Below are 114160 nucleotides of genomic sequence, written 5' to 3' on the forward strand. Positions count from 1 at the left end.
CCGTTGAACGCATCGAAGTATCGCATCTTGATCAGCTGCTGCATAGAGGGATCGATGAAGAGGCTGTAAAGGATGTGTTGGCCAAAGGACTTCCTGCTTCGCCGGGCGCCGCGGTTGGACAGCTTGTATTTGACGCAGACACGGCAGCAGAATGGAGCCGCGCCGGCAAGACGGTCATTCTAGCAAGAAACGAAACAACACCCGAAGATATTCATGGCGTTATCGCATCGGAAGGTTTGCTCACGAGCCGCGGAGGGATGACGAGCCATGCCGCTGTTGTGGCAAGGGGAATGGGCAAACCTTGCGTATGCGGCTGCGAAGAAGTCCGAATTGTGCTTGATGAGAAACGGATGTTTGCGGGAAGCAGAGTCGTAGAAGAAGGCGATTGGATTACATTAGATGGCGCAAGTGGGCGCGTCATTATCGGTGCTATGCCTTTACATGAAGCGAGAATGACGGATGAACTACTCGTTATGCTGAAGTGGGCGGATGATATTCGCACGTTGAAAGTATACGCGAATGCAGACAATCCGGAAGATGCGAAAATCGCGAGACAGCTGGGTGCTCAAGGGATTGGTTTATGCCGAACAGAACATATGTTTTTCTCGCCAACTCGTCTGCCTGTCGTTCAACGAATGATCCTGGCGGATGACAAAGAGGATCGCTTGCAGGCTCTTGCCCAATTGCTTCCCATGCAGAAGTCAGATTTTGAAGGCATGTTTGAGGAAATGGATGGTCTTCCGGTAACGATTCGGTTGCTGGATCCACCTTTGCATGAGTTTTTACCCAACCTCGAGGATCTGCAAAAAAGGCATTCGGAACTGACTTATGGTCATGCTGGGTCAGACTTAGAAAGAGAAGAGATCGCTCACCTTCTCCGCAAAGTGCAAGCTCTCCATGAGGCTAACCCGATGCTAGGACAACGTGGCTGCAGGCTGGGAATTGTCTATCCGGAGATTTATGATATGCAGATAGAGGCCATCTTCCGAGCGGCTTCAGGTTGTATCGACAGAGGTATTCGAGTTCTTCCGGAAATTATGATTCCGCTCGTGGGCCATGCCAATGAGCTGAAAATTTTGAGGGAGCTTGTTGATTTTGTTGCGGAACAAGTGTTGGGGAAAGACAAACTTCGGGATTGTCCGTACAAGGTCGGGACCATGATCGAGGTTCCGAGAGCGGCTCTGACAGCGCGCCAGATTGTGGCTTATGCCGATTTCTTCTCTTTTGGCACCAATGACTTGACGCAAATGACGTATGGCTACAGCCGTGACGATGCGGAAGGCAAGTTTTTAACCCATTATGTCGATCAGAAGCTCCTTCCTCATAATCCGTTTCAAGTGCTTGACACGGAAGGCGTCGGACAATTGATTGACTTAGCTGTGAACGCAGGGAGGCTCGTTAAGCCAGCTCTCAAAACGGGCATATGCGGGGAACATGGCGGAGATAAAGAGTCGATTTTCTTTTGCCACTTGACCGGATTGGATTATGTTAGCTGTTCCCCATACCGAATTCCTTTGGCTCGAATAGCTGCGGCACAAGCGTTCATTATGCATGGGGTTCCAGGTGAACAAAAGGTTGCCCAAGCCATATGAACCAGCGAGAAAATCGGTTAAAATGGGGATGAACATGAAAGTTCGGGGAGGGAAATACGATAGAACTTACATCCCGTCAAATGGAAATCATAGAACGTGTAAAAAAACATGCTCCGATTACCGGAGAAAACTTAGCAGAAATGCTAGGGATCGCTCGGCCTACCATTCGTTCCGACCTAGCCCTGCTTGTTATGCTTGGTTATTTGGATGCGAAGCCTAAGGTTGGTTATTTTCTCGGCCAAACGCTGGAGCGTGAGGAATCATCCTACAAAAAGCTGGATGGCATTTATGTGAAAGATGTTATGGGTTTGCCTGTCGTACTTCAAGAAACAGCTACGGTGAATGATGCCGTAGTCTCTCTTTTTCTGGAGAATGTAGGCACACTGATGATTGTAAGCTGTAATCGGGCATTAGTTGGTATTGTCTCTAGAAAAGATTTGTTAAAGGTAACCTTAGGCAATGCGGGTGCGCCTTCTATGCCGATTAGTCTTGTGATGACGAGACAACCGAACATCGTTACCGTAAGCCCAGAGGACCACGTCATTGATGCTGCGCGAAAAATGATGCATCATCAGGTTGACAGCCTGCCCGTTGTGAGTATGGAACCTGAACAAGATCAGGTTGGCGTTATAGGACGTATAACAAAAACAACCATGACCAAATTATTGTTGGAACTAGCTGCGATTTAGGAGGTATTCACGGGTGGAGGAGAAAGTCCATACGATATTCGTTTGCTCGGACTCGGTTGGGGAAACGGCAAACACGGTTGTTCAAGCGACAATTCGTCAGTTTAACGCTAGTCAAGTTCATGTAAGGCGATTTGGAACGATGCGTACGGAGGAAGAGATCCGAAGTATGATGGAGGAAGCTTCCCGACTTGGCAGTTTTGTTGTATATACGCTCGTTCTTCCGGAATTAAGAGAGATGATGCGTCAAGAAGCGATTCGCTTAAACGTGACAAGCATAGACATCCTAGGTCCTGTTATGCAAGCTTTCATAGATACTTTTAATGATTCTCCCAAAAGGAAAGCAGGGCTGCTGCACCAAATGGACGAAGAATATTATAAGCGGGTCGAAGCGATTGAGTTTGCTGTTAAAAGCGATGACGGTAAAGACACAAGCGCTCTAAAACAAGCTCACATTGTTCTGTTGGGCGTTTCAAGGACGTCGAAAACACCGCTAAGCATTTATTTGGCGCATAAAGGATATAAAGTAGCTAACTATCCTTTAGTACCGGAAGTAAAGCCGCCGCAGGGGTTGTTTACGCTTAAAAAAAGCAAATTGATCGGATTGACGATGAGCGCTGAGCAGCTTGTGAAGATCCGTACGGAACGGCTGAAAGCAGTTGGGCTGCCATTTGGCGCTAAATATTCAGCATTAGAAAGAGTGGCGGAAGAGCTAGAGTATGCGTTCGGATTGTATAAGCAGCTTGGATGTACCGTGATTGATGTCACCGAAAAAGCCATTGAGGAAACGGCTGGTATCATTCTGGACGCCATGTAAACGCGATTACTTGGTTTTAAATAGCATGACTTAAACGATGACGAACTTTAGAAGCGATTCTAGAGGCTCGTTTTTTTTCTGCCATTTTATTTCCGATCGATTGGCCGCCGCTTCAAGCCGCTTAGGCTGATCGGTTTTTCAATTTCCGCATAGTTGTCATCGATATCTGCACGAATCGAATTCAGCAGATGAATAGCATGGCTTCTTTCGTCGTACTCAGGAATCAATTGGATCAATTCTTCTAATCGTTTTAATCTCGTTTCTGTTACAAACCTCATTAGCGAAGCTCCTCTGCATAAATCCTGTATCCTACAATATTCGTCAATGACTGCTCATATCGGTCTATACGTTTCCGAGGTTTTTACCCCTTTATCAATATTACTGATAGATCACATAAGATCATTCTAATTGACCAATTTCGACATACATGATAGTTTCAAGAGAGTGAAAATAATGCGAAAAATGTATAATAGGAATTACTATCATTGCAGGCTATGAGAGGTGGATATTCTTGGTACTTCAAGTAACAAACAGTCCTTTTAATCAAGAACAAGTAGAATTGCTTAATCGATTACTTCCTACATTAACGGAAACACAACGAATCTGGTTGAACGGGTATCTCGCGGCAATTCAGGGGTCAGCGGTCGTGACGACTTCGAGTGCAGTGCCTGTGGCTCCCTTAGCGACTTTGGCGGCGAATGCGCCGGTACTCTCTAAAGAGGTGACCGTACTATTCGGATCACAGACGGGTAAAGCTCAAGGTTTAGCGAAGAAAATGTCCAAAAAGCTGGAAGAGCAAGGTTTTCAGGTAACGCTCTCTTCGATGGCCGACTTCAAACCTAATAACTTGAAAAAGATTCAAAACTTGCTTGTTCTAGTGAGTACTCACGGAGAAGGAGATCCACCGGATAACGCCATTTCCTTCCATGAATTCCTTCATAGCAAGAGAGCTCCTAAACTAGAGGATTTGCGGTTTTCCGTGCTTTCACTTGGAGATACTTCCTACGAGCTTTTCTGTCAAACAGGTAAGGATTTCGACAAGCGTCTGGAAGAGCTGGGCGGCAAGCGCCTTGCGCCGCGCGTCGACTGCGACGTGGATTTCGATGAGCCTGCTGCCGAGTGGATGAGTTCCGTGTTAGGCGCTTTAAGTGAAGCTTCCGCGGTCTCGAATGTTGGAAGCGGCGCCGGAGCGGCAGTGGAAAGCGGTACTGAATCCGAATATTCGAGAACAAATCCGTTCCAAGCCGAGGTTCTTGAGAATTTGAATCTAAATGGCCGTGGATCTGACCGTGAAACCCGCCACATCGAGATTTCCTTGGAGGGATCCAATCTTCAATATGAACCGGGTGACTGTTTAGGGATCTATCCGGAGAACCACCCGCGTCTTGTGGACGAATTGATCGAAGCCATGGGATGGAAATCGGAAGAACTCGTTACTATTAATAAAAATGGCGAGAAGCGTACATTGCGCGAGGCGCTGCTTCGTAATTATGAAATTACTGTGCTGACGAAGCCTCTGCTGGAGCAAGCGGCAAAGCTGAATGCAAGCAATGGGCTGCAAGAGCTGTTAGTTGCAGGACGCGAGCAAGATCTTAAATCTTATCTCAGTGGGCGAGATTTATTGGATCTTGTGCAGGATTACTCCTTTAAGGGCGTATCCGCGGGCGAGTTCGTAGCGATCCTTCGGAAAATGCCTGCTCGACTTTACTCGATCGCAAGCAGTTCCAAAGCTTTCCCAGATGAAGTTCATGTTACTGTCCGCACAGTTCGTTACGAGGCCCGGGGAAGAGAACGTTACGGCGTGTGCTCCGTGCAGCTCGCTGAGCGAATCAAGTCTGGTGAAACGCTGCCAGTGTACATTCAAAACAACCCGAATTTCAAGCTTCCCGAGAACCCGGAAACGCCTATCATTATGATCGGACCTGGCACGGGCGTCGCTCCGTTCAGAGCCTTTCTTGGAGAAAGAGAAGAGACTGGTGCCGAAGGCAAATCATGGCTCTTCTATGGGGATCAGCATTTCTCCACAGATTTCCTTTACCAGATTGAATGGCAGAAATGGCTTAAAGATGGCGTGTTGACGCGCATGGATGTTGCGTTCTCCCGTGACACCGACCAGAAAGTATACGTGCAGCATAGGATGCTTGAGAAGAGCGCCGAGCTCTATAAATGGCTTCAAGAAGGGGCAAGCGTGTACGTATGTGGTGACGAAAAGAAAATGGCACACGACGTTCATGCGACCCTGGCAACAATTATTGAGCAAGAGGGCGGATTCAGCTCGGAGGAAGCAGCGGAGTATTTGACCCGTATGCAACAGCAAAAACGTTATCAGAGGGATGTTTACTAAGTTCAAATCCCAAAGATCGCGAGAGGAGAAAGGCCAAAATGTCAGAAAACAACTTACTTTCAAAGAACAGTGCACCGCATAGCGAAGTCGAGCACATTAAAATGAGAACCAATTACTTGCGCGGGAGTCTCGAAGAGACACTGATAGACGCAATTACGGGGTCCATCCCTGAGGATGATAACCGTTTGATGAAGTTTCACGGAAGCTATATGCAGGATGACAGGGATCTGCGCAATGAGCGGCAAAAGCAAAAGCTGGAGCCGGCTTATCAGTTCATGCTGCGTGTGCGTGCCGCTGGCGGAATCGTTACACCAGAGCAATGGTTGATGATGGACCAGGTCGCACAGAAGTATGCGAACGGAACAATCCGTTTGACGACGCGTCAATCTTTCCAGCTTCACGGTGTACTGAAGTGGAATTTGAAGAAAACGATCCGTGAAGTGAATGATTCGTTGTTAAGCACATTAGCCGCGTGCGGTGACGTTAACCGTAACGTCATGTGTAATCCGAATCCTTACCAGTCAGATGTTCATGCTGAAGTATACGAATGGGCAAGCCGCGTAAGCAACCATCTGGATCCACAGACCAAAGCCTATCACGAGATCTGGCTTGACGGCGAAAAAGTAGTGGACAGCCAAGATGGTGTTGAGCAAGAGCCGATCTATGGAAAGGTTTATTTGCCGCGTAAGTTCAAAATCGGTATTGCTGTGCCGCCTTCCAATGATGTAGACGTCTTCTCGCAAGATCTGGGTTTCATTGCCATTGTTGAAGATGGTCGTCTGAAGGGCTTCAATGTATCCGTTGGCGGCGGCATGGGGATGACTCATGGCGATCCGTTGACTTACCCGCAAGTGGCCCAAGTGATTGGATTCATCACGCCGGATCAAATGATTGATTTGGCAGAGAAGACAGTGACGATTCAACGGGATTATGGCGATCGCTCCGTGCGGAAACATGCTCGTTTTAAATATACGATTGATGACCGCGGCATCGATTGGTTCGTTGATGAACTAACCGCTCGTCTAGGCTGGAAGCTCGAAGCGGCGCGTCCTTACCATTTTGATCATAACGGAGATCGTTATGGCTGGGTGAAGGGAAGCAACGGCAAATGGCATTTCAACTTATTTATCCAAAACGGCCGTGTGAAAGACGAGGATAACTACCTGTTGATGACCGGACTGCGTGAAATTGCCAAAGTGCATAACGGGGACTTCAGACTTACGGCGAATCAGAATCTGGTGATCGGTAATGTGAGCACGCAGAAGAAGAAAAAGATCGAAGAGCTGATCAAGGAATACGGTCTTACGGATGGGCTTCAGTACTCCGCATTGCGCAGAAGCTCAATGGCCTGCGTATCTCTGCCGACTTGCGGTATGGCGATGGCTGAAGCGGAGCGTTACCTTCCCGACTTAATGGATAAAATCGAGCCGATGTTGGAAGAAGCTGGATTGAGTGACAAAGAGATCGTTATTCGCATGACCGGTTGTCCGAACGGATGCGCCCGTCCCATGTTAGCGGAAATCGCGTTCATTGGTAAGGCACCGGGCAAATACAACATGTATTTGGGCGGCGGGCATTCCGGAAATCGACTGAACAAGCTGTATAAGGAAAACATCGGTGAAGTGGAGATCCTGGAGTCGCTGCGACCGATTATTAATCAATATGCAAAGGAACGGCAAGAAAACGAACATTTCGGCGATTTTGTCATTCGCGCAGGTTATGTCAAAGAAGTTCGTTCCGGCCAAGACTTTCATTCGTAAAATGTGGTTAACGGATATAGGAAGAAGTGCGTACTTAGACGCACTTCTTTTTTTATTTTTTCAAATATTCCTTGACAGGAATATTCCGTATGGGGTATATTTGTTATAGAAGTTAAGGTAGCTAGCTAACGAAACGAGGTGGCCCTGACTTGACTATAGCAGGAACTGGAAAACATCATCATGGATAATACAACATTTATCGCACTGGCCGAGCCCAACCGTTTACGCATTGTTGAGCTTCTGTTAGAAGGTCCCTTGACTGTAGGGGATATCGCCGATGGTCTTGGGCTTCGCCAGCCTCAAGCCTCGAAGCATCTACGTGTTCTGCTGGATGCCGGACTAGTCGAAGTGCAGGCGGTCGCTAATCGCCGGAACTACAAGCTTCGATTGGAACCGTTCCAAGAACTGGACACTTGGCTTGAAACCTATCGCAGTATCTGGGATGAACGTTTTGAAGCTCTGGAAAATTACCTTAAGAAGCTGCGAAACAAAGAAAACAAACAAAACTAAAATGTAGGAGGAATTTCAATGTCAAACCAAATGATTACTAAGGTAGAGGGTCAGGAACTAATTTTGGAGCGCGCTTTTAACGCGCCGCGCGAGCTTGTATTCAAAGCATTCTCAGAGGCTGAACATCTAAAGCATTGGTGGGGACCTCGTGGCTGGACGCTTACAGTTTGCAACGTCGATTTTCGTCCGGGCGGTATCTGGCATTACTGCATGAAGTGTATCGATCAGAACCAAGGGGATTATTACGGATACGAATCTTGGGGCAAAGCAGTCTATGGGGAAATCGTTGAGGCGGAGAAAATCGTTTACGTTGATTACTTCTCGGATGCCGATGGGAATGAAACGGCGGGCATGCCATCGTCTCAGATAACGATGACGTTTGTAGAGCATGAAGGCAAGACGAAGCTTGTCAGCCGCGCACGATACGAATCTGCCGAAGCGCTCAAAACCGTCATGGAGATGGGAATGGAGCAAGGAATTAGTGAAACTTGGGATCGCCTGGAAGAGCATCTGCAAGCCACTAAATAATTTAGTATCACAAGGCCGTCCGGCAAAGAGCCGGCGGCTTATTTTTTTGGGTTCATCAGCAAATGACATGGAGGCGAAAAAATACAGAATGTATCTTCAAAATTGAAATAATATTTCACAAATTTGTCATAAAGTTTATCGACGCAATCATTACCTTTTTCAGCGTCCTGTTTTATAATAGGTGTACAAACCATTATTGAACAGAATTGGTGTGAATAAGTGAGATGGAACTACTATTATTAGAAAAAATCGAAGCATTACGCATTGAAATGATTGAAGAGGCGTATATACGCGGAAGTTTAACGCATGAGAAAGTAGTAGATCTTAGTCAAAAATTAGATGAATATATAGTTAACTTTCAAGAGTTAAAATGATATCACTTTCATAGAGAATGGACCAGAGGATATGCAACTGTATATCCTCTTTTGTTATTTATTTAGGAAACTTATCCTGCCCTCTTGAGAACATCATGAACAAAATCCCAATTGAAAAAGCTACAAGCAGCAAAGGCGCAATCATCAGCAGAAAAAATTCCATCCTTCTCACCCTTTCTTGGAGGGATTCCCTCGCACATACTCAGCGTCGAATAGGAATAGTCGCATCAGTAAAACAAGTGATGGAACAAGCAGACATAGTCCTGCAAGGAAAACGACAATGAGAGAGAGAGCCATCGCATCGTTCGTGAAATTTTGGTGAATGGTAATGAACGGGTAAAGGATATAGGGCAAGTGGGAGGCTCCATATCCGAAGAAGGCAAAGGCGAATTGCAGCATAACCAGAATGAATGCCCACCCAAAGCTTTTTCGTTTGTAGATCAGATATACCGCTGCCAAGAAGCAGATTAACGAAGCAACGAACATCCAAGACAGATCAAGCATGGCCTGAAAATGCTCTGGATTGTGCCAGCGAATAGCGAAAAAAACAAATATACTGCACACGATTGTAGGCGGACTCCAGCCTAGTGCGTAGCCCCTGACGATTTCAAGTGCTTCATAATCCTGTGCTTTGTTGGCATAGTAGGAAAGAAACATCGCAGAAATATAAAGAACGCTAACTAGTGCAAGCAGCACGACTGACCAGGAATAGGAGCTTGTGAAGAGTTTGCCAAAGTGTAAAATAACCTTGCCTTTTTCCTCTGTCATATAACCACCCTCTGATATCGTCAGGACGGTTGACAAGGAAGCGGGAATAAGGAGGCCGGTTGCTCCATACAAAAATGTATATAAGTGGCTTTGTTTTTGCATTTGTCCATAAATACTAAAAGCATAGTAAGAGCCGCGTATCGCAAGTAGAACAATCGCAATGCTGCCGGGCACCAAAAGGGCTGTTCCAAAGTAATACGAGCTATCCGGAAAAAAGCCGACGATGCCGACGAAGAAGAAAACGAGGAAAACATTCGTTACTTCCCATACAGGGGATAGGTAGCGTTTGATGATGTTTTCAATCAGATGTTTTTTTCCCGTAGCATAGGAGTAATAACTGAAAAAGCCTGCCCCGAAATCAATGGAAGCAACGATCAAATAGCCGTATAGAAATATCCATAGGACTGTAATGCCAATTACCTCGTACTTCACTGTGTTGGTCCCCCCTCAATACCTCTGCTCTTGAGTTCTTCTTGTACATCGCTGTTCGTGAACATTTTCCTTAGCACTTTGACCAAAGTGAACCCAATGGCTACATATAGGATGCAGAACAAAAGGAGCATCAAATCCACATGTGTGGAGGTGGTCGCTCCGCGGGCTGTCTTCATATAACCTCGAAGGATCCAAGGCTGTCTTCCTACCTCAGCGTAAATCCAACCCAATTCAATCCCCAAAATGGCAAGTGGGCCTGATAAGATGATCAGCCTCAATAGCCAGCTTGGATATTGGATACTTTTCAATTTGTAAACCATCCAAACCGATAGCATTGAAAGTACCGTAAGGAAGATGCCGATCGAGACCATCGAATCAAAGTAATAATGAACAATTAGCGGGGGACGTTCATTAACAGGTGTTTCATTTAAGCCCTGAACGATGGAATTCGGGTTATCGTGAGCTAGAATGCTTAGGGCGTATGGGATTTTTAACCCGTATTTAATCTGATGATCTTCGGTTAAAATCCCGCCTAGAACAAGCGGCACTTGTTTTGCCGTCTCAAAATGCCATTCGGCGGCAGCCAGCTTCTCAGGTTGGTATATAGCCAGGAATTTCCCAGAAAGATCGCCAATCAGTGCCGTTGTTATAGAAAAAATAAGAGCAGCGACCATCGTTAGCTTGAGCGCTTTGCGGTGATAGAGCGAGTCGCGCTTCTTAAGCAAAGCAGCGCCGGCAATCGCCGCAAGGACGAAGGCGCTTGTCATATAAGCCGAAGATAGCACATGAGCAACCTTCGTTGGGGTAGCGGGATTGAACATCGCTATAAGCGGCTCAATGTCAGTAATGGAGCCGTTATTTAGCTTAAAGCCCTGCGGGGTGTTCATGAACGCGTTAACGGTTGTGATAAAAAAAGCTGATGCAGAAGATCCGAGCATGACCGGAATACTTAGCAGGAAATGAGTGATGGGCTTACGGAACCGATCCCAAGTATATAGATAGATGCCTAAGAAAATAGCCTCAAAGAAAAAGGCGAAGGTTTCCATAAACAAAGGCAAGGCAATAGCTTGGCCGGCAACGCGCATAAAGCTCGGCCACAATAGGCTGAGCTGGAGACCTATCGCGGTTCCTGTGACAACACCAACAGCAACGGTTATAACGAAACCGCGTGCCCAGCGCCGAGCAAGAAGCAGGTAGTAAGGATCATTCCGCTTAATGCCGGACCATTCGGCGAAAGCGATCATGATGGGAATTCCGACACCTACGGTGGCGAAGATAATATGGAAGGCGAATGTGAGCTCAGTGAGCATTCGGCTGTAAAGCACGGGATCATAAGCCATATGTGATATACTCCTTTTCAGCTTGGAAATTGCTTGGGAAAGCAGTTAGTGTGAATTTGCGAACATCTGACGGAGCCAGGAAAGAAGCATGAGAGAAGCAATAAGGATACAGAGCCATATTAACCATTTTTCTTGCTTTCTATACTTATCTATTTGATCACCTACTGTAGGGCAGATTGAATGGTTATATCCTATAGAATGCCAATATTATGAAATTTTACTCCACGTACTTGATTGCCAATCCGACATTTTTGTGAACAAAAAACCCTGGTGATATTCATACATACAGGAAAACCCTCAGACATAATGCCTGAGGGTTCCCGTTGAATGACACTGATTTGCTCAGTGTTCTATTGCTACGCCTGCATTCTTGGTACGGAATTGCATGTGGTAGAAGAGCAAGATCCCCACATGCATTGCGGCAAGAATGAGATAAAAATTGCTGAATAGGTAACTGTTCGGATCCGCATTTAACGGATTCCAATGAACGGATGAACTCTGTGCAGCCACAATACCGTAAACGCCTGCAGCTATTCCTTGAGCAATAAAACTGACCATCGAGAAAAGTCCCATGCCCACGCCAACCTGATCTTTGGGCAATGATCTTGAAATGGAGTTTGACATAGCAATTTGCAAGAAAGATTGGCCTACGTTACCAAATATCAAAAAGAATGAGATCCATAGCGGTGAGATGCCTGTAAAGATGGACAACAAGATAAAACAGGTAATTAAAGAAATGGAAGCAACAGAGAGCAGATACGAATTGCCTTTCCGATCCGCCAGTTTCCCGCCTTTTCTTCCCAGAAGGGCGGAGGCTGCCGCCGCAGGGACCATGGCGAAACCGATCCAATTGGAACCAAGATGATAAACTTGCGAAAACAGAATCGGAGTTAAAAAATACAAGGAAACACCTATGCCACTGATGAGAAACGCCAAGGTTATTGCGATGGTATACTTCTTGTTACGAAACAACTGTGGTTGGAAAAAGGGTTCTTCGACGGTACGAATTCGAACGATGAAAAGGAGTAAGGTCGCTAAACCGACAACCAAATACCACCAGACTCGATTCGTGACCCCTAGCAGAAGCAGCGCAATGGATGCGGCGAGAAAGCTTCCGCCAAGCCAATCGAATTTGCGAGGAGCTTGCTTCACTTCATGCTCGAGATATTTTCGATACAGCGGCAGCAGTAATAATATCAACAGGGAAGGAAGAAACAGCCATCTCCAATTCGCGAAGCTGACGACAATTGCGAAAATAACTGGCGCAAGAGCGCTTCCGAGCGCAATCCCGACGACGGTCATGCTTAATGCGGAGCCTCTTTTCTCAGGCGCAAAATACCGTACAGGGATAATCAGCGCAATGGCTGGAATAGCTGCTGCCCCCGCAGATTGCAGACACCTTCCTAGAAGAGCGAACCAGAATGTTTGGGAGACGAGCCCCATTAGAGAACCTGCCGCAAACAGCGCCAGACCGAACGTCAACAGGCTCTTCAGTTGAAATCGGTCCGCCAGCTTCCCATAAGTTACGGTTCCAAACGCATAGATAAGCGTATAGGCGGATGACAGCCAGCTCACTTGAGCCAGGGTTAAATGGAACTCCTTGCTGATTTGAGGAAGTACAACGTTAAACATAAGGGCGCTCATCGATGACATCATAACGGTAAACATCAATAATCGCATTAAGATAGGGCCTTTTTGCAGCATGGTTTCAGAATTCATGGTTCATCGCTCCTTTGAATGAATGCAAGCACATACTTGCATATTGGTTTATAAAAAAGCTAGGGAGTTAATGCCCTAGCGAATAACTGCACGCTTTCTTCGATAAATTCGTCCAAATCTACGGGGGACATGTTACTATTGAATGCACCATGATTCATCAACATGAAAGCATATGCCTGTATGTCAGGTTTTGAAATGATCACTTTACCTTGCTCCGACATGGAAACCAGATAGTTCGTTATAAGCTTCTTAAGTTCCTGAGGATGGCGGTGGGCTTCCTGATATACTTCTGGAGGGAGACTGCTGCTTCCTTTTTGAATGATCTGAAACAGTTTTCTATTCCGATTCATGAGATAATGATACTTTCGGCTGATAATAAGAAGGTCCTCATGCAGCTCGCCTGTCAAAGATTCGTTAAAAAGCTTTGTCATCTCTAAGGCATAGTGATAACGGTTGAAGGCAGCTGCTAACAGCTTCTCTTTCGTGCCGAAATGGCGAAAAAGCGTGACTTCGTTCACTCCGGCAGCAGCAGCGATTTCCTTAGTAGTCGTGCCATCGTACCCTTTTTCCGCCATGAGATCGATTGTTGCTAACAGAAGTTTATCACTTGTACTTGGATTGTTGCTCATTGATCTTGATCTACCCTCCTTTAATGCAAGTACTTACTTACATTGATTGTAAGAGAGTCATGCTGAAATGTCAAGGACTGGAAACACAAAATTTTAAGTCAAATAATAAGCTGACCTTCCTATGTAATTAGCGAAGGGCAGCTCCCACAATCCTATTAACATTTCTGTGTTAATGCATGAAATGCCTGAGCTAGTTTGGATATACCAGGAGCGATCTCATCCGTAGAGGGACGAGCAAAGCTTAATCGCAGATGTCCAGGCTCAGAGCCAAATACGGTTCCCGGCATAAACACAACCCCTCGTTTGATCGCTTCCTCCAATAGCTTCTGATCGTCAAGCTTGTCCTTGATCTTACACCATATATTTAGACCTCCTCGAACTGGGGTAAAGCTGAGTTGATCGGGTAGTTCTTGTTGAAGGGACCGGATCATGAGATGCTGCTTCAGAGAAAGGGAGTCTCTTAGGAAATGCGAATGTTGATCAAACAATTCCGATCCCAGAAATTTATTAGCTAGCCACTGGGGGACAATGCTTAGGCCGAAGTCCATTTGCTGGCGTGCATCTGCTAATCGTTGTACAACAGCCTGTGGAGCTACCAACCAACCGATCCGTAATCCTGAAGCTGCAATCTTGGATAAGGAACCGACATAGAGTACAGAGCCGTGAGTATCGATGGATTTCAACGTATCTGGAGGAGAATGATCAAAGGAAGTAAGGCTGAAAGGATCATCTTCTACGATAGGGATACCGAGTTCAGCAGCGATCTTCAGCAAAGCTTCTCTTTTAGAGGCATGAAGGAACGTCCCTGTCGGATTCTGATAGTTCGGATTCAAAAAAATCATACGAATGCGATGTTGACGGTACAAGGTCATAATGTCTTCGGGGTCGATGCCATTTTCCTTTACGGGTAAGCGAAAAATGCGGAGCCCGGCAGATTGGAACATGGATAAGGAGTAGTAATAAGACGGGTCTTCAATGGCAACCGCATCCCCGGGAGCTAACAAACATTGCATAATCAAATACAGAGATTGCTGTGAGCCGGACGTGATAAGAATGGAAGCTTCTGTCGCTCGAATACGTAATCTTTCCTCCAAAAAACCTACAAGTGTTTCTCTGAGCGGCAAATACCCACTTGGATCGTCATATCCTAAGTAGGCTTCGAAAGGAATGTCCCTCATTATTTGCTTAATCGCCTCATTGGGGAATAAGTCGGCAGATAACTCGCCACTAGCAAAGTCAATGATCGATTCTCGCTCACGCAGAACCTCACGCACCCGCCGTAAATACGGAAGATTGGGAGCAAAAGTGCCGCCTTCGACATACTGACGCCAATTAGGTGTTAAATTAGGCCTAATACCCCAAATGTGGTTGCTGACCATTGTGCCGCTTCCGCTAATACTTTCCACTATCCCTCTTGCACGTAACTCCTCATAGGCCTGCACGACGGTGCTTCGGTTTACTTCCAGTCGTTCGGCTAGCTTACGTTCAGATGGCAAGAAACTTCCAGGCGGATATTCGCCATGTATAATACTCCTCTCCATCTCATCTGAGATCTGTTGATAGAGAGGTTTTTTACTCGTTCGGTCAGGTTTGCGCATGTATACCACCATCTTTGAGAAATATCAATGTATTCCATAGTATAATATAGTTCATGAATTCGTTGTTGAACTCTCAAGTAGAATATTTGACAAACTCGCTAATCTTTTAATAATGGCTGGGATAAAATGGGCAAGAATGGAGAAACGGCCTGAATATTATTTGCGTAATTATTGGAAAATATTCCATGATATTGGTTGTGAAGTAACCCCTTTATTCCATATCATTATCACTGAGATACGTATTTAAAATAAGATATTGCCCGTTTTAAACCCTTTACGAGAGCAACAATATCTTCTTCCGTATTGTAAAGATAAAAACTCGCACGAGCTGTGGATGAAACGTTAAGCCATCTCATCAAAGGCTGGCAGCAGTGATGGCCCGCTCGAATGGCAATTCCTTCTGAATCCAGAACGGTTGCGAGATCATGGGGATGTACGTCTGACACATTAAAGGTGACTAAGCCGCTTCTTAGTTCGGGCTTCCTTGGGCCATAGATCGAAATTTCTTCAATCAATGAAAGCTGCTCTAATGCATAGTTGACCAGTTGATTCTCATGGTGACGAATGTTAGTTAACCCGATTTGTTGCAGGAAATCGATTGCGGCACCAAGCCCGATCGCGCCTGCAATATTCGGCGTTCCTCCTTCAAACTTCCAAGGAAGCTCCTTCCATGTTGATTCGTATAAGTCCACGTGATCAATCATTTCTCCGCCATATTCATAGGGCGTCATTTTTTCCAAGAGGACTTTCTTGCCATACAGAACCCCTATGCCGGTAGGACCCGCCATTTTATGACCGGAAAAGGCCATAAAGTCACAATCCAAATCTTGAACATCCAACTGAAGGTGTGGTGCACTTTGAGCCGCATCAACGCAAATCACGGCCCCGTGACGGTGGGCAATTGCCGCAATCTGTTTTACAGGATGAATAGTTCCCATGACGTTGGAAACATGGGTTATGGATACAAACTTTGTTTTCGAGGTGATGGCTTCCTCGACATCCTCTATGCGAATGGTGCCATCAGGTTGGATGGGAATATAGCGAAGCGTTGCGCCCGTTTTTTTAGCTGCCTGCTGCCAAGGGATGAGATTGCTGTGATGCTCCATTAAGGTGATTAAGATTTCATCGCCTTCTTGAAGGAACTCTCTCACATAACATTGGGCGACTAGATTTAATGAAGCGGTAGTTCCGCGAGTAAACACGATCTCTGCCGACTCCCTGGCATGAATAAACGATTTGACTTTTTCTCTAGCATTTTCAAATGCATCCGTAGCTAATGAACCTAACGTATGTGCACCGCGATGAACGTTGGAGTTGTAATTCGTATAATAATCCTGTAACGCTTCGATGACAGCGTAGGGCTTCTGGGATGTGGCCGAACTATCTAAATACACCAAAGGATGTCCATTTACTTGCTGCTTTAAAATCGGAAATTGGTCTCTTATTTCTTGGATATTCATGGAGAAAACACTTCCCTTCAAAAGATGACTATAGAATGACATGATTTGATCTATAATACAAATATCATTAAAATTATGGAAGCATAACAATTTAGTTATATATCTGGGGGCGCTAATGAATACGAAACACTTGTCCTTGTTCATGCAAGTTATTAAAAAGGGGAGCATTACTCAAGTTGCCAAGGAAACCTATGTGAGCCAACCTGCAATTTCCATGCAGCTCAAGCGTTTAGAGCAGGAAGTAGGAGTTCCCCTGTTTACGGTTGTTGGCCGGGATATCGTCGTGACGGATGCAGGATTTACTCTGTTGGAGTATGCAGAGTCCATGCTGTCATTGGAAGGGCAGATTTATCGGGCAATGGAGGAATATCGCTTAGGGAATCGAGGCAAAATCATTGTAGCTGCCTCCCAGGTAGTCGCCACTTATTTATTACCGAAAATCATGTATTCGTTTACTCAAACCTATTCCGATATCACCGTAGAACTACAAACAAGAACGGATGAGGAAATTGAGCGATTAGTCAGAATGGGCAGCATTGATATCGGAATGACGCTGCAACCACCAGACGACCATTTTTCATTTCGAGTCACGCCATTCGCACAGGAGCGATTGATAGGTATTCAACCTTCGTTGTCATTTCATAGCCGAAAGATGATCGTTCCTCGAGATGTTGTATCGATACCCATAACCGATACATGGGATATGGAGATCATGCATCTCGATTCCACTGAAACCGTTAAACAATTTGTCATGCAAGGGATGGGGTACGGAGTGATCTTGGAATCAGCAGCTAGTTTAGAGTTATCTTATGGGAAGCTGCTGCCTTGGGCAACGTTCACACCAATACCTGTGGTAGCGAGTGTTATTACACGGCCTGCCGAGCGTCTGTCCAAGAGCGTTTGGTATTTTTTGAATCATCTAAGGAGTGGTGAAAACGGATGAGACGAGAAAGAATGGCGGGATTGGTTGGGAAAGAAATCTCTAAATTGGGTGGTTACTTGTCCATGAGGGTAAGCTACTATTATGTAAATGAGTAGTCCCTTCTCATAGAAAAAAATGAAATGATAGATGGGGGAGGTATATGTCAGCTCTGAATACACAAAACCTATCGACCGGTGTTATGTCATCTTTGATGGCCTGCACGGGTGGCGCTATTATGATCATAAATTGTGCTGAAACAGCTGGGTTTAGCCGCTCGCATCTGATTTCCTGGTTGTTCTGTGTCTATTGCTTAGGCGGTATTCTAAATTTGGTATTGACGTGGAAATACAAGATTCCTTTTGCCGGGGCACACTCGATCACGGCTGTTGCTTTTCTAAGTACGGTTGTCGATCAATTTACGCTGAATGAATTGGCGGGCGGTTTCATTATGGCGGGTGGACTTATCGCTGTATTCGGCTTTACGGGATTATTCAGTAAAGCGTTGGATTTCATCCCAAAGCCTTTTATTGATGCTATGCTAGCCGGCTTAGTTCTTCAATATGTGGTGAATATCATTCCGGCGTTAAAAGATTCACCTCTTATTGGCGGAATGGCCATTTTAGGTTTTTTTATCGCTCCCAAAATTTCGAAATCAATCCCTCCGTTACTAGGCGTGATCCTTTTTGGGGTCTTGGGGCTAGTCATCGGGCATGATTTTCAGGTAGTACCGGAGGCTGCTGAGTTTGCCTTACCTCAAATCATTATTCCTTCCTTCACCATGCACAGTTTCTTCTCGATTGCGATTCCGATTGCCGTTCTGATTTTGACTAACGATATTGCCGTGGCTTTAGCTGCTTTGAAGAAGAATGATTACCAGCCTCCAGTTAACCAGACGCTTGTACTTTCAGGGATTGGCACGCTTATTGCCGGCTTTTTTGGAGGTCATGCCGTGAACATTGGGGGGATGATGACCGCGCTCTGCAGCAGTAAGGAAGCTGGGCCAAAAGAAAATCGGATAGGTGCGGCACTAGTTTCTGGAGCACTAGTCACTTTATTCGGTTTATTTGCATGGAAAGTCATTGTGATTATCGAAATGCTCCCTTCCGCCTTTATTACGATGTTATCGGGATTTGCCCTCCTGGCTGTATTGTTAAATAGCATGCAAGCTGCGTTCTCGGAGTCGTCTTATCGATACTCGACCTTGTTTGCCTTTCTAATCGCGATTTCAAACGTCTCATTTATTGGGGTATCCTCTCCTGTATGGTCTTTGTTGGTAGGGATACTTTCGGCTCAAATTTTTGGTGAAGGAAAGTTCAATAAGAGAATTGTACGAGGTGAGCAGACCTAAGCCATCTCAAAAAGGTGAGTGATAAGAAGGTCCAGTGGACTTCTTGTCACTTTTTTTATTTCAAATAAGGATGGTTACCTATAATTCGCATATACGAACAAAATATGTAATAACACGCTCTTATATTTCAGGTTAGTTCGATTATAATAACCGTATAAGATGATATTTCGTATATATGAAATTTTAAGCAAGGAGATGAAAGTACTTGAAATTGGTAAAATCCGCCTATCGGGCTTTGGATTTGTTGGAGATCTTATCTAATTCTTCTGAGGGGTTATCGTTTACTGAAATCATGAATGACATGCAGGTCGCGAGAAGTACGGCACATGAGCTATTGCAAACATTGGTTGCAAGGAAATATATCCATTATCATTCGATTGCCAAAAAGTACATTCTTGGTTCAAGAGTCTTATCTTTGGGAGCTCATTATATGCGTCACTCTCCTTATATCCAAAAAGCCTATCAAATTATGGGGCAGCTGGTGGAGGAGTTTGGGGAAAAAGTGAAGATCGGGGTTCTTTCTGGGAGTTCGGTCGTCATGATCAAGCAAGAAGGAGGGACAACCTCTCCCAACGCTCATGATCTTGATGCCATACAACTTCCTTGTCATGCAACCTCAATGGGGAAAGCCTTATTGTGCAACAGGACAAAAGATGAGGTAAAAGCTTTGTGGGAAGCAGCGCCTTTTGAAAGCTTCACACCGAAAAGCATGAGTTCATGGTTGGAATTATGGCGGGAAATTCAAGAGGTTTCGGCAGTGGGGCTTGCTTTTGAAGCGGAAGAGCACGAAAAAGGTATCTACAGTATGGCTGTTCCCATTATGGATGAGGAAGGTGAAGTTATCGCGGCAGTCGCCATGTATATGGACAGCGGTAAAATGTCCTACAATCGACTAAGGGAAGCCGCATTTCGTATGGTGGAACTAGCTTTGCAGGCGAATGAGGAAGGTTACGTAAAAAAGATTGATGCCGGCAAAAAAACCATTTACTTCAGTATCCCGAATTTGAGTTCGCAAAAATCCATTGAATATTTGCAAGTTTTTGAGAAGGAATGTGCGCATAAAGAGATGGGGCTTCTAGTAACCAACTGCCATGATGATGAATGGAAGCAGCAGCTTTATTTGGAAATGTGTCTGGTTAGGCAAGTACCCGATTCTGTTGTGATTGTTCCTGTAAATGCCATAAATTCGGATGTCATCTTCCGTATGGCAGCCCAGCATGAGATTCCTGCACTTTGTTTTCAAAGGCCCTCGAGAAGCCGATATGTGGACTACTACGTAGGTGGAGATGGCTTTCAGCAGGGGGTGATGCAAATGCAAGCTGTTGCAGAACGTTTGAATGGTAGGGGGAAGGTCCTCATTTTGGAAGGAGATCCTTATAACGACAATGCCCGTAATATCGTACTTGGCAACATGCACGTGCTGAAACAGCATCCCCGTATGCAGCTTGTCTTATCGATTCCCGTCCTGTTCTGGAGTAAAGAAGAAGCCAAGGGAATTATCGCTGAAATGCTCGAGAAAGATTTTAAATTTGACGCTATTCTTACAGGCACTGACCACATGGCAGAAGGCGTCATTGAAGAGCTGCGAAAGCACAAGCTGAACGGAAAAATATTTGTTGTAGGCGGTGATGGGGATGAGTCCGCGGTGCGTTTAATCAAAGGGAGAGAACAGTATGCAACGGTGTTTCAGTACCCTTCAGATGCCGCTAGACAAGCGGTACGAGTAGCGATTGCAATGGCGAATAAAGAACCTCTTCCATCCGAGATGGTGAAAAAAGGGCTGATGCACGATTACCCAGGCAAAGAAGTACAAGCATTGGAAGTGCCGTTCGGTCTGATAGATGCCTCAAATATTGCAGAATTAGAAAATTATTGGAAAATGAGAGGATGAGATCAATGACAAGTTTAGAGGGATTGAGCCTGTTTCCAAGCTATACGTATTTACGCTGTGAACAAATAAATCGTGTGCTAATAGTGACAATTCAGCGCGAAGAAAAGTTGAACGCCATGAACGCTGTTATGCAGGGGGAAATCACAGATATTTTTAAGCGGATTCATAAGTTGGAAGATATCGGCTGCGTAGTGCTTACAGGTACAGGCAAAGGATTTATGGCGGGTGCCGATATTGAAGGCTACAGTGACTTTGATATGGGTCAGTTCTTTGCTTTTCAAGACATCGGAAGAGAGATGTATCGGGCGGTTGAAACCTGCAGTAAACCCGTCATCGCGGCTGTTAACGGATATGCATTAGGCGGTGGATTCGAGCTGACATTGGCTTGCGATCTGGTGGTGGCTTCAAGTAAAGCCAGTTTCGGATTGCCGGAGGTGAAGCTGGGTCTGATCCCCGGAGGCGGAGGGATTCAGAAGATTTCACGAATCGTGGGCTCGTTCGTGGCCAAAGAGCTGCTGATGACTGGCAGGTTCATTCCTGCGGATGAGGGGCGCGATTTGAGATTTGTCAATCAAGTGGTAGAGCCGGAGGAACTGCTGAAATCAGCGCTAGAAATGGCTACCGCGATTGCTGAGCAAGCTCCGCTAGCCATTCAAATTCTGAAGAAGCTGGTTCAAGAAGGAAGAGACGCTAGCTTGGAGACTGCGCAGGCATATGATCGTGCATTTCTAGCGAATTTGTTTCATTCGGATGATGCCAAGGAAGGGATAGCTGCGTTTGTGGCCAAGCGTCCGCCGGTTTTTACGGGGAAATAGATTCTGAACGTTAAAATCATTTATGGAAGTGGAGGAGTTCAATTGATAGAGCTTAAAGGAATGACCTGGAACCATGTAAGGGGCTATGGTCCGCTGGAGGCAACGTCAGAGCAGTTTCAGCTCTTGCATCCCGAAGTTCAGATCCGATGGGATCGCAGATCCTTAAAGGATTTTGGGGACTATCCCGTTGATAAGCTGGCGGCTGAATACGACATTATTATGATCGATCATCCTCATGTGGGCATTTCAAGTACGCAGGGAGTGCTGGTGCCTCTGGATGAGTGGATAGCTTCCGACTTTCTGTGTGATCAGAAGATGCAAAGCGTCGGGCCAAGTGCCCAAAGCTACTATTGGGAGGGGCATCAATGGGCTTTAGCTGTAGATGCTGCCGCTCAGGTATCGGCTTACCGTCCTGATTTAATGGATGGCCGACCAGTACCAAGCAAATGGAATCAAGTGCTGGAACTGGCGTCGACACTCCCGAACGGGCGCAAGGTAGGGTTTCCGTTATGTCCTACAGATGCCATGTGCAGTTTGATCTCGATATGCGCCAATATCGCTGGCGGCGAGTTTATCGATGAAACGAATGGGATCGATCCGGAGGCAGGTGAAGCTGCCGTAGCTCTTCTACAACAGCTGCTGCCTTTTCTCCATCCGAAGTCACTAGACTTCAATCCCATCCAAATGCTCGATCAGATGTCGGCTTCGGATGAGATTGCCTATATTCCCTTGCTGTTCGGGTATTCGAATTATTCGCGGAGCGGATTTGCGCGTAAGCTTGTCCACTTTACGAATATTCCATCACACGATGGAAGACCTCATGGAAGTATTCTAGGCGGCGTCGGGATGGCCGTGTCTGCTTTGTCTCCACATATTCCTCTTGCAGTCGAGTATGCCAAGTTTACAGCCAGCGGTGTTATTCAACAAACAGCTTATGTGGATAACTCCGGACAGCCGGGTCACCGTCAAGCCTGGATCGATGCAGATGTTAATCGCAAAACGAATGACTTTTTTGCCAATACGCTGGAGACGCTTGATCGGGCTTATATGCGTCCACGCCATGGAAGCTTTCCTCTTTTTCAAGAACGAGCAGGTGTGCTGCTGCATGAAGATTTGCTTCAAGGAAGTTCACCCCGTGATACGATAGCTAGAATGAATGAATGGTTCAAAGCATGCAAGGCGGATCGTTAAGAGAAGGGAGAATGAATATGCAGCAGTATGAAGTTACCCAGCTTGATACGCCAGGAGGCCGAGTCATTCGCTTGCTGGATCATAGCATGAAGGCAGAGGTTGATATCATCCCGGCGGTTGGGAATAATTTAATTCGATATTCGTTGGCGGGTCATGAGATCATTGCCGGCCCCCCAGAGCTAATCTCTCTTTCGGAACATTCATCCGAGTTCGGTGTACCTATTCTATTTCCGCCAAGCCGGATTCGCAACGGATGGTTTACTTTTGCAGGAAAATCCTATCAGATGCCGCTTCATGAAGGGGGCCATCATCTCCACGGAGAGATCCGCTATCTCCCGTGGAAAGTGACGGAATGGGGCGTGAATGAACAGCTCGGCGCGTTCGTAACCTCCGAATTCGCCTATGAGGAACATCCGAAATTGCTCAGCTATTATCCGCATCCCCTTCGCTTTCGGTTTACGTATTCGCTGCTGGAGGGGCAGCTGCGCCTGCATGGAGAAATAACCAACGAGGGCTCCGAGTCAGCGCCTTTTGGTTTGGGATTTCATCCTTATTTCGCTTTCAAACAGGAGGATGCTGCCTCTCTTCGTATCGTTGTGCCGGCGGCAGAGCGGTACGAGGTTGAGCCGGAGGGCTTCGTATTAGGCTTGCCAAAGGCTACGGCGATATGTGAACACTTGTCCATGGGTATGCAACTAGATGACCTTCCGGCAGATGCTGACCATATGATGCTGAAGCTGAAACAGGGAGAGACAACATGCAGCTTGCTATTTCCTGAAAAGGGGCTCAAGCTGAACTATGAGTTTGATCCGAAATTTCAGTTTATGATTGTGTTTAAACCAACATGGATGGATGCTGTTTCCTTAGAGCCATATACGTCCATTACCGATGCGTTTAATACGGATCTTCCCCTTGAGTTTACTGGAGTAAATGAATTGCGAAGTGGTGAAAAATTTACATTTTATTGGAAGATGGGCTTGGATCTGGTCTAAGAAAACGGAAAGTAGTCAAAATAGTCGAAGAAAAGTAGAAGTAGACGGATATTTATTCAATTCGAGCCTGATTATAATTAGCAGTAAGTCGTACGAAAGACTTATTCACACAAAAAGGGGAGATTGAATATGAAAAGGCTTACGAAACTATTAGCGGGTACCTTTGCTTTGTCACTGATTGTATCCGGCTGTGCGAGCGGTGCAAAACCTCAAGAAAGTGCATCAGCAACCAATGCAGCGTCCAAGCCGGCGCAAAAACAAAAAATCTCGATTTGGACGCTGCAGCAAGCGGATGTAAATATCCAAGAAGCTCAGAAGAAAGCAGCTAAATCCTTTGAAGAAAAGTTCAATACGGAAGTTCAAATTACTTCCTTTCCCTATATTCAATTAAAGGATAAAATGCTGGCAGCCGTTGCCGGTAGTGAAGGTCCGGATGTCTTGCTGCTGGATCAGATATGGGTAGCTCAATATGCGGCTGCCAAATATGTGATTCCAGTGGATGATTACTTGGGTAAATCGGACATCAAAGCGGATGATTACTTCAAGGGAGCTTGGGGAGCAGGCTCTTATCAAAATAAAATGTATGCGATTCCTTTTGATGTAGGCGTGTGGGGAGTGCTGTATTATAACAAGGATATGTTTAAAGCAGCAGGTCTTGACCCAGAGAAACCGCCGGTAACCTGGAAAGAATTTATGGATGCTGGAACGAAGCTGACAGCCAATGGGAAATTCGGTACTTCCAACTGGGCTGGCAGCAGTGAATCGGTTCAATGCTTGGTAGATGCTTTCACGGTAGCCGGAGGAGGCAAGCTGCTGGATGAGTCCGGCAAGAAGACTTTAATTAATGAGGATGCGGGCGTAAAAGCACTTGATTTCTGGGCTGGGATGAGCAAAATCAGTCCTCCGGGCAGTGTAGGCAAAAACGAAGAAGATGCGATGACTTTGTTCACAAGCGGTCAAACGGCTATGGCCATGTACGGCGAGTGGGGCCAAGATACGATTGCTACACGCTCCCCTAACCTGAACTATGGCGTTGCCAATCTCCCTAAGCCGGAAGGCGGGCAATCGATCGGTACTTTTGGAGGCTTTAATCTAGCCATTAACGCACAGTCCAAACATAAAGACTTGGCTTGGGAATTTATTAAATACTCCACAAATCTGGATAATCAAAAGGAAATCACCATGCTGACGCCAGCTAACAAGAAAGCGGCCAGTGAGTATTTGAAACAAAAACGTAAATTCCCAGATGTCATTTTCCAGCAGCTCAGCACAGCAACATATCGTCCGAATGTAGCGAACTATCCGGAAATAGCAGATGTTCAGCTGCAGGCTACACAAAAGGTCATGACAGGAAAATTGAATGCTAAAGAAGCGTTACAGGAAGCTGCAGACAAAATTAATAAATTGCTGAATAAATAAACAAACAATGAGGTTCTAAGACAAAGCACTGCAATGGATGCTTATATCTCTTGCAGTGTTTTTTTAGTAGATATGAAAGTATAAGTTTTATACTTTTGCTTCGCATCTACCTTGACAAACGCGTTCGTCCCTTAAGGGCGACGGAGTCGTTTATCCTTGCTAGAGAGACTTATGAAAGGAAGGGTGCGGGGAAATGAGAACACGCTCGACGTTCTGGGGATATATGCTGATCAGCCCTGCTGTTCTGCTCTTAATTGTTCTACTATTTATTCCTTTATTGTATACGCTGCAGCTGTCGTTGCAAGATACGGATTTAACACATGGAGACCCTACATGGATAGGCTTCAGAGGTTATGTGGAATCTTGGGCAGATGGCGAGATGTGGAATGTGACCAAGCATTCCATCGTATGGACCATTTGCGTTGCTGGCTTTCAAGTGATCATCGGACTCCTGGTTGCCATTGCGCTTAATCAAAAGTTTCCGCTGCGATGGCTAGTTCGGGCCTTAGTCTTACTTCCGTGGGTTCTTCCAGGGGTAGTCGCTGCACTGACGTGGAGATTGATCTACGATTCACAATTTGGCTTTATGAATTCCTTGATCGGGAAACTGGGATTTGGTTACCATTCCACAGACTGGCTGGGTACACCCGGGCTTGCGATGTTCTCAGTGATTTTGGCAGCCATATGGAAGGGTTTCCCATTTCCTATGCTGATGATATCGGCAGCTTTGCAAGGTGTCTCACAAGAACAGTACGAAGCAGCCAAAATTGACGGCGCGGATCGAATCAAGCAATTTTTTTACATTACGCTGCCCTCGATTTCGGGTGTTTTAAAGACGGTCGTATTATTAGTTTCCATATGGACATTCAATTATTTTGAAATGATTTATGTACTCACGGGCGGCGGACCGATTCGCTCCACGCATATTGCCCCGACCTATATATACGAGCTCAGCTTCCGTAATTTCAATTTCGGTGAAGCTTCACGGGTTGCTACCATCAGCTTTGTGTTTGTCCTGCTTATCAGCTTGGTATTAATCCGGCAAATGAACAAAACCGAAAAGAATTAGGAGGTAATAGTGCATGAGCAAGATGTGGTTGTCACGATTTTTGTTCTTTATCGGTATCATGGCTTTATTGTTTTTTGTCCTTTTTCCTTTTATCCAAATGCTGTCGACTTCACTCAAGGCACCGGACGCGCAGTTCACGATCCCGCCGCAGTGGATTCCGAATCAGATTACTTTTGAAAATTTCGCGGCTGCCTTGCATTATAAGGAGTTCGTGCGGTATTTTATGAATAGTTTACTCATTTCTATCATTACTTGTGTGCTTGTTATCATCATCTCTGTTCTGGCTGCGTACAGCTTTACACGGCTTGAATTTCCCGGCAGACGATTTTTCCTGAATGTCATTCTAGTTAGTCAAATGTTCTGTTTAAGCGCTATTGTGGTTCCGCTGTACAAGCTGGTTGGCAGCTTGGGCTTGCTGAATTCGTTTGCCGGATTAATTCTCGCCTACATGGCATTTACGGTTCCCGTAGCCGTTTGGCTGCTGCGAAGCTTTCTTCTTAACATTCCGATGGATATGGAAGAGGCGGCTATGATGGAAGGGGCTAGTAAACTGAAGGCCTTTTTCAAAGTAGTGGTTCCACTTCTAAGACCGGGTATAGGCGCTACAGCTGCGTATGTGTTTTTAATTACGTGGCAGGAATTCCTATTCTCCCTGGTATTTATGAGCAAGCCTGAGAACCGGACCTTACCGGTAGGGATTATGGATTTTAAAGGTCAATATGAAACCAATTGGGGTACGATGATGGCCGCATCCATCTTAATTTCGATTCCCGTATTTATCCTGTTCATGTTTATTCAAAAACAATTGATCGCCGGATTGACGGAAGGAGCAACAAAAGGTTAAATGAAGATAGGACAGCATGGGCAACTTGAGGGGGAATATCCACGTGAATATTCATAGTTTGCGGTTTAAATTAACGGTTTACTTTCTCATTCTCATTATTGTTCCAATGCTTGTTGTTTCCTATTTCTTTTATCAAAACTCAACGCACATCATCGAGGAGAAAATCAGCGAATCCGTTTCAACGACACTGCTCATGATTGAAACTAGTATAGAAAATGTATTGGAGCAGTCGCGTTTCGTGGCTACTCCTTTTCTTGTCAATACCAAGAATCGCGAGTTCCTGGAAAGGGAGATTCATCTGAGCGATTACGAAGATTTGAACAAGCTCAATCAGATCATGAGTGATCTTAAAGGGATGGAAATATCAGGCCAAAACATCTATTCGATCAGTCTATATAACAGCATAAACCGGATGCTGCTGACTTCAGAGAAAAATATGTTCTTCTACCCGAATGAGGAAATGAACCATATTGAAAAGCTAATCGCAGAAGAAGGAGGAGCGCCGAGATGGTTTCTTGAAAAATGGCCCTCTTCGACCTACCTAACGGCAAGGCCTAACTATATTACGTATCCAATCTCTCTAGATCCTTCCGAAAGCGGTATTCGTAAAAATATTTTGTTTGTACATGTGAGTGAAAGTACGATATCCGAGTATATTAAAAACCTGAATAAGACAGATAATGGTCTGAAAACCTTGATACTGACCAAAGATGGTAGAAGTATCGTTCAAACCAATATAGATAAAAACAAGTTATTCTCCGTTGAGTTTGGTGAACAGCCGTCCATGATCAAGCAGCTGGACCGGATCACGAGTGAGAAGGAAGGCAGCTTCTCTGAGAATTTTGCAGGGAGAGAAGTGCTTGTGGTGTTCCGAACCTCGGAAAAAACGGGTTTTAAATACGTGAACTTCGTGCCCAGAGAAGATTGGAATAAGGAAATTACGAATCTTCGCAACGGCGTTATCGTTCTTGATTTGTTAGCGGCCCTCGCCGCTATGCTGCTTGCGTACTTATTTATGAAAAGCATCTATAATCCCATGTTCCGATTGCTTAAAGCGATGAAACAAACGGTGGATAAGAAAGACTTCGATTACCAAATCATTGAACAACGAAAAGATGAATTTGGCATCCTCTTTCTGGGCTTCAACGCGATGATACGTAATATTCAACAGCTGATCAAAAATTTATACCAGGAAAAGCTGCTCAAGCAAGAGTTTGAACTTAAATTAATGCAATCTCGCATGAATCCTCACTTTTTATATAATACCTTAAATTCGATCTATTCCATTGCCAAGCTGCATGGCGTCCACGAAGTGACGGATATGGCTTACGCTTTATCGCACTTTTTTAGACATAGCTTAAAGGGTGATGATTGGATAACGGTGAAAGAAATGTTGGATCACATTGATAATTATTTAAAGATCCAAAAGATTCGTTACCGCGATAAATTCGAGGTCTCCATCGATGTGGAAGATGAATTAATGGATATGCCGATTCTCAAGCTGCTGCTGCAGCCCTTGGTAGAGAATGCGATCATTCATGGCGTTGAGATGAAGGGCGGCAAAGGAGCGATATCCATTACCGGCTATCAGCTGGACGAGAGCGTTGTATTCGTAGTCAGTGATGACGGGCTTGGCATGACGACGCAAAGGCTGGAGGAAATCAGGGAACATCTGAAATCAGGTGGAGGCTCCTCATCGGAGCTGTTTGCTTTAAGCAATGTGGATCAACGAATCAAGCATTATTATGGAGAAGGCTATGGATTAGAAATATTCAGCCAGCTAAACAAAGGGACGACTATAGAGGTTTATTTACCGGCTTATCACAGGAGGGATGACCTTGTATAGCTTACTTATTGCGGAAGATGAAGGTTGGATGCGGGAGCTGCTTGTTGGTGCGAGCTATTGGGAGCAATGCGGCATTACTCAAATCTGGGGAGCTAAGAACGGACAGGAAGCACTGGAGATCCTTGAATCGGAGAAGATCGATTTTCTCCTTTCTGATATCCGGATGCCTGTTATGGATGGGCTTGAACTGCTCGCTAAAGTGAAGGAAGTGAGCCCGGAGACCGAAGTGGTCATGCTGAGCGGATTCGATGAATTTAATTATGTCAGAACCGCCATGCGTTTAGGTGCTTATGACTATTTATTAAAACCGATTCGAGATGAAGAATTGATGCAGCTGTTTTATAAAATGACACATGCGAAAAGTCAGAAGCAGCTCGAAATGTACCGGACGGTCATGGAACAATCCAAATGGAAACAAGGCCGTTCTCTGCTCCAGGAGCAATTTTTGGCCTCGTGGTTTTCCGGTAGAATAACGACGCCTACTCTTATTCGGGAAAAATGTGTGGAAATGGAAATTATTTGGGAAGCGAAAACCTATGTCGTCTACTTAATGGAGCTTGATCAGCTTTATGTGCTTATGGAGCGCTACAATGAGCGGGATATGGAGCTTCTGAAATATGGCATCCGCAATATTGTGGATGAGCATCTGGTCGATAGCGGCCAGGATTTTTATTTGTTCGCGATCGATCAAAGATTAGTGGTATGGGCAGGTGGCCATCAAACGGAATCCGAGATGGAAGATTTGCTCTGCAGCATCCGCCAAAATATTAAAAAATACATGAAAGTGACCGTATCGATCGGGATCAGTTCGAAGCATAGCTCGTTAGACGACGCCTTTAAGGCTTATTTGGAAGCGGTAAATTCTTTGAAAATGAAAATGTATATGGGCAAGGATCAAAGCTTTTTCTTCGAAAGCATTCAATTTCAAGAGGATCGCCAGTTGTTTCATCGGGAACTTCAGCAGCGTCTGCACTATTCTGTCATTATGGGCAGTATCGAAGAGATGCAGTCTGTTCTGGAAGGGGTATTTGACGAAATACGCCGCAAGCAAATTCCTGAGCAGCACGTGGATCAAATTGTATGGTTAATGACGCAGATCATCTGGGAAAAAAAGCAAAATGCCCAGGCTGAATTGGTGGATAAAGCTGCGCAAGATGATTTCCTGAATAGACTGCGTACCTTGGATACGATCGATGAGATTCAAGCCGTTCTGACAGCAGAATTCATTCAAACCATCCAAGATACAGTGGAAAAAAGAAGCCATAAAAGAAGCAAGCTCATCTCCGATATTTTGCTTTTTATCGACAAGCATTATAGCGATGAACTTACGCTTCAGGCTCTGTCCGAACAGTTTTATATGAATCCGTCCTACCTGAGTCGGTTGTTTAAGGAAGAGATCGGCCAGATTTTCACCAAGTACCTGATGCAATTAAGGGTGGATAAAGCGAAGGAGCTGCTCAAGACAACGCATATGAAGGTGTATGAGATTAGCGAGGCGGTTGGATATACCGATGTTAAATATTTTAATAAAATATTTAAAAATATCACCAACCTCACTCCGGCAGATTATCGAAGCCTATGAAAGATACTTGTCGGTTAGCTTGCTGTAAAATTCGTATATGCGAACTGATAATTCGTATTAGCCATATTTAAAAGACTAAATCGGTATCATATAATGAAAAACAAGAAGATAGTTCATTCAGTCGAACTAAGGTGCAGCGAGAGGAGAGAAAATCATGCAATCGCCAAATGTTCAATTTGATTTTACCGGCCAAACTGCTGTTGTCACCGGAGGAGCCATGGGAATCGGTGAAGCAACCGTGAGGAAATTTGCCGAGGCCGGAGCCGCCGTTCTTATCGCGGACTTTAACGAGGATAAAGGGAAGCAGCTAGAAGAGCAATTGGTTTCCGAAGGCAAGCAAGCCCGTTTTGTAAAAACGGACGTAGGCAGGGATGAAGATGTCAAGCATTTAATGGAGGAGGCTTTCTCTTGGCAGGGTCGGATTGACATCTTATACAATAATGCAGGTGTGGCAATTCCAGGAGAAGCAGCAGCTATGAGTGAGGAAGCGTGGCAGCGCGTTATTAACATTAACCTCGGCGGTGTATTCCGGGGCAGCAAATACGCTTTACCCTATATGCTTAAGCAGGGTAAAGGCGTAATTGTCAACTGCAGCTCGACGCAGGCGATTAATGGTTTTCTTGGATGGGCGGGATATGCCGCATCGAAGGGTGGAATCCTCGCTATGACTAGGCAAATCGCGATTGAGTACGCGTCAAGAGGTATTCGCGTGAACGCAGTAGCCCCAGGCACAATCATGACGCCGATGAACGAGAAGATTTTCGATGAAGTTGATGATCCACAGTCTCTAATAGATACATGGAATCGCGCACATCCCATTGGCCGTTTCGGACAACCCGGCGAAGTAGCGGATTTGGTGCTCTTCCTGAGCAGTGATGCAGCATCGTTCATTACTGGGCAAACTTTTGTAGCGGACGGTGGACAATCGGTTCGGGGAGAATAATAAGCCAGACGATATCCCCAATGTACTGACAAATAGGATATCTTTTAGATTCTAAGTGAGTCAAAGTGACGAGGGTTGTAAGCGGTATCATTATGAAGTGATTAAGATATAACTTATTTTCGAGGAGAGATGAAGGATGGATAGAGCACTTGCTGACATCAAAGTACTGGATTTTACACACTTGCTGCAGGGACCATTCGCGACACAAATGCTTGGAGATTTAGGCGCGGATGTGATCAAGGTTGAACGAAAAGGATCAGGGGATAGCTACCGCGCGTGGACGTTCTTGAAATATTGGGTCGGGGGCACGGAATCCCCTTGCTATATGGCTTTTAATCGAAATAAACGATCCCTAGCGCTCGACTTGAAATCACAGGAAGCCAAAGAAATTATTTATAAACTGGTAGAAGAATGTGATATCGTCGTCGAAAACTTCCGCCCAGGCGTTATGGCAAAGCTGGGCTTTGGTTATGAAGATTTGAAAAAAATCAACCCGAGCATCATTTATTGCTCAAGCACGGGATACGGGCAAGATGGACCGTACGTCAATCGTCCGGGGCAAGATCTAATGATTCAGGCATTAAGCGGATTGACCACGCTAACTGGACGCAAGGATGCCCCACCGATCCCGTTAGGTACCGGTATTGCAGATCAGCTAGGGGCCTATAACATCGTCTATGGCCTGCTTTCATCGTTATATTACCGTGAGAAAACAGGTAAAGGACAGAAGCTGGAGATCAACCTGTACCAATGCTTGTTGACTCATCAGCTTCAAGAGTTTGCTGTCACGCTGAACTCAGGCAAATTGTTTGAACGTCCGCAATCAGGCATCGCCCATCCTGGACAATCGGCGCCGTTTGGCATTTATCAGACGGCGGACGGCTACATGTGCATATCCGTGAATCCCATTCCACTGCTCGCGGAAGTACTTGGCGACGAAGGGCTTATCGAATACGATAATCCAGATACGCTGTATGATAAACGAGATGAAGTGTTCTTCCGCATTCAAGCCAGCGTGGTGAAGCAAACAACAGCTTATTGGGTAGAAAAGATGCTGGAAAAAGACATGTGGGTATCCGAAGTAAAGACTCATCTCGAGGTCGAGACGGATCCTCAAGCTGTCCATCTAGACGCATTCACTTCCTACTCCCATCCGACTGCCGGCGAAGTGCGCACGGTCAATATACCTGTTAAATTCAGCGAGACACCCGGCGACATCCGCTCTCATCCGCCATTAATCGGCGAACATAACGAAGAAATTCTGAGAGGGCTCGGGTATTCAGAAGATGCGATTAACGTAATGAAGCAGGATGGAGTTATTTAAATAAGCCGTAAATATGGATGAATACGGTAACGGATGGATGGGGAATGGATATCGATCAGATTCGCATAGAACTGAAAGGGGAGAAGTTCGTCGTATTCTTGGAACAAGAAGGGTTCACTGATCCGTCAAGACTGGTTGCAGAAATTAGGCTTGCCGGTTCCGGAAACGATTGATGACTGGCACATGGTGCTGAAGGCATTTATAGAAAAGGATCCGAACGGTGACGGAAAGAATGATGAGGTTCCTTTTTCATCTGTAGACACTTTTTATTTGAATTTTGCTGATGCATGGGGCATTGATTTGAATACAGATAGTCGTTGGATGCAGGAATTTATGGGGCGAGGCCCCAGCGTGACAACAGCTGATTACGACGGTTTGCTGCTCAAAGAGACGGCAAGAATGTTCACGGAATCTTTATCCGTGGCACAGTTCCGTCATGGACGTTTTGAACTGGTGGCTGAAAAGTTTCAGTGTATTTTCTTTAATCCGCCAGGTCCTTCTTATGAAGCGAACGAAGCTTTCGCTAGGGAAATTGCTGATCAAGGCGGGCAAGTCGTTTATATCTCCAACAGAGCTATCACACATCCAACTGTTAGTTCAATTACACTAGTTGATGCTTTCAATGAATTTATAAGTCCTATTATTTATGTATTCTTTGTACAACTGATTGCGCTCGAAATGTCTCATAGAAAAGGTCTTGTTGCTGGTGAAGCTAAACTCGTTGGCAAAGTGACGGGAAAAGAATAGTTTGAAGTGAAATAAGCATAATCGGAGCAGCTAATTCACTGTCAGATTATGCTTGTTTTTTGTTTGGTCATATTTTTATTTATCAAGATGCTGCTCTCTAAATTGAGAGGGGGAGGAGCCATGAAATTCCGAAAAAGTTTTGATGAAATGACTGCTGCTGTAATAACCAAGTTGGTTAGCTATTTCTTGAATTTTCATGGTCGTCTTTTCTATCAATATCTCCTTAGCTTTATGCATACGAATCTGAGTAATGTACCTCGAAAATGTGACACCGCATCGTTTGCTGAATAGTGTGCTCAAATAATTAGGCGTAATATTGAATTGAGTCGCTAGTTGATTGATGCTGATATCATCCATATAATGCTGTTCAATATGGCGAATGACTTGATTAATCAGATCCTGATTGGCCAAGTCTTTATTAGCTGAAGTTGGTAACAATTTCTCGCCGAATTCCCTGAGTTTCTCTATCCATATTTTCGAATGACAGTTAGGATCAAACGCTCTTTTGATAGTTGTATTAAAGTATTCACAGAGGGCGTGAATGGTTTTGATCTGATGCAGGGGAAGAGAAGCTAATTGTCGCTCTAGGGTGTCTATTTCTTTCTTATAGAATAAGTATTCATTGCTTTGATAAAAGCGGACTGCCTTTTCAGCAGTTCGGCTAATTTCAACTATAGGCTGATCGTTGTTTTGGTAGAAAGCCAAATCTTTCCTTGACCATACACCACTATGGGGTAAGACGGTCCGAAGCGGAGATGAGTATTGAAGACTTGAAATTTGATGAATACATGTTTCCAAATCATTACTAATATCACTTTGCAATGCAGTTAATGAAAAGTAATCGGTTTTATATTCTATCATCTTGGATTTAATAAAATGGACTAGCTCTGAGCGTATACTTAACATAATTGCATGATGCGACGGACTCCAGGCTGTGATAATCGCATAATCGCCATTACGCAGAGTAATTTTGGCATACCTGATATCTTTATGATTCATCGTTCTTTTCATATGGGTTTGTATCTCTTTCAACCATGTTTGTATCAGTTGGAGCTTTAAAGATTCAGATAAGGAACTGTCTATACAAATAAGGATGCCGGAAAACTGATAAGATTGGATCCCAGATAAATCCTGTAAAGTTCTGTTTCCCCATACGAAAGAAGAAATTAAAAACTCGAATTCATCATTTCCTTTTACCAAATCATGATTGTAATCCTCTGAAATCTCTTCTACACACCTAGACAATGATTGGGGGTCAACTGGTTTTAACAGGTAATTTTTAACGCCTAGTCGAATGGCTTCTTGCGCGTATTTAAAGTCGGATGAACCTGACAAAATGACCCATCTAGTTTGAGGTGACAGCTCTTTGGCTACTCTAATTGCCTCTAGACCATCTATCGTTGGCATACGGATGTCTATGAAAGCGAGCTGAGGCTGATGCAATTGAGACATTTCAATCAATTCTTCGCCATTGCTTGCTTCTCCAACAATATCGAGATGCATGTCTAGCTCCAGCAGCATATTTTTAATTGTCGTTCTAACCCAAGTCTCATCATCGGCAATGATAATTCTCATAAATGTGCTCCTTTTAGTGGAATGGTAATATGAACGGTTGTCCCCACTCCAGGATTGCTCTGAATCATGAAACTAGCATCAGGATAAAGCATTTCTAATCTTGCTTTTACGTTAGAAATTCCAATATGCTGCTTGGTTGATTGCATGTCACTCATTTCGAATCCGACCCCAGTATCACGTACTTTGATTTGGATGAATTCCTTATCTTCATGAACATAAATAAGAGCTTTAGCTTCTACAAGACCTGGGTTGTCGCTAGGTTCAATGCCATGAATGATCGCATTCTCCACAATCGGTTGAATTAAAAGCTTTGGAATTTGAAAAGAACCTACAAATTTCTCGTAACCGATATCAATTTGCAGCTTCTCGTTGAACCGGAGTTTTTGAAGCAGAGCATATCCCTGTAAAATGTGAAACTCTTGTTCAATTGTCGTGGTTTGATTAGTGGCAAGAATATAGCGGAGCATACCGCTCAAGGCAAATATGGCATCTTCAAGCTTTCGCTTTTCACCTATTTGATTCAAACCAATAAATCCTGTTAATACATTATAAAGAAAATGAGGTTGAATTTGTGATTGAAGTGCTTGATATTCTGCTTCTTTTAGGGAAAGGGCTATCTTATATTCGCGGTTAATCATATCATTCAATTGAAAAATCATCTTGTTTAAGGATTGTCCAAGCTGTGAAATCTCATCCTTTCCGATGGAGGTAAAACGTGCTTGTAAGTTTCCTGTCCGGACTTCTTTCATGACGCCATTCATTTGTTTAAATGGCCTTACGATCCATCTGGTTAAATACATAAAAAGAATGAAAGTGACCACGATACCTCCGGCGGAGACAATGATAGCAACAGTGGAAATCCATTGTATTTTCGTATTCATTTCTGACTCCGAAAGAAGCACGACAATAGTCCAATTCGCAGATTTTAAGTTTTTGGAAAGGGTTACATATTTTTGGTCACCGATTGCAATCTTGCTGCTTTTGTTAGCGAGTTGAGTCACCAAAGTGTCGGGCACTTCTTTGTTGGAATAAAGCAGTTGATTGTCCTCATCCATAATCACAATCATGGAATTCATACTAAATGAAATATCTTCCGTTATTTTGCTCAGTGCCCCATAATCTGCATCGGCTATGATAACAGCTATAGGTTCTTTGGAATCGGGATCTTTGATCATACGAGCAACTGAGAATACACGAGTGTTCATCGTTCCGGATAAGTAGTCTTGTTTATGAGATCCTAAAAAAGCTGCATTACCATTAGCTAGAAGCGCCTTCTGGAACCAATTCTGCTCTTGATAAGGAAAGCCCTGCACAAGATTAGTCGCATCAAACCTGCTACTCAAATGTCCTTGTCCATCATTAGTCACAATAACCGTGTTTAAGATCTCTTTTCTTGTACTGATCAAATAACTGGGCAAGGCCCCATTGAGAGCACGAGAGGTTTTTAGTTTGGTATAATCGTCCAAGCTCGAATTGGACTGGTATGCGGTAATTTTGAGGGCTTGTATAAGTTCATCGTTATAGTAAGGTAATAAGGTCAAACGATCCAAGTCATCCAAATACGTTTCTAAGTTTCTTGATAAGGAGTTCATGGCGCCCGACGTTACATGCTGCGTTTCTTCACTAATCAAGCTTTTGAAATAATAAGGTAAAATAATGGCTAGAGTAAGAAAAGGCAAAATAATAGTTGCCGTAAAAATAATCATTAATTTATTGCGAAGAGATAAGCTGATTGTCATGAAAGCGCCTCCTAAGAGACAAGCATATAGTGAGGGGGGTTGGCGTGTCAATCCAAGTTGAACTGTGTAGAAAATCACAATCAGAGTGTAGATATCCATCATTGAAAACGTTATTACTCATGTTAGGATATGAATGTAAGCAGTTACAAAATATATTTGAGGGGAAGAGAAAGATGAAAAGTATAAAATTTCAAGCCACATTATGCGTACTAATCGCAGCTGTAGGAATTTTGTCCGCTTGTGGCTCAAACAAACCGGCAGCCGATATCAAACCTGCTGCAACAACGGAAACAAAGCAAGAGGACAAGAAGGATACAGCTAAGCCAGTTACGATTAGTGTTGCAACAAACGCCATCGGTGAACAAGCCAAAGTTTTACAAACAATCGCTGATAATTTTACCAAAGAGAATCCAACGATCAAAGTTGAATTCAGCGCTCCAGGTAAAGATTACGAAAACATAATGAAAGTAAAAATGGCAAGTAATGATCTCCCGGATGTTTTCTCTACACATGGTTGGGCCAAAATCAGGTATGGCCAGTATTTGGCTGATTTGAAAGATCAAGCTTGGGTGGGAGCTCTGGATGATGCTATTAAACTTGCTGTAACGGACGACAAAGGTAAAGTATACGTTTTGCCAATGGATCAAGATAAATCAGGAATTGCTTACAATGCGGATGTATTAGAAAAATACAACATTGCAGTTCCAAAAACGTATGATCAAATGATGCAAGCGGCTGAAACAATTAAAACCAAAAGTGGAGGTACTGTAGCACCTTTCCATATGGGAGGTTCAGATAATTGGCCAGTGGGACAGTATTTTGACTATTTTGCTACTCCTCTTTACGCAAGTGCCGCAACAAACAATTCTGCCCAGCTGTTAGATGGTACTTTTGATTGGAATAACTGGGATAAATTCGCTCAAATGTTTGCTGATCTATACAAAAAAGGTTACTTAAACAAAGATGTCTTAACGGCTAAGTACAGTGATGATGCGAAAGCATTAGCAGAAGGAAAAACGGCTTTTCTTTTCTACGGAGCTTATGTAATTGAAGAAGCGAAGAAAGTGAATCCACAGTTGAAAGCAGGTTTCATGCCAATTCCATCTATCGTTGAAGGTGACAGCCCTACCTTTGTCGGTGGGGAAAAAACAACCTGGGGAGTCTCTAAAGATTCCAAAAACATTGAAGCAGCCAAAAAGTTTGTCGCTTTCTACGCAAAACCTGAGAATGCTCAATTGGTGGCTGTCTCTAATGCGTTGCCTTCAGGAATCAAAGGTGCCAAAGTGGATGCTGGCGATTTAAGTAAATACTATGAGCAGTATAAAGATGTGCGCGTACTTCCATACTTTGACCGTGTATTTTTACCGAACGGTATGTGGGATGTTATGTGTAAAAATGGTCAAGATATCATTGCTGGCGGAATTACAGCAAAGCAATTCTCTGAAAATATGAAAAAAGAATACACTCGTTTAAGAGCAACAGTTACAAAATAAGGAAATATAGATGGAAATGAAAAGCCCCTAATAACAATTATGGTTAGAGGCTATTCTTTGTTCCGCCTTACTGAGTTCGGAAGGAGAGAGAGAAAAATTGAATACTGTAGATACGAAAACGATACAAAATAGAAATCGCGTAGAAATAAATAAATCTAGTTGGATTAAAAAGCTGCTTTTGTCTCCAAATGCGTTAAATATCATGTACGTACCTGCCTTGCTTTTGTTTGGTTTATTTATTTTTTATCCTATGGTCAAAGGAATTAGAATCTCTTTTACGGACTGGGATGGCTACTCGCCAACGTTTAACTGGATAGGTTGGGATAAATATGCGCAGATGCTCACGGATAAAAAAATATTCATAACGATGAAGAATACGCTTATATATGGGCTTGGAAGCACACTGTTTCAAAACCTGCTAGGCCTTGCATATGCATTGTTTCTAGATCAGAAAATACGTGGAAAAGGGCTGGTCAGAACCATTGTTTATCTGCCAGTTATTATTAGTCCGTTGATTATGGGATACATTTGGTATTTCTTTTTTCAATATGATGGTGGAGCGATTAACGATATTAGGATCCTGTTTCATCAAGCTCCCACCGATTGGCTCGCCAATGGCCCTGTGGCTGTTGGGATTATTACCTTTGTGAATACCTATCAGTTTATGGGAGTAGCGATGATTATTTACTTGGCAGGTTTACAATCGATACCCAAAGATTATTATGAAGCTGCTTCTATCGATGGCGCCAGATGGTTTGCACGATTCCAAAATGTAACATTACCGCTATTGATGCCGTCGATTACGATTAATGTTGTCGTCAATATCATTGGTGGTTTGAAGCTATTTGACGTTATTGTGGCTTTGACCAACGGGGGTCCTGGTTATGCATCTCAATCTTTATCTACGATGATGTATAACTTGTACTTTGCACGACAAGACGCCGGGTATGCAGCTGCTCTGGGTAATGTGATGTTTATACTCATTGGTATTGTCAGCTTGACCTTATTGAGAATGCTTCGTAAAAAGGAAGTGAGCATGTGAATAAGAACATTTTGAAGTATTTCATCATAGGCCTCATCTCGATTGTTCATATTGTTCCTTTTTATATTTTAATAAACTTATCATTTAAGAGTGCAAGTGATGTAAGTTCCAAGTGGCTTCCAACTGCATCATTAAGTCTTAGTAACTTTGTGGACGTTTGGAAGCAAGCGCACTTAGGTAAAGCGATTCTGAACAATATGATCATCACAGCTGTCGTTCTTGTGCTAGTTATTCTTATAGGTTCGATTGCTTCCTATCCGCTGGCTAGACATAGAACCAAATGGAATAATTTTATTTACACCGTCTGCATATCATGCTTAATTATCCCTGCACTTACGATTCTGGTACCTTTGTATAAATTGATTGTGGATATTGGAGGTATTAATACGTACTGGGCAATCTCATTAGCGCAAGTAACTTTTGCTCTTCCAATGACCATTTTTCTCTATACTGGCTTTATAAGTACAATACCAAAGGAATTGGATGAAGCAGGCGTCATTGACGGTTGTAATCAGTATGCTATTTTCTTTCGTCTTATTTTGCCATTATTAAAACCTATCACTGCGACTATTGTTATATTAATTGGTGTCCAAGTTTGGAACGATTATCAATTCTCCTTATTTTTTCTGCAAAAAAGAGAGTTTCAAACGGTTCCCGTTGTTCTATCCATGTTTATTTCACAGTTCCAAAGTAATATTAATTGGGTAGCGGCTGGATGTTTGATGGGGATGTTGCCAATTACAGTCGTTTATCTGTTTCTTCAAAAGTTTTTTGTAAAAGGTATGGCGGATGGAGCCATTAAAGGATAGGTGAGAGAAAGCTGAACCCCTTTGATTTAACACGGGGGTTCAGCTTGTTTTTATGAGGCAAAGCCTTGGGTTTGCGGCTGCGCAACAATTGCGACTTGTAGGCGACAAGGATTAAATCGTAATATTGCATAATATTGCAGATATCAAATTCTGCGCAGGCCGCAACAAGAGGTTGTTTCAATATTCTATGAAAGCGAGTGACAAAATGAAAATAGCAGCACAGCTTTATACAATAAGGGATTTTCTAAAAACGCCCGAGGATATTTCTATCAGTCTGAAAAAGGTTAAACAAATCGGATATCACGCCATTCAAGTTTCAGGAATAGGTCCTATCGGTAATAAGGAATTGAAAGAAATTGCAGACAGGGAGCAACTGACGATCTGTGCGACCCATATTCCATATGCGGATTTAACCAATAACTTGGATGCTGTTATTGAGAAGCATAAGATTTGGAATTGTAAATATGTGGGATTAGGTGGTATGCCGCCGGGAAATCGCAGCAGCAGAGAAGGATATATAACTTTCGCCAAAGAAGCATCGGACATTGGAAGAAAATTAAAACAGGCAGGATTACATTTCTTTTATCATAACCATTCTTTTGAGTTCGCGAAATTCGATGGGAAAACCGGGCTAGAAATCCTCATGGAGGAGACTGATCCAGAAGACATTGAATTCTTACTTGATCTCTACTGGGTACAATCTGGAGGAGCAGATCCAATAGAATGGATAAACAAATTGAAAGGAAGAATGAAACTCGTTCATTTGAAAGATTTTGCAGTAACGAGTGATATGGAGCAGCGATTTGCCGAGATTGGTGAAGGTAATATGAATTACTCCCGGATTTTGGAAGCATGTAAACAAGTTGGTGTTGAATGGGCGCCGGTTGAACAAGACGACTGTTATGGTCGAAATCCATTTGACTGCTTGGCGACCAGCTTCAATTATTTGAAGAAACTTGGTTTGGATGTTTGATTTTTAAGGTAGGGCAGCTTGCCGCTGAGCGACGGATCATTCAGGAGGATGGCATTATGCTATCCTCTCTTTTTTTTGGCAGATTATCGAAAACCCTAGGGGCTCTCTGAATCCTGTGAAAAAAACATGTTTTCGGCGGTATGCCCCTGATTGGTTTTCAGCTTGTCGATCATACCGTGCAACTCTTCGGTAGTTGCGGTGGACGTCAGACCGATGTTCAGCGTACCTTTCAGCTCGTTTACGTGCAGTTCCTGAATTTTGTAGGTAATATTCGGGGGCGTTGTTTGCTTTTGATCGGCCAAATAATTGTTCAGCTTCTCTTTGAGCTGGTTATCCAGATGATCCTTCAGTTGAGCCTGGAGCTGATCTTTCAATCGTTGATTTTCCGCCTCCAACTCGCATTGCTTAAACTCTAGCATGGCAATTCTTTGTTCGAATTGGCATATACAGGAGTGCAGATAAGCATGTGGATCATACATGATGCCGCCTCCTTCAGGTATGGAAAAACTTGACTTTACAGCCACCGATCATTTGGCTACAGGGTGTAGAGGCGGTATCAACTCTTCTTCCGGAACCACGGCGGCCTTCTTCTCGTTCACGCCTTCCGCAATCTCCGTCGCCCTGTTATCCGACAAAATGTTGTAGCCTATATTGAGGGAGCCCAGGTTGGCGATGGAGTTGATTTTAATATGGTTAATATAAAAGTTCATAGCTTGCGCTCTCCTATACAAGGTTGCTGTTTCCCTGGTCGATGATATCCGGATCCAGAACGCTGTTTCGGTCCGTATTAACTGAAGATGTGGCGTCACCGATGACAGTGTTGCCTCCGACCGCTTTGGAATTTGCCGCATTTCCGCGCAACAGGTTGTCTCCGAAATTGACGACGCCGCCAGTAGCGACTTGATTGATATTGATGTTAAAGATGTTAAACACATTCGGCATAAAGCTCATCCTTTGGGCAGTTTGACTGCGAAATATCGGTCTTATGCACGCTCGCGGCATTTGCGATACGAAGGTTGCAATGTCTATCGACCAGCCCTTCAAGCCAAATGCTTCGAGAATTGGCATAGACGGACAAATTGCGCTTCGGCGTCGCTTTCGAGATCGGTACATTAACAATAAGATATTCCGGCATTTTATGGATTCGATAGCCGGGTTGTCCTTGCGGAAGGGCATCGGACTTTCCGGAATACCGTTTCAATTCGCCTCGGATATCGGATTCAATGAGTTCAGGCTTTTGCAGCCGCAATTGCGGATTGGACGTAATTTCCGGCGTGAAGATGTGTGTGATGCTATCCCACTGAAAAGCCGTCTTCGTCTGTTTCATCCGATTCCCACTCCCTTTCATTCACCCTTGTGATGTAGTGTATTCATTTTCCTAGGTATCTGTGTCTCAAATTCTTGCTGGTAGTGAACGGAGCGACAAGGTCCTTTTTGACCACATAAGAAAGTATAAGTTTTCGGATCACGAAAACCGCTTTCTTATTGGCGATAAAACCTACCTCTAAACGCGGTCGCTCATCTTTGAATGGCCTCGATAGAGGTTTTCTCATAATACCTGATTTTGATCCTTATTTATGCAATAATGTAATCACATGAAAGTATAAAAGGAGAAAAACATGCCAAAACAACGCAAACTGATTGAACCTTCCGATTTTGAAAGAATGCGGGTATTTCGACAGCCCATCTCGATCTTTTTACAAGGTGTACAAATAGGGGAGGATGTAATCATTCAATCTCATGATGACGAATTAGTTGTAAGCACCACGGGAGAAAAATTCGTGAAGGCAAATTGTGATTTTCTAAGTAAAAGATAGGGACAATTTCAGTTCACTATAACAATCATGTTATATTAAAATGGCATTATATAGTAGAAATAGGGGGTACATTGACGACTGGAGGATTTCATATGCCTAAGGTAGATTTCGATTTCGATTGCGATTCTGTTTTTCAACAAGTTTATACCTTTGCGCCAATTGCTATAGCGTTGGTGTCCATAGCTGGCACTATCATCAAGGTCAATCCATCCTTCAATCCAACCCTTGGTTATACGGAACAAGAAGCCATCGGACTGACACTTAAGGAAATAACCCATCCGGATGATTTGAATAAAATTAATGGACTAATCGAAGAGGTATTGCGTGGAAACTCACTATTCTATGAGTTGGAAAAGCGTTGTATTCAGAAGAACGGCAACCTTATTTGGGCATCTGTCAGACTGTCATTGGTTCGTGATGAAAAGCAAGGAACTCCACTATACTTTATCGTTCATATCATCGATATTTCAGATAAAATAGCCACTGAACAAAAACTATTAAAGACGGAAGTACTGTATGAACTTATCTCAGAAAATGCGCAAGATATTATTACTTTAGTAAAACCTGATGGTAAAATCGAGTATTTATCGCCCTCGGTGCGTGATTTATTGGGATATGAGCCAGAAGAATTGATTGGAAAAGATAGTACGGAATTAAACCATCCTGAAGACTTAGAAAAACTAAGATCTGCCCCTTTTTCAGATAATGAAGTAGTTACGTATCGTTCACGACATAAGAATGGTACGTATATTTGGTTTGAGACTGCAATTAAACTAATTAGAGATGATCGAGGCCAACTACAGAAGGTATTAGGGATAGGCCGGGATATTACAGAGCGAAAGAAAGTAGAATTGAAGCTGCAAGAGTCGGTTGAGCGCTATACGTCTCTGAAAAAATATAACCACGATGCTATTATTTCTCTGGATGTGAAGGGCAGGATTATTAACACCAACGAAATGGCTGAACGACTGACGGGGTATAGGGTTATCGAGATGAGAGGAGAGCTTATTTCCAAATTTATTGGTGAACGAAATCTCCGAAGAATACTTTCCTATTCCATCGAAGACGTTACAACGGAAAGAAATATTAATATGATCAGACATAAAGATGGACATGATGTTGAAGTGTTAACAACGATAGCTCCGATCATCATAAATAAGGAAAACGTCGGGTACTATGTTATTGCGAAAGATATGACCGAACAGAAACAACTGCTTATCGCAAAGGAAGCTGCTGAAAAGACAAATAAAGCCAAAAGTGAATTTTTAGCTATGATGAGCCATGAAATCCGAACCCCTATGAATGGGGTGATTGGCATGACCGACTTGCTGCTAACTACGACGGATTTGGATGACGAGCAAAAAGAATATGTAGAAATCATTAATAAAAGCGGGAACACGTTGATTAAGATTATTAATGATATTTTGGACTTCTCCAAAATTGAAGCAGGTAAGACGGAATTGCAAGCGCAGCTATTTGATATCAGAGACTGTATTGACGATACGCTCGCAGTATTGATGCCAAAGGCACTTGAAAGAAGGCTTGATATTCAAGTTGTCGTGATTCCGGAATTGCCTAATCGACTAATTGGTGATTATGATCGCGTTAAACAAGTTTTAATGAATCTTATTAGTAATGCGATCAAGTTCACGTATAGCGGCGGGGTGTCCATTGTGGTGGAAAATAATGGGCGTGAAAATCACAAACTCCAGCTTAAAGTTTCAATAAAAGACACCGGGATAGGTATCCCCAAGGAAAAACTCAATCAGTTGTTTAATCCCTTTTATCAATTGGATAGTTTCATGACGCGACAAGTAGAAGGAACGGGATTGGGGTTAGCCATTAGTAAAAAAATTGTAGGGTTGATGGGCGGAGATATTTGGGTCGAAGAAACGGATGAACCTGGAGCAACTTTTGTATTTACAGGTTGGTTTAAAGAGGAGGTATCGTATCCAAACGATTCTTCTATCCAAGAAATTGTATGTGTTCAAAAACCTTTGAACATTTTAATCGCTGAAGATAACCAAATTAATCAGATCGTATTAAAGAAAATGATTGAAAAGATGGGGCATTTCACTAGCATTGTCGAAAATGGCAATCAGGTCATTCGAGCACTCGCTTACGAATCATACGATATCATTTTTATGGACATCCAGATGCCTGCCCTGAATGGTTTTGAAACCACCAAACAGATCAATGAAACAATGCCGCCAGAGAAAATCCCTTATATTATTGCGGTGACAGCTAACGCTTTAAAAGGTGATCGTGAAAAATGTCTTGAAGCAGGAATGAACGATTACATAAGTAAACCAATCAAAAGTGAGATTATACGCAATAAGATTGAAAAGTACCAAAAATGCAAAGGCGGGAAATAAATGGAAGAGTTTATCCATGTTGAACAACAGGACGAAAAGCCGAATATCAAATTCGTTGTCATTACAGATACTCATGTTGAAGATAAGATAGAAGGCAAATATTCGCAAAATTTTATCCAGGCCTTACAGGATATCAGGGCAACTTCACCCGATAGTCAAGGAATTATGCATATTGGTGATATGACGAACAATGGCAAGCAATCAGAGTTTGAAACGATGGCTCAAATTTTGAAGGATCATAAAGAGGGGCTGCCACCCTTCTATTTTACTTTAGGCAACCATGATGTCCGTTGGGCGGACTTTGATACCCAAATGTCTTATTTTACATCGAGTACGGGGATAGATAAAAAGTATTACGATTTTTGGTTGAGCGACTATCATTTTATTTTCCTAGGGACAGAGATAGGATTAAAGGACTCTTCGTATTTATCAGAGACGCAGCTGGAATGGTTAGATCTAAAGCTTTCGGAGCACGAAGAGGCGAACAAACCGTCCTTTATTTTCGTTCATCAGCCTTTGAAACATACAGTTTCAGGGTCACAAAACAAGTTCGGGTGGCATGGTATTCGACAGGACAAAGAGCTTAAGACCATCCTTGCAAAACATCCGCAAACGATTGTCTTTACTGGTCATACCCATTGGGAATTGGGTTCGGCCAATACAATGTACAACTCAAAGTATGCAACTATGTTTAATGCAGCCTCCACTGCCTACTTATGGACAGATGATGATGTGGAGAAGGCAGGCTCGCAGGGATATTTCGTAGAGGTCTATGATCATAAAGTAGTCGTAAAAGGAAGGGACTTTCTCGCTAAAACTTGGATTGAAGCTGCCGCTTACTCAGTTGCACTTCCTTCGCTTATTCCGGTAGTGGACCCTAAAGTCGATCCTGATCTGACGCTTGGTAACCCAACCATGCAGATAGACAAACACGCTTATCGGACTCGCGATTTGATTGAAGTTACGTACACGGGGGCATTGAGAGAAGATGCTTTCGGTATTTTTCCAAGAGGAGCTTTGCCAAGTGAGATTAAACCGATTACGCCCATTGCGCACATTAAAACCAATTCGGTTAGTCAGCCGGATGGGAAAATCATATTCACTGATCTGAATCTTCCTGCGGGATCTTACGATATCATTTATTTGGGGGAGACGTTGAATACAGAGCTGGTTCGAATACCTTTTGAGGTTATTTCTGAAGATTAGAGGATGATTGAGTGTGAGCTAAACAATTAAAGTTCTTGGAATCCGGTTTGATGCCGGATTCCTTTTTTTATCTGCTTTATTCTAGCTCCGCAAGCAAATTTGCAAGTAAAGGATTTGTTTAACAACCTGGTCCATCGAAATCTTCTCCTTTAAATTTAAGGATTTGGGTATAAACTAACTTGTTTTTAGTTGTTAAAGCGCAGATATAACTTGAATGCCTCTATTTCCTTCATCAATCTGGGTGTGTCCATCGGTTCGTTAGCAGGTGGGTGGTTTATTACCGCTTCAGGCATGAAAGGGATTATATGGAGTGGCTTATTATTTATTACGTTGGCACTTCTATGTATTGGATTTAAATTTATGTACTTCAACCGAAAAGGATTGGAGGTAAATCGTGTTTCAAACAGTGCCTAACTGGACAGCAAGAAATATGAAAATACGTCGTCGAATAAGAAAATATGCTATAATTCAATGAGATTTATTTCCAAATTTATGATAATAAATAAAAGCTATATCGGATAAGGGAGGAACTGGATCAAGATGAAACGAACATTTATGAAAAGGGTACTTGCTAGACTAATGCTCGCAACAGTCGTGTTAGTTTCCAGTGGCTACGCGCTATTGGGCAAAGAGAATCATGCTATTGCCAGCGTACCTACACCGTCTATACTAATCTCACCTATACGAACGGTTATAATGGACACTACACCTGAAGTTATTATGCGAGCTCCAATAGGCTCAACGATCGAGATTTTTGAAGGCATAACGAAGCTTGCTTATAAAGACGGGAATGGAAATTCCAATGTAATTCTTGAATTGCCTCCACTTCGTAAAGGAGTGCACATGCTTACAGCAAAAGTCGTATCGAACAGTGAAACAAAAACTTTTTCTTTGCCTCCTATTGTTGTCGATGATAACGAAATCTTCAATATTGAAGACATCGTACCGATTGCTTCAGACGTGGCTGACCACGAGTGGGATATGAATGGAGATGGTGTGTTTGGCCTTAAAGGGGAGATTGAATATTTACTTTCTCGAATTGAACCAAACACGATAGGATATCCAATCGATGATTTCACCGTTGTACCAACTGCTACGTCAGCCACATACGCGACCTTTACTTTTAGCAAGCCATTTGGGGCGACAAGTGTGAAGTTGTTAAAGAAGACTGCTGCGGAAGCAACATTTATGGACGCAGGGACTCTCAGCGTCAGTGAAGCAACCTATACCGTAACCGGACTTACACCGAACACATCCTATGAATTTAAATTGATGGTAACAGGAGGACCCAAGGCAGGGGAATCGAATAGGGTCTCTGTTATGACCCCACTTATTCCATTGGTCGCCGAACCGCATCAAGCTTTGGATTTCAACGGTGCCGGCGATTATGTAGAAATCGCGAATGACATTGTTTATCATTCATCGTCGTTCACGATCGAAGCATGGGTTAAACCGAAGGATTTCAAATGGAAGACAGGAATTGTGTCCAAATATCAGGCGCACGGTGAAGATTCCTTCACACTTCGTTTGAGTGACGGTCCGCCGACTTATCCTGATTACAATAAAATCAACTTCCAGATCGGTGATGGAATGGAGCTTGATTCAGTTACCAACCTTGAATTAAATAAATGGTATCATTTAGCGGCTTTATACGACGGTACAACTCAAACTATGAAGCTATACATTAATGGAGTACTCGATTCCATGCGTTCTGGCGCCACTTACAAGATCAATTCGTCCTTGATTACGATTGGCGCGGATTTTTTGGAAGATCCTCGATATTTCAAAGGTCAGATCGGGAGGTCAGATTCTGGACGATGGTAAGAACAGAAGCTGAAATCCAAGAGGATATGAACAACCATATTGAATCCGAAAACCATACTGGCCTTGCAGGCTATTGGACTTTCAACGTAGGGGCCCAGGATCAGTCCGGCAACAGCCGAAACGGAACGATTCATGGCAGACCCGTAACGATTAAGTGAAGACTGGTGGAGAATAAAGACGTACCAATAAAGCAGGCGCTGAGCGCGACCTGCTTTTTCCTTTGAAGAGGACAGGTTAATAGGTAAAGTTGTCTTCATGGAATTTCACTGTTAATATTTTTGAGCGGAATGAATTTCTACTAGTATGAAAATATGCCAGCATGGATGGCATTTCCATCCTGATTATGTAGCGCTTCAATTTGAGCTGGAAGCCTTCTTTGATTCCAACATGTTTGTATCTGTTTCAGGAATCAATGCTTCCATATAGAGTAGAATAGGATATGGGCAGCCTATTTCTCTACAGCTACAATAGGAGAAGAGATTAATACGAAGGAGCCTTATTCAATGGTACCTTACTTTCCATCAAAAGGACTAAATGGCGTACGATTTGTTTATTACACAGATATAGAAGTTAATAGTGTCGCATTAGCAGGCACTTTTAACAATTGGAATGGCGATCGAAACTATATGAACAAAAGGGAAGATGGGGAAATTCGAGCACTATAAATTTCTAATCATCTGCGAACGAACAACCCTGCATTTTGGAGAGGGGAATTAACGTTCATTCGCAATTCAGAAGAGCTGGTATTATCATACTCAAGGCAGTTCGAGGATAGTAAGTATATGATCATAGTTAACTTGTCAAAAGATGATTTGTTCGTGCATTTTAACAATGAGGTGTTAACAGACGATGTTATTAAAGACAGTAATCATATGATCTATCGAACAGGAAAAAACGATCGTCGAACCATTAAGGATTCATCTAAAATATGGATCGATAGTTATGAAACAATCATATATAGATTGTCCAATTTGAAAGGACTTATCAAGTTTGTTAAACGTCAGATTTCTTTAAGACTGGTGCAGTAAGCTTGTACCACAGGAGCATGCCTAGAGAGCTCAGACCTACCAGTAATAAAAGGGCATAAACATTTTTGAAGGAATATGTTATTGGCGTAGTCTTTTGAATTTCGAGTAGTATTCCACAAATCGCAACCGAGATTGAACCGCCAAAGAATTGAATGAGCTGCATAAGTCCCATGCCGGATCCTATTAACGATTTTGGAAGAATACGTGAGGTCTCATTGTTCAAAGAAGCAATCGTTGCTGAGAAAGCAGGCGAAAAACAAAGATATCCAAGTAATATAACAAGCGGCGAAGCTCCCAGAGTTACATAAAATATAATCATCACCAAAGCTAACATACAATGCCCTATAAACATAAAGCGTAGATTACCGTAACGATCTATCCATCTTCCAACGAAACGGGTCAAGAAGGCTGCCAAAAGTGCCCCCGGCGCAATCGTTAACCCAATCATCATAGGCGATTGATCGAACACCTTAGCTAACACCAATGGCATTAGAAATAAATTACCCAAGTTTAACACCAAGATGCAAAACCCGATTATAACCAGTTTACGATAAGCTGGATTGCTTAGCAGTTCAGGGTTAATGAACGTATGGTTCGCTCGTTTCAAATGCCATGCATGTATAAGCAACGAAAGACAACTGGCGACAAGCCAGCCGACAGAAAGTTGCGTCACAGCTAACAGCAGCGTAGTTGCATTGACGATCGTTAAGAGAGCACCTAAAATGTCAAATCGGAAGGCTGCCACGTTTTCTTTGGGGAGTAAGCGTACAAGAATAGGAAGTATGACCAGAACCAGACAAGTAATAGCGAACAATCCATTCCAACCAAAGTATTCGCTAATCAAACCGCCAACGATCGGACCGAGCCCGAAAGCCATCGCACTTCCTGCGGATATCATGGCGATTGCTGACCCTCGTCTTTCAATTGGAATATATCGGCTTGCCAGAACCAAACCAAGGCCTGCCATGACCCCTGCGCCAGCGGACTGAAGAATACGAGCTATGAGCAACGCAGTGAATTCACGGGCAAATAATCCGAAAATCGATGAAAGTCCAAGCACCAAAAGCCCCACGATCAGCAGTTTACGAATCGGTAATACATCAGAGAGCCTGCTGTAAATGACTGTCGATAAGGCATATCCGATGGAGTAGCTTGAGATTACCCATGATCCGAGATCAGCAGTAATCCCAAGATCATGAATAATACTAGGGATAGACACATTAAACATCGTCGTATTCATAACAACGATGAACAAGCCAATTGTCCATACCGGCATTACAATTTTATCGTTCATCCATTACCATCCTGTCTAACTAGAGATGTATTATATATATCCCCTATTATACAAATGTCACTCCAACATAAAAAGGGCTGCCCGCGGCAGCTCTTTTATGTTTTTTTTTTAGGTTCACTGGCTATTCCTCTCATGAATAATAGATTGTTCTTTTATCCACACTAAAGGTCAGGAAGAAAGTAAATTAAGGGGGAAATAACGGTATGGAAAAGATATTATTGCGGATTTTATTTGTCTCATCATTAGCAGCAGCCCCATTCGTATTGAAACGTAATAACCTTCTCATGTATCTGACCGTATTTTTCGCGAAATGTGTTTTATCAAGTACCATAGATTCTTACTTTATTAAAAAAGGAAACATCTCGTACCCTGTTCGTCCTTTCACCAAAATATTTGATAGTAACATTTTGTACGATTTGTTATTTTATCCGCTTTTAAGTGTAATCTGGGTAAGATGGTCTTATCAAAGTAAACCGCGTGAACTCATCACGAAAAGTTTATTTTTTAGCGTTCCAATGACGCTGCTTCAATGGTTTCTAGAGAGGAAAACGGATTTATTTAGATGGAAATCGTGGACGGCTCTTCATACATTTATATCCATTAATTCAACTCTGTTTATGATAAGAGGGTTTGTGGGTTTATTAAAAAGGATTAAGCCTGATATAAATGCAAGAGGAAGAAATTTTGTAGAAGAGCGATCCCATAGCAAGAAGCCGACACCTGAGTTCATTGCAAGTTCAGTAAATCACCGACTGCCGAATGACAACTATGCACAAATCCAATAAAATTGAGAAATTATTATGGTCCATCGCACTCCCTGGGTTTGGTCAGTTTTTAAACGGGAAATATGTTAAAGCAATCACATTGATTATTTTGGAATTTATCGTGAATTACATGTCTGATCTCAATCAAATTATTATCGACAGCTTCAAAGGAAACATTCAAGAGGCTATCCAACAAACCGATTATCATTGGCTAATGTTTTACCCTTGTCTCTACATGTTTAGTATTTGGGATGCTTATAAAGATGGGGGAGATACGGCAGAGTACGCGTATTTTCCTTTTGTATTAGGCGCTTTTCTCGGGACGGTAGGTATCATCTATTCGGATGAGTTTCAACCTTTCGGTATTCTATTGGGCCCCGTATGGCTGCCTATGCTGTTTTCATTCGTTGGAATTGCAATTGGCGTTGTTAGTTTTCTTTTTTTAAAACGACGTCAATCGATATTATAAAGGGTATCCCTGTCGGATATATAAGACAGTTGGAGATCCCTTTTTCTTTTTTACCTATTGTCTGAGCGTATATGGTTTCTTCAACTAATAGGATTTATATCATGTGTGTTGGTATATACCCAATCGTCATTTCTCTCATAAGCATAAGATAAAGTACGGGGGACTATGGGGGTGAATGTAATGGCGATAATTGTAGCAGCGAAAAAAGAGTCAGCGAAGAATGCGCCAGTGAAGAAAGAAGCAGTGAAGAAAGAGCCAGTGAAGAAAGAAGCAGCGAAGAAAGAGCCAGTGAAGAAAGAAGCAGCGAAGAAAGAGCCAGTGAAGAAAGAAGCAGTGAAGAAAGAAGCAGCGAAGAAAGAGCCAGTGAAGAAAGAAGCAGTGAAGAAAGAAGCAATGAAGAAAGAAAAAGTGATTAAAGAAACGACGAAAAGAGAAGTCGTGAACCCAAGGAATTTATTTGAAATGCAGGAAACAGAAACGGAGAATAGATATATAATGAGAAGCCCCAGTACAAGGGAGGGAAGAAATGGTGTAACGCGAGTCTCAAGAGAAGAAATTAATGACAAAATTAATGAGGCGATAGATGTACTGGGCACATCGAAGCGAAATGTCTCGTCAGACAAATTGAGACGGGCAGATGAGGAAATTGATCGAGCCTTACGTATTCTTATCAAAGCGCAACGAGAGATAAATTCAAGAAGAAATTGGTATATATCAGAGTGAAAACATAGTTGATTGGTGCGAAGCAAAGATGAAAATCCTTGCTTTTTTTATTTATCGGTGTTAATATCACACAAACGAAAATAAGATTTGAACCTTCGGGGCAGGGTGAAATTCCCTACCGGCGGTGAGGATATATACGTGTATGTATCTAAGCCCGCGACTCCCAGCCTGTATAGTCTGGGACTGACTTGGTGGAATTCCAAGGCCGACGGTATAGTCCGGATGAGAGAAGGTGAAGGACAACCTGTTAAAAATTCCATTTTTAATAGGTCTGTTTGTCAATGCCCCTGTTGCTTGTAAACAGGGGCATTGTCTCTTTCAGGAGGTTCAATTCAAAACATCATCTAGGGATCTTTGAGCGTATTTCTCAAAGTCTCTCCTATTGGGAGGTTTTTGAATTGGAAAATGTATTTAAGCTAGGAAGTAAGCGCGCAAGTTTGTACTCATCAAGCAGCAGGGGCATCAATGGGATCTGGTATGTGGCACTCGGTGCTACTCTTTGGGGGGTGGACCCTCTCTTTCGAATCTTATTGTTGAAAAGTTTTACCTCTGCACAAATTGTGTTCATTGAACATCTGCTGCTGGCCTGCTATGCGCTTCCGGTGCTAATAACGTATCGCAAGTCCTTAGCTGGCAAACTAACTCTAGCAATTATTGGTGCTCTACTATTTATTTCATGGGGTGGATCGGCTATAGCCACCATACTCTTCACTTCCGCTTTCGCTCACGGCAGTGCAAACTCCGTCTTGCTTTTGCAGAAGCTGCAGCCCTTATTCGCCATTGTATTGGCTCGTGCATTGCTTAAAGAGGAATTGCCTTCTAAATTTTTTGTTTATATCGTAATGGCGTTGCTAGGTACGTATTTGCTGACGTTTGGTTTTGCTTCTCCGAAGTTGGGCTTGAAGGATTTAGGTACGTTAAGCTGCTTATTTTCAATTCTAGCTGCTGTTTTATGGGGTGGATCAACCGTGATGGGGAAGTACCTGCTTCAAAAAAACTTGGATTTTCCAGTTGTCACATCACTGCGCTTCCTGATGGCGATCCCGCTGCTAACGGTTGTCCTTCTGGTAAGTGGTGATGCGTGGCACTTAGGCGGTTCTAGCGGTGATCTAACGCTTATCGCAGTCAATCTGCTGTTCCAGGCCTTTTTCCCAGGGTTGATCAGCATGCTCCTTTATTATAAGGGTTTGGCATCGACAAAGGCATTGTTTGCAACGCTTGCCGAGCTTGCTTTCCCAGCTGTTGGGGTAGGCATAAACTGGGTTGTGTTTGGTCAAAAGCTAACCTTAGGGCAACTAGCAGGCTTTGTATTTATTTGGTTAACCCTATGGTTAATGAGCCGTAGTAAAGGAAATGTTTAAGTTATCTCAAACAAGAATTTTTGGCGATATATGGTAATCAGATTTGCTAAGAGAACGTAGAGGCGCTATTTGGATGAAAATACACAAATTCATGAGGAAAAGGAACGACGATGCGCTATTTTGCTGTTTTTGCCTCCCGATCGTTCATTTTGATCAAATAGCGCCCTCTCGTTCCTCTCAATTGATTATTAGTGCAAATTTCCCGAAATAACGAATCTACGTTCCGCGAACTTGAGATCAGTTGACTTTGGCCTTGGCCCAATTGATAGAAAAACAAAAAATGAGATGGCAAGGATAATCCTTGCCATCTCATTTTTTTGTTTTCTGTGCCCCTAAGTGAATAATTACCCTTATGGGACAACCCTTGCAATTTTTTTAGAAACGAGCTGCAACTTCTTTTGCTTGAGCAATTGCTTTTTCTTTAATGGATTGAGCTTTATCCGGCGTTAAAGCCATGCCTTCAACAAAAATGGCTTCGAAGGAAGGGATACCGTAGAATTGCGAGATTTTTTTCAGGTAGCTGAAGCCACTTTCAAATGCTGCAGCAGGGCCTTCGGAATAAATGCCGCCGCTCGCTTGAATATGTAGTCCTTTTTTGTTTGTCAACAAACCAACTGGACCATTTTCTGTATATTTGAAAGTTTTACCTGCAACGGAAACTGCATCAATGTAAGCTTTCAATACTGGAGGGAATGAGAAGTTCCACATTGGAGAAACGAAAACATATTTATCTGCAGCTACGAATTGGTCAACTAGAGCGCCTAAACGTGCTACTTTTGCTTTTTCTGCATCAGACAGCTGGTCAAAAGCTGTTCCGGATTGAAGTTTCCCCCAACCGCTGAATACATCAGCATCAATTTGAGGAATATCTTGTTTGAAAAGATCCACATGAATAACCTCATCGGATGGATTCGCTTCACGATATGCCTCGATGAATTCTTTACCTACCGCAAGGCTGAAAGATGTTTGGTGATCGTGCGGGTGTGCCGTGATATAAAGTACTGTTGCCATAATTAATAACTTCCCTTCTATACTTAAAATAATTACAGTTGTTATTATAACTTATTTTGAGTAAATTTCAAACAATAAATTAGTAACTTATAATATGTGCAAAAAAGGATCGCTAAGGGAGCATGTTTAGCTCGCATTGAGGCGGTCTTTTTTTATGAAAAGAAGCATAAGAAAGTAATCAAGGTATTTGATTGTTTTGAAGATTTACAATTTATTATCTTGTGGTTGACACAGGAAAAACAAAAATACGTTATTTTTGTTATGTGGGAACGGTCTCACACGAAGAAATGGGGTTGCAACATGGAGCTTACGATTAAGGAAATTGCCCAACGTGCCGGTGTATCCAAATCTACTGTGTCGCGAGTGATTTCTGGCAAGGGCTATACCAGCATGGAGGTACGCGATAAGGTACTCCAGCTGATCGAAGAATTACAATATAAGCCCAATGCCGTGGCAAGGGCTATGGTTTCACAGAGAACGCATAACATTGGTGTCCTGATCTATCGCCAGCATCATCCCATTGCGTCTCATCCATTTTACGGCAAAATTCTTGATGCTATTTTGATGACAGCCGCAAGCTTGAATTATTCTGTTTTCGTTACAACAGACCATGATATGTCGCTGCGTTCTGCTGATTTTATGATGGAAAAAAGGGTGGACGGACTGATCCTGATCAGCCGCTTGCAGCAGAACGTCATTGATTACATCACTAACTTCGGAGTTCCCTACGTGATGGTCAATGGCTCCACGGATGTCGACGGCGTCATGCATATTGTCAATCAAGATGAAGAAGGCGGACGGATGGTCGCCGAATATCTAACGGAATTAGGGCATCGTCAGATTTTTGTTATTGCAGGGCCGCAGACGCACCGCAGCCACAATTTGAGGCTGAAAGGATTTAAAAATTACTTAGCAGGAATTGGGGTTCCGATCCCATCCTCATCGATCTTACAGGCATCGACTTCCACCTTCGGGGAAGGGTATGAGCTCATGAGCAGCCATTGGGATCAGTTTGGTGCAGGCGGATTTACATCGCTATTTGCTACCAACGATATGATCGCGCTGGGGGCTATGAAGTTTATGTTGGAGAAATCTATACGCATTCCTGAACAGGTTGCAGTAGTAGGCTTTGATGATATTGATTTTGCCGCTATGTTCTCACCCTCTTTAACAACGATCAGGGTCAATACAGAGGAGATGGGGATTCAAGCCTTTAGCCTGTTAGACAAGCTTATCCGTCAAGAAGAGAACATCGAGAATCCGAAGCAGCTAGTACCCAAATTGATAGTCCGGCAATCAACCCAATAATTGACATACGAGAGGAGTGGTTAGTCCGCATGCGTTGGTATTTAAAAGCGATAGGACCACGAAAAATCGTGGAATTTATCATACTTGTTGTATTCGTCATCTTTTTCTTGGGCCCTCTGCTCAACCTAGCCATACTGGCTTTTACCGGCAAATGGACCTACCCGGATATCTTGCCGCACGAATGGTCATTGAAATGGTGGACATTTGTGCTGCAGCAGGAGGATATCGCGAAATCGATTGGCTTGTCGTTTATGATCGCATCCATCGTGACCGCGCTATCCATTGTGCTTTGTATTCCAGCAGCCTATGCGTTTGCTCGCATTCGTTTTCCGCTTAGCCGTTTTTTCTTATTCTCGTTTCTACTGACACACGCTTTTCCGAAAATGGGGCTTTATGTTTCGATCGCTGTGCTCTTTTACAAACTTGGACTGATGAACACGTTGATTGGCGTTGTTTTGATCCATATGATCAATGTGCTCATGTTCATGACCTGGATTCCAACGGCTGCTTTCCGCAATGTGCATACAGCTCAGGAGGAGTCAGCTAGGGATGTGGGGGCGAGCCCGTTCCGCGTATTCCGCAGTATTACATTGCCGATGGCGATGCCAGGTATTATCGTGGCTTCGATCTTTACATTTCTTAACTCGCTTGATGAAGCACAGGGAACTTTTCTGGTGGGCATCCCTAATTACAAAACAATGCCGATCGTCATGTACTCTATCATCAGTGATTATCCAGCCTACGCTGGCGCTGTGTTTTCTATCATTCTGACGGCGCCTACGATCATCCTGCTGCTGGCCGCGCAGCGCTTTGTGAGTGCAGATATTATGTCCAGCGGCTTCCAACTCAAATAACGAAAAACCAATTATCAAAGCGTATGCTTCCGATGCGAGTTTTGTTTTGAAGTATCACTTAGAGGCAACGCTCAACAAAACTTTTAGGGGGCACCTATGGATATTCAGCTTTCCGTTCAACAACTGACGAAGCGCTATAAAACAGGAGAAGGTGTAACAGGAATCTCCCTCGATGTTCGCAAAGGCGAGTTAATCACACTGCTGGGCCCTTCAGGCTGCGGTAAAACTACGGTGCTTCGCAGCATTGGCGGATTTCTCGACGCAGATTCAGGCGATATTCTCATTGAGGGTAAAAGTGTTCTCAAATTACCACCGGAAAAACGTCCGACTTCCATGGTGTTTCAAGGTTACAATCTATGGCCGCATATGACGGTGTTTGACAACCTGGCATTCGGTCTCAAAATACGCAAGATGAAAAAGGCTGACATCGATAAGGCTGTGAACGAAGTGCTTCAGCTTGTTCGTTTACCTGGTGCAGAGCTCAAATATCCGGGTGAACTTTCCGGTGGTCAGCAGCAGCGGATAGCGGTTGCCAGATCACTGCTCCTTAACCCTGCTGTTCTTTTGCTGGATGAACCTTTCTCCGCACTTGATGCGAAGCTTCGTCACGAGATGAGAGAAGAGCTGCGAGAAATTCAATCCAAGACAGGTCTTACGATGGTATTCGTCACTCATGATCAAGAAGAAGCGCTGTCGATTTCTGATCGCATTGTCGTTATGAACCAAGGCAATATTGAGCAAATTGCTACTCCGCAAGAAATTTACGATGAACCGAGTACGTTGTTTGTTTCCCAATTTATAGGCAAAATGAACTTTTTGAAAGGGGTGATTACAGCCGGCGGGTTGACCGTAGGACATCTAAGTTTTCCAAATACAAAAAATCTGTCCGGGCAAGTAAATCTGGCAGTTCGACCTGAAGATGTGATTATACAAGGCGAAGAAGGACAAGGCCTTTCCGGAGTAATCAAACAGGTTATGGTACTCGGACATTATGCCGAAGTGTCCATTGATTTGCCAGAGTACGGCACAATTCGGGCGTTTCAACCACGGGATTTCGTTAAGGATCTTCATACAGGGCAACAAGTCAAAGCAAACTTTGCGAAAGTTTTAGCCTATCCAGAAAATTAGACCCAAATCCCAAGGAGGAATTATCTATGTTTCGCAAGAAATCCGCTGTTATGTTAGTGACATTAATGACTGCTACCGCTGCTTTTGTATCCGGGTGCGGCAGTTCTTCAACGAATGCAGGTTCCGCAGCTCAAAGCACTAGTCCGGCCAAAGAAACGGCTGGCGCTAAACAGCCTGTCGAGTTTAACTTCTATTTTACCGGCTCACAAAATGTAAAAGATCTATGGGATACGCTGATTCCTATGTTCGAGAAACAAAATGCGGATGTTAAAGTGAAACCCGTTTACATTCCTTCAGGAACAGGCGCACAACCGACTTATGATCGCATTACGGCTGCAAAGCAAGCTAACAAAGGCTCAGGCGATATCGATTTATATGAAGATGGCTTGTCTTATGTAACTCGTGGGCAGAAAGATGGCCTGTGGGACACTTTACCAAATGACAAAATTAAAAACTTGGCAAATGTCGATGAGAAAACGTTAAAAGATATTTCTAATCTTGCTATTCCTTATCGTTCCTCTGCTGTCGTATTGGCTTATAATAGTGATAAAGTTAAAACACCTCCAACGAATTTAGACGAGCTGTATGATTGGATCAAGAAAAATCCAGCCAAATTCGCTTACAATGATCCATCCACAGGGGGTTCTGGTAATTCTTTTGTAGCGACAACGCTATATAAATTCTTGCCAGAAGAAGCTATCCATAATTCCGATCCAAGTGTTGAAAAAGGGTGGGATCCAGGCTTTGCGCTGCTCAAGGAACTTGGCAAATCCGTATATGGCAAAGGTATTTATCCAAAGAAAAACCAAGGTACTTTAGATTTATTGACAAGCGGCGAAGTAGATATGATTCCGGCATGGTCGGATATGGTTCTTGAGCAATTGGCGAAAGGTCAGCTTCCAAAAACAACAAAAATGGCGCAAATCAAGCCAGGATTTAACGGCGGACCAACCTACTTAATGGTACCTAAGCTGTCGGAAAAGAAAGATGCAGTCTACAAATTCCTGAACTTCGTTCTTTCATCTGAGGCTCAAGCCGTGGTTGTTGACAAAATGCATGGTTTCCCAGGGATCAAGCTTACAAATATGTCTAAAGAAATTCAAGATTCATTCAAAGGTGCATCCGAAGGATTCCGCTCCTTCAATATCGGCGAACTGGACAAAGATATGACCAAACGCTGGCAAAGTGATGTTGCTGCACAATGAGTAAACAAATGAAAATGGGGATACTGGGATTGATTCTGGTCATCCCCTCTTTTTTATTGCTCTTTGTCACTGTCGTCATTCCGATCATCATTTCTTTTAAAGAAAGCTTTACCAATAAGTCTGGCGGGTACGATTTGTCCAACTATACGTATTTATTTACGGATAAGCTGATGCGTTCCAATATCATTTTCACGCTGGAAGTGACGATTATCTCGGTCATTCTCGTGCTAATTATTAGCTACGCGCTGGCCGCGTATATGAGATTTAATAACGGTACGATGGTGAAATGGATTCGCAACATGTACATGATTCCAATCTTCATCCCATCCGTAATCGCTACGTATGGATTAATTCAATTGCTTGGCAACCATGGTTGGGTATCCCGCATGCTGCTTCTGGTCAACGGAGGGGAAATGCCGCGTATTATTTTCGACATGAAGGGGATTATTATCGCTAATTTGTGGTTTAACATTCCGTTTACGACGATGCTGCTTGGATCAGCCTTATCCGCCGTCCCCAATTCTGTCATTGAAAGCGCGAAGGATGTTGGAGCACGTAAATTGCAAATCTTCGTCCGTTTCATTTTGCCGCTCACGTATAAAACTTTACTCGTAGCCGTTACATTTGTATTCATGGGTGTGATCGGTTCATTTACGGCACCATTTCTGATTGGACCCAATGCGCCACAAATGCTAGGGGTATCCATGGAACAAGTATTTGGGGTTTTCCAAGAAAAACAGCTTGCAGCGGCGATCGCATTCTTTACGTTCCTGCTATGTTCAGTAATGGGATACTTTTATATCCGCAGTATGATCACGGAAGAGAGCGCGAGGTCACGATGAATCAACTTATTATGGATGTACAAGGAATTGTACATCCCAATTCTTCCAAAACGCATATTACGTACAAGTTTCACATAGGAACGCAGGGTGGTAAGCTAAGGATCCATTTTGCTTATGAACCCAAAAGTCTAGAAGATCAGGAACAATCGAAAACGATGATTTTCGAGAGCATAAACAAATACACGGAACCCAATCAGCGTGAGCGGGTTCAAATAAAATGGGAATCCTTCCTGCCGCTGAAAAACTTAATAACCGTATCCGTCGACGACCCTGAAAGACACCGCGGTGCGGGACATCGGCATGATCCTGAGCAGCTGTTGGTTATTGGTGAGCGCGAAGCTTCCCCAGGCTTTGTGAGTGGTAAAATGCTAGCAGGCATGTGGCACGTTACGTTAAGTTTGCATGCGATTGTTACCGAAAGCTGCCGTTACACTTTGCAAATTCATCAAGAGGAGGAATAGCGGCATGCCCTGGATTGCTTGCGAATTACACAGCCATACTTTCCACAGCGATGGAAGACAAACACTCATGGAATTGGCGAGTGGCGCCAAGGCGCTTGGATTCGAGTGCATTGCGTTGACCGACCATAATACCATGACGGGTTTACATGATAAAGATGCCGTGGAGCTAGAAACCGGAATTTCGATCATTTCCGGGATGGAATGGACGACCTTTTATGGTCATATGGTGACGATAGGACTGACCAATTTTGTTGACTGGCGTCCGGCAGGCCCAGACGATATCCACAAAGGAATTGCCGATGTTCATAGGAGCGGGGGGATTGTCGGAATGGCACATCCTTATCGCATAGGAAGTCCAATTTGTACGGGCTGCTTCTGGGAATTCAACATCGAGGATTGGCATGATATTGACTATATCGAGGTATGGTCAGGTACGTTTCCTTCGATTAAAACGGACAATGACCGCGCCTACCGATTATGGACCGATAAGCTGAATGAAGGCTATCGGATTGCGGCCACGTCAGGGAGAGATTGGCATGCACAAGAACAAACGGATGAGCCTGTATCGGTTACGTATCTCGACATCGATGACGGGGAAGGAACAGTGACAAACCGAGCAGTGCGTGCACTCGCGGATGGCAAAGCTTCGATAACCATGGGACCGTTAGTAACGCTAGAAATTCGAACAAATACTGCGGCCTACGGCATTGGCGCCGTCATCCCTAAGCAGGATCACAGCCACCGTTATAAGGTCCATGTAAACGTAGATTTTCATGTGCGGAAAGAGATTTGGGATTTTCAGGAACCTCATTATACGCTAAACTTGATAGGGAATACAGGTGTTCTAAGTGAGCAATTCGTTGCTATGGATCAGCCGAATTACGAGATCGAAATTCCTGGCGATGAACTTCTATGGATACGGGCTGAGCTAAAAGGTATCGTTCGTGGAGTTCGCACTTTGATCGCCTTTACGAATGCTATATATGTGGATCGATGAAAGGGAGTGTTGGTAGCATGGGTTATCGATTTCCGCTCATAACTGCTCACTGCGGCAGCATGGACACGATTGATCATACGCTCGATTCCGTGCAAACGGGAATTAGTCTCGGTGCAGACGTGATCGAGGAAGACATTAGAGTGACGAAGGATGGCATCGCGGTTTTGGCTCATGATGATGAATGGGTCACCGTGGATGGCTTGAAATTGTCCATTTCACAAATGACCTTTGAAGAGTTAAAAGAACTTCAGTTCGAGGTCACTCGTGGGGAACAACGTGAAACGATTCGAATCTGCCGATTGGAAGACATACTGCCGCTTATCCAAGCTTCGGGCAAAGTCGTGAATTTGGATCTGAAAGTGGACGAGAGTATCGAACCTGTTGCTGTTTTGGTGAAGCAATATGGGATGTTGGAGCAAGCTTTTCTATCCGGCTGTGGAATGGATCGTGCAATGTTAGCAGAGCGATTATACCCAGAAATGCGCAAACTACTGAATACCGACCACAACCTTTTTAAAACACTTCCATATCGAGATGCTATGGTAAAAACCTGCGAGGATGCACTTGCAGCCTCCTGTTTTGGCGTCAATATCCATTACAGTGTCGTGAGCCAAGAGTTAATGGATTATGCAACATCCTTAGGTCTGCCGGTTTATGTATGGACTGTAAATGAAGAAGACTTAATGATGCAGATTGCCGATTTGGGCGTTGCATCCATAACCACGAGAAATGTAACTGCCTTGGTGCATTTGAAGCAAAAGATGCGGGGTGAGCGTTAGTGATTGAAATTTACGCCCATGAATTCAAGCTTGCTAGTGAGACACTTGCGGCCAAAATGCTGAGTGGCGATGTAAAAGCGGGAAGCGCCTATTTCCAGACGGTCCTTCCTATACTAGACCTGCTTCAGGAGGTTTGCCCTGAGCAATCGGAATTCTCCGCCTGGCGGGCGGAATATTTCCATCTCGATGGAAATTTACGGCGCGCGGGCGAGCAGTACAAGCGAACTCTGGAGCTGGCTCCGCCGCAGCCGCTGGAAGAACGCGAAATTCGCTTTATTCGCAAATTTTGCCCGATGCTGCTTACAACGCCGCTAGAGTTTTTCCCTCTAAAGGATGTAGTGGCAGTTCATCATCCGACACTTCCGCTGATTGGCTACCATTTGTTTTGGGAAGACGATTACGATTTCCCGGATGATTATGAGCCATGCGATCATGAAGAGATTTGGGTGGAGTACGATCCTCATACGGAAGTCGTGACGAATGTACTGACCTTTTTTCACAGTAGTGTTATCGAATCACAGGCAGCTGTTCAGGAGGCGCATGAAAATGACGGGCGTCCTATTATTCGGATCGAGTGGGGGAAACATGGTTCTCTTCTCAAGGGATGGGAAGATTTAGTGGTCCCGATGAAGGAAGTCACGGCCATGGAGTGGCTGCAGGAGACTTTTGAGCAGCTGAAAGTTGGCGGGCGTGTCCCGGATCATCCTTTGAAACGACATTGGCCGAAAGGATTCGAAGGTGACTTTGAAGACTTTACGAACTTCTCGGTTCCGGTCGATCCGCTGCAATTCCTCGATCAAAAGCCTCTGATTTTCAAATCTCTATGGGTAAATGCTATTATATATACAGAGGGGCTGCTGTACAATTTCCATCCGAAAATGGAATGGCCGCAACGCTTTCAACGCATTTAAATCAGATCTCTATGGGGGATACGATGAGAATTCAACTTGAAACAGACCTTTGTACAATGTTTAATATTCGTTATCCGATTTTCCTCGCTGGAATGGCGGGGGGCCCTGGAACCGTGGAATTGGTGGCAGCTGTCTCTAACGCAGGCGGACTTGGGACGCTGGGAGCTGCCTATATGACGCCTAGTGCCATCCGTAAGGCAATTCGTGAAATCCGTCAGCTAACGGATGCGCCATTCGGGGTGAATTTATTTTCAATTCAAATGACGGACAACAATGAAAGAACGAAGGAAGTTCAGCGAGAGCTCAACCAGGTAAGAGACCAACTTCGAATAACGCATGCAGATGAGGAACCCGTTGTAACTCCGGACCATTTTGAAGAACAATTTGCCGTCGTGTTGGAAGAGAAAGTCCCTGTCATTAGTACGGCATTTGGTGTCCTTCCCGAACCCTTAATGCGACAAGCTAAATCGGCCGGCATGCGAATTGTCACCATGGTGACCACGGTTAATGAAGCGATCTTAGCTGAGCAGTCCGGTTGTGATGCCATAGTTGCACAAGGAAGCGAAGCGGGCGGGCATCGGGGAACATTCGACATTTCGAATCACCCTATGGGTGCTAATATTGGCACGTTTGCACTAGTTCCGCAAATTGTTGATTGTGTTCGGATTCCAGTAGTTGCCGCTGGAGGCATAATGGATGGTCGTGGGCTTGTTGCCGCCCTTGCTCTTGGAGCGCAGGGTGTACAGATGGGGACGCGTTTTTTGACTTCTATTGAATCTGGGGCACATGCCGCATATCAGAATGCGTTATTGAATAGCACCGAAGAGAGCACAGTTATTACCAAGGTGTTCTCAGGTCGACCAGCTAGAGGGGTACGCAACCATTTTATTAAACAATGGGATGCGAGCGGCGTAGAGCCACTTCCATTTCCGACGCAAAATACCGCTACACGGGATATTAGGAATGCTGCTGCTAGTCAAAGCAATGCCGACTATTTGTCCTTATGGGCAGGACAAGGTACAAGAATGCTTACGTCCGGACAAAATGCGGGGCAGATTGTTGCGGAAACGATCCAGCAGGCCATGTCCATATTGTCGATTGAAAGTTATGGCGATACGAAATAATGCGGGCTCTCCCAAGAGGTAAAGGGGCATAAAGCAAAAAAATGAGGCGGCAAAGTTATTGCCTTCTCATTTTTTTTGTTTTATGTCGATATTGCAAGGGGAAGCCACCCGATCACTATTTGGCGGAACGTCGATTCGTTATTTTGGGAATTACTTATGAATCCAAACTAATCCAGCAGAATTATCTTTCGCTTCACCGACAACTCGGAATTTCAATCCATAATTCGGCACAAGGCGTCCGGCGTCAGGAATTAATGCGTTCATGTAGCTTTTGGAATCGGAGAATTCCTCTACACCTTGCAAGGATTTATAGTTGTATTCGCCTCTGGTTGGGTTGTTGATGTACCATGAAGGCGTCTTGTCTAGGGAGAAGGCTGCATCTGCGACTTGATAACGAGTCGTTTGCGCGACGGAATCCTGTCCATCTTTTTTGAATATTAAAGCATCGGAATGAGAATCTACGACACCTAGGAAGCCTTGTCCTGGATGGATACCGACCCAGTTGTCGAGATAACTGTCATCTGCATACCAAACGAGAAGTCCGGTATTATATTTGACACCACGGCTGTAGGCAAGAGCTTTGTCTGCACCAGCGTAGTTTCTCCATTCCAGATAATAATAGTGCTTCTTAAGTTCCATACCATTCGAAACTACAAAGCCGTCCAAGTTAAATTTAGGAGCGCCTTCAGCATCGTCTGAGAATACGACTTGACCATTTACGGTTAACTTCGCATTATCCATGGCAAAACCATTCAATGCGAGTCCACCATCTGTGACGTAGTCAAAGTGGAGGGTAACCTTTTTGCCGGCGAAATGGCTTAAATCATAGGACTTATCAACCCAAGCTCCGTTTGTAGTTTCCGCACGCGCGTCGCCGTTTGTATCATTGTCACCAATAATATCGAGGGTCACTTGTTCATTATACGTTGATGCTGTAACCGTTAAGTAATCATACTCAAACTCGACATCGTATAAGGTTTTAAAGTCAAATGTAGCGGTTTGTGCTTGGGTTAAATCAAACTCAGGCGTTGTGAGTGTGGTATGAAGATTATCGCCTTTTGTACTGTAATAATAGTGTGCACCGAATGCTGGTTGAATACCTGGAACCGCTTTATCCGGCAAATTAACTTTAACAATACCTGGGTTTTTCGACTTCGTTACGCTCTGATCAATAATCGCAGCCGTACCTAATTTTGTAATGTCATCTGCATTTATTTCACTTACATTTGCCCAGTTTCCGCCCATGGTCTTCTGGAAAAACTCTTTGTTTTGAGGTGAAAAAGAGCTAGGTGTTGTGCCGGCAATTTTACCGTTCCAACTACCGCCGCTCATGATGGACCAAGAAGCAACGGGCTCGCCTTGTCCGGTATACTGAGTATCGTACTCATCTGGCAGCCCTAAGTCATGACCAAATTCATGAGCAAAAACACCTACGGCACCATCTTCAGGCTGAATGGTATAGTCGTAAGCAGCCATACGGCCACCCCAATAGTCGACCCCGGCAGTTGTGCCCGCAATCGGATACACACCATTTAAAGTCCAGCGGTGAGACCAGATCGCATTATCGCCTAATTGTCCGCCGCCAGCTTCTTGTCCCGTTCCTGCATGAATAATCATCAGATGGTCAATGATCCCATCAGGTTCGTTTTGGTTGCCATCCCCATCTATATCGTATTGGTCAAATTGGTCATAATCAGCCAGATTAATGCCGGATGCAACTGCTGCTTTCAGAGCATCTTTCACAAGATCACGAGGACCCAGAGGATTCAAATTATCATGACCGCCAGCAGGGTTATCATCTCCGTATTGAGCAGCTTGACCAGGAACGGTTAACCAATCGGATACGTATCCATTTACGGTATAGCTGCCACCGGATTGCTCTTCATAATACTGTTTAAAGGTTTGAATTTTGGAACCATCGAATAAGGTGAAATCATTATTTCCAAACATCAGCTTCTGATAATGATCACGATTGAAATCGTTTGCAAACATGTAACCAGGCTCTTGTTTGACATTGTTATGTTTAAAATCCGAGAATTCAGTCAAAAGAACAAGTACTTTATCTTCACGAACAGGACCGTTGTATGTATCTTGTTTTGCCGAGGGTACGGGTATGCCATTTGGATTTCCTTTTTTAAAGTTCTCCTGGCCTTTGTTCAATTGCGATAACAGCTTGGTTTTCTGCTTCGCTATAAAATCCTTTGACTTTTTGTCTATTTCATCATGCTGCGTGTCTTCTTTTGATTTAACACTTTTATTGTTTTTGGTGGATACGTATGATTTGACGGCTTTGGCTATTTGTTCAGGTGTTGCACTTTTGCTTAACAGCCCTCTGTCCATCAATCCTTTGGCCAAACGTTCATCGTCTACAATATTAAAATCTACCGGCGGTGCTTCAAGTGCCTCTTCGTAGTCGGATCCAGCTGCGAATGCAGCAGATGATGTTGTGAAAAGTCCTGCTGTTAAACTCGTTGCTAGTAAAAAACTAGTGATTTTCAAGGTGCTTTTTTTCAAAATGAAACCTCCTACAAAATAGAGTATGAAACTAATCCATATTTAACCAATGGTATATTAAAATTAAATAATAGTTTGACTATTCTAGTAAGTGCTTTTAGTCCTGCGTAGTTTGGCCCATATTTTTCCTATTTCGACTATTTTCTTGATTTTTCGTGTGTTTATTTAAATATCATTAGAGTACAACTGACATGGTAATAGTGTCTGTGTGATGATTTCTAATTTTCGATTTCCATAGATTCCATAATATGCCAGACTTTCCTCCTACATATGCGATACTATCTTCCTATCATGTCTATCATTTATGGATGAAAGTATGAAGGGGGAAGAAACGTTGGAACACGTGAAAATAGGTACTGGAAGTCGCAGATCTTTAATGGGAATCCTACACCGTATTTGGAAGTACAAACTGCACTATATAATTGTCATACCCGCTCTTCTTTTGATTGCCTTATTTAAGATGTTTCCAATAATCACAAACATAGTGATGTCGTTTAAGAATTATGTTGTTTTTCGAGGATTATGGGGGAGTCCATGGGTCGGCTTTGATAATTTCTTTCAATTGTTCGGGAATGCTGGCTTCCAAAACGCATTTACGAATACCCTGATTATCAAATTGGCGTATATAACGATTTGCGGAATGATTGCACTCGTGGTTGCTTTAGCGGTGAGTGGTTTAAGGTCCAGCAAGTTGAGGAATCTTACTACAACAATAGTTCTTATGCCATTATTTATTCCATCGGTTGTTGTGGCCTATGTGATATCCCATATGTTGGCACCTACCCAACTAGAGAAGCTTAATCTTCATTTATTTATACTAGGAGATCCCAAGTTTTTTCTACCGATGCTAGTCATAGTTGAGGCGCTGAAAACTTGCGGTATACCGATTTTGATAGCTTTGGCTGCAATTGAATCTAAGCGTTCAGTCCTGCTTACTCAAAACATAGCTATTGAAAGCTATAAAAGATCACATGTTATCTCAGCAATCCGGTCGATTCTTGCGTTTGCGGTTTTTCAACTATCAACCATTCTTTCCACGGACTTCGAGCTTGTCCCGAATTTATATAATCCGTTAGTTTACGAAGTTGCAGATACCATAGATACATTTTCGTATCGATCCGGACTAATTAGCGGTAAATATAACATAGCAAGTACTATTGGGACGATTCAATTCGTTGTTCAGTTGCTAGGAACGTTTGCTGCTTACTTGTTAGTTAGAAGATTGTTTTCACATGATCTTTTCAACAATTCAAAAGGTACTGAGGCTATTCAATTGCATAGTAAACATAGACATACAATAGGTATTATTGTTTCAACTTTATATGCTGTTGGGATCATGGGGCTGATTTATTATATATGTATTCAACCTTTCACTGTCCGCAGTACTTCCGGTTTAAATCTGTGGCAAGTATTACCTGTTACTCGATATGTAGGTTATTTTGTGATTAACTTTGCTGCGGTAATTGTGAATCTATTCATCACTGCAACGTTAGCTTACCCGTTAACAGTTAAAGATTTGCCCGGAAGAAACATCTACAAACTAGTATTACTTTTTGTCTTAGCAGCCGGCTCAGGAACGATCTCAGAATACTTGATTATCAAAAGCTTTGGAATGATTAATACGGTATACCCACAGATGGTTCTTGGATTTTTTGCAATTTTGAATGTGTTTGTAGTAAAGAGTATCTTTAACAGTAAATATGCAAGTCTTAAAGAACAAAACGCTGAACAGGGGCGTGGGGAGCTATATACCTTTTTCACTTTATTTATTCCAAAGATTTGGAAAATCCTAATCGCACTTGGTGTTTTACAGTTTGTAACTTTGTGTAATTCGTACTTCGTTTCGTCCTTGTATATGTCGAATTCGAATACTTTTTCACCGATTATGGTCTTTAGAACAATGACAAATGGTGTAAATAAAATGGGAGTCGAGCCTGGAGATCCGATTATTATGCAGATAGCGGCTATAATAACTTTACCTTCACTTGTGCTGCTGCTTGTGTTTCGTAAATGGTTAACTTCTGAAGTTCTGATTAGTCAAGTCAGGAAGATGTAGCTGGAAGTTGACTTATAAAAGCTCTTCCATCCTTTAGTCTAATCTCTGATAACACAGCAGGTGGAATACAAAGTAATCAATTTATTATAAATAGCTGAAGTAAAGCGGGCCATGATATCTGCGGGACAAAAGATTGCCATTGTTGCCGATCATAGCAAATTCGAGCGGCAGGGATTGGACTCTTTTTACAGCCTTCAAGATGTTGATATTTTGGTTACTAGTGACATAGTAGAACCTAGTATTCTTAATGAAATCCGTCAGTGCGGTGTGCAGGTGATTGTTTGACCTGCAAAGTAATTGATCCTCAATGAAGATGAATGAGAGTTAAAGTAATAGTAAAGAATAGCGAGTGGTCCAAAGAAGCCTTAATGGCATCTAGGACCCCCGCTTTATTTATTGAAGGCAACCTTGTGGATGGGGGAATTCAGTTGGGGGTTCCGGTTTTCTAACGGAATAATATATCATTTGTTTCTTATTTGACTTGGCCAATCGATAGGCTTACCTTTTAGTTGCCATACTTCAAGAGTTCGTCGAGGAAAACATTCAGTTCTATTGGCGTGCCGACGCGTACCCGCATCCAGTAGCACCCTTCGCCACTTACGCGATGCGTTTCAGCGACCTTATCATTTTGTTGAACAAACGTTTGAAATAAATGATAGGCGGTGTTCGATTTCATAAAAACGATAACAAAGGCATGCACGACTTGCCCTATTTTGTCCGGATTCCAGCGTAGCGTATACCCTTCAATGACACCAAGATCCTGCGCACGCGAGCGCCAACCGCTTGCCCAGTCAAGTGAACAAGCTAACTAATTGCCTTGTGGGACTGGGGAGCGTCCATTAGCAAGTAATTCAATATCCGAAGATCTACTTCATCGATCGTATGGTTGCTTAACATTAGGAAACTCCTTTCAATGTGAAAATGAAAGCCGATTTTTAGTTTCACCATGTCGTATTCACTAATTCTGGCTTATCCTATAATTGTATCAGAACCATAAACTTAAAGATAAGAGGTATACGACAATGAAACTTCAATTGATTCGCCACTAAACGCTATGGCTGCAATATGCAGGCGTGTATTTCTTAATTGATCCGATGTTCTCTGACGCAAAGGTGAACCTCCCGATCCCCAATTCAACAGACGATAGACGGAATCCGCTTGTTCCGTTGCCTTTTGGAATTCATGATGGATTTCACCCGGACGCAGTACTCGTGACGCATATGCACCGGGATCACTGGGACGACGCGGCTGCAGCTTCGCTGTCAAAATCAACACCGATCCTATGCCAACCGGACGATAATGCAACGATCGCTTCCTTTGGTTTTACTTCGGTGACTACGATCAATGAGGTTTTAACGTTCAAAGGCGTGACGATCGTTCGAACAAGCGGGCAGCACGGTACAGGTGATATCGGGAAGAAAATGGGGCATGTATCAGGCTTTGTCCTCAAAGCGGACAGCCAGCCGACTCTGTACATCGAAGGCATTGCTGATGAGCAAAGTCTGAAGGAAGCTTTGAAGCAAGCGATTGAATTAGCTCCTAAGCGTGAACAATAATTCCCGCAAAACCTCCTTTCCGGTGACCGGATTGGAGGTTTTTTTGTGCTTATGGCTTCAATTAAAAAGCAATACAGCAAGCCAATTCCCCGACACGTTTACTTCCATCCGATAAAGAGGAAAATTGATGCACTTTTTGCATGTAGTTGTGTTTGAATGCACTATTTGACGCAATACCATCCGAGGTTAGCTCAAACACACCCTCCTACAGCAAAACCATCCAATGTAAACTCGTCCGCACACTCTTGCTGAAAACAAACCGAAGTTAGCTTGGTTTCTTTGTTCCAGTTACTTTGAGTAGCCCCTGCTCCGACTGGTATCTTGCACTACCCATATTTGACTAGTTGCGGTGCGCCTTCTCCGAATGCCGTAGCAAAGGCTGGTTGGATTGGACTTACTACGCGTCATAGTCGAGGCGATATGTTCAAGGCCATATTGGAAGGAAACGCGTACCAGATGGAATGGCTGGGGCAGGAAGCTGAAAAAGTGGGGAGAGAGCCTATCAACAAACTGATTGTTGTAGGTGGGGGTGCCAAGAATAAACATTGGCTGCAAATAAAAGCAGACGTCTCCGGCATCGAGCTGCAGCATCCGAATTTATCGGAAGAAACACTGCTAGGCGCTGCTTTAATGGCGGGTGTCGGTTCTGGAGTGTACGCTTCTTTTGAGCATGCTCTACCACCCATAGAGGCGCAAGTTTATATGCCTGATCCTCTGAGACATGCGCAATATCGGTCCATTTTCGAGAATGGGTTCGCGCGCTTTCGTCCGCTGCTCCTAGACTATGACATGTGGCTAAGTCAGCAGTAAAAAAGCTAACCTTAGCAGGCTAGCTTTTTTTTGTGCAACAATGATATTCTGGAACAAAATAGAATTTAAAGGTAGTATAAGGAATTGGGAAATCGGAGGTTAATCTTTGAGAAAAAGTTTTAGAATAAGCAGCTTTGTTATCGTACTCATTTTGAGTTATATCGTTGTCGCGCCCTATCAATATAGCATGACCGCCTTGCAGTTTTATGTGCTAACCTTAGCATGTATACTGCTTTCAGGCCTGAATATCTTCCTATTTTCCAGAAAAATTACACTTGAAAAAGGTGTAGGTATTGTTTTTCTTCTATCCATCATCATCTTCTCACTGGTAGAAATTCACCACCAAATCCCCAATATAAGAATCAAGCAAATGATTGAACCCTATGTGCATAACGCTCCAATAAAAATGATAGGATATGATACATCTCAATCGGCCTCTCTACCAGGTGATCCTAGCAAAAATGAACTAAGCGAAGCTCAAGGATCTAGAACTATATTTCTAGAAAAAGCGATAACTCCTGGGAAAAATGTGGCTAGGTATACGTTTGTGTTTAAACGTCCTCTTTTTATTAATCGTGTTGATGTATCCCGAAAGATTTGTATCGATGGCTTTATTCTGTGCAATTATTATTATGTAGGCAGTGTGATTATCGACCCAGATAAGGATGAGTTGATTGCATTTTCAGTAATGAATAAAGGGGTAGGGAAGTGAGCTGTCATTGAAATCGGAATCCAACATCATATGTGCTCCGTATTTGAGGCTGCTGAACGACTCTAAAAATCAAATCGGTGCTTCGATTCAGGCATTAAGCTTATTTTTATACTGATGACTTAACAAATATTTTTTTTTATCTACCATCATGAAGCCGCTATCTGGAACTATTGGATCGCGTCGTAGCTTTACCGATAACTGATTGAGCATTTGAATTAGACTCATTTGCATAGATTCGTCTATCCTAAACTTGACTCCAAACTGATGAATGCCGGGAATGAGTTCTATTTCCCATACGACCTCCCCGGAAAATTCCCATATGTTCCCTAGCAACTCTGTCCGTATTTTATATATCACATTCGGACGCTGTGGAAATTCGATGAAGGAAAGGAATCTTAAACCGCCGGGACCCATATCATCTATAAGAATTTCTGTAGATCCGATACTGACTTTTTTTCCATTAATCTCTTCCAAAGTCATTTCAGCGCGAAGAGGATATGGAAATTCAATTCGAAAAAATTTTCTGCGGTTTTGTATATTTTCTTTAACGGTTACGGACTCATCTGTAAGTATGCAGTATTCCTTGGCAAGAAGCTTCTCACAATCTTCCGGTGCTACGGGAGGTGAAAATAAAAATCCTTGAATTTCGTGGCATTTTAACTTTCTAAGCAGAGAGAGTTGATCTTTCGTTTCAACCCCTTCGGCAATAATAGCTATATTAAGATCGTGAGCCATGCCGATCATAACTTTGACAATGGCTTTATCCTCGTTATTTTCACATATATTCTGAATAAATGATTTATCCAGTTTCAGCACATCCGCTTTTAATTGCCTAATATAGTTTAAAGAAGAATACCCAGTACCGAAATCATCAATACACAGGGTTATACCCATGGACCTAATGGCAGATAGACTGTCCATCTCTCCCAACTGTAAAAGTGTATTCTCTGTAATCTCAATTTCAAGCCATTTTGGATCGATCTCTGTCTCTGTTAAAATTTGTTCAAGTATGGCAAGCATATCTTTACGAATAAATTGTTTGGCGGAGAAATTCACAGAAACGCGGACGGGTGAAAATCCGGCTTGCTGCCAAGCCTTGTTTTGGAGACAAGCCTGTTTTAAGACCCAGTCGCCGAGGTAGACGATTAAATCGGTTTCTTCTGCAATAGGTATAAATTTAGCAGGTAAAACCAAGCCCCACTCCGGGTGGTTCCATCTTAGAAGAGCTTCAATACCTACGATTTTATAGGATTGAGCATCGATTTTTGGTTGATAAAATAAGGTGAGTTCATCCCGTTCAATTGCTTTGTATAAGTCTCTCTCCATGGTATAATTTTGATAACTTTCAATGTCTAGCTCAGAATTGTACATTTCAATATTATTTAGACCATGTTGTTTAGCCCGGTGCAGGGCAATCGCAGATTGCTTTATCATGGTAAGGTGATCGTTGCAATCATGTGGAAACAAGCTGATACCTATATTGGAAAACATGTGAAATTCAAAGTTTTTCACATGAAACAAACGACTTGCTTTTTGTATAAGCTGATCGGCAAAAGCTAACACCTCATCGGTACGTTCCACGTCTTTGATCAAAATGGCGAAGTCATCTTCACGTATTCTGGCAATACAACTTCTATCAGGTATGCACTCCGTTAATCTTTCGGCCAGCAATCTAATGGATTGATCGGCTATATGATCACCCAATGTATCGTTGATTTTTTTGTATCTACTCACATGCAGCGTACATAGAGCCATTTTTCGCCCTATTAATTTGGACTTTTGAATCTCTATTTCCAGGATGTCTTCAAATTGTTTTCGATTAGGAAGACCGGTTAATGGATCCTCAAACGCAAGTGATCGAATTTTCTCCTCAAGTTCTTTTCTTTCTGTAATATCAAGGACAATTCCCGTTAAGGTTATTAATGCCCCGGTTCGATCTAGTTGTGGGATGGTTCGGGTATGGATCCAACGGATGTTCCCGTCAGGATGGATAATCCGATATTCATTTTTCATTGAAAGGCCTAATCTCAGTTGTTGCTGCATTTGCTCTATTATAGGAAGATCTTTCTCGTGTATCACCATTTTCCAAAGCATTGGGTTATCATGAAATTCCTGCAAGGTTCTCTTATAGATTATTTCTGTTCCTGGAGATAAATGAAGTATTTTGTTGTCTTGAACGTTGACAGACCAAATGGAAACATCCAATGTATCAAATATGTTGCTTATTTGATCTTGGGCTTGAAGCAGGGCGTCCTTGGTTTGTTCGCTTTCGGTTATATCTCTGGTTATGACATGAATAGCTTTGATTTGATCTCCCTGGATAAGAGGAAGAAGGACGAACTGAAGTCTTAAGGGAACTCCATTTTTACCCAAGATACCCGTATCAAAAGAACCGATAGTCCCATTTTCCACCTTGTTGATCTGTTCCTTTACTTCAGATGCATCATAGTCCTGCAGCAATGATATAAACGTTTTTTGTAAAAGTTCTTCATTATCATAATCAGTTAAATGTTTCATAGCGGAATTCACTTCAATTATTAGGCCTGCCTGGTTTAGGGTTAACAACGGGAAAGGAAATTGGTTTAACAATTCATGGGGTAAATGCCAATTCATATGGAGTCCTCCTTGAACATATTAGGTTTAGGCTCTCTTAAAAGATATTGTGCTGTATGTATAAGATAAAAAAAAGGGGCGAATAGAAACTTCGCCAACCTTCCTTATAATTGATTAGTTCACATTGAGTTGTTTATTGCTGCGACAGGTCGTTATTTAGAGATTACGATCATCTGGCTTTCGCTTTTCCAATCTACCTTGGCGCCCAGTGACTCACTTATAAACCGCAATGGGAGCACAGTATTACCGTTTACTGTTGCAGCCGGAGCTTCAATACTAACCTCTTTACCGTTCACTTTAGCCACATTACTTCCAATCGTTAACTGAATGATCGTATCTTCACGTTGAATGAAAACTTCTTGTTTCTCACCATTCCAATCGATTTTAGCATCAAGAGCTTCCGAAATTGCACGAACTGGAACTAGTGTGCTTCCATTTTCAATAAACGGCTTAACTTCAAACTTGGGTATAACCCCGTTTACATAGGTTTTAAGTTCGGTGTTGCCGCTTTTGGAGAACGCTGTGTTTAACGCTTCAAATACTTTTTCATTTTTCGGGTTCAGTGCAGACGCGGCTGATAAATAAGCAATTGCTTCATTTGATTTGCCTGCTTGAGTTAATTCTTCACCGAGTTTAAGCATGGCAACCGAACCACTTGGATTGATTTCAATCGCTTTTTGGAGATAAATTTGTTTATCTTTTGGTTTATCTTGAACTCCCGCCAATTCAGCTTTAAGGAGGAGGGAAAGATAACTACCCGGCGCCTTGGCATCCAATTGGTTGGCTATATTCTCTGCATTTGTCAGATCGCCGTTTGCTATATACTTCAAGGCTAATTCCACATACAAGTTATTATTTTTCGGATTAGACTTTAGTGCTTGAATCTGATCAGGTATATTTGATTTAGAATCGACGTTTTGTTTTAAATCGAAAAGATCATTTTCAGCTTTTTGTTGCACTACATACTTTTCATATGTGGTTTTATCTAATTTTGAGCGGTAGTTTCCAACACTTGATGATATTTTCATTACATCTTCGAAAGAAAGATTATCTTTGTTTAATTGGGTGACATAACTCTCGCTTTCATCTCCCAAACGCAATTCAGTAGAATTAAACAGATTTGTTGGAGACGAAGTTTCGGTATTTCCTAATTTGGAATCAAAGGAGCTTGGGTTGGTAGCTTGTTCTTTTGTTGTTGATGGAAACTTATTTTTTTCTGAATGATCAATAGAAGAAGCAGTGCCTGACGAATCTGTTGACCCTTTGTAAGAAGGGGAAGCTTCGGCACTTCCAGAGTTGGAACTTGATGAAGAGGCAGCTCCGCTGGACGATGGTGTCGTGGCTTCGGCACTTCCAGAGTTGAAACTTGATGAAGTAGCACTTGAAGCAGCAGTTCCGCTAGACGATGACGGATCACTTGATATGCTCGCCTGAGCAAAACAAGGAGTAGCGGAACTAAGGGTTACTAGTGAAGCAAGTGACAATACCAAAAATTTTTTTTTCATTTTATTCAACCTCCGTTTATTATGTAATATTTGGTTCATGTATTTAAATACGAAGGTTTATTTACGGAAGTGGGGGTCGATGCACTTACATCTTAAAAATTAAGAAAAAACCTTATTCCCATTGAACAGGAATAAGGTTAGAAAGCAGTTTTGAATTGCTTGATTTAAATTATCTACTTCTGCTTGGGCCTGAGGTGCCTGAAGAGCTGGAAGAGCTCGAAGGGCCGGGCGAGCTGTGCGGACTCGAATCGCTGGGCGAACCGGAAGGGCTCGAAGTGCTGGGCGGACTGTACGGGCTAGAAGCGCCGGGCGATCCGGACGGGCTCGGAGCGTCGGGCGAGCTGGAAGGGCTCGGAGCGTCGGGCGAGCTGGAAGGGCTCGGAGCGCCGGGCGAGCTGGAAGGGCTCGGAGCGCCGGGCGAGCTGTACGGGCTGGAAGCGCCAGACGATCCGTACGGGCTGGAAGCGCCAGACGATCCGTACGGGCTGGAAGCGCTGGGTGATCCGGACGAGCTCGGAGCGCCGGGCGAGCTGTAAGGGCTCGGAGCGTCGGGCGAGCTGGACGGAATCGAAGCGCCGGGCGAGTTGTACGGGCTCGGAGCGCCGGTGGTTTCGGGAGGGCTCGTAGAGCTCTGCAACCCGGATCCAACTGATGACCTGGTTGGACTAGTTGAACTAGAATGACCTGATGTATCTGGCTGTTCTGGGATGGTTGGTGCGTTTAGTCCGGATTTATCACTAGTGCTTGTCTTGCCAGACTCAACGTTATTAGCTGATGGCACCTGTTTGGTTGCCCCCTCTGAATCGAGTGAAGGTACAGTTGCATTTATTGTATTGTTACTAGGCTCTATTCCTTTATCTACTTGTTCATTTAATCGTTTTTCTGCGTTTATCGCGTTTTTTTGCGGATTGATAGATTCTTGGATCGGCAAAAATAATTTTTCCTTATTTATCCCCGTTTCTTGTAAAACTTCTGATAAAGATTCAGAAGCAATTTTCTCCAGATTGATCTGGACACCTAAATGTTCAAATTGTTGAAGCAGTATCCATTTGTTGAGAGAGACATTTTTTTCTTTGGATAAATCATACGCAGGCTTGTCAACCTGTTCTAATTTCAGAAAAGCATCTACATGTGTTGAATGAAGGCTTTTTGTTACAACAGAATTAATAGCACTTGTACTAATCGTTTTCCCTTTAAGATTTGCAATGGAAATCATAATAAAATTTTCCTTGTTTTTGTTAATATACCCTAAATCCGTTGATGTTGAGATTACTCGTTCAATTGCTTCACTTACTTTTAATTGTCCTAGAGGGAAATTAGTGAGAACTTTTTCTGCGTCTGAATTCAGGGGCTTTACTTTAATAACCCTTTCTTTTGCATCCACATACAATTCCAAACTAGGATTTATATCAATAGCGATAATATCATAATATTGGGGCTGGGTTTGATACCAAACTGCCAAACCTAACAAAAGGATGAAACTTGCGGCAATACTGGAGAGCCAACGGAATTTATAAGTTTTCTTTCGGCGAAGAGGAACAGTAATTCGTTCACCCACTGCTGGAAGCTTACTTGGAAGGGGGAGATTTCGGAATTTACCGTCATCACACATAACCACCATAACTTGTTCCGTAATCTTGATGACAAGTCCGTTTGTTTTCTTCATTTAATTCCCCTCCTTTTTAAATCCGGAAACGCGATGGACGACTTCAAGTGGGGGAGGTCATCAGAAATCAGAATAATAATAAGAGAGATTAAATATTTTCTTCCTCTTTCTATAGTTTTACGGCTAACATGAATAAAATCAAGTATTTGTTTAAGAGGTAACTGTTTTGTTCCTAAAAGTACATCAACTAAATGAGGGTGTTTTACAAAACCATAGGCAACCTCGATCAGATTATTTCGGGCATCTGCACGATCCGGAGAAGCCTCTTCCAACTCTTCGAAGAATATTCCGAATTCCTCTAGTCTTGAGCTATAAAGCTGTATTTCTTCTAGTCGTTCTTGAATCATTTTTTGTTCATTATAGTGATCCCAGGATTGTTTAATCTCAAAAGGGTTTGACTCATATTCACCCTTCGTATCTATTGGCCTGGCATCTAGACTTACCCCGCTCTGCTGTCGACTCTCCTTTCGAAAATAATCAGTAAGCCGTGATTGAATAACGAGCTTTGCATAATTGAAAAAGTTATCATTTTGTGATTGTTGGTACCGATCAATGGCCTCATTGAAAGCAATGAGACTGATACTCATCTCGTCGTCGTTCCAAGTAATCATTCGTTTGCAAATTTTTGAGGTGACTCTTTCCAAAAATAGCTTATTGCCTTGAATGATTTCTTGCCGACTTTGTTCATTCCCCTCCTGTGCCTCTTTTATCAATCCACTTAGGATGAATTCTTCCAATATTATCCACCACTTCCGCTGCCGTTATCTATGTAATACGTAACCATTTTTTTATAACTGTACGTCGCCACTAGCTTGTAAAAAATAAAAAAACCCCGTAATAGGGGTTCAATAAAATAAACTCCATATTTCGGTAGCTGGCTGGCATGACGTTAGACGTTGTAGCCCCTGTAGTTTTGCGACCCCATTTTTCAATGAGTGTGCCTTTGTCGATATGAATATGTAATTAGAAAATAGATAAATTTTTATTAATTATATACGGTTAATATAACAATGTCACTACAAATTTCGACAAAATATTTGTCGAAATTTCAACTATCCTATACTCAATAGTAGGAGGTTCGTGTACAATGAGAATTGACATATTCAGTCAGATCAAAGAAGGTTGCAGCCATTTGAAAACAGGTTGTGACCTTCTTTACTTTTAGAAACAATCGTAACTGCATGGCATTATTAAAGGGTCTTTTCTGTATTATGACCACTATTTCTTGAAATCGTCTGCTAGTTTCGCTAGTTGGGCGGACCTATAATGAAGTCAAGTAAACGCCATCATTTAGCTTTTACAGGGGGTAAATGTTTACGGACCGTATATAAACAGGAGGGTGTTAATCGAATGAAAAAATTGGTAGTGATAGGACTTGCTACAATGTTTGCGCTTACAGCATGCTCAGACAACAAAACAACGACAGAAACTCCAAAGGCGACAGGAAGCGCTAAACCAGCCAAGCTGTCGCTAAACTGGTCCGTCATGAGTGGACTTATGGGGAATGTAACACTGCCATCCGCAGACAAAGATTTCGTCAAAAAAGCGATTGAAGAGAAATTTAACGTTGATTTGAAAATCGATTATATGGTGACAGGCAAAGAATATCATGACAAGTTGAATGCTACCTTGGCGGGCGGAAGCGCTCCTGATCTGTTCATCGCCGGTGGTGCCGAGTCCCAGAAGTATATTAACGACGGCATAACCGCTAACCTGAGCACATTCATCACGAAAGAAACGATGCCTAATTACTTCAAATGGGTATCGAAAGAAGAAGTAGATGCTTTCCAACTCAAGCAGGGTGAGTTCACTCGCGCTATGGTGCCTTTCTCACGTAACACTTATGCTTCCTGGTATATTCGTCAAGACTGGCTCGATAAGCTGGGGTTGAAGTCTCCCAAAAATTACGAGGAACTGACCAACGTATTAACCCAGTTCACGAAAGCTGATCCAGACGGCAACGGCAAGCAGGATACTTACGGCTTTACGGCAGCAGGCAGCGGACAAAATCTTCCTTTCGACTTCCCGCAATGGTTGAACAACGGTTTTGTAGCTGACTTCATGATCGTCGACAACAGCTATGTTGATAATCGTACGGATCTTAAAGTACAAGGTGTTATCGATCAAGTGATAGATTGGAACAAAGCTGGAATCGTAGATCCGGACTGGTTCCTGAACAAGCCGCCAGCTCATTTTGATAAAGCTGCTCAAGGCAGAGTCGGCATGTTCTTCACGGCAGGTGACAAGACAGTGGCACTGGACAGTGTGGCTACAAGTGTACAAAATCGTACGAAAGCTCTTGATCCAATAGCCAATTGGCAGCCGATCTATCCGCTTGACAAGCCGATCATGTGGAAATACAACGTTCCTACAGACACGTTCTTGATAAGCAAAGCTACAGCCGATAAGAGTCCGGACAAAGTGAAGCGTTCCTTGGAAATCGTCAACTGGCTTACTGGTGAAGAAGGCTTCTTATTGACCCATTTCGGGCAAGAAGGTAAGCACTACACGAAATCTGGCAACAAGATTACTTTAAATGTTGCAGCTTTCGAAGCTGATATCGCCAAAGCAGGAAACTGGCTGAATGTGTATTCAGCATTTACACCGGAAGATCCTAATGTACTTGGATTTGATCTGATTGATTCCCGTGTTTCCGACCATGACCGTGCGATTCTGAAAACGGTTGAAAGCTTCCCGAAACATAACGCATTGCCTCCAGTAAGCTTAGTTCCTCCTGCAGGCATCAACATCGGGGATTTCCGCAAAGAAATGAGCAAATTCCATGCTAAAGCAGTACTTGAAGACAAGAGCGGTAAAAATTGGCCGCAATACCGTGAAGAACTGATGACCAAGTTCAAAGAAAGAGAAATCTTCACCGAGTATACCAAACAATTAAACTCCGTTTTGAAAGATAAGAAACTTAACGATTTTATATAAACGTGTCGAGGCGTCGAGGGGAACCCTGGGTTGTTCATGGTTTTCCTTCTGCCTTCCAACAGAGATACGGCTAGGAGGATATGGCGATGGCGGAAACCACAACTGTATTGAAAGAGAAATCTACAGCTACACGCCCTGTGAGGGAAGGCAAACTACGAAGCATTTACCACAGCAGATGGTTCTACCTCATGATGATACCCGGACTGGTCTATTATATTCTGTTTCATTATGCACCTATGATGGGAACCTTGATTGCTTTTCAGAACTATAACTTGATGAAGGGCATCTGGGGAAGTCCTTGGGTCGGCTTCGATAATTTTCGAGTCATTTTCGATAATCCTGAATTTTATCAAATTATGAGAAACACGCTGTTAATCAGTGTTTACAAAATTGTGGGCTACATGGTGCCAGATGTTATCCTTGCTCTTATGTTAAATGAAGTCAGGGTGCTTTGGTTCAAACGAGCGGTTCAAACGATTACTTACGGGCCTTATTTTCTATTCTGGGTCATCGTGTATGGATTAGCTTTTTCTTTCTTAGCTCCGGGCTCCGGGTTAATTAGTACGTTTGTACGCGATATGGGTTGGGGACAGATTGATTTATTGACGAACAAGGATCTCTTTAGACCGATGCTGGTCCTATCAGAAATTTGGAAAAATACCGGATTCGGAGCCATTATCTATTTGGCGGCTTTGGCATCCATCAACCAGGAACTTTATGAAGCTGCCGTCGTGGATGGTGCAGGACGTTGGCGTCAGCTCTGGCATATAACGCTGCCTGGTATCCGTGATGTATTCGTGCTCATGTTGATTATTAGAATCGGCGGCATACTGGATGCAGGCTTCGATCAGGTTTTCATCTTCTTAAATGCTCGGGTGTATGATGTCGGAGACATTGTGGACACATGGGTTTATCGCTATGGCTTCGAGCGTCTGGAGTTTGGCGTTGCAGCAGCTATGGGGGTTTTCAAATCCTTGGTAGGGCTCTTTTTGGTTATAGGTGCAAATAAACTGGCTAAGAAAGTCGGGGGTTCCGGCATATGGTAGATTGCGTATTGGAAAAGGAGGGGGTTTACAATGTCATTCGTACTCCAAAAATCAAAAGGGGATAAGGTTGCCGATGCGGCTATAAATACCGTTCTGACCCTATTTGCCCTCGTCACATTGTTTCCGTTGTACTATGTCGTTGTCGTTTCGTTAACTCCTTATATCGAAGTCATGAAGAATGGTGGATTCGTTATTTGGCCCGAACATCTAACTTTTCAAGCATATAAAGAAATATTCGGAAGCGCGCGTATTCCACAAGCGTTGAAAATTACTGTCTTCATCACGGCTGTAGGCACGACTTTGAATCTGCTAGTCACCACACTGCTGGCGTATCCGCTATCCAAGAAGTCTGTTCCAGGCCGCAATATGATCCTGATGGCGATCGTGTTCACGATGATTTTTAGTGGCGGTATTATTCCACTTTACATTATGGTTCGCAGTCTCGGATTGTACGATTCGGTTTGATCGTCAAAACGTACTTTGAAAACCTCCCGGCGGAAGTAGAGGAGGCAGCCAAAGTGGACGGTTGCGGAGATATTCAGACCCTATTTCGCATTGTCCTTCCACTATCGGCGCCCATTATGGCTACGATTGGCTTGTTCTATGGAGTTACGCATTGGAACGAATATTTCAAAGGTATCTTTTATATTTCCGATAAAACGCTTATGCCCATGCAGGTCGTGCTAAGAAGTATGATTCAAGCGCCAAACGTCAGCTCTGAGCTGTCGATTAATTCATTGGCTCTGGACGCGCTGCCTCCGGAAACGATCAAGATGGCCGTAGTTGTTGTAGCGACGTTACCGCTCCTGATCATCTATCCGTTCCTGCAAAAATATTTTGTTAAAGGTGCATTGCTAGGTTCCGTCAAGGGGTAATGATGAGCACGAATGAGTGAACATGAAAGATTATATAGTACAAAGAAGGATTGACCATGCTATAATATTTGAAAAGTCACAAGCCCTCGATATCGGGGGCTTTGCTGTATCCTCATAGGATAGGGGAGCGTTCTTGCATGATTCGTCGGATAACAGGAAAAAGCTTCACTTCCAGCGTCAGCACCAAGCTGTTTATCCTTACCTTTTTGTCCGTAATCGTACTATTTCTGGTGATCGGCATTTTCGGATATCAGCGGCTTTTCGAGCCCATCAGGCAAAACAACGAAGAAGTGCTGCAAGGCTCCGTTGTGCAGGTTGAAAATTATATCAAAACATTAATGAATTCTATACAAAGTCAACTGATCTTTCTCTCCAATCCGGTTCTCTACAATAAAATGGACGAAGCCGACTACACGGAGCTGATCGATAATATCATGACCTACCATCAAGATCAGATCCATAGTATTTATCTGATCGAATTTGACAAAGTGAAGATTAGTTCTCCCTACGGATATCGATTTTACATCACGCCTGAGCGGATTGAGGAAATTAAAGCTCAGACAAGCAAAACAGGCTTCTGGTGGAGCCCCCCGCGTTCCATCAATGAGCGTGCAGTGATTACGGTTTCTAAGCAAATCGACAGTAACCGCGTCGTTGCGCTGGATTTGAATTTGAATGCGCTAACAGGTCCGCAGATCATTCAAGGCGAGCAGCGCCGAATTTATCTGTTTACGGGCCAAGGCGATTATTTGTCGACGAACACGTACCTCGCATATCCGAAGACGTTTCAGGATCATTTGGAAATGAAGGATGCTTTGCAAGCTTTAACCCAGACGAGTGGGACGGCTTATAACACCGTTCACACCTCTTTTGGAAGCTATACGGTGCTAAGCAGTAATCAAAATCGCTGGGACTGGATTGTTTTCTCCGTCATCGAGGAATCGCAGGCGTTTCCTTTGCTGGACTCGCTCAAGAAACAGCTGGTGCTAGTGCTGCTAATCGCCATTATTCTGGCGGTGATCGTCTCCGTGTGGATTACGAACTACATTCGCAAGCCCGTGACCGCCATAACCCGACAATTTAAGGCAGCTGAACGCGGCGAATTGGAAGCTCACCTTCAGCTCATGATGCCGCTTCTTCTCCTCTGCTTCCCGCAAGTCATCGAACAAGGACTTGATGTTGCCCATCATGCTGTTGAAACCGTCGGGAAAACTATGTTCAGATTATGAACCTCAGGTACGGGGATGTCTTCGAGATGGACATTGCCGTCCCGGAGAGCTACTTTAAGACGGCAATACCGAAACTTACGTTGATTACATTGGTAGAGAATAGTATTTTTTATGGGCTAACGAAAAAAGAGGTTAATCATATCATTGTCTCGGGGAAAAATACGGAGATCGATAGTGTACTGCTTGAGGTTTCAGATACAGGACCAGGGATTGCTCCGGAGAAGCTTGCCTTGTTGACGGAAGATACTGGGACGCCTAATCCTTATAAAGGTTTGAACAAACTGGGGCTGCGCAATGTGCAAGAACGGCTTATCATGACATTCGGTTACCCGTATGGTCTGCATTTTCATAATGAGCCAGATGAGGGGCTAACGGTGACGATTCGTCTCCCGATAGGAGATCTTCGAGAGAAATAAATGATGCGGTAGGGGAAAGTGCCATGCTGAAGCTGTTGATGGTGGATGACGAACAATGGGTACGTGAACGCTTTTCCGAACGGATTCCTTGGTCGGATGCGGGGTTTACGTTTATGGGAGCCGCATCGGGAGCTGAAGAAGCGATCCGGATGATAGAACGGGATATGCCGCATTTGCTGCTGACGGATATTACGATGCCGAATATGAGCGGATTAGAATAGCTGCCTATGTGCGCAAGAGGTGGCCGCGAATCCGGATTGTGATTCTGACGGCTTATGGCGAGTTCGAATACGCGCGTCAAGCAATCGAGCTGGGTGTGGATAACTATTTGATCAAGCTGGCGCAGACGCCCGAGCAAATTCTCGATGCTTGCCGCAAGGTGGCTGAAGAGATTGAGCAGGAGATGGATGTGGATCAAAAGCTGGAGATGCGCCGTAAGTTGGAATGGGAAAAGGAATGGACGAGGAAGCGTCAGTGGACGGAGCGGTTGGTGGACGATGATGGAAGTACCCATGTCCGTGCGATTCCTGAAGAGTGGTTCGAAGGAGTGGCCCAAGCCAGCTATTTGACAGGATTGACTATAGGCTGGAGAGTCCCTGAGGGATCCGAGCAAGCTGAGCTAACGGAGGAAGAACTTATTCAGCTCCAAAGACAAGTAGGCGAAGTATTGGAGCAGCGACTGGACCAGCGGATGCTCGGTGAAGGCAACCGGATGGTGATGCTGCCGATTCGGCAAAGTCGGTTGTGCTTGTTGATCGGTTCCAAACAGCTTCTAGAAAGCTTCAAGATGAACCAGCTAGCGCTAGCAGCATTGGAGGCTTTAAAGGATTTTGCTCCCGTTAAGAGCTTTATTCATGTCGGCCCGGTACGGGAACTAGGCAAGCAGCCTTTGACGATAAAGCAAATTGCTGACGGGTTGCGCGAAGGACTTGATGGACTTGCTGCTTACTTCTATAAGCCGGATTCGGCTATTGTAGGCAAACATTCGTCGACATTCCGGCGCTTCGATGAGGAGCAGATCCGTGAGTGGATTGCTGCTGTGGTAAAAGCGATGCTGCGGGAGGATGCCGAAGCGTTCCAGGAAAGTGTGTCTGTCATAACCAAGCTTTATAATCCCCAGGTTCATCCAGAGGATCTGCTGAGCATGACACGACAAATGTTTCACCCCGGGTTTGTAAAGCTCCCAGCCTCGGTTGTTGAGCGTTTAAATGGGATCGATTGGAAACGTGGACGGATTATTGTGCATGGTGGGAAAAAATGATTCACGCCGTAAACGAATGGATGAACAACCGTTTTCATCCGTCAGCAACGGTGCGCAAGGAAGTTCAATTAATGATTCGCTATATTCGCGAACATTATAAAGAGGATGTGCAGGTGGCAAAGCTTGTTCAATTGCATCCCTCTTACGCAGGTCAGATGTTCAAACAAGAGGTCGGCGAGAACTTCTCGGATTATTTGAACCGAGTACGAATGGAAAAGGCGAGCGAACTGTTGGAACGGACGACGATGAAAATTTATGAGGTATCCGGGACAGTAGGCATCTCCGACTACCGTTATTTCTGCAAATTGTTCAAGCGCCACACAGGATTTACGCCTACACAATATAAAAATAAACAAGTGTAAGTTAGGGGCCGTCATGTTTTATATGACGGTCTTACGATAATCAACGATAAAAGTCCTGTTTCCAATTTCCTTTGAAGCGGGACAGTTTGCCGAGAAGTCGATTTCCGGCTTCTCAGATTCTACCAACGCGCTCCTGCTCGCGGAACTACTTTCGCTGAAAGCGCGGTTTCCGCGCTTATTTGTCATGGATTCGTATGTTTCCTCAACTCATATAAGGACTTTTTAAAGACTTGTCTTTAATGTGACTACTCTTTAAAATTAACGAATAGACATGTAAGTTGAGAGGAGTATGGCATGAATACATTAGATGAATTAGGTATCCCGCATGTACTTGAAAAAGATGTTCATCGCAATAAATTAAGTTTTAATCAGGATTGGCGTTTTTTTCGGGGGGACTCACAAGGTTCAGAAGCGGCTAATTTTGATGACTCAGCTTGGGAGATTGTTCACCTTCCTCACACAGTGAGGGTAGAACCTGCCCACTGCAGTGGAGGCTTGAACTATCTAGGTATCGCCTGGTATCGGAGACATTTTTATGTGGATAAAGCCAATAAGGATCAAAAAATATTTGTAGAATTCGAAGGTCCGAAGCATACGGCAGATGTATGGATTAACGGGAAACATCTATCAACACATTACGGCGGTTACCTGCCTTTTACCTTAGATATTTCGGATCATGTGACGGCTGATGAAGAAACGGATCATGTGATTGTTGTGAGGCTAGACAACTCCGATACGCCAGACGTTCCACCAGGTAAACCACAGGGTGAATTGGATTTTTGCTATTATGGAGGCCTATACCGGAATGTATGGCTGCATACGATGGATAAATTGTATATTACAGATGCCATTCTTACGAATCAACAAGCTGGCGGCGGTCTATTCATCACTTATTCGGATGTAAGCTCACTTGAGGCTCAAGTACATATACAAACGCATATTAGTAATGAATATGATATCCCAAAAGCTTGCTCAGTGACTCATTATATTGTAAATGACAATAAAGAAGTTGTTAGTAAGGTATCTTCCGCTTTACACAACATTGATCAACAGAAGGATCATACTTTTATTCAGAGCGTTACGGTTGTAGAACCCAAGCTTTGGCACCCGGATCATCCCTATTTATATACGGTATACACGCTTGTTTATGATAACAATGAAGTCGTAGATGCCTATGAAACAAAAATAGGTATTCGGCACATCCGATTTGATGGTGAAGGCTTTCATATCAACGGAACATTGATGAAATTAATTGGCGCCAACCGACATCAGGAATATGTCTATGTGGGAGATGCCCTATCTGATTCTCTGCATAGTAGAGATGCGATCAAGCTTAGAGAAGGTGGATTTACGATTATTCGTACAGGACACTATCCGCAATCTCCGGCTTTCATGGACGCCTGTGACGAATTAGGCCTGATGTGTATTGTGCCGACACCTGGATGGCAGTGGTTTAGGGATAACGATACGTTTAAAGAAAGATCCTATCAAGATATTCGCGAGATGATTCGTTACCATAGGAATCGCCCTAGTGTCGTATTATGGGAGCCTATCTTGAATGAAACCGATTATAGTGAACAATATACACGAACAGCCCTTGAGGTCACACATGCCGAATATCCAGGTGATCAATGCTATGCAGCCTGTGACAATTATAGAATTGCTGCCATCGATTATGATGTCGTTTATGGAGCAGCGCTTCGTGAAAATCAAGGATCTTTCATCAGGGAGTGGGGGGACCATTATCTGGAGCAAGCGGGTCCAAGGCATACGCATCTCAGATGTTCAAGAGGGACAAGAGATTTCTATCCAGGCGGAGAGTCTGGCATGCTGCAGTCTTCGAAAGAGCGCACCGACATTTTAAATCATATTTTAGCTACAAAAGGACTTAGCGGTGGTGCGTTGTGGACCGGTATTGTCGCTGCCTGTGGCGCACTGGATTTATATCGTTTACCCAAATATAGCTATTATTTATTTCAAAGCCAAAGTGACCCTAATTTACAAATAGCGGGTATTCGTACAACGCCAATGGTATTCATCGCCAATGATTTGACATCGGCTTCAACTAAGGATATTACGATTTATTGCAACTGTGAACGAATCAGGCTCTTTCTGAACGGTAAGCTTCTCGGTGTTAAAAAACCAGACGCAAGATATGGCAGTATGCCGCATGCACCTTTCATTTTCGAAGGGGTGGAATGGGAGCCGGGCAAATTAATGGCTGAAGCTATTGTTGACGATGTTATCGTAGCAACGCACACAGTCATGACTCCGGGCACTCCGGATCATTTAACATTATCTGTAGATGATTGCGGTATTGATCTTAAAGCGGATGGTTCTGATTTAATCATGGTTCATGTTTATGTAAGAGATGCCAATGGAACTGTTGTTCCGGATGCCTACAATCAGATAACATTCCAGCTGACTGGGCCGGCAGAAATTGTCGGTGATGGAGACAGCAGAGTGGGATCTAACCCCGTAGAAGTAGAAGCGGGAGCCATTGGGGTGTTAATTCGCGCGGCGAAGGAGCCAGGCATTATCACACTGCTTGCGGAATCAGACGGATTGAAACCGGCGACCGTAGAAATCATATCGAAGCCCGCCTCTGATGCATTTGTACCAGGGAAATCACAAATCCCACCTGATCGAAAACCGGAATATGAGGTAGATCAGATTCCCTTCTTTTCGCCGCCATCATCAAGATATTGGGAACACTGGACGGATGTTGCGATCAATAAACCGGCGACAGCCAGTTCAGAGCTTCCTGGATGCAGCGCTAGTCAAGCAACAAGCAATGTCCTTGCTGATCGGTGGAGCGAGCGTTGGAGTGCTGGGAATAATGACCTGCCGGTGTGGTGGAAGGTAGATCTTGAAGGGTTCTACGAGCTGGATGTCTGTAAGATCTATTGGGAAAGTGATAATACAGAGTATGAATATCAAGTTGAAGTTTCATCGGATGATATCCATTGGAAAGCAGTGGCTTCTCAAAGACAAACGGGACAAGAAATGGGCATGGATGAATTTATGAAACAGGAATCAGGTATGTACGCATAGTTATGACCGATGTATCCAAAGGACTAGCCAGCTTTTATGTAGTGAAAGTTTTCGGGAAAGAGATGTAATCTGTCAATCTCAAACGGTATGTTTACCTTGCTTGAAGGCAGAGGCCTATCTGCGTTATATTTAAGTTGAGTTCGCGCAGTATTCTGATAAATTACTGTGATATGGATCCGCTCTTGCCTTGGCAATCCGATTCAGATCTTTCAGCCTTGCGCACAGAGCTTTCGCGCAGGGTTGTTTTGGGTTAAACCGGGTGTTGGACTTCAGAGACGGTCGATCATTCATCCAAGCTTGTTCAACATGGAAGTGTCTTAAATCGGAATCCTCGATATCAATAGCCTTTTGGCGTGTGAATTGTTGTAGTAAATACAACATTGGCATCCACTATTGCCCAATCTACCCTCACAAAGCTGCTATAAGACTCTAGAATCTAATTTTGGAGTCATGTCTATCAGTGGTTAGGGGTACAATATGAATCGACAATCTATTTCAAACTATGTTGGAACAATTGAAAATAAAGCGAGGGATTTCCCATTGATACTTTAGGAAAAATAATAGGTCAGAGCAGTGCGAGTGCTGGAGTTAAGATTGGCATCGTCGGACCCAAAGATATGGTGTCCAGGATCGTCAAAGTCATCAAAAATTTCCCCACGTTTGAACCCGTTGTCAGATATTCAAAGAATGAATTGGAAACTCCAAATTTATCAGATGAAATAAAGAATGAAGTAGAAGTTTTGTTATTATGCGGGCCTGTCCCTTACCGAAAAGTTCTGGAAAAAGTGAAATCGGTCGTACCTGTTCATTACGTCCGATATAACGAAACCGGATTATATAAAGCTTTTTACAACATCCAAAAAAAGCTTGCAAAGGTAAATGGTATGTTGAACGTTGGTCATGCAATAAGTGTAGATACAGTAACTTCGATCATGGTAAAGCGATTTCTGGAGGAAATCGATGAACAAGATTTGAAAATCATTTGCTATGATGGGGCCAGCAACCCGACTAGAGAACAACTGCTGGAGTTCCATAAAGATTGTTTTAACAAGGGTTTGACCTCGGGAGTGCTCACTGGCATCCATTCAATTTCAGCGGAAATAAATGATTTAGGAATCCCGAATGAATGGATAGTCCCAACCACGCAGGACATCGTTGTAGCTCTGGAGAGAGCGCTTCTATCGACGGATGCTAGGAAGAGTAAGGAATCCCAGATCGTTGTGGGCTTGATTAATGTGGATGGTTTTGGCAAAATCGTTGATCGCCATAACTCGGAGCATGAAATTCAAAAGCTGAAGCTCAATATTCACCGAATTTTGCTGGATTATGTGGATTCTTTACGAGGTCATCTTACGCACCTGGGAGGCGATGAATATTTGTTTTTTACAACCAGGGGGATATTTGAACAAGAAACGGCGGGATACAAAAGAGTTCCTCTGGCATCTGAAATCTATAGATCCTATCAGCTAACGTTAAGTATCGGTGTTGGATTCGGCAGAACAGCCAATGAAGCGGGTTCTAATGCGAGATCGGCCCTGCGGAAATCAAAGGAAGCAAGCGGCAACTCATGCTTTATTGTTCGAGAGGACAGAGGCATACTCGGACCATTGGAGATGGTGGATGCCCAGGTGAAAGATTTGGAATTGGTTAATCCTGATTTTATTAAAAAAGCAGAGAACGCTAATATGACCTCTTCCTACTTAAGCAGGTTACTTGTGACCTATGCCCGTACCGGCAAGAAAGATTATAACGTTCAAGAATTAGCTTTGCTGCTCAACATTACGGTTAGAAGCACCCATCGATTGCTGCTCGAATGGTCGGATACCGGTTTAGTCCGGACAAGCGGTATGGAGAAAATGCCAAAAGGCCGTCCACGGCAAATTTTCGAGTTTGCGTTCCTGGATGAAAGTATGAAGAGCTAGGGTGTGAAGGAAGGGATTCGTCCTATCCCTCTGCGTATATATAGACATTTTAAAGACTTGTCTTTTAATGTGTCGGCTCATTAAAATAGGGATGTAGACTTGAAAATCGAGAGGAGAACGACATGAAAACAATCCACGACTTAGAAACAAAGCTAGCTCAGCCTTCGTCCGCTTTAATCAATGATATTGCTGCACTCGATGGGGATATTCTATTACTTGGTATTGGCGGTAAGATGGGACCTAGTTTGGCTAGGTTAGCTATGAACGCTATCAAAGAAGCCGGTGTAAATAAAAAAGTGATTGGTGCTTCGCGGTTCTCTTCCGAAGGATTAAAACAGGAACTGGAAGCAGACGGAGTTGAAACGATTTCCGTTGATTTATTGAATGATCAACAGCTTCAGCAGCTGCCTGATGTGAAGAATGTCATTTATATGGCGGGAAATAAATTTGGCACGATGGGGAATGAACATTTTACATGGGCAATGAATGCTTACCTCCCTGGACGTGTTGCGGAAAAGTATAAAGACTCTCGTATTGTCGCTTTTTCTACTGGAAATGTGTACCCATTCACACCAGTTGCTCATGGAGGAGCTACAGAAAATACGGCGACAGGCCCGATCGGAGAATATGGCCAATCTTGTTTAGGACGTGAGCGGATTTTTGAGCATTTCTCTCGTAAGTATGAGACGCCATTGACCATTTTCAGACTTAATTATGCGGTGGATTTGCGCTATGGCGTGCTTTTGGAAATAGCTAAATCGGTTAAAGCAGGGAAACCAATCAACATCACCATGGGAAATGTGAACTGTATTTGGCAGGGGGATGCGAATGAAATGGCTATTCGTTCCTTGAATATAGCTAGTTCCCCACCTACATTCTTGAATGTATCCGGTCCTGAAACGTTATCGATGCGTTGGGCGGCAACGATGTTTGGCCAAAGATTTGGTGTGGAACCTATCTTTGTTGGAGAAGAATCAACAACCGCTTTATTGAGCAACTCCGCCAAAGCCCATCAACTGTTCGGTTATCCTCAGGTTTCCCTGCAGCAAATGATTGACTGGACCGCGGAGTGGTGTTTGGCTGATGGTCACACTTGGAATAAACCAACCCATTTCCAAGAGAGGGAGGGGAAATATTAAAGATGAGCATATTTAAACCACTTAGTGCGGAAAAAAATAAAGCGCTGCATGAGGGATTGGTCATTCCCGCGCATCCGCTTGCTTTGAACGCTGCAAGAGAGCTGGATGAACGCAGACAAAGAGCTTTAACACGTTATTATATGGCTTCAGGTACGGGCGGCATCGCAGTTGCTGTGCATACGACACAGTTTGAGATCAGGGACAAGGAGCATAATCTTTTCGAAAAGGTGCTGAGATTAGCATCCGAGGAAGTGAAGAATGCCAAGTTAAACAGACCTTTCCTTCAAGTAGCCGGCATATGCGGCCCAACCGAGCAAGCCGTTTACGAAGCGGAAACAGCAGCGGGTCTCGGGTATGACCTCGGTTTAGTCAGCATGGGAGGACTTCAAAGCTTCACAGAGAAGGACTTGCTGAAGCGAATTGCCACAATCGCGGAGATCATTCCGGTATTCGGCTTTTATCTGCAGCCTTCTGTCGGTGGAAGAGTATTAAGCTACGATTTCTGGAAAGAGTTTGCGAACATCTCTGGTGTGGCTGGTATCAAAATGGCACCGTTTAATCGTTATCAAACGATTGATGTCGTGAGAGCCGTATGCAATTCCGAGCGGAGAGATGAAATCGCTTTGTATACAGGCAATGACGATAATATTGTGAATGATCTGCTGACCACTTACCATTTTGCCGTTAACGGAAACAAGGTTGAGAAAAAAATAGTAGGCGGTTTGTTGGGTCATTGGTCTGTTTGGACGCAAAAGGCTGTTGAACTCTTGGATGCCATCAAACTTGTACGAAACGATGAAAGTCTAAGCTCCCACTGGTTGACTCGCAATATTGAAGTGACGGACACCAATGCGGCATTTTTCGATACTGCGAATGGGTTTGCAGGCTGTATAGCCGGGATTCATGAGGTGCTTAGGAGACAAGGTCTTCTGGAAGGGCGTTGGTGTCTTAACCCCGAAGAAGAGCTGTCTAACGGACAAATGGAGGAAATTGATCGTGTCTATCGGGATTATCCGAATTTAAACGATGATGAATTTGTTAAAAAGCACTTATCCGAATGGTTAGCAGAATGAATGTCGAACGGAGGTTTTACAGATGATGTCTGATAAACCGATTCGAATTGGGATGATAGGACTCGATTCATCGCATGCTCCCACATATACGCAATTGTTAAACGATAAGAATCATGCTTATTATGTGCCCGGCGGGGAAGTGACAGTTGCTTTTCCAGGTGGTTCAGACGACTTTGAGATGAGTTATTCACGAGTTGAAGGGTTTACAGAGCAAGTTCGCGACAAATATGGTGTGAAAATCGTTGATTCGCCGGAGGAAGTGGCTGAGGCTTGCGATGCCATTCTGATGGTGTCGGTGGATGCTCGGGTTCATCTCGAGCAGTTTCGCCGCATTGCGGCTTATCGCAAACCGATCTTCATCGATAAGCCAATGGCCCTTTCTTCTTCCGATGCGAAGGCAATCGTGGAACTAGCACAGCTTCATCGTATACCGATGATGAGCTGTTCTTCGCTTCGTTATGCCGAAGCATTAACGGAGGCGCTGCTGACATCTGAAAGCGGCGGCATTATCGGCATGGACTGTTATGGTCCGCTAGCTTTGCAACCTACACAGCCGGGGTTATACTGGTATGGCGTGCATACGGCGGAGATGCTTTTTAAAACGCTGGGTAAAGGTTGCGTGAAGGTTTCGGCCGTTACCAATGAGGAGCATGATCTCATTACCGGCGTCTGGGAAAATGGTATCATCGGTACGATTCGCGGTAATCGCCAAGGCAATTCCGAATTTGGGGCACTGCTGCATAGGGAAACCAAAACGCAATTTATCGATGTGTATCGACATCCGAAACCGTATTATGCCAGCTTAGTGGAGAAAATAATGAGCATGTTTGCAACAGGAACACCTGATATCGATATGGAAGAGACGCTGCAGATCATGCGATTCTTGGAAGCGGCTAACGAAAGTCGTGAATCCGGTTTAGAGGTATATTTGTAGAATCGGGAAAGGATGAAACGGCCATGCAAAACGCAGAATTAAGGGTAGCGGTGCTTGGTGCGGGTATTATTGCCAAAGAGCATTTTGATGCTATCCGAGCAACGACAGGATTTGCAGCTTGCGCGGTTGTAGATATCAATCTCGATAAAGCGAATGAAATCGCCCAGCTCTATGAAATAATGGCCTATAACGATTACCGGGAAATGATCAAACAGGAAAAACCGGACGTGGTAGTGATCGCATTGCCTCACTATTTGCATAAAGAGACAGCCGTGTTCGCAGCGGAACATGGCTGTCATTTGATGCTGGAGAAGCCTATGGCTTTGTCCGTAGCGGAATGCGATGAGATTATTGAGGCTGGACGTAAAGCGGATATTCGCATCTTGGTAGGACATACGCAGCACTATATTGCTGAAAATATACAGGCCAAAAGGATCATCCAAAGTGAAGAACTTGGTCAGCTCGTCATGATTCATGATGTCAGACATACGAATTACTTTCAAGACTCGCGACCACAGTGGTTTCTCGAAAAAGAGAAATCAGGCGGTGGCATTCTGGCTAATTTGGGTACGCACTCAATCGATAAAATTCAATGGCTAACAGATTGTACAGTCCGTAAATTAAAATCATCTGTGAGTTATCATGGAAGCAGAGGCAATGTAGAAGGCAGCGGTATGATTTATCTGGAACTTACGTCAGGCATTCCTGCGACGATTGTTCAATCGGGTTACTTAGGGGCATCACGCAATGAAACGGAGATTATTTTTACGGGTGGTATGCTGAAACTAGTAACCGGTGAAAGCTTATGGATGAGTCGTGGCGGTCAGTATGAGAAGCTGGAAACATTAAACACGGCTGCTCCATTCGAATTGCAGTATTCCGACTTGCTCACAGCCATACGAGACCATTCGGAAACTAGCTGTTCTCCAGCATATGCGCGAGGCGTCATAGCTGCACTGGAGGCTGTATACCGTTCTGCAGAAACAGGTTTGGAACAGCTTGTTTATCAGGAAATTGGAGAATGAAAAATGGATAATGAGAGGGCAGGTCGAATGAACAATTGACCTGCCCTTTTGGCGGTTAACTAACATCAAAACTTGAAAAAAAGGGTTGTTTTCAAGGTCTTCTCAGATCTGGGAAATAACCCCTTTTGTTTTCTGGAATTTGTAGACACTTTGTTGAATTGCAGGTATATCTTCAAGGCTACTCTGGACTTTATAATTTAGGATGGCACGGAATGAAAACGCTTTATTTATGGGTAGCTGACCAAATTTGATTGGAAAGGAAGGATTATTAATGAGTCGAATTAGAGGTTCGCAGTTTCTATCTGTTTTCCTATCTTTTTTAATGGCATTTTCGGTATTTACGGTATTTCCTGGAAAAGCAAAAGCGGACACGCTGCCGATTCTTCCTAACAGTGGATTCGAGCAGGTTTCCGGTGGAAAGCCACTTAACTGGTCCGTTATGAGCGGGACGGTGACATCTTCCACGTACACAGTGCACAGCGCCGTTTACAGCGTGCAGTTAGCGGATAATAGCAGTACGGCATCCGTTGGTCTGCGCAGTCAGAAGATCTCGGTTACGCCTGGCAAAGATTATGAGGCTTCCGTGTATTCTTATAATGTACAGGGCAGCTCTTCCCTTTATTTGGAGTTCTGGGATGCGAGTAACACGCTCATCCTTTTCCCAACTGCCACGAATAATACTTTGAATCAGTGGAAGCAGCTAGGTATCAGTCAAACTGCGCCGACAGGAGCTGTTTACGCAAGCCTGAGAGTCTATTCAGGGCTAGGGAACATCGGAACCTCCTATTTTGACGATGCAGATTTCCAGGAGTTGGTGAAGGATCCGAACACGCCACTCAGGAACGGTGGAATGGAGAGTACGATTGATGGAATGCCTCGTTATTGGGATTCTATCTTCGGCGGTAATATTACATCCTCCCTGGAGCGGAAGCGTTCGGGAGATCGCAGCGTAAAAATAGTGGATACGAGCGCATCCGCTGGCATCGGAGTCCGAAGTCAGAAAATGCCAGTTTCGGTAGGAGTGAAATATGAAGCGGAAGTATTTGCCTATGACGAATCCGGCGCCTCTACTATTTTTCTGGAGTTTTGGGATGCCAATAACACAAATTTAACGAACGTGATTGCGGGGAGCACTTCCCAGAATGAATGGAAGCCGATTCGCGCAGTCGGTGCTGCGCCTGTTGGAGCAGCTTACGCCACGATAAGATTGTATCTGGGGGCCACTAACATCGGTACGACTTATTTTGACGATGCCAAATTCGGTGAAGCGTCTCCAGATCCAAGTCCCAATTTGAATAACGGCCGATTCGAGCTGTTGGATAATGGCAAGCCAAGTCAATGGCGTGGGGTTGACGGCGTAGCAGAGGTATCTGGCGAGATGGCCTATGACGGAGTCCGCAGCATCAAAATAACCAATGCCGTAGATCAATCGGCAGGACTGCGCAGTCATCTCATTCCCGTTTCACACGGCGTTGAATATACGGCAAATGTGTTTGCTTTCACGAACTCCGGGACCGCTGAGCTGAAGATCGAATTATGGGATGCGGACAAAGTCTTTCTTTCATCTGTGTCCCAGACAGGTTCGTCCAGCAACGCTTGGACGCCTGTTACTCTTAAGAGCGTTTTTCCGGACCAGACCGCCTATATCAGTCTGCGATTAGGCACCTCATCGTCAGCTGGAGGAACTGTATATTTCGATAACGCGACATTCATTAGATCAGGTGAATTGATGAATAGCAAAACGAGGACAACGCTGTACAGCCAGAATAAGGTCACTGCCGCCCGGCAAAATATACAGCAGCTGCAATGGGCAAAGAATTTGAAGGACGCGTCGGTTACAAACGCGGATAAATATCTGGCAAAAGGATTGGACTTTTTGTGGAACGCGGTTCCCAGTCAAATGCTTCCTCGCAGTTATGCCGTTAATCAATCATTAGGAAGTCCGATTACCGGCAAGGAGATCGATAAATACGGGAATTATCCTTATCGCATCGATCCATTGAACGATCCATGGAAAATTGTGGATCCCTCAAGCGGGTACAAGTTTCCGACGAACGACTTTGGAGCCTATTACCGCAGTGGTTTGGATGAGCATGGCATATTCCAGCCTGCACTCGCGGATCGAAGTCTGCTCGTGAACACGCTCTATCCAGAAAAGGGACCCACCTGGGGAGTCGATGATGGCTATGGCTGGGTAGATGAGCAAGGAAAACGGTATACATTCATCGCCTACTATGTCCATTGGTCATGGTATGGGGGAGATTCTCTGATTCAGAGTTCAATGAATGCATTCCGCGATGCTTATTTATATACGGGGGACATTAAGTATGGCCGTGCCGGTTCGATTTTACTAGATCGAGTGGCGGATGTTTATCCGGATATGGATATCAGCAAGTTTGATAGAACGGTGTTTCTAAATTCATCGGGCAAATCTGTTGGCAATGGCAAAGTATTAGGCGGCATTTGGGAAACTGAATTAGTGAAGTCGTTTATTAGTGCCTACGATGCTTTATTCCCGGCACTCGACGACCCGGAAACCGTTCAGTTTCTAAGTGCGAAGTCGACGCAATTTCGATTTGCCAATCCGAAAAATTCGGGAATAAACATTCGTCGGAATATCGAAGACGGTATGATTAAGCAAGTATTCCCGGCAGTGAAAAAGACGCAAATACTCGGCAATGACGGTATGCATCAAAGTGCTCTGGCGATGGCTGCTGTTGTCTACGATACGATGCCTGAAACGAAAGAGTGGCTGGACTTCATTTTCCAGACTGGAGGAGTCCTTGCCAATCCGACTCGCTTGACAGGTGGAAATATTCTGAATTCACTTGTTTCGGACGTCGACCGAGATGGGAACGGGAATGAAAGCTCACCTGGTTATAATGCTTTGTGGCTGGTGAATCACCGGTTGACGGCCGATATTTTGGAGGGCTATGATTTATACCCTCAGGCCGATCTTTATAACAACGTGAAGTTTAGAAAAATGTTTTCCGCTATGAGTACGCTCATTTTGAGCGAAAAATTTACTGCAAACATCGGGGATACGGGCCGAACCGGAAATCCATTTATCATTGAGCGAATGACGGATTCCGTCAAAGCGTTTGATAAATTCGGCGATCCGATTTATGCGCAGCTGGCCTATTTTCTGAATAACAATACGACCGACGGGATTCATAAGGACGTATTTTCCTCCAGACCTAATGCGATCGCGGGTCAAATTCAAGAGGTTATTAATGTCAATGGTCCGCTGAATATGGAAAGTGTTAATGCGAGCGGATATGGATTTACGGCGCTGCGGGATGGTGATAACCCGAAAGTCAATTATGGAACGAGGATTGGCTTTAGCGGCATGAACATATCCGCACAAAGTGTACCGACGAAGTTTGTTGATGCTTCCGGTTCTATCCAACTAGCGGCAACCCAGAATGGGGAGTCGGTAACATTTGAATTTAATGTTCCAACAACGGATGAGTATGAGTTGGATTTACTCCCCGTAAAAGCGCAGTCTAATGGCATTTATCGTATTTCCATCGATGGGCAACCTGTTAAAGAGTTGGATTTTTACGGGACGGATACGAATGCATATGAGATCATCAACCAGATGAATCTTACGCAAGGACTGCATACCATTTCCTTCGAGGGTATCGGGAAGCATCCGTCATCCAGCGGCTATAATCTGGACGTCCGCGTATTGAATTTGCTGAATGCGCAGGCGCGCTCCCAGCGGGATGCCCAGCTGAACGCGATTAACACGCTTCGGGATGAATGGATGTTCTATGGCCGCAACGTAAGCCACGGTCATGGGGACACGTTAAATGTTGGATTTCACGCATTTGGTCTCGATTTGTCGCCAGATTTGGGCTACCCCGAATTCGCGGACAGCGTCGATATGCATCGAGCGCAGTGGGTCGTCAATACAATCAGCCATAACACGGTAGTCGTGGATAAACGAAAACAGAACACGAATTTGTGGGCTGCGGATGCAAAGCATTTTGATGATACAGATTTGGTGAAGCTCATTGAGGTGGAGGCGCCTAAGGTATATCCGCAGACGACGCTGTATAAACGGACTACGGCCATGATCAAGGCAGATGACAAAAACTCTTATACCGTGGATCTGTTTCGGGTTAAGGGAGGCAATGATCATTACTTTAGCTTCCATGGAGCAGAAGGAGCGGTCGCGACGGAAGGGTTGAACCTGGTACCGCAGGCAACAGGGACTTATGCGGGAGCTGACGTGCCTTTCGGGGAAAGAGTCGATGATGTCGCAGGGGCCGGCTATATGGGCAGCGGATTTCATTATTTGAAAAATGTGGAACGCGATACATCTCCGATGAACAAATTCAGTGTCGACTGGAATGTGAAAGATACTTGGAATATGTACGGTCAAGGCAGCGGAGCAGCAACTGACGTTCACCTTAGATTGACGATGTTAGGCAATGTGGATGACGTAGCCCTGGCCGACGGCGTGCCGCCACGCAATAAAGTGGGCAATCCGAAGGATCTCCGGTATTTGATCGCTCATCGCAGCGGCACTAGCATCGATAGTCTATTTACTTCGATCATTGAGCCTTATAAGGGAGAAAGTTTTATCAGCTCCATTACGCCATTGATCGTTAAGATGAACGGACAGACCGTGGATGACAGCGGGGTTCGAGCAGTAAGGGTAAAATTGAAAAATGGCAGAACCGATTATATCGTTAGCAGTTTGGATTCAAGCAAGTCTTACACGGTTGAACTGTCTGATACCGCATACTCCTTGGAGTTTAAAGGATTCTTCGGCGTATATTCCGTGCAGGAGGATGGAAGTGCAAGCACTTATTTGCACGACGGCTCGTATATCGGAAAGAACACGGAAGTCCGGCAGGATCGTGTTGGATCCATTACCGGAACAGTCGTTGACTTTAGGAAGGATTTGTCACCGCATAACGAGATTATTATCGAATCGTTCGGGCTTTTCGGCACCCCTGCCGATTTGATCGGAAAGAGCATCACCATTCAAAACGACGGTGTCCGTTATGCGTCTTACCGCATCAAAAATGTATCTGTCTTGGAAGGAACCCGCTTGAAGCTCGACATTGGGGACATTACACTTGTCCGGTCCTATAAGGATCCGAATGATTTCAGTAAAGGATTTATTTATGATATCGCAAGTGGCGCTTCATTTAGGATCCCGCTGAGTTATATTACAAGTCAAGCTGCGCAACCACCGGCAGATGCAACCCTTTCAGCAAATATTACAGAACCGACCAACACGGATGTTACCGTTACGATTAGCTATCCGGCTGAAGCAGTAGTGAAAGAATATAGAGTAAGTGATAGCGGCACATGGATAGCGTACACAACGCCAGTAATCGTTTCAGAAAATGGCATGATCTTTGCCAGAGGAACAGATGCGGCAGGCCATGCGTCGAATGTTACCAGCTACACGGTGAATAACATTGATAAAAAAGCTCCGAGTACAACAGCCAGTTTGAGCCCGGCACAGCCGGACGGACCAAATGGTGCTTATACGGGGCCGGTTACAGTTAGTTTAAATGCAGTGGATGTTGATTCAAATGTGAAGAAAACAGAATACAGTTTGGATAATGGGACTACATTTCAGCCCTATACATCACCTGTTACGTTGGATAAGCAAGGTCAATACACCTTGATTTATATGTCAACGGATCAAGCGGGGAATGTTGAGCCTGCGCATAATCTTAGTTTTTCGCTAGTCGCAACTGCAGTAAAGGTTCAGTTAAAAGACAGTAATGGCAATCCGCTCAGCGGCGGAGTAGTGAAATACTACGACGGAGGATGGAAGGATTTTGGTGTGACAGATGCTAGCGGCAGGGCAAGTAAGTCCATACCAGATAAAAGCTACACCTTCAGCATTACGTATGAGGGAACCTATAAGGAGAAGGTGCAAAATACCGGTACTGATGCGGTTGTCGTATTTCAGACGGTAAAGGCCAAGGTGCAACTGAAGGACAGTCAAGGAAATCTAATGGACAGCGGCAGTGTGAAATACTATGCGGGAGGCTGGCTGACATTCGGCCAAACAACCGGCGGAGAGGTTAGCAAGGAGTTATTGCCGGGTTCTTATACCTTCGGCATGACGAACGAGGGTGCGTATAAGGAGAAAGTACAGAATATCGGGACTGATGCCGTTGTCATTTTTCAGACGGTCAAGGTCAAGGTACAATTGAAAGACAGCCAAGGAAATCTGATGGACAGCGGTAGCGTGAAATACTATGCAGGAGGCTGGCTGACATTCGGCCAAACTACCGGTGGTGAGGTCAGCAAGGAGTTATTGCCAGGTTCTTATACCTTTGGCATGACGAACGAGGGTGCGTATAAGGAGAAAGTGCAGAATATCGGGACTGATGCCGTGGTCATTTTCCAGACGGTCAAGGTCAAGGTGCAATTGAAGGACAGCCAAGGCCGTCTGATGGACAACGGCAGCGTGAAATACTATGCGGGAGGCTGGCTGACATTCGGCCAAACAACCGGTGGTGAGGTTAGTAAGGAGTTATTGCCAGGTACTTATACCTTCGGCATGACTTATTTGGGAACGTACAGAGAAATTGTAAGTAATATAACAATAAATCCCACGGTTGTATTTCAGATGTAAAAGTACGTCCTTCTAACAGGTGCTTTCTGTGAGTGATCAAAAGGTGATCAAATTGATGGAGAAGCTCGCTTTTGTGGCGGGCTTCTCTTTTTATTTTGGATAACGGAAATTTTTGAATTGAATATAAATTCATATTTATGTATAATTATGCATTATCGAATGGAGGGAATTATGAATGCCACTTATCGTGAGAGACGCAGAACCAGATGATGAAAACAGTTTGACCGAATTAATGTATGAATATATTGTTGGTTTTTACCAGAAACCTAGGCCAGCCGATGGCAACATACATCAATTGATTCAAACCCTTTTAGAGAAACAATTAGGTATTCAGTTTGTTGCAGAACTAGATGGAAAACTAGTCGGCTTTGCTACCTTATACTTCGCATTTAGTACGATGAAAGCAGACAAAATTACCATCATGAACGACCTTTATGTCATGGAGCCATTTAGAGGTACAGAAGTGGAATCAGAACTGTTTTTAGAATGTCAAGGTTTCTCAAAAGATCAAGGATATGCGTATATGTCTTGGATAACGGCTCCTGAAAATAAACGAGCTCAGCATTTTTTTGAGAAAATGGGTGGGGTTCAAGGGGATTGGGTTAATTATTCAATCAGCTAAAAGCTGCAGTGATTAATTTGGCCACTGATCCGTCCGAAATAACGATCAGCTGCCCTTTTTCATACGCCGAGGGCCCCGCGAGCCGAAGCTCGCCGATAGAGCCTGAGAAGTCGAAAATCGACTTCTGAGCAGTCCGTCCGGGCCCGTTCGTCCGGAATAAGCGCGAAACCCGCGCTTACAGCGCGAGCCCCGCGAGCCGAGGCGCGCCGATAGAGCTTGAGAAAAGAGCTCCGCGAGCCGAAGCTCGCCTACAGAGCCTGAGAAGTCGAAAATTGACTTCTCAGCAACCTGTCCGGGCGCGTTCGTTCTGAATAAGCGCGGAAAACGCGCTTAATCTGGAGCGCCTGAATAAATAGGCGCGGAAACCGCGCTTTCAGAAAGAGCTCCGCGAGCCGAAGCTCGCCTACAGAGCCTGAGAAGTCAAAAATTGACTTCTCAGCAACCTGTCCGGGCGCGTTCGTTCAGAATAAGCGCGGAAAACGCGCTTAATTAGGCGCCCCCGAACAAATAAGCGCGAAAACCGCGCTTTCAGAAAGAGCTCCGCGAGCCGAAGCTCGCCTACAGAGCCTGAGAAGTCGAAAATTGACTTCTCAGCAACCTGTCCGGGCGCGTTCGTTCTGAATAAGCGCGGAAAACGCGCTTAATCAGGCGGCCCCGAACAAATAAGCGCGAAAACCGCGCTTTCAGAGAGAACTCGCCGACAGAGCCTGAGAAGCCATCCTCATATGCGTAATTGTTAAATTTTGTGTGATATGCTATCATTGAATAAAATTTAACAACAAACGGTTGTGAAGCACACACCGCTTTTCTTGATCAGCATGAGCTGTTCGGAGGAGCGGTTTATTTATTTTCTGGAGGTGGCATCTAATGAATGACTTTGAAAAAGCACATGAAGCCTTTTTAGCTAAACACATTTCGATGAGGGGCGGGGAACGTTTAAAGCGACTTAAAGAGGGGCATGGACATGCGGAGAAGTTGTTTCTTGAGCAGATTTGGTGGAGCGCGTTTGGACATTTTCAAGACTTGCATCCGGAATATGAGATCAAGGATTTTCGGGATGGTACGCGCTTTTGGATTTCGCCTTTCTTCGCCACTCTCTCAGACTATCTATTGAAATTGATGGCTTTGGTCCCCACTTCGCTGATACCAGTCGCACCCAATTCTCAGACCAATTAATCAGACAAAATCACCTTGTTTTAGATGGTTGGAAAATTATTCGGTTCTCTTATGATGACGTAAAAAAACGGCCTCGCATGTGTGAGCAATTACTCCAGCAATGCATTGGCAGACATTTTGGAGATGTATTTAACCACGTAATTGAGCTGAATTTTATAGAAAAAGAAATCATCCGTTTCGCCCAAACTTTAGGAAGAGCAATCAAGCCTGCCGACGTTCAAAAACAATTTCAGTTCAGACAAAGAAAAGCACAAGAAACGCTTAAGGGAATGTATCAGAAATCACTCCTTGAACCAGTTGGAGCAGGTCATGCACGTGTGCGAGGCTATAGAGTAGCACAGCACGTTCTTGCTAATTGGGAAGGTTTGGCTGATTGGGGCTGAGAAGCCGATTTCCGGCCTTCAGACTCTATTGATGAGCTTCGTCACGTTTGGCTTGGTAGTCTAAATTTTTAGCCTCGGATCGCACATTTCACCAGCATACATTTTCCCCCACTACATTTTTTCTTAAAATTCCTTCACATGGGGAATGATACCTTTAACACAAAAAGAGTTATTTCACAGGGGGTTATTAAGATGAAAAAAATACTCGCTGCAACAGCAGTTACGGCATTACTCCTGATTTCGATAGGCTGTAGTTCGACTAAGCCAAACACAACACCGTCGGCATCTTCGCCGAGCAAAGCCGAAATTACGATCGGCACCGAAGGTACATATGCACCTTTCACATTTCATGATAAGGCTGGCAAGCTGACGGGATTTGATGTCGAGACGACAGAAGAGGTATGTAAACGGATTGGCATGACGCCGCGGTTTGTTGAAACCAAGTGGGATGGCATGATTGCGGGACTCGATGCGAAGCGGTATGACATGGTAGCCAACGAAGTAGCTGTTCGTCCGGATCGTTTGGAGAAGTACGATATGTCGACGCCTTATATTGTTTCCCGCGCTGTTCTTGTTGTGCATGCCAATAATACGAATATTAAGACGTTGGATGACCTTAAAGGCAAGAAGGTTGGACAATCCCTCGATAGTAATTATCGGAAAATAGCGGAAGAGCATGGTGCCACCAATACGGTTGTGGAGGGGTTTAATCAAGCAATTGATCTTCTGACTTCGGGCAGGATCGATGCGACACTTAACGATAGTTTATCCTATTTGGATTTGAAAAAGCAGCGTCCCGAGCTCCCGATCAAAACGGTTTATGAAGAGCCTTCCGCGACGAGCAACGCCTTTTTATTCCGCAAAGGAAGCACGGATTTAGTTAGCAAAGTAAATAAAGCTCTGACAGACATGAAATCGGACGGTACATTGGTTCAAATTTCGCAAAAATGGTTCAATGCCGACGTAACGAAGTAAGGACCCAGCCTAATGACAAATGATCGTCTTGAGCGAATTATAGGGATTCTGTCCGATTCCTTCTTTCCTATTATAAAGGCGGGGCTTACGTACACTGTTCCGCTTACTTTAATCACTTTTGCACTAGGACTTAGTTTGGCTTTCATCACGGCACTTGCTCGATTATCGGATTTTGCCATCCTTCGGGCGATAGCAAGATTCTATGTTTGGGTTTTCCGCGGCACACCATTGCTCGTCCAGTTGTTTATACTCTTTTACGGTTTTCCAAGTTTGGGCATAACGCTGGATCCTTTTCCGACAGCCATTATCGGGTTTACGTTAAATAAAGGAGCTTATAGTTCCGAAATCATTCGCGCCGCGATTTTGTCGATTCCCAAAGGCCAAAGAGAGGCAGCTTATTCAATCAATATGACGAAATGGCAGGCAATGAGGCGCATCATTTTACCCCAGGCTGTGCGGGTCGCTATTCCTCCATTAGGAAATTCCTTCATAAGTTTAATCAAAGATACTTCTTTGGCCGCCACGATAACAGTTACGGAAATGTTTCAGAAAGGGCAGCAGATTGCAGCTGTTACGTATGAGCCATTATGGCTTTATATCGAGGTGGCCTTCGTTTATTTAGTTTTCAGTACCGTACTTTCCTACTTCCAATCCAAGCTTGAGATCCACTATGAACGAAACATTGCTAAGTAAGAGGGGGCCCAGCATGATTCGAATGCAAGGCATACATAAACATTTTCAGGACCTCCACGTCTTAAATCAGATTGATTTGGATGTTGAAAAAGGGAGCACGACCGTTGTTATCGGCCCTTCCGGTTCCGGCAAAACGACCCTATTAAGATGTCTGAAATTATTGGACTTTCCTGATCAGGGGACCCTCTCGATTGCCAAAGCGACGATGACATTCTCAGGTGAAGCCAAGTTGAGTAAGACGGACATCCGTTCCATTCGTCAACATACCGGCATGGTCTTCCAGAACTACAACTTATTTCCCCATTTGACTGTATTGCAAAATATTATGGAAGGCCCTGTTATTGTCCTAAAACAATCCTCGAAAGCAGCTAAGGAAAAGGCTTTATCCATTTTAGACAAGGTTGGACTTCGAGATCGTGCCGATCATTATCCTCATCAATTGTCTGGTGGACAGCAACAACGTGTAGGGATAGCTAGGGCAATGGCGATGAATCCAGAGGTGCTGTTATTCGATGAACCAACGTCTGCGCTTGACCCGGAATTGGTAGGCGAAGTGCTAAAGGTGATGAAGGATCTAGCCCTCGAGGGCATGACGATGGTCATTGTGACACATGAGATGGGCTTTGCCAAAGAAGTGGCTGATCAAGTTATCTTTATGGATCAAGGCGCGATTGTGGAGAGAGGAACACCAGCCGATATTTTTGATGCTTCAACGAATGAGAGAACCTTGCAATTTTTGAGAAAAGTGAATCGGAAAACAGAGTAAGATTAACTATATATTTTATAAATTAAAGGCTTCACGCTGGTTGCGAGAAGTCTCTTTGGACTGCAATCCCTTAACTGGGATCAAGACATGCTTAAATAGAAAGGATGGAAGGAAAACGAAGACTTTTGTCGAATGCTATATCCAGCCAATGAAGAGGCCAGTTTACAGGTAGTGTAAGTATAGAGGAGTCGTTTCTATGATAAATCCTGCGAATAGATTACTTGATGTGAAGACACTCCTAAGCATGATGGATAATATGGAAGACTCGATTTATATCATGAGTGTGGATGGATCGGATATCAAGTACTATTATGTCAATCGTGCTGCTACGAAATTTAGTGGAATTACAATGGATGCTGTCGGTCTAACTTTTTTTGATACAAACACGAGCCAGATGGCGAACTACTTACATAAGAAATATACGAGAGTGATTACCGAACGACGAACCATTAAGTATGAGGATGGCGTGGTGCTGCCCAATGGTATGTTAAGCGGAGAAAGTGTACTTACGCCAATATTTAGTGAAAGCGGTGACATGGAGTTCATCGTCACGGTTACTCGTGATATTACTGAGCGTAAACAACACGAAAATTTACTTTATCATTACGCCTATCATGACGATCTTAGCAAGCTTTATAATCGAAGATTCCTGCTTGAGCATGTGCACAATCCGGCGAACATTTATTTGCTTGATCTGGACTATTTCAAAAACATTAATGATATTTTCGGACATGATGTTGGTGATACCGTACTCGTGGAGGTCGCGAATCGTCTTGTTGAGAAATTTGGTGCGGAGTACATACTTGTACGATTGGGCGGGGACGAATTTGTCGTTGTAGCCATGGGAGAACCTCGATCAGCTAAGGAGACCGCCGACCAAATTAATCAACTTTTTGCGGCTCCCTTTACGGTAAATGATCATCTAATGAAGTTAAGTGTGAGTATTGGTGTGGCTCAAAGTGTAAAAAAAGAAACTATCCAAACCCTGTTAAAACAAGCGGATATTGCCTTATATAAGGCCAAAGGGGCGGGAAGAAAAAGATTTCATATTTTCGAAGCTTCATCTAAGTACGACCATGTTGAGAATTTCATTCATGAGCTTGCTCTCTCCGTAGCCGTTGAGAAAGAAGAATTGCATTTGTGTTATCAGCTTATTTATAATCCGGTCAGGGAAGAAGTCATAGGTGCCGAGGCTCTGCTAAGATGGAATTCGGCCAATATGGGAATGATCCAGCCCAATGACTTTATACCGATTGCCGAGGAAACGGGCTTGATTATTCCGATTGGATACTGGGTCATCCGGCAAGCTTGTAAGGATTGGCATCTTTTAAAAGAAATATACGGTTCTCAATTTAAAGTTTCCGTCAACATTTCGAGGATTCAATTAAACGAACCTCTTTTCGTTGATCAAATGCTTCAAATATTGGAAGATGAGCATGTGGACCCACGTATGATGGAGTTAGAAATAACGGAAAGCACGACGATTCACTCGATGGAAGATGTCCAACAAACGCTGCGAAGATTGCGGACCGAAGGCTTTACCATTGCCCTAGATGATTTCGGAACCGGCTATTCCTCGTTAAGCATGTTAACGTTGCTGCCTATAGATAAGTTGAAGATAGACAGATCATTCATTTGGGAAATGAATGTTTCGCTGATTTCAGCCATTTTAGCTATGGCCAATGCACTGAACTTACAAGTAATCGCAGAAGGTATCGAGACGTATGAGCAATATAGGATGTTAAAGGAAATGAATTGTTGGGGCGTACAAGGTTTTTTTATCAACGAGCCAGCCCAATTTGCCTTATTACCTAAACAGGTTGTAGTAGTTAGAAAGTAAACGAGTGGTCAACGTCCAGTGTGCTGCTGTTGATGTTGATCTTTTTTATTTTACTTGAAGAATGTGATACAATTTTTTAGCAAGATTAGCCTGTTGGAGGTAGTCGATGAAAGCACTAATTTTCGAAAAATTTGGTGGGCCAGAAGTCCTGCAGTATGTAGACATTCCTGATCCCAGCTTAGAACCAGGTCATATCTTGGTGAGAACGGAAGCCATCGGCTTAAATTTCGCCGACATATATAGGAGACGAGGCAACTATCATTTGGCTGGAAAGCCACCCTTCATTCTAGGGTATGAGGGAGCCGGCATTGTTGAACGAGTAGCGTCGAATGTGGACCAGATCAAGGTCGGAGACCGAATTGCCTTCGTGGATGTTCCTTTTGCCAATGCGGAATTGGTTGCTGTGCCTGTAGATCGAGCTATACCATTACCCATGGATATCACGTTCGAACATGCCGCGGGTATTTTGCTTCAGGGAATGACGGCGCATTATCTGGTGAATGACAGCTATCGCGTTCAATCCGGCGACGAAATCGTCGTACATGCGGCAGCAGGAGGCGTTGGACAGATTTTGACGCAGCTATGTAAAAGTAAAGGCGCAAGAGTCATCGGTTTGACCTCTTCGGAAGCAAAAAGGGAAATCGCCTTAAAGGCCGGTGCTGATGAAGTTCTTCGTTATGACAGCGATTGGGTAAATGGGGTCAAGATTTGGTCTAGCAACCATCAGGGCGTAGATGCCGTTTACGATTCTGTTGGGTCTACGCTAATGGATAGTTTCGCTGCAGCCAAAACGAAGGGTACGGTCATTTTCTATGGTATGGCTGGCGGAGATCCGTCTCCTATCGATCCAAGAATGCTCATGGACACCTCAAAGACGCTGACGGGAGGCGACTTGTGGAACCATGTGACCTCCTTGCAGAATCGAATCGAGCGTTCACACGAACTTTTTGATGCGCTGCGGCGAGGGGTTATTCAAATAGAAAGCCTTACATGCTTTCCTTTGAGCGAGGGTGCGGAAGCCCACAGACTCTTAGAGAGCAGGAAAAGCACAGGGAAAATCATATTAATTCATTAATAGGAGAAAAGGCGGCAGAATACGGTATTTCACGTATTCTGCCGCCTTTTTGAATAGAAGAATATGTTAAGTGAGAGATCGTCGATTCACAGAAGGTACAATTTTCATTTAGCATAGTAATAAATAAGAGCTTTCGACATGAACAGCTCCTCCACGAACTCTTTTTAGTTGCCATGTGCAATAATATACCCAAGCCTACATAAAGAAAGTCCATATACAATCCTTGCTGAATCTTGTATCTTGTTAAAATTGACACATCGCATCGTACAAGGAAACGAGGAAATGCTCATGTTATCAGCTATGAACAAATTAACAGCTATGAATAAACTAACAGCGATTAAACTGCCGTTTTGGGTCATGTTTATGAATACATTTAGTATGGCGGTCGGATTTTATATGATGATTCCGCTGCTTGCCTCGTATTTACTGCACGATTTACTGTTAACTGTCACAGTGGTTGGCGTCATATCGGCTATCCGCAGCTTTAGTCAACAAGGTTTGTCCGTTTTCTGCGGCACTTTGGCCGATAGACTTGGATATAAACGTACGATCTTGATTGGTTTGTTAATTCGTACCTTAGGTTTCGGACTATTCGGATTCGTGGATCATATTCCAGGCTTAATCCTAGGATGCTTCTTCTCTGGTTTGGGCGCAGCAATGTTTCAACCGGCCAGTTATGCCTACTACGCAGCGCTTTCTACATCGGAAAACCGGATTACAGTTTACTCGATACGTGAAATGTTAAGTAATTTGGGATTTGTGGTTGGACCCATAATAGGCGCGTTTTTAATGGGTTTTCATTTTCAATATGTCAGTATAACAGCAACGCTGATTTTCGTGTTTTCTTTTTTGTTAAGCCTTTTCTTTTTACCTCACATTAAAACGGAACAAACAAAAGCAGATGACGTAGGTATGCTGCCACAGCTGAAAAAAGTGCTGCAGAACCGCAGCTTTCTGCGATTTATGTTGTTTGCGATGATATCCTGGTCGCTTGTAGCTCAGCTGTATATCGCCGTTCCATATCGAGTGAATCAGATTGCTGCAGGAGCCAATATCGGTTTCATTTATAGCTGCGGAGCCATCGTAATGGTGCTGCTGCAGGTTCCTTTTTCTAAATTAAGTCAGACTAAGATGCAGCCGTTTGGCGTGCTATCACTTGGAACGTTACTAATTTCGGTCGGGCTGTTTACAATTGGAATGTCGGGATCCATGCTGGGGATTTATGCGGGAGTCATTTCATTAATGCTCGGGCAAGTCTTTTGGCAGCCAATGATGAATACCATGGTATCTGAATTCGCTGGGACTGGAAGTATAGCCAGTTATTTGGGCTTTAACAGTTTTGCTTTATCCATCGGCGCTATGATTGGCAATGTTGGCGGGGGATATTTGTACGACTTGGGGAGCATGCTCGGTTGGGGCGCTCTGCCTTGGTTTAGCTTCTTCATAATGGGGCTTGCTAATATTTGGTTTATGCTCAAAGAACAAAGATCACCAAGATAATGAAAGCCTTTTTTTGACCATATAATCCATGGATATGCTCATCCTATGCATTCTACCTCAGCTAAAATCATGCTATCCTGATTGCATATGACACGAAGGAGGCAAGTATTTACAATGAGCATAAACAAAATGAAAATTGGTGTAATCGGAGCAGGATCGATATCCGATATGCACTTTGAGTCCTATGTGAAGCAAGCAGACGCAGAATTGGTTGCCGTATGTGATTTGAATCGTCAAAGAGCGGAGGATAAAGCCGCAAAATATAACGTTGAGCATATTTACACCGATTATCGGGAGCTTTTGGCGAATCCAGAAGTGGATGCTGTAAGTATTTGTACATGGAATAATACACACGCTGAGATTAGCATTGCTGCTTTGCGCGCTGGCAAGCATGTTCTTGTTGAGAAACCACTTTGCAAAACCGTGGAAGAGGCTGAGCGCATTCAAGACGCCGTTCGTGAAACGGGGAAAATTCTGCAGGTTGGTTTTGTAAGAAGATATGATACCAATGCTCAGCTTGTTAAGCGCTTTATCGATAATGGCGATTTGGGAGAATTGTACTATGCCAAAGCATCGTGTCTACGTCGATTAGGTAATCCAGGTGGCTGGTTTGCTGACTCGGAACGATCTGGCGGCGGACCTTTAATCGATATTGGTGTACATGTGATTGACTTATGCTGGTACTTAATGGGGAGACCGAAGCCTGTATCTGTCAGTGGTCATACGTATAACAAGCTTGGGAATCGGGCGAATGTACGCAATCTTTCCTTTTATAAAGCTGCCGATTATAATGTTGAGTTGAATACGGTTGAAGATATGGCTAATGCTTTAATTCGGTTTGAAAATGGAGCTTCCCTCATGGTTGATGTAAGCTTTACTCTTCATGCCAAAAAGGATGAAATCGCAGTCAAGCTATACGGAGATAAAGGCGGCGTGGAATTGGAGCCTGAGCTTGTCCTCGTCACGGAAATGCTGGATACCATTTTGAATGTAGCTCCACAGACAGATAGCAAATCTATCAACATAACGGAAGCTTTTAGTCAGGAGATCAGTCATTTCTTAAGCTGTTGTCGAACTGGAAATTCACCGATTAGTCCTGTAGAAGATGGACTTACGATGATGAAAATTCTGTGTGGTATTTATGAATCAGCTGCCAAAGGCCAGGAAATCAGGTTATAACTATCTAGGAACAGATGTGGAGGAACGGATATGAAACTTGGCGTTAGTACGTATAGTTTATTTCAGGCTCTAAAGTCTGGAGAAATGGACATTATGGGTGTTATTGACTGGATTGCCGATCAGGGCGGCGAACATGTTGAGATTGTGCCCCTTGGCTTTGATTTACCCGGGAATTTGGAACTTGCGGATGAGATTCGACTTAAGGCGCAGTCGCGCGGCATCGAAATATCTAATTATGCAATTGGAGCAAACTTTTTAACGGACTCTCAAGAGGCCTACGAACAAGAAATTAAAAGGGTCAAAGGGGAAGTCGATCTTGCTGCAAGGCTTGGTGTACAAAGAATGCGCCATGATGTTGCATCAAGTGAGGATCGTTCTATTGCGAACTTTAACAAAGAACTTGAACGTATGGCGGAGGCCTGCCGTCAAATTGCTGACTACGCTTCGCAATATGGCATCATAACGAGCGTTGAGAATCACGGATATTTTGTGCAGCACAGTGACCGCGTTCAGACGTTAATTCAAGCCGTAGACCGTTCCAATTTCCGCACAACTTTGGATGTGGGTAATTTCATGTGTGTAGATGAAAATTCCGTTGCAGCGTTGAAAAATAATCTGCCTTTCGCTTCGATGGTCCATGTGAAGGATTTCTATCTTCGTCCTTCCTATCAAAATCCAGGCACGGGTTGGTTCCAGACCCTGCAAGGCAATCATTTGCGCGGCGCTATTGTGGGTCATGGTGATATTGATATGAAAGAAGTTTTGCGCGTTATTAAAAGCTTCGGCTATGACGGATTCATTTCCTTGGAATTCGAAGGCTTGGAGGAATGCAAAATGGGTACGATGATTGGGTTGCAAAATATTAGAAGGCTATGGGATGATGTGGAATAGGCAACAGAATTCAGCGATACGAAAGGTGTGTTGATGAAATATGGGGAATCCGATTGGCATTATGGTTGACAGTCTGCGTCTAGGCTTGCGCGATGGTTTGAAGAAAGCCAAAGAGCTCGGTGCAGACGGGGTACAAATATATGCAGTTTCAGGCGAAATGGACCCGGCGAACTTATCGCCTCAAGCACGTAAGGAATTGAAAGCTTACATCGAGTCATTGGGGCTTAGCATTTCTGCTTTGTGTGGAGATTTGGGCGGTCATGGCTTCCAAGATCAGTCCGTGAATGCCGACAAAATTGAAAAATCAAAGCGTATTCTCGATCTTGCGGTTGAGCTGGGAACCAAGGTCGTAACCACTCACATCGGTGTCGTACCTGAGCAAGCCAATGGCCCGATCTATGAAACGATGCTGCATGCGTGTGAAGAATTAGGCGTGTATGCAAGCAGCTTAGGCGCCTACTTTGCCGTAGAAACCGGTCCAGAAACAGCTGCTCACTTGAAAAGCTTTCTAGATTCGTTGTCCACCAAAGGCGTTTCCGTTAACTTTGATCCGGCGAATATGGTGATGGTGACAGGCGATGATCCTGTACAAGGGGTTATCACGTTGAAAGACTATATTGTCCACACGCATGTGAAGGACGGCATACGACTGCGTCAGGCAGACCCTCGCGAAGTTTACGGTTCACTAGGTTATCAACCGATGAGTCACGAGCTTATCGCCGAGGCAGCGACATCAGGACCATATTATCGAGAGCTCGCGTTAGGCGAAGGACATGTCGATTTCGAGCGCTACTTTCAAGCGCTTCGCGACATTGGCTACACAGGCTATTTGACCATTGAGCGTGAAGTTGGGGAAAAGCCTGAGGTAGACATTGCTAATGCGATTGCGTTTATTAAGAAATTTCAGTAAAACATCAGGAAAGTATCGGCATCATCAGGGAACTATCGATAAGGTAAATCGTCGGTAATCATCAGAAAATCATCAGAAAATCGTCAGAAACAGAAAGAACCTCGCAATTTTGCGGGTTCTTTTTTTATTTGGTCAGGTTTGGCGGTCGGAGAAGTACCGCTCGGGGTCGAAGCGGTAGAGAAAGAGCTGTGAGAGGTCCGAAAAGAGCCTCTCAGCAGCAAGTGAAG

At 43.8% G+C, this 114160-nt stretch carries 100 protein-coding genes, 1 pseudogene and 2 riboswitches (1 of these 103 running past the window's edge); of the genes and pseudogenes, 79 read left to right on the top strand and 22 right to left on the bottom strand.

Going from position 1 to position 114160, the window contains the following annotated elements; translation table 11 throughout:
* The 3 genes from ppdK to G519_RS0138565 all read left to right on the top strand — a co-directional run.
* On the top strand, nucleotides 1-1592 hold the 3' portion of the coding sequence (gene ppdK / locus G519_RS46765) for a pyruvate, phosphate dikinase (protein WP_051254104.1). 1090 nt of this gene lie to the left of the window's left edge; 1592 of the gene's 2682 nt are visible here — the last part of the coding sequence; its start codon lies off the left edge, out of view; it ends in the stop codon at nucleotides 1590-1592.
* A gap of 80 nt (nucleotides 1593-1672) precedes the next feature.
* Nucleotides 1673-2281 carry a helix-turn-helix transcriptional regulator gene (locus tag G519_RS0138560; protein ID WP_036635614.1) on the top strand — a complete coding sequence of 203 codons (609 nt, stop codon included), beginning with the start codon at nucleotides 1673-1675 and terminating at the stop codon, nucleotides 2279-2281.
* Nucleotides 2282-2294: 13 nt separating this feature from the next.
* Nucleotides 2295-3095, top strand: coding sequence for a pyruvate, water dikinase regulatory protein (locus G519_RS0138565; RefSeq protein WP_029199063.1), 801 nt, complete (start codon nucleotides 2295-2297; stop codon nucleotides 3093-3095).
* 86 nt (nucleotides 3096-3181) lie between these two features.
* Here G519_RS0138565 and G519_RS0138570 read toward each other — a convergent pair whose 3' ends face one another.
* Nucleotides 3182-3373: a hypothetical protein gene (locus G519_RS0138570; RefSeq protein ID WP_029199064.1), complete on the bottom strand. Its 192-nt coding sequence runs from the start codon at nucleotides 3371-3373 to the stop codon at nucleotides 3182-3184.
* Between the two features lie 233 nt (nucleotides 3374-3606).
* On the opposite strand from G519_RS0138570, the gene G519_RS0138575 reads away from it, so the two are divergent.
* The 5 genes from G519_RS0138575 to G519_RS49720 all read left to right on the top strand — a co-directional run bounded on the left by G519_RS0138575 (nucleotide 3607) and on the right by G519_RS49720 (nucleotide 8611).
* Complete coding sequence (locus tag G519_RS0138575) at nucleotides 3607-5439, top strand: assimilatory sulfite reductase (NADPH) flavoprotein subunit (RefSeq protein WP_029199065.1); 1833 nt, start codon at nucleotides 3607-3609, stop codon at nucleotides 5437-5439.
* A gap of 38 nt (nucleotides 5440-5477) precedes the next feature.
* Nucleotides 5478-7199 (top strand): assimilatory sulfite reductase (NADPH) hemoprotein subunit, encoded by a 1722-nt coding sequence (gene cysI, locus G519_RS0138580; RefSeq protein WP_029199066.1) that lies wholly within the window; start codon nucleotides 5478-5480, stop codon nucleotides 7197-7199.
* Between the two features lie 180 nt (nucleotides 7200-7379).
* Complete coding sequence (locus tag G519_RS0138585; RefSeq protein WP_029199067.1) at nucleotides 7380-7709, top strand: ArsR/SmtB family transcription factor; 330 nt, start codon at nucleotides 7380-7382, stop codon at nucleotides 7707-7709.
* An 18-nt stretch (nucleotides 7710-7727) separates the two neighbouring features.
* Nucleotides 7728-8237: an SRPBCC domain-containing protein gene (locus tag G519_RS0138590; protein ID WP_029199068.1), complete on the top strand. Its 510-nt coding sequence runs from the start codon at nucleotides 7728-7730 to the stop codon at nucleotides 8235-8237.
* 224 nt (nucleotides 8238-8461) lie between these two features.
* Nucleotides 8462-8611 carry an aspartyl-phosphate phosphatase Spo0E family protein gene (locus G519_RS49720; RefSeq protein WP_084160547.1) on the top strand — a complete coding sequence of 50 codons (150 nt, stop codon included), beginning with the start codon at nucleotides 8462-8464 and terminating at the stop codon, nucleotides 8609-8611.
* Nucleotides 8612-8669: 58 nt separating this feature from the next.
* On the opposite strand, the gene cydS is transcribed toward G519_RS49720, so the two are convergent.
* From cydS to G519_RS0138630, 7 genes are all read right to left on the bottom strand, one after another.
* Nucleotides 8670-8774, bottom strand: coding sequence for a cytochrome bd oxidase small subunit CydS (gene cydS, locus G519_RS53865; protein ID WP_409372036.1), 105 nt, complete (start codon nucleotides 8772-8774; stop codon nucleotides 8670-8672).
* A gap of 5 nt (nucleotides 8775-8779) precedes the next feature.
* Nucleotides 8780-9811 (bottom strand): cytochrome d ubiquinol oxidase subunit II, encoded by a 1032-nt coding sequence (locus tag G519_RS0138605; protein ID WP_029199069.1) that lies wholly within the window; start codon nucleotides 9809-9811, stop codon nucleotides 8780-8782.
* Nucleotides 9808-11151: a cytochrome ubiquinol oxidase subunit I gene (locus tag G519_RS0138610; RefSeq protein ID WP_029199070.1), complete on the bottom strand. Its 1344-nt coding sequence runs from the start codon at nucleotides 11149-11151 to the stop codon at nucleotides 9808-9810. Before G519_RS0138610 ends, G519_RS0138605 begins: the two co-directional genes overlap by 4 nt.
* A gap of 342 nt (nucleotides 11152-11493) precedes the next feature.
* Nucleotides 11494-12870, bottom strand: coding sequence for an MFS transporter (locus tag G519_RS0138615; RefSeq protein WP_029199071.1), 1377 nt, complete (start codon nucleotides 12868-12870; stop codon nucleotides 11494-11496).
* Between the two features lie 59 nt (nucleotides 12871-12929).
* Nucleotides 12930-13499: a TetR/AcrR family transcriptional regulator gene (locus tag G519_RS0138620; RefSeq protein WP_029199072.1), complete on the bottom strand. Its 570-nt coding sequence runs from the start codon at nucleotides 13497-13499 to the stop codon at nucleotides 12930-12932.
* Between the two features lie 155 nt (nucleotides 13500-13654).
* Entirely contained in the window at nucleotides 13655-15097 is a 1443-nt protein-coding gene (gene pdxR / locus G519_RS0138625; protein ID WP_029199073.1) for a MocR-like pyridoxine biosynthesis transcription factor PdxR, read from the bottom strand.
* 227 nt (nucleotides 15098-15324) lie between these two features.
* The gene (locus G519_RS0138630; protein WP_029199074.1) at nucleotides 15325-16557 is read right to left on the bottom strand and encodes a cysteine desulfurase; all 1233 of its coding nucleotides are present in this window, start codon (nucleotides 16555-16557) and stop codon (nucleotides 15325-15327) included.
* 115 nt (nucleotides 16558-16672) lie between these two features.
* Here G519_RS0138630 and G519_RS0138635 point away from each other — a divergent pair, with 115 nt between their 5' ends.
* From G519_RS0138635 to G519_RS51510, 15 genes are all read left to right on the top strand, one after another.
* Nucleotides 16673-17500 (top strand): LysR family transcriptional regulator, encoded by an 828-nt coding sequence (locus G519_RS0138635; protein ID WP_029199075.1) that lies wholly within the window; start codon nucleotides 16673-16675, stop codon nucleotides 17498-17500.
* A 139-nt stretch (nucleotides 17501-17639) separates the two neighbouring features.
* Nucleotides 17640-18827, top strand: coding sequence for a benzoate/H(+) symporter BenE family transporter (locus G519_RS46770; protein ID WP_084160548.1), 1188 nt, complete (start codon nucleotides 17640-17642; stop codon nucleotides 18825-18827).
* A gap of 205 nt (nucleotides 18828-19032) precedes the next feature.
* Entirely contained in the window at nucleotides 19033-20718 is a 1686-nt protein-coding gene (locus G519_RS0138645) for a substrate-binding domain-containing protein (RefSeq protein WP_029199076.1), read from the top strand.
* A gap of 5 nt (nucleotides 20719-20723) precedes the next feature.
* Nucleotides 20724-21533, top strand: a complete 810-nt coding sequence (locus G519_RS0138650) for an enoyl-CoA hydratase/isomerase family protein (RefSeq protein WP_051254106.1) — start codon at nucleotides 20724-20726, stop codon at nucleotides 21531-21533.
* Between the two features lie 42 nt (nucleotides 21534-21575).
* Nucleotides 21576-22724 (top strand): ABC transporter substrate-binding protein, encoded by a 1149-nt coding sequence (locus G519_RS0138655; protein WP_029199078.1) that lies wholly within the window; start codon nucleotides 21576-21578, stop codon nucleotides 22722-22724.
* Between the two features lie 17 nt (nucleotides 22725-22741).
* Nucleotides 22742-23716 (top strand): aldose 1-epimerase, encoded by a 975-nt coding sequence (locus tag G519_RS46775; protein ID WP_161632989.1) that lies wholly within the window; start codon nucleotides 22742-22744, stop codon nucleotides 23714-23716.
* A 129-nt stretch (nucleotides 23717-23845) separates the two neighbouring features.
* Nucleotides 23846-25135, top strand: coding sequence for an ABC transporter substrate-binding protein (locus tag G519_RS0138665; RefSeq protein ID WP_029199079.1), 1290 nt, complete (start codon nucleotides 23846-23848; stop codon nucleotides 25133-25135).
* A gap of 193 nt (nucleotides 25136-25328) precedes the next feature.
* A complete protein-coding gene (locus G519_RS0138670) occupies nucleotides 25329-26204 on the top strand; it encodes a carbohydrate ABC transporter permease (protein WP_029199080.1) in 876 nt (291 codons plus the stop codon).
* Nucleotides 26205-26217: 13 nt separating this feature from the next.
* Nucleotides 26218-27048 (top strand): carbohydrate ABC transporter permease, encoded by an 831-nt coding sequence (locus tag G519_RS0138675; RefSeq protein ID WP_029199081.1) that lies wholly within the window; start codon nucleotides 26218-26220, stop codon nucleotides 27046-27048.
* Between the two features lie 43 nt (nucleotides 27049-27091).
* Nucleotides 27092-28894, top strand: a complete 1803-nt coding sequence (locus G519_RS0138680; protein ID WP_029199082.1) for a cache domain-containing sensor histidine kinase — start codon at nucleotides 27092-27094, stop codon at nucleotides 28892-28894.
* On the top strand, nucleotides 28887-30476 hold the full coding sequence (locus G519_RS0138685; RefSeq protein ID WP_029199083.1) for a response regulator: 1590 nt from the start codon (nucleotides 28887-28889) through the stop codon (nucleotides 30474-30476). The genes G519_RS0138680 and G519_RS0138685 overlap by 8 nt, the downstream gene beginning before the upstream one ends.
* A gap of 154 nt (nucleotides 30477-30630) precedes the next feature.
* Entirely contained in the window at nucleotides 30631-31419 is a 789-nt protein-coding gene (locus G519_RS0138690; protein ID WP_029199084.1) for an SDR family NAD(P)-dependent oxidoreductase, read from the top strand.
* 136 nt (nucleotides 31420-31555) lie between these two features.
* On the top strand, nucleotides 31556-32743 hold the full coding sequence (locus G519_RS0138695; protein WP_029199085.1) for a CaiB/BaiF CoA transferase family protein: 1188 nt from the start codon (nucleotides 31556-31558) through the stop codon (nucleotides 32741-32743).
* 17 nt (nucleotides 32744-32760) lie between these two features.
* On the top strand, nucleotides 32761-32916 hold the full coding sequence (locus G519_RS50975) for a hypothetical protein (protein WP_154669674.1): 156 nt from the start codon (nucleotides 32761-32763) through the stop codon (nucleotides 32914-32916).
* Nucleotides 32894-33490 (top strand): phosphoheptose isomerase family protein, encoded by a 597-nt coding sequence (locus G519_RS51510; protein ID WP_029199086.1) that lies wholly within the window; start codon nucleotides 32894-32896, stop codon nucleotides 33488-33490. Before G519_RS50975 ends, G519_RS51510 begins: the two co-directional genes overlap by 23 nt.
* 75 nt (nucleotides 33491-33565) lie before the next feature.
* On the opposite strand, the gene G519_RS0138710 is transcribed toward G519_RS51510, so the two are convergent.
* Nucleotides 33566-35065, bottom strand: a complete 1500-nt coding sequence (locus tag G519_RS0138710) for a helix-turn-helix domain-containing protein (protein ID WP_029199087.1) — start codon at nucleotides 35063-35065, stop codon at nucleotides 33566-33568.
* On the bottom strand, nucleotides 35062-36804 hold the full coding sequence (locus tag G519_RS0138715) for a cache domain-containing sensor histidine kinase (protein ID WP_029199088.1): 1743 nt from the start codon (nucleotides 36802-36804) through the stop codon (nucleotides 35062-35064). Before G519_RS0138715 ends, G519_RS0138710 begins: the two co-directional genes overlap by 4 nt.
* Nucleotides 36805-36848: 44 nt before the next feature.
* Here G519_RS0138715 and G519_RS0138720 point away from each other — a divergent pair, with 44 nt between their 5' ends.
* The 4 genes from G519_RS0138720 (at nucleotide 36849) to G519_RS0138735 (ending at nucleotide 41121) form a co-directional block, all read left to right on the top strand.
* Nucleotides 36849-38297 (top strand): ABC transporter substrate-binding protein, encoded by a 1449-nt coding sequence (locus G519_RS0138720; RefSeq protein ID WP_244280363.1) that lies wholly within the window; start codon nucleotides 36849-36851, stop codon nucleotides 38295-38297.
* A 202-nt stretch (nucleotides 38298-38499) separates the two neighbouring features.
* A complete protein-coding gene (locus G519_RS0138725) occupies nucleotides 38500-39339 on the top strand; it encodes a carbohydrate ABC transporter permease (protein ID WP_084160562.1) in 840 nt (279 codons plus the stop codon).
* On the top strand, nucleotides 39336-40148 hold the full coding sequence (locus G519_RS0138730; RefSeq protein ID WP_051254110.1) for a carbohydrate ABC transporter permease: 813 nt from the start codon (nucleotides 39336-39338) through the stop codon (nucleotides 40146-40148). Before G519_RS0138725 ends, G519_RS0138730 begins: the two co-directional genes overlap by 4 nt.
* Before the next feature lie 187 nt (nucleotides 40149-40335).
* Entirely contained in the window at nucleotides 40336-41121 is a 786-nt protein-coding gene (locus tag G519_RS0138735; RefSeq protein WP_029199092.1) for a sugar phosphate isomerase/epimerase family protein, read from the top strand.
* 95 nt (nucleotides 41122-41216) lie between these two features.
* On the opposite strand, the gene gerPC is transcribed toward G519_RS0138735, so the two are convergent.
* From gerPC to G519_RS0138755, 4 genes are read right to left on the bottom strand one after another with little or no spacing between them, the layout of a single operon-like run.
* Nucleotides 41217-41600 (bottom strand): spore germination protein GerPC, encoded by a 384-nt coding sequence (gene gerPC / locus G519_RS0138740; protein WP_029199093.1) that lies wholly within the window; start codon nucleotides 41598-41600, stop codon nucleotides 41217-41219.
* 48 nt (nucleotides 41601-41648) lie between these two features.
* Nucleotides 41649-41831 carry a hypothetical protein gene (locus G519_RS0138745; protein ID WP_029199094.1) on the bottom strand — a complete coding sequence of 61 codons (183 nt, stop codon included), beginning with the start codon at nucleotides 41829-41831 and terminating at the stop codon, nucleotides 41649-41651.
* 13 nt (nucleotides 41832-41844) lie between these two features.
* Nucleotides 41845-42063, bottom strand: coding sequence for a spore germination protein (locus tag G519_RS0138750; RefSeq protein ID WP_029199095.1), 219 nt, complete (start codon nucleotides 42061-42063; stop codon nucleotides 41845-41847).
* Entirely contained in the window at nucleotides 42047-42448 is a 402-nt protein-coding gene (locus G519_RS0138755; RefSeq protein ID WP_029199096.1) for a hypothetical protein, read from the bottom strand. The genes G519_RS0138750 and G519_RS0138755 overlap by 17 nt, the downstream gene beginning before the upstream one ends.
* Nucleotides 42449-42740: 292 nt before the next feature.
* Between G519_RS0138755 and G519_RS0138760 the strand changes: the two genes are divergently transcribed.
* The 5 genes from G519_RS0138760 to G519_RS50980 all read left to right on the top strand — a co-directional run bounded on the left by G519_RS0138760 (nucleotide 42741) and on the right by G519_RS50980 (nucleotide 48501).
* Complete coding sequence (locus G519_RS0138760; protein ID WP_029199097.1) at nucleotides 42741-42938, top strand: hypothetical protein; 198 nt, start codon at nucleotides 42741-42743, stop codon at nucleotides 42936-42938.
* 92 nt (nucleotides 42939-43030) lie between these two features.
* On the top strand, nucleotides 43031-45313 hold the full coding sequence (locus tag G519_RS0138765; protein ID WP_084160553.1) for a PAS domain S-box protein: 2283 nt from the start codon (nucleotides 43031-43033) through the stop codon (nucleotides 45311-45313).
* Nucleotides 45314-46519 (top strand): metallophosphoesterase family protein, encoded by a 1206-nt coding sequence (locus tag G519_RS46780; RefSeq protein WP_051254115.1) that lies wholly within the window; start codon nucleotides 45314-45316, stop codon nucleotides 46517-46519.
* Nucleotides 46520-47059: 540 nt separating this feature from the next.
* The gene (locus tag G519_RS0138775; protein ID WP_029199099.1) at nucleotides 47060-48343 is read left to right on the top strand and encodes a LamG-like jellyroll fold domain-containing protein; all 1284 of its coding nucleotides are present in this window, start codon (nucleotides 47060-47062) and stop codon (nucleotides 48341-48343) included.
* The gene (locus G519_RS50980) at nucleotides 48337-48501 is read left to right on the top strand and encodes a hypothetical protein (protein WP_154669675.1); all 165 of its coding nucleotides are present in this window, start codon (nucleotides 48337-48339) and stop codon (nucleotides 48499-48501) included. The genes G519_RS0138775 and G519_RS50980 overlap by 7 nt, the downstream gene beginning before the upstream one ends.
* Nucleotides 48502-49336: 835 nt before the next feature.
* Here the strand turns inward: G519_RS50980 and G519_RS0138795 are convergent.
* Nucleotides 49337-50665 (bottom strand): MFS transporter, encoded by a 1329-nt coding sequence (locus G519_RS0138795; protein ID WP_029199101.1) that lies wholly within the window; start codon nucleotides 50663-50665, stop codon nucleotides 49337-49339.
* A 203-nt stretch (nucleotides 50666-50868) separates the two neighbouring features.
* Between G519_RS0138795 and G519_RS46785 the strand changes: the two genes are divergently transcribed.
* The 4 genes from G519_RS46785 to G519_RS0138815 all read left to right on the top strand — a co-directional run bounded on the left by G519_RS46785 (nucleotide 50869) and on the right by G519_RS0138815 (nucleotide 53982).
* Nucleotides 50869-51450, top strand: coding sequence for a CBO0543 family protein (locus tag G519_RS46785; protein ID WP_064743625.1), 582 nt, complete (start codon nucleotides 50869-50871; stop codon nucleotides 51448-51450).
* Nucleotides 51434-51898, top strand: a complete 465-nt coding sequence (locus tag G519_RS0138805; RefSeq protein ID WP_029199102.1) for a membrane protein — start codon at nucleotides 51434-51436, stop codon at nucleotides 51896-51898. Before G519_RS46785 ends, G519_RS0138805 begins: the two co-directional genes overlap by 17 nt.
* Before the next feature lie 180 nt (nucleotides 51899-52078).
* The gene (locus tag G519_RS51855) at nucleotides 52079-52621 is read left to right on the top strand and encodes a hypothetical protein (protein ID WP_051254116.1); all 543 of its coding nucleotides are present in this window, start codon (nucleotides 52079-52081) and stop codon (nucleotides 52619-52621) included.
* A gap of 87 nt (nucleotides 52622-52708) precedes the next feature.
* A riboswitch (FMN riboswitch) is annotated at nucleotides 52709-52859 on the top strand.
* Nucleotides 52860-53019: 160 nt separating this feature from the next.
* Nucleotides 53020-53982, top strand: a complete 963-nt coding sequence (locus tag G519_RS0138815; protein WP_029199103.1) for a DMT family transporter — start codon at nucleotides 53020-53022, stop codon at nucleotides 53980-53982.
* A gap of 375 nt (nucleotides 53983-54357) precedes the next feature.
* Here G519_RS0138815 and G519_RS0138820 read toward each other — a convergent pair whose 3' ends face one another.
* Nucleotides 54358-54993, bottom strand: a complete 636-nt coding sequence (locus G519_RS0138820) for an FMN-dependent NADH-azoreductase (RefSeq protein ID WP_029199104.1) — start codon at nucleotides 54991-54993, stop codon at nucleotides 54358-54360.
* Between the two features lie 300 nt (nucleotides 54994-55293).
* Here G519_RS0138820 and G519_RS0138825 point away from each other — a divergent pair, with 300 nt between their 5' ends.
* The 10 genes from G519_RS0138825 to G519_RS0138870 all read left to right on the top strand — a co-directional run bounded on the left by G519_RS0138825 (nucleotide 55294) and on the right by G519_RS0138870 (nucleotide 64602).
* Nucleotides 55294-56301 (top strand): LacI family DNA-binding transcriptional regulator, encoded by a 1008-nt coding sequence (locus tag G519_RS0138825; RefSeq protein WP_029199105.1) that lies wholly within the window; start codon nucleotides 55294-55296, stop codon nucleotides 56299-56301.
* A gap of 29 nt (nucleotides 56302-56330) precedes the next feature.
* Nucleotides 56331-57155 carry an ABC transporter permease gene (locus G519_RS0138830; protein ID WP_029199106.1) on the top strand — a complete coding sequence of 275 codons (825 nt, stop codon included), beginning with the start codon at nucleotides 56331-56333 and terminating at the stop codon, nucleotides 57153-57155.
* 96 nt (nucleotides 57156-57251) lie between these two features.
* Nucleotides 57252-58283: an ABC transporter ATP-binding protein gene (locus G519_RS0138835; RefSeq protein WP_029199107.1), complete on the top strand. Its 1032-nt coding sequence runs from the start codon at nucleotides 57252-57254 to the stop codon at nucleotides 58281-58283.
* Between the two features lie 26 nt (nucleotides 58284-58309).
* Nucleotides 58310-59488, top strand: coding sequence for an extracellular solute-binding protein (locus G519_RS0138840; RefSeq protein WP_029199108.1), 1179 nt, complete (start codon nucleotides 58310-58312; stop codon nucleotides 59486-59488).
* Entirely contained in the window at nucleotides 59485-60330 is an 846-nt protein-coding gene (locus G519_RS0138845; RefSeq protein ID WP_029199109.1) for an ABC transporter permease, read from the top strand. The genes G519_RS0138840 and G519_RS0138845 overlap by 4 nt, the downstream gene beginning before the upstream one ends.
* Nucleotides 60327-60791 (top strand): hypothetical protein, encoded by a 465-nt coding sequence (locus G519_RS0138850; RefSeq protein WP_029199110.1) that lies wholly within the window; start codon nucleotides 60327-60329, stop codon nucleotides 60789-60791. Before G519_RS0138845 ends, G519_RS0138850 begins: the two co-directional genes overlap by 4 nt.
* Before the next feature lie 4 nt (nucleotides 60792-60795).
* Nucleotides 60796-61788, top strand: coding sequence for a CehA/McbA family metallohydrolase (locus G519_RS0138855; RefSeq protein WP_029199111.1), 993 nt, complete (start codon nucleotides 60796-60798; stop codon nucleotides 61786-61788).
* A gap of 17 nt (nucleotides 61789-61805) precedes the next feature.
* Nucleotides 61806-62567: a glycerophosphodiester phosphodiesterase gene (locus G519_RS0138860; RefSeq protein WP_036635619.1), complete on the top strand. Its 762-nt coding sequence runs from the start codon at nucleotides 61806-61808 to the stop codon at nucleotides 62565-62567.
* The gene (locus tag G519_RS0138865) at nucleotides 62567-63478 is read left to right on the top strand and encodes a hypothetical protein (RefSeq protein WP_029199113.1); all 912 of its coding nucleotides are present in this window, start codon (nucleotides 62567-62569) and stop codon (nucleotides 63476-63478) included. The genes G519_RS0138860 and G519_RS0138865 overlap by 1 nt, the downstream gene beginning before the upstream one ends.
* A 23-nt stretch (nucleotides 63479-63501) precedes the next feature.
* Nucleotides 63502-64602 carry an NAD(P)H-dependent flavin oxidoreductase gene (locus G519_RS0138870; RefSeq protein ID WP_029199114.1) on the top strand — a complete coding sequence of 367 codons (1101 nt, stop codon included), beginning with the start codon at nucleotides 63502-63504 and terminating at the stop codon, nucleotides 64600-64602.
* A 150-nt stretch (nucleotides 64603-64752) separates the two neighbouring features.
* On the opposite strand, the gene G519_RS0138875 is transcribed toward G519_RS0138870, so the two are convergent.
* Nucleotides 64753-67116: an immune inhibitor A domain-containing protein gene (locus G519_RS0138875; protein ID WP_029199115.1), complete on the bottom strand. Its 2364-nt coding sequence runs from the start codon at nucleotides 67114-67116 to the stop codon at nucleotides 64753-64755.
* Between the two features lie 334 nt (nucleotides 67117-67450).
* On the opposite strand from G519_RS0138875, the gene G519_RS0138880 reads away from it, so the two are divergent.
* The gene (locus G519_RS0138880; RefSeq protein ID WP_029199116.1) at nucleotides 67451-69172 is read left to right on the top strand and encodes a hypothetical protein; all 1722 of its coding nucleotides are present in this window, start codon (nucleotides 67451-67453) and stop codon (nucleotides 69170-69172) included.
* 90 nt (nucleotides 69173-69262) lie between these two features.
* Complete coding sequence (locus G519_RS53870; protein ID WP_369073737.1) at nucleotides 69263-69457, top strand: DeoR/GlpR family DNA-binding transcription regulator; 195 nt, start codon at nucleotides 69263-69265, stop codon at nucleotides 69455-69457.
* Nucleotides 69458-69677: 220 nt separating this feature from the next.
* On the opposite strand, the pseudogene G519_RS46795 reads toward G519_RS53870, so the two are convergent.
* Nucleotides 69678-70069, bottom strand: a pseudogene (locus tag G519_RS46795) (Lrp/AsnC family transcriptional regulator).
* A gap of 161 nt (nucleotides 70070-70230) precedes the next feature.
* Between G519_RS46795 and G519_RS51860 the strand changes: the two are divergent.
* The 3 genes from G519_RS51860 (at nucleotide 70231) to G519_RS0138905 (ending at nucleotide 72250) form a co-directional block, all read left to right on the top strand.
* Nucleotides 70231-70728, top strand: coding sequence for an MBL fold metallo-hydrolase (locus G519_RS51860; RefSeq protein WP_307720106.1), 498 nt, complete (start codon nucleotides 70231-70233; stop codon nucleotides 70726-70728).
* Between the two features lie 318 nt (nucleotides 70729-71046).
* Nucleotides 71047-71538: an FGGY-family carbohydrate kinase gene (locus G519_RS0138900; RefSeq protein ID WP_084160556.1), complete on the top strand. Its 492-nt coding sequence runs from the start codon at nucleotides 71047-71049 to the stop codon at nucleotides 71536-71538.
* A gap of 106 nt (nucleotides 71539-71644) precedes the next feature.
* Entirely contained in the window at nucleotides 71645-72250 is a 606-nt protein-coding gene (locus G519_RS0138905) for a hypothetical protein (RefSeq protein ID WP_029199118.1), read from the top strand.
* 87 nt (nucleotides 72251-72337) lie between these two features.
* Here the strand turns inward: G519_RS0138905 and G519_RS48290 are convergent, their stop codons facing one another.
* The 4 genes from G519_RS48290 to sigI all read right to left on the bottom strand — a co-directional run bounded on the left by G519_RS48290 (nucleotide 72338) and on the right by sigI (nucleotide 78771).
* On the bottom strand, nucleotides 72338-74863 hold the full coding sequence (locus tag G519_RS48290; RefSeq protein ID WP_051254120.1) for an EAL domain-containing protein: 2526 nt from the start codon (nucleotides 74861-74863) through the stop codon (nucleotides 72338-72340).
* Nucleotides 74864-75015: 152 nt separating this feature from the next.
* Nucleotides 75016-76368, bottom strand: a complete 1353-nt coding sequence (locus G519_RS48295) for a copper amine oxidase N-terminal domain-containing protein (RefSeq protein WP_051254122.1) — start codon at nucleotides 76366-76368, stop codon at nucleotides 75016-75018.
* Between the two features lie 169 nt (nucleotides 76369-76537).
* Nucleotides 76538-78034 (bottom strand): anti-sigma factor domain-containing protein, encoded by a 1497-nt coding sequence (locus tag G519_RS49735; protein ID WP_084160558.1) that lies wholly within the window; start codon nucleotides 78032-78034, stop codon nucleotides 76538-76540.
* Nucleotides 78031-78771: an RNA polymerase sigma-I factor gene (gene sigI, locus G519_RS0138925; RefSeq protein WP_051254124.1), complete on the bottom strand. Its 741-nt coding sequence runs from the start codon at nucleotides 78769-78771 to the stop codon at nucleotides 78031-78033. The genes G519_RS49735 and sigI overlap by 4 nt, the downstream gene beginning before the upstream one ends.
* Nucleotides 78772-78900: 129 nt before the next feature.
* A riboswitch (cyclic di-GMP riboswitch) is annotated at nucleotides 78901-78986 on the bottom strand.
* Between the two features lie 398 nt (nucleotides 78987-79384).
* On the opposite strand from sigI, the gene G519_RS0138930 reads away from it, so the two are divergent.
* The 28 genes from G519_RS0138930 to G519_RS0139055 all read left to right on the top strand — a co-directional run bounded on the left by G519_RS0138930 (nucleotide 79385) and on the right by G519_RS0139055 (nucleotide 113933).
* Nucleotides 79385-80971 carry a type 2 periplasmic-binding domain-containing protein gene (locus G519_RS0138930; RefSeq protein WP_029199121.1) on the top strand — a complete coding sequence of 529 codons (1587 nt, stop codon included), beginning with the start codon at nucleotides 79385-79387 and terminating at the stop codon, nucleotides 80969-80971.
* Between the two features lie 86 nt (nucleotides 80972-81057).
* Nucleotides 81058-82017 carry an ABC transporter permease gene (locus G519_RS0138935; RefSeq protein ID WP_084160559.1) on the top strand — a complete coding sequence of 320 codons (960 nt, stop codon included), beginning with the start codon at nucleotides 81058-81060 and terminating at the stop codon, nucleotides 82015-82017.
* A gap of 30 nt (nucleotides 82018-82047) precedes the next feature.
* A complete protein-coding gene (locus G519_RS53405; RefSeq protein ID WP_307720127.1) occupies nucleotides 82048-82482 on the top strand; it encodes an ABC transporter permease family protein in 435 nt (144 codons plus the stop codon).
* 53 nt (nucleotides 82483-82535) lie between these two features.
* A complete protein-coding gene (locus tag G519_RS53410) occupies nucleotides 82536-82892 on the top strand; it encodes an ABC transporter permease subunit (RefSeq protein WP_307720126.1) in 357 nt (118 codons plus the stop codon).
* A gap of 137 nt (nucleotides 82893-83029) precedes the next feature.
* Entirely contained in the window at nucleotides 83030-84121 is a 1092-nt protein-coding gene (locus G519_RS0138945) for a cache domain-containing protein (RefSeq protein ID WP_029199123.1), read from the top strand.
* A gap of 26 nt (nucleotides 84122-84147) precedes the next feature.
* Nucleotides 84148-84537, top strand: coding sequence for a sensor histidine kinase (locus tag G519_RS0138950; protein ID WP_029199124.1), 390 nt, complete (start codon nucleotides 84148-84150; stop codon nucleotides 84535-84537).
* 23 nt (nucleotides 84538-84560) lie between these two features.
* Nucleotides 84561-84758: a response regulator gene (locus G519_RS0138955; RefSeq protein WP_029199125.1), complete on the top strand. Its 198-nt coding sequence runs from the start codon at nucleotides 84561-84563 to the stop codon at nucleotides 84756-84758.
* 8 nt (nucleotides 84759-84766) lie between these two features.
* A complete protein-coding gene (locus tag G519_RS0138960; protein ID WP_127528121.1) occupies nucleotides 84767-85798 on the top strand; it encodes a response regulator in 1032 nt (343 codons plus the stop codon).
* Nucleotides 85795-86160: a helix-turn-helix transcriptional regulator gene (locus G519_RS0138965; RefSeq protein WP_029199127.1), complete on the top strand. Its 366-nt coding sequence runs from the start codon at nucleotides 85795-85797 to the stop codon at nucleotides 86158-86160. The genes G519_RS0138960 and G519_RS0138965 overlap by 4 nt, the downstream gene beginning before the upstream one ends.
* 294 nt (nucleotides 86161-86454) lie before the next feature.
* Nucleotides 86455-89214 (top strand): glycoside hydrolase family 2 TIM barrel-domain containing protein, encoded by a 2760-nt coding sequence (locus tag G519_RS0138970; protein WP_029199128.1) that lies wholly within the window; start codon nucleotides 86455-86457, stop codon nucleotides 89212-89214.
* A 617-nt stretch (nucleotides 89215-89831) separates the two neighbouring features.
* Nucleotides 89832-91136 (top strand): GTP cyclohydrolase IIa, encoded by a 1305-nt coding sequence (locus G519_RS0138975; protein WP_127528119.1) that lies wholly within the window; start codon nucleotides 89832-89834, stop codon nucleotides 91134-91136.
* Nucleotides 91137-91258: 122 nt separating this feature from the next.
* The gene (locus G519_RS0138980) at nucleotides 91259-92275 is read left to right on the top strand and encodes an NAD-dependent epimerase/dehydratase family protein (protein WP_029199130.1); all 1017 of its coding nucleotides are present in this window, start codon (nucleotides 91259-91261) and stop codon (nucleotides 92273-92275) included.
* Nucleotides 92276-92277: 2 nt separating this feature from the next.
* Nucleotides 92278-93348, top strand: a complete 1071-nt coding sequence (locus G519_RS0138985; protein WP_029199131.1) for a dihydrodipicolinate synthase family protein — start codon at nucleotides 92278-92280, stop codon at nucleotides 93346-93348.
* A gap of 22 nt (nucleotides 93349-93370) precedes the next feature.
* Entirely contained in the window at nucleotides 93371-94282 is a 912-nt protein-coding gene (locus tag G519_RS0138990; protein WP_307720125.1) for a Gfo/Idh/MocA family protein, read from the top strand.
* Nucleotides 94283-94305: 23 nt separating this feature from the next.
* Nucleotides 94306-95307, top strand: coding sequence for a Gfo/Idh/MocA family protein (locus G519_RS0138995; RefSeq protein WP_029199133.1), 1002 nt, complete (start codon nucleotides 94306-94308; stop codon nucleotides 95305-95307).
* Nucleotides 95308-95578: 271 nt separating this feature from the next.
* Nucleotides 95579-101923 (top strand): OmpL47-type beta-barrel domain-containing protein, encoded by a 6345-nt coding sequence (locus tag G519_RS0139000; protein WP_029199134.1) that lies wholly within the window; start codon nucleotides 95579-95581, stop codon nucleotides 101921-101923.
* Nucleotides 101924-102098: 175 nt separating this feature from the next.
* Nucleotides 102099-102545, top strand: a complete 447-nt coding sequence (locus G519_RS0139005; RefSeq protein WP_029199135.1) for a GNAT family N-acetyltransferase — start codon at nucleotides 102099-102101, stop codon at nucleotides 102543-102545.
* Between the two features lie 867 nt (nucleotides 102546-103412).
* The gene (locus G519_RS52805) at nucleotides 103413-103721 is read left to right on the top strand and encodes a hypothetical protein (protein ID WP_051254126.1); all 309 of its coding nucleotides are present in this window, start codon (nucleotides 103413-103415) and stop codon (nucleotides 103719-103721) included.
* A gap of 77 nt (nucleotides 103722-103798) precedes the next feature.
* A complete protein-coding gene (locus tag G519_RS52810) occupies nucleotides 103799-104104 on the top strand; it encodes a hypothetical protein (protein WP_051254128.1) in 306 nt (101 codons plus the stop codon).
* 192 nt (nucleotides 104105-104296) lie between these two features.
* Nucleotides 104297-105079: an amino acid ABC transporter substrate-binding protein gene (locus tag G519_RS0139015; RefSeq protein ID WP_029199136.1), complete on the top strand. Its 783-nt coding sequence runs from the start codon at nucleotides 104297-104299 to the stop codon at nucleotides 105077-105079.
* Nucleotides 105080-105091: 12 nt separating this feature from the next.
* On the top strand, nucleotides 105092-105772 hold the full coding sequence (locus tag G519_RS0139020; protein ID WP_029199137.1) for an amino acid ABC transporter permease: 681 nt from the start codon (nucleotides 105092-105094) through the stop codon (nucleotides 105770-105772).
* A gap of 13 nt (nucleotides 105773-105785) precedes the next feature.
* The gene (locus G519_RS0139025; protein WP_029199138.1) at nucleotides 105786-106538 is read left to right on the top strand and encodes an amino acid ABC transporter ATP-binding protein; all 753 of its coding nucleotides are present in this window, start codon (nucleotides 105786-105788) and stop codon (nucleotides 106536-106538) included.
* A 196-nt stretch (nucleotides 106539-106734) separates the two neighbouring features.
* Entirely contained in the window at nucleotides 106735-108378 is a 1644-nt protein-coding gene (locus G519_RS46830; RefSeq protein WP_051254130.1) for a putative bifunctional diguanylate cyclase/phosphodiesterase, read from the top strand.
* 106 nt (nucleotides 108379-108484) lie between these two features.
* A complete protein-coding gene (locus G519_RS0139035; RefSeq protein ID WP_029199139.1) occupies nucleotides 108485-109453 on the top strand; it encodes a quinone oxidoreductase family protein in 969 nt (322 codons plus the stop codon).
* Nucleotides 109454-109741: 288 nt separating this feature from the next.
* On the top strand, nucleotides 109742-110953 hold the full coding sequence (locus G519_RS0139040) for an MDR family MFS transporter (protein ID WP_161632991.1): 1212 nt from the start codon (nucleotides 109742-109744) through the stop codon (nucleotides 110951-110953).
* A 114-nt stretch (nucleotides 110954-111067) separates the two neighbouring features.
* The gene (locus G519_RS0139045) at nucleotides 111068-112132 is read left to right on the top strand and encodes a Gfo/Idh/MocA family protein (protein WP_036635624.1); all 1065 of its coding nucleotides are present in this window, start codon (nucleotides 111068-111070) and stop codon (nucleotides 112130-112132) included.
* A 30-nt stretch (nucleotides 112133-112162) separates the two neighbouring features.
* On the top strand, nucleotides 112163-113023 hold the full coding sequence (locus G519_RS0139050; protein WP_029199142.1) for a sugar phosphate isomerase/epimerase family protein: 861 nt from the start codon (nucleotides 112163-112165) through the stop codon (nucleotides 113021-113023).
* Nucleotides 113024-113063: 40 nt separating this feature from the next.
* The gene (locus G519_RS0139055; protein WP_029199143.1) at nucleotides 113064-113933 is read left to right on the top strand and encodes a sugar phosphate isomerase/epimerase family protein; all 870 of its coding nucleotides are present in this window, start codon (nucleotides 113064-113066) and stop codon (nucleotides 113931-113933) included.
* Nucleotides 113934-114160 lie beyond the last annotated feature (227 nt).

This window comes from Paenibacillus alginolyticus DSM 5050 = NBRC 15375 (genome assembly GCF_000422905.1).
GTDB classification, from domain to species: Bacteria; Bacillota; Bacilli; order Paenibacillales; family NBRC-103111; genus Paenibacillus_E; species Paenibacillus_E alginolyticus.

Excerpts from the sequence above, each read along its gene's own strand:
- G519_RS0138560 (WP_036635614.1), top strand. The coding sequence starts at position 1,673 with ATGGAAATCATAGAACGTGTAAAAAAACATGCTCCGATTACCGGAGAA.
- G519_RS0138570 (WP_029199064.1), bottom strand. The coding sequence starts at position 3,373 with ATGAGGTTTGTAACAGAAACGAGATTAAAACGATTAGAAGAATTGATC.
- cysI (WP_029199066.1), top strand. The coding sequence starts at position 5,478 with ATGTCAGAAAACAACTTACTTTCAAAGAACAGTGCACCGCATAGCGAA.
- G519_RS0138585 (WP_029199067.1), top strand. The coding sequence starts at position 7,380 with ATGGATAATACAACATTTATCGCACTGGCCGAGCCCAACCGTTTACGC.
- G519_RS0138590 (WP_029199068.1), top strand. The coding sequence starts at position 7,728 with ATGTCAAACCAAATGATTACTAAGGTAGAGGGTCAGGAACTAATTTTG.
- G519_RS49720 (WP_084160547.1), top strand. The coding sequence starts at position 8,462 with ATGGAACTACTATTATTAGAAAAAATCGAAGCATTACGCATTGAAATG.
- cydS (WP_409372036.1), bottom strand. The coding sequence starts at position 8,774 with ATGGAATTTTTTCTGCTGATGATTGCGCCTTTGCTGCTTGTAGCTTTT.
- G519_RS0138610 (WP_029199070.1), bottom strand. The coding sequence starts at position 11,151 with ATGGCTTATGATCCCGTGCTTTACAGCCGAATGCTCACTGAGCTCACA.
- G519_RS0138615 (WP_029199071.1), bottom strand. The coding sequence starts at position 12,870 with ATGAATTCTGAAACCATGCTGCAAAAAGGCCCTATCTTAATGCGATTA.
- G519_RS0138620 (WP_029199072.1), bottom strand. The coding sequence starts at position 13,499 with ATGAGCAACAATCCAAGTACAAGTGATAAACTTCTGTTAGCAACAATC.
- pdxR (WP_029199073.1), bottom strand. The coding sequence starts at position 15,097 with ATGCGCAAACCTGACCGAACGAGTAAAAAACCTCTCTATCAACAGATC.
- G519_RS0138630 (WP_029199074.1), bottom strand. The coding sequence starts at position 16,557 with ATGAATATCCAAGAAATAAGAGACCAATTTCCGATTTTAAAGCAGCAA.
- G519_RS0138635 (WP_029199075.1), top strand. The coding sequence starts at position 16,673 with ATGAATACGAAACACTTGTCCTTGTTCATGCAAGTTATTAAAAAGGGG.
- G519_RS46770 (WP_084160548.1), top strand. The coding sequence starts at position 17,640 with ATGTCAGCTCTGAATACACAAAACCTATCGACCGGTGTTATGTCATCT.
- G519_RS0138650 (WP_051254106.1), top strand. The coding sequence starts at position 20,724 with ATGACAAGTTTAGAGGGATTGAGCCTGTTTCCAAGCTATACGTATTTA.
- G519_RS46775 (WP_161632989.1), top strand. The coding sequence starts at position 22,742 with ATGCAGCAGTATGAAGTTACCCAGCTTGATACGCCAGGAGGCCGAGTC.
- G519_RS0138665 (WP_029199079.1), top strand. The coding sequence starts at position 23,846 with ATGAAAAGGCTTACGAAACTATTAGCGGGTACCTTTGCTTTGTCACTG.
- G519_RS0138670 (WP_029199080.1), top strand. The coding sequence starts at position 25,329 with ATGAGAACACGCTCGACGTTCTGGGGATATATGCTGATCAGCCCTGCT.
- G519_RS0138675 (WP_029199081.1), top strand. The coding sequence starts at position 26,218 with ATGAGCAAGATGTGGTTGTCACGATTTTTGTTCTTTATCGGTATCATG.
- G519_RS0138690 (WP_029199084.1), top strand. The coding sequence starts at position 30,631 with ATGCAATCGCCAAATGTTCAATTTGATTTTACCGGCCAAACTGCTGTT.
- G519_RS0138695 (WP_029199085.1), top strand. The coding sequence starts at position 31,556 with ATGGATAGAGCACTTGCTGACATCAAAGTACTGGATTTTACACACTTG.
- G519_RS50975 (WP_154669674.1), top strand. The coding sequence starts at position 32,761 with ATGAATACGGTAACGGATGGATGGGGAATGGATATCGATCAGATTCGC.
- G519_RS0138710 (WP_029199087.1), bottom strand. The coding sequence starts at position 35,065 with ATGAGAATTATCATTGCCGATGATGAGACTTGGGTTAGAACGACAATT.
- G519_RS0138715 (WP_029199088.1), bottom strand. The coding sequence starts at position 36,804 with ATGACAATCAGCTTATCTCTTCGCAATAAATTAATGATTATTTTTACG.
- G519_RS0138725 (WP_084160562.1), top strand. The coding sequence starts at position 38,500 with ATGTACGTACCTGCCTTGCTTTTGTTTGGTTTATTTATTTTTTATCCT.
- G519_RS0138735 (WP_029199092.1), top strand. The coding sequence starts at position 40,336 with ATGAAAGCGAGTGACAAAATGAAAATAGCAGCACAGCTTTATACAATA.
- gerPC (WP_029199093.1), bottom strand. The coding sequence starts at position 41,600 with ATGTATGATCCACATGCTTATCTGCACTCCTGTATATGCCAATTCGAA.
- G519_RS0138745 (WP_029199094.1), bottom strand. The coding sequence starts at position 41,831 with ATGAACTTTTATATTAACCATATTAAAATCAACTCCATCGCCAACCTG.
- G519_RS0138750 (WP_029199095.1), bottom strand. The coding sequence starts at position 42,063 with ATGCCGAATGTGTTTAACATCTTTAACATCAATATCAATCAAGTCGCT.
- G519_RS0138755 (WP_029199096.1), bottom strand. The coding sequence starts at position 42,448 with ATGAAACAGACGAAGACGGCTTTTCAGTGGGATAGCATCACACACATC.
- G519_RS0138760 (WP_029199097.1), top strand. The coding sequence starts at position 42,741 with ATGCCAAAACAACGCAAACTGATTGAACCTTCCGATTTTGAAAGAATG.
- G519_RS0138765 (WP_084160553.1), top strand. The coding sequence starts at position 43,031 with ATGCCTAAGGTAGATTTCGATTTCGATTGCGATTCTGTTTTTCAACAA.
- G519_RS46780 (WP_051254115.1), top strand. The coding sequence starts at position 45,314 with ATGGAAGAGTTTATCCATGTTGAACAACAGGACGAAAAGCCGAATATC.
- G519_RS0138775 (WP_029199099.1), top strand. The coding sequence starts at position 47,060 with ATGAAACGAACATTTATGAAAAGGGTACTTGCTAGACTAATGCTCGCA.
- G519_RS50980 (WP_154669675.1), top strand. The coding sequence starts at position 48,337 with ATGGTAAGAACAGAAGCTGAAATCCAAGAGGATATGAACAACCATATT.
- G519_RS0138795 (WP_029199101.1), bottom strand. The coding sequence starts at position 50,665 with ATGAACGATAAAATTGTAATGCCGGTATGGACAATTGGCTTGTTCATC.
- G519_RS46785 (WP_064743625.1), top strand. The coding sequence starts at position 50,869 with ATGGAAAAGATATTATTGCGGATTTTATTTGTCTCATCATTAGCAGCA.
- G519_RS0138805 (WP_029199102.1), top strand. The coding sequence starts at position 51,434 with ATGCACAAATCCAATAAAATTGAGAAATTATTATGGTCCATCGCACTC.
- G519_RS51855 (WP_051254116.1), top strand. The coding sequence starts at position 52,079 with ATGGCGATAATTGTAGCAGCGAAAAAAGAGTCAGCGAAGAATGCGCCA.
- G519_RS0138820 (WP_029199104.1), bottom strand. The coding sequence starts at position 54,993 with ATGGCAACAGTACTTTATATCACGGCACACCCGCACGATCACCAAACA.
- G519_RS0138825 (WP_029199105.1), top strand. The coding sequence starts at position 55,294 with ATGGAGCTTACGATTAAGGAAATTGCCCAACGTGCCGGTGTATCCAAA.
- G519_RS0138830 (WP_029199106.1), top strand. The coding sequence starts at position 56,331 with ATGCGTTGGTATTTAAAAGCGATAGGACCACGAAAAATCGTGGAATTT.
- G519_RS0138835 (WP_029199107.1), top strand. The coding sequence starts at position 57,252 with ATGGATATTCAGCTTTCCGTTCAACAACTGACGAAGCGCTATAAAACA.
- G519_RS0138840 (WP_029199108.1), top strand. The coding sequence starts at position 58,310 with ATGTTTCGCAAGAAATCCGCTGTTATGTTAGTGACATTAATGACTGCT.
- G519_RS0138845 (WP_029199109.1), top strand. The coding sequence starts at position 59,485 with ATGAGTAAACAAATGAAAATGGGGATACTGGGATTGATTCTGGTCATC.
- G519_RS0138850 (WP_029199110.1), top strand. The coding sequence starts at position 60,327 with ATGAATCAACTTATTATGGATGTACAAGGAATTGTACATCCCAATTCT.
- G519_RS0138855 (WP_029199111.1), top strand. The coding sequence starts at position 60,796 with ATGCCCTGGATTGCTTGCGAATTACACAGCCATACTTTCCACAGCGAT.
- G519_RS0138860 (WP_036635619.1), top strand. The coding sequence starts at position 61,806 with ATGGGTTATCGATTTCCGCTCATAACTGCTCACTGCGGCAGCATGGAC.
- G519_RS0138870 (WP_029199114.1), top strand. The coding sequence starts at position 63,502 with ATGAGAATTCAACTTGAAACAGACCTTTGTACAATGTTTAATATTCGT.
- G519_RS48290 (WP_051254120.1), bottom strand. The coding sequence starts at position 74,863 with ATGAATTGGCATTTACCCCATGAATTGTTAAACCAATTTCCTTTCCCG.
- G519_RS48295 (WP_051254122.1), bottom strand. The coding sequence starts at position 76,368 with ATGAAAAAAAAATTTTTGGTATTGTCACTTGCTTCACTAGTAACCCTT.
- G519_RS49735 (WP_084160558.1), bottom strand. The coding sequence starts at position 78,034 with ATGAAGAAAACAAACGGACTTGTCATCAAGATTACGGAACAAGTTATG.
- G519_RS0138930 (WP_029199121.1), top strand. The coding sequence starts at position 79,385 with ATGAAAAAATTGGTAGTGATAGGACTTGCTACAATGTTTGCGCTTACA.
- G519_RS0138935 (WP_084160559.1), top strand. The coding sequence starts at position 81,058 with ATGGCGGAAACCACAACTGTATTGAAAGAGAAATCTACAGCTACACGC.
- G519_RS53405 (WP_307720127.1), top strand. The coding sequence starts at position 82,048 with ATGTCATTCGTACTCCAAAAATCAAAAGGGGATAAGGTTGCCGATGCG.
- G519_RS0138945 (WP_029199123.1), top strand. The coding sequence starts at position 83,030 with ATGATTCGTCGGATAACAGGAAAAAGCTTCACTTCCAGCGTCAGCACC.
- G519_RS0138950 (WP_029199124.1), top strand. The coding sequence starts at position 84,148 with ATGGACATTGCCGTCCCGGAGAGCTACTTTAAGACGGCAATACCGAAA.
- G519_RS0138955 (WP_029199125.1), top strand. The coding sequence starts at position 84,561 with ATGCTGAAGCTGTTGATGGTGGATGACGAACAATGGGTACGTGAACGC.
- G519_RS0138965 (WP_029199127.1), top strand. The coding sequence starts at position 85,795 with ATGATTCACGCCGTAAACGAATGGATGAACAACCGTTTTCATCCGTCA.
- G519_RS0138970 (WP_029199128.1), top strand. The coding sequence starts at position 86,455 with ATGAATACATTAGATGAATTAGGTATCCCGCATGTACTTGAAAAAGAT.
- G519_RS0138975 (WP_127528119.1), top strand. The coding sequence starts at position 89,832 with ATGGTGTCCAGGATCGTCAAAGTCATCAAAAATTTCCCCACGTTTGAA.
- G519_RS0138980 (WP_029199130.1), top strand. The coding sequence starts at position 91,259 with ATGAAAACAATCCACGACTTAGAAACAAAGCTAGCTCAGCCTTCGTCC.
- G519_RS0138985 (WP_029199131.1), top strand. The coding sequence starts at position 92,278 with ATGAGCATATTTAAACCACTTAGTGCGGAAAAAAATAAAGCGCTGCAT.
- G519_RS0138990 (WP_307720125.1), top strand. The coding sequence starts at position 93,371 with ATGATGTCTGATAAACCGATTCGAATTGGGATGATAGGACTCGATTCA.
- G519_RS0138995 (WP_029199133.1), top strand. The coding sequence starts at position 94,306 with ATGCAAAACGCAGAATTAAGGGTAGCGGTGCTTGGTGCGGGTATTATT.
- G519_RS0139000 (WP_029199134.1), top strand. The coding sequence starts at position 95,579 with ATGAGTCGAATTAGAGGTTCGCAGTTTCTATCTGTTTTCCTATCTTTT.
- G519_RS0139005 (WP_029199135.1), top strand. The coding sequence starts at position 102,099 with ATGCCACTTATCGTGAGAGACGCAGAACCAGATGATGAAAACAGTTTG.
- G519_RS52805 (WP_051254126.1), top strand. The coding sequence starts at position 103,413 with ATGAATGACTTTGAAAAAGCACATGAAGCCTTTTTAGCTAAACACATT.
- G519_RS52810 (WP_051254128.1), top strand. The coding sequence starts at position 103,799 with ATGTGTGAGCAATTACTCCAGCAATGCATTGGCAGACATTTTGGAGAT.
- G519_RS0139015 (WP_029199136.1), top strand. The coding sequence starts at position 104,297 with ATGAAAAAAATACTCGCTGCAACAGCAGTTACGGCATTACTCCTGATT.
- G519_RS0139020 (WP_029199137.1), top strand. The coding sequence starts at position 105,092 with ATGACAAATGATCGTCTTGAGCGAATTATAGGGATTCTGTCCGATTCC.
- G519_RS0139025 (WP_029199138.1), top strand. The coding sequence starts at position 105,786 with ATGATTCGAATGCAAGGCATACATAAACATTTTCAGGACCTCCACGTC.
- G519_RS46830 (WP_051254130.1), top strand. The coding sequence starts at position 106,735 with ATGATAAATCCTGCGAATAGATTACTTGATGTGAAGACACTCCTAAGC.
- G519_RS0139035 (WP_029199139.1), top strand. The coding sequence starts at position 108,485 with ATGAAAGCACTAATTTTCGAAAAATTTGGTGGGCCAGAAGTCCTGCAG.
- G519_RS0139040 (WP_161632991.1), top strand. The coding sequence starts at position 109,742 with ATGTTATCAGCTATGAACAAATTAACAGCTATGAATAAACTAACAGCG.
- G519_RS0139045 (WP_036635624.1), top strand. The coding sequence starts at position 111,068 with ATGAGCATAAACAAAATGAAAATTGGTGTAATCGGAGCAGGATCGATA.
- G519_RS0139050 (WP_029199142.1), top strand. The coding sequence starts at position 112,163 with ATGAAACTTGGCGTTAGTACGTATAGTTTATTTCAGGCTCTAAAGTCT.
- G519_RS0139055 (WP_029199143.1), top strand. The coding sequence starts at position 113,064 with ATGGGGAATCCGATTGGCATTATGGTTGACAGTCTGCGTCTAGGCTTG.